The organism is Pedobacter sp. N23S346 (genome assembly GCF_048515415.1).
GTDB lineage: Bacteria > Bacteroidota > Bacteroidia > Sphingobacteriales > Sphingobacteriaceae > Pedobacter.
Genome location: NZ_JBLYEE010000012.1, coordinates 57,672 through 173,014 on the forward strand (window position 1 = coordinate 57,672; position 115,343 = coordinate 173,014).

At 36.7% G+C, this 115,343-nt stretch carries 97 protein-coding genes and 1 CRISPR repeat array (2 of these 98 cut by a window edge); of the genes, 47 read left to right on the plus strand and 50 right to left on the minus strand.

Annotation, left to right across the window (positions count from 1 at the left end; genetic code table 11):
- The 7 genes from ACN1CD_RS18870 to tsaB all read left to right on the plus strand — a co-directional run.
- Nucleotides 1–449 carry the 3' portion of a LiaF transmembrane domain-containing protein gene (locus tag ACN1CD_RS18870; RefSeq protein WP_419131979.1) on the plus strand. The gene continues 331 nt to the left of window position 1, outside the view, so 449 of the gene's 780 nt are visible here — the last part of the coding sequence; the start codon falls outside the window, past its left edge; it ends in the stop codon at nucleotides 447–449.
- Nucleotides 450–592: 143 nt separating this feature from the next.
- Complete coding sequence (locus tag ACN1CD_RS18875) at nucleotides 593–1,654, plus strand: sensor histidine kinase (protein ID WP_419131980.1); 1,062 nt, start codon at nucleotides 593–595, stop codon at nucleotides 1,652–1,654.
- The gene (locus ACN1CD_RS18880) at nucleotides 1,632–2,366 is read left to right on the plus strand and encodes a LytR/AlgR family response regulator transcription factor (protein ID WP_419131981.1); all 735 of its coding nucleotides are present in this window, start codon (nucleotides 1,632–1,634) and stop codon (nucleotides 2,364–2,366) included. The genes ACN1CD_RS18875 and ACN1CD_RS18880 overlap by 23 nt, the downstream gene beginning before the upstream one ends.
- Nucleotides 2,367–2,614: 248 nt before the next feature.
- Nucleotides 2,615–2,773, plus strand: coding sequence for a 50S ribosomal protein L34 (gene rpmH / locus ACN1CD_RS18885; protein WP_010601723.1), 159 nt, complete (start codon nucleotides 2,615–2,617; stop codon nucleotides 2,771–2,773).
- Nucleotides 2,774–2,837: 64 nt separating this feature from the next.
- Entirely contained in the window at nucleotides 2,838–3,236 is a 399-nt protein-coding gene (locus tag ACN1CD_RS18890; protein ID WP_419131982.1) for a ribonuclease P protein component, read from the plus strand.
- On the plus strand, nucleotides 3,220–3,450 hold the full coding sequence (gene yidD, locus ACN1CD_RS18895) for a membrane protein insertion efficiency factor YidD (protein ID WP_320463018.1): 231 nt from the start codon (nucleotides 3,220–3,222) through the stop codon (nucleotides 3,448–3,450). Before ACN1CD_RS18890 ends, yidD begins: the two co-directional genes overlap by 17 nt.
- Nucleotides 3,451–3,647: 197 nt before the next feature.
- Nucleotides 3,648–4,334 carry a tRNA (adenosine(37)-N6)-threonylcarbamoyltransferase complex dimerization subunit type 1 TsaB gene (gene tsaB / locus ACN1CD_RS18900; protein WP_419131983.1) on the plus strand — a complete coding sequence of 229 codons (687 nt, stop codon included), beginning with the start codon at nucleotides 3,648–3,650 and terminating at the stop codon, nucleotides 4,332–4,334.
- Here tsaB and ACN1CD_RS18905 read toward each other — a convergent pair whose 3' ends face one another.
- Together ACN1CD_RS18905 and ACN1CD_RS18910 are read right to left on the minus strand one after the other, a co-directional pair.
- Nucleotides 4,335–5,741, minus strand: coding sequence for a DUF5723 family protein (locus ACN1CD_RS18905; protein ID WP_419131984.1), 1,407 nt, complete (start codon nucleotides 5,739–5,741; stop codon nucleotides 4,335–4,337).
- Between the two features lie 29 nt (nucleotides 5,742–5,770).
- Nucleotides 5,771–7,339: a hypothetical protein gene (locus tag ACN1CD_RS18910; RefSeq protein WP_419131985.1), complete on the minus strand. Its 1,569-nt coding sequence runs from the start codon at nucleotides 7,337–7,339 to the stop codon at nucleotides 5,771–5,773.
- 93 nt (nucleotides 7,340–7,432) lie between these two features.
- On the opposite strand from ACN1CD_RS18910, the gene ACN1CD_RS18915 reads away from it, so the two are divergent.
- Both ACN1CD_RS18915 and priA read left to right on the plus strand, forming a co-directional pair.
- A complete protein-coding gene (locus ACN1CD_RS18915; protein WP_419131986.1) occupies nucleotides 7,433–7,819 on the plus strand; it encodes a DUF423 domain-containing protein in 387 nt (128 codons plus the stop codon).
- Entirely contained in the window at nucleotides 7,819–10,299 is a 2,481-nt protein-coding gene (gene priA / locus ACN1CD_RS18920) for a replication restart helicase PriA (protein ID WP_419131987.1), read from the plus strand. The genes ACN1CD_RS18915 and priA overlap by 1 nt, the downstream gene beginning before the upstream one ends.
- On the opposite strand, the gene ACN1CD_RS18925 is transcribed toward priA, so the two are convergent.
- Nucleotides 10,296–10,973: a hypothetical protein gene (locus ACN1CD_RS18925; protein ID WP_419131988.1), complete on the minus strand. Its 678-nt coding sequence runs from the start codon at nucleotides 10,971–10,973 to the stop codon at nucleotides 10,296–10,298. The two genes, priA and ACN1CD_RS18925, sit on opposite strands and share 4 nt — an antisense overlap.
- A 185-nt stretch (nucleotides 10,974–11,158) precedes the next feature.
- On the opposite strand from ACN1CD_RS18925, the gene ACN1CD_RS18930 reads away from it, so the two are divergent.
- Nucleotides 11,159–11,815: a protein-L-isoaspartate(D-aspartate) O-methyltransferase gene (locus tag ACN1CD_RS18930; protein ID WP_419131989.1), complete on the plus strand. Its 657-nt coding sequence runs from the start codon at nucleotides 11,159–11,161 to the stop codon at nucleotides 11,813–11,815.
- Between the two features lie 228 nt (nucleotides 11,816–12,043).
- On the opposite strand, the gene smpB is transcribed toward ACN1CD_RS18930, so the two are convergent.
- The gene (gene smpB, locus ACN1CD_RS18935; RefSeq protein WP_029284382.1) at nucleotides 12,044–12,493 is read right to left on the minus strand and encodes an SsrA-binding protein; all 450 of its coding nucleotides are present in this window, start codon (nucleotides 12,491–12,493) and stop codon (nucleotides 12,044–12,046) included.
- Between the two features lie 221 nt (nucleotides 12,494–12,714).
- On the opposite strand from smpB, the gene ACN1CD_RS18940 reads away from it, so the two are divergent.
- Entirely contained in the window at nucleotides 12,715–13,194 is a 480-nt protein-coding gene (locus ACN1CD_RS18940) for a TlpA family protein disulfide reductase (RefSeq protein ID WP_419131990.1), read from the plus strand.
- Between the two features lie 3 nt (nucleotides 13,195–13,197).
- Here ACN1CD_RS18940 and ACN1CD_RS18945 read toward each other — a convergent pair whose 3' ends face one another.
- On the minus strand, nucleotides 13,198–15,060 hold the full coding sequence (locus ACN1CD_RS18945; protein ID WP_419131991.1) for an Nramp family divalent metal transporter: 1,863 nt from the start codon (nucleotides 15,058–15,060) through the stop codon (nucleotides 13,198–13,200).
- The gene (locus ACN1CD_RS18950; protein ID WP_419131992.1) at nucleotides 15,047–15,709 is read right to left on the minus strand and encodes a metal-dependent transcriptional regulator; all 663 of its coding nucleotides are present in this window, start codon (nucleotides 15,707–15,709) and stop codon (nucleotides 15,047–15,049) included. Before ACN1CD_RS18950 ends, ACN1CD_RS18945 begins: the two co-directional genes overlap by 14 nt.
- Nucleotides 15,710–15,835: 126 nt before the next feature.
- Here ACN1CD_RS18950 and ACN1CD_RS18955 point away from each other — a divergent pair, with 126 nt between their 5' ends.
- Nucleotides 15,836–16,306: an Lrp/AsnC family transcriptional regulator gene (locus ACN1CD_RS18955; protein ID WP_056850310.1), complete on the plus strand. Its 471-nt coding sequence runs from the start codon at nucleotides 15,836–15,838 to the stop codon at nucleotides 16,304–16,306.
- Between the two features lie 162 nt (nucleotides 16,307–16,468).
- Here ACN1CD_RS18955 and ACN1CD_RS18960 read toward each other — a convergent pair whose 3' ends face one another.
- The 3 genes from ACN1CD_RS18960 to ACN1CD_RS18970 all read right to left on the minus strand — a co-directional run bounded on the left by ACN1CD_RS18960 (nucleotide 16,469) and on the right by ACN1CD_RS18970 (nucleotide 18,399).
- Nucleotides 16,469–17,125 (minus strand): alpha/beta fold hydrolase, encoded by a 657-nt coding sequence (locus ACN1CD_RS18960; protein ID WP_419131993.1) that lies wholly within the window; start codon nucleotides 17,123–17,125, stop codon nucleotides 16,469–16,471.
- Nucleotides 17,125–17,805 carry a uracil-DNA glycosylase gene (gene ung / locus ACN1CD_RS18965; RefSeq protein ID WP_419131994.1) on the minus strand — a complete coding sequence of 227 codons (681 nt, stop codon included), beginning with the start codon at nucleotides 17,803–17,805 and terminating at the stop codon, nucleotides 17,125–17,127. Before ung ends, ACN1CD_RS18960 begins: the two co-directional genes overlap by 1 nt.
- Nucleotides 17,806–17,880: 75 nt before the next feature.
- Nucleotides 17,881–18,399 carry a thioredoxin family protein gene (locus ACN1CD_RS18970; protein WP_419131995.1) on the minus strand — a complete coding sequence of 173 codons (519 nt, stop codon included), beginning with the start codon at nucleotides 18,397–18,399 and terminating at the stop codon, nucleotides 17,881–17,883.
- A 115-nt stretch (nucleotides 18,400–18,514) separates the two neighbouring features.
- Here ACN1CD_RS18970 and ACN1CD_RS18975 point away from each other — a divergent pair, with 115 nt between their 5' ends.
- The 3 genes from ACN1CD_RS18975 (at nucleotide 18,515) to ACN1CD_RS18985 (ending at nucleotide 22,285) form a co-directional block, all read left to right on the plus strand.
- Nucleotides 18,515–19,054 carry a DUF2892 domain-containing protein gene (locus tag ACN1CD_RS18975; protein ID WP_419131996.1) on the plus strand — a complete coding sequence of 180 codons (540 nt, stop codon included), beginning with the start codon at nucleotides 18,515–18,517 and terminating at the stop codon, nucleotides 19,052–19,054.
- Nucleotides 19,055–19,203: 149 nt separating this feature from the next.
- Nucleotides 19,204–20,451 carry a cation:proton antiporter gene (locus tag ACN1CD_RS18980; protein ID WP_419131997.1) on the plus strand — a complete coding sequence of 416 codons (1,248 nt, stop codon included), beginning with the start codon at nucleotides 19,204–19,206 and terminating at the stop codon, nucleotides 20,449–20,451.
- Nucleotides 20,452–21,730: 1,279 nt separating this feature from the next.
- On the plus strand, nucleotides 21,731–22,285 hold the full coding sequence (locus tag ACN1CD_RS18985) for a pyridoxamine 5'-phosphate oxidase family protein (RefSeq protein ID WP_419131998.1): 555 nt from the start codon (nucleotides 21,731–21,733) through the stop codon (nucleotides 22,283–22,285).
- A gap of 90 nt (nucleotides 22,286–22,375) precedes the next feature.
- Here the strand turns inward: ACN1CD_RS18985 and ACN1CD_RS18990 are convergent, their stop codons facing one another.
- The 9 genes from ACN1CD_RS18990 to ACN1CD_RS19030 all read right to left on the minus strand — a co-directional run bounded on the left by ACN1CD_RS18990 (nucleotide 22,376) and on the right by ACN1CD_RS19030 (nucleotide 37,154).
- Nucleotides 22,376–22,588, minus strand: a complete 213-nt coding sequence (locus ACN1CD_RS18990) for a hypothetical protein (RefSeq protein ID WP_419131999.1) — start codon at nucleotides 22,586–22,588, stop codon at nucleotides 22,376–22,378.
- Nucleotides 22,589–22,722: 134 nt separating this feature from the next.
- Entirely contained in the window at nucleotides 22,723–24,432 is a 1,710-nt protein-coding gene (lysS, locus tag ACN1CD_RS18995) for a lysine--tRNA ligase (RefSeq protein ID WP_419132000.1), read from the minus strand.
- Between the two features lie 115 nt (nucleotides 24,433–24,547).
- Entirely contained in the window at nucleotides 24,548–26,854 is a 2,307-nt protein-coding gene (locus ACN1CD_RS19000) for a GH92 family glycosyl hydrolase (protein ID WP_419132001.1), read from the minus strand.
- A gap of 93 nt (nucleotides 26,855–26,947) precedes the next feature.
- Nucleotides 26,948–29,182: an alpha-N-acetylglucosaminidase gene (locus tag ACN1CD_RS19005; protein WP_419132002.1), complete on the minus strand. Its 2,235-nt coding sequence runs from the start codon at nucleotides 29,180–29,182 to the stop codon at nucleotides 26,948–26,950.
- A gap of 43 nt (nucleotides 29,183–29,225) precedes the next feature.
- Nucleotides 29,226–30,452, minus strand: a complete 1,227-nt coding sequence (locus ACN1CD_RS19010) for an acyltransferase family protein (protein ID WP_419132003.1) — start codon at nucleotides 30,450–30,452, stop codon at nucleotides 29,226–29,228.
- 47 nt (nucleotides 30,453–30,499) lie between these two features.
- A complete protein-coding gene (locus ACN1CD_RS19015; RefSeq protein WP_419132004.1) occupies nucleotides 30,500–31,480 on the minus strand; it encodes a purple acid phosphatase family protein in 981 nt (326 codons plus the stop codon).
- A 97-nt stretch (nucleotides 31,481–31,577) separates the two neighbouring features.
- The gene (locus tag ACN1CD_RS19020) at nucleotides 31,578–33,173 is read right to left on the minus strand and encodes a RagB/SusD family nutrient uptake outer membrane protein (RefSeq protein WP_419132005.1); all 1,596 of its coding nucleotides are present in this window, start codon (nucleotides 33,171–33,173) and stop codon (nucleotides 31,578–31,580) included.
- A 10-nt stretch (nucleotides 33,174–33,183) separates the two neighbouring features.
- Nucleotides 33,184–36,213, minus strand: a complete 3,030-nt coding sequence (locus ACN1CD_RS19025; protein WP_419132006.1) for a SusC/RagA family TonB-linked outer membrane protein — start codon at nucleotides 36,211–36,213, stop codon at nucleotides 33,184–33,186.
- Between the two features lie 53 nt (nucleotides 36,214–36,266).
- The gene (locus tag ACN1CD_RS19030) at nucleotides 36,267–37,154 is read right to left on the minus strand and encodes an inositol oxygenase family protein (protein WP_419132007.1); all 888 of its coding nucleotides are present in this window, start codon (nucleotides 37,152–37,154) and stop codon (nucleotides 36,267–36,269) included.
- 366 nt (nucleotides 37,155–37,520) lie between these two features.
- Here ACN1CD_RS19030 and ACN1CD_RS19035 point away from each other — a divergent pair, with 366 nt between their 5' ends.
- The 3 genes from ACN1CD_RS19035 (at nucleotide 37,521) to ACN1CD_RS19045 (ending at nucleotide 41,750) form a co-directional block, all read left to right on the plus strand.
- Nucleotides 37,521–38,528, plus strand: a complete 1,008-nt coding sequence (locus tag ACN1CD_RS19035) for a LacI family DNA-binding transcriptional regulator (protein WP_419132008.1) — start codon at nucleotides 37,521–37,523, stop codon at nucleotides 38,526–38,528.
- A gap of 125 nt (nucleotides 38,529–38,653) precedes the next feature.
- Nucleotides 38,654–40,282: a sodium/sugar symporter gene (locus ACN1CD_RS19040; RefSeq protein ID WP_419132009.1), complete on the plus strand. Its 1,629-nt coding sequence runs from the start codon at nucleotides 38,654–38,656 to the stop codon at nucleotides 40,280–40,282.
- Between the two features lie 52 nt (nucleotides 40,283–40,334).
- Nucleotides 40,335–41,750 carry a glycoside hydrolase family 28 protein gene (locus ACN1CD_RS19045; RefSeq protein ID WP_419132010.1) on the plus strand — a complete coding sequence of 472 codons (1,416 nt, stop codon included), beginning with the start codon at nucleotides 40,335–40,337 and terminating at the stop codon, nucleotides 41,748–41,750.
- Nucleotides 41,751–41,960: 210 nt separating this feature from the next.
- On the opposite strand, the gene ACN1CD_RS19050 is transcribed toward ACN1CD_RS19045, so the two are convergent.
- From ACN1CD_RS19050 to ACN1CD_RS19075, 6 genes are all read right to left on the minus strand, one after another.
- Nucleotides 41,961–42,353 (minus strand): VOC family protein, encoded by a 393-nt coding sequence (locus ACN1CD_RS19050; protein ID WP_419132011.1) that lies wholly within the window; start codon nucleotides 42,351–42,353, stop codon nucleotides 41,961–41,963.
- A gap of 70 nt (nucleotides 42,354–42,423) precedes the next feature.
- Nucleotides 42,424–43,158: a DUF6597 domain-containing transcriptional factor gene (locus ACN1CD_RS19055; RefSeq protein ID WP_419132012.1), complete on the minus strand. Its 735-nt coding sequence runs from the start codon at nucleotides 43,156–43,158 to the stop codon at nucleotides 42,424–42,426.
- 231 nt (nucleotides 43,159–43,389) lie between these two features.
- Entirely contained in the window at nucleotides 43,390–45,306 is a 1,917-nt protein-coding gene (locus tag ACN1CD_RS19060; RefSeq protein ID WP_419132013.1) for an AMP-dependent synthetase/ligase, read from the minus strand.
- Between the two features lie 184 nt (nucleotides 45,307–45,490).
- Nucleotides 45,491–45,817 carry a HesB/IscA family protein gene (locus tag ACN1CD_RS19065; protein ID WP_088300521.1) on the minus strand — a complete coding sequence of 109 codons (327 nt, stop codon included), beginning with the start codon at nucleotides 45,815–45,817 and terminating at the stop codon, nucleotides 45,491–45,493.
- Nucleotides 45,818–45,907: 90 nt separating this feature from the next.
- Nucleotides 45,908–46,321 carry a Fe-S cluster assembly scaffold IscU gene (gene iscU / locus ACN1CD_RS19070; protein WP_010602054.1) on the minus strand — a complete coding sequence of 138 codons (414 nt, stop codon included), beginning with the start codon at nucleotides 46,319–46,321 and terminating at the stop codon, nucleotides 45,908–45,910.
- Nucleotides 46,322–46,443: 122 nt separating this feature from the next.
- Nucleotides 46,444–47,655, minus strand: a complete 1,212-nt coding sequence (locus ACN1CD_RS19075) for an IscS subfamily cysteine desulfurase (RefSeq protein WP_419132014.1) — start codon at nucleotides 47,653–47,655, stop codon at nucleotides 46,444–46,446.
- Between the two features lie 118 nt (nucleotides 47,656–47,773).
- Between ACN1CD_RS19075 and mce the strand changes: the two genes are divergently transcribed.
- Both mce and ACN1CD_RS19085 read left to right on the plus strand, forming a co-directional pair.
- Nucleotides 47,774–48,181, plus strand: a complete 408-nt coding sequence (gene mce, locus ACN1CD_RS19080; protein ID WP_419132015.1) for a methylmalonyl-CoA epimerase — start codon at nucleotides 47,774–47,776, stop codon at nucleotides 48,179–48,181.
- Nucleotides 48,182–48,305: 124 nt separating this feature from the next.
- Nucleotides 48,306–48,581: a hypothetical protein gene (locus tag ACN1CD_RS19085; protein WP_419132016.1), complete on the plus strand. Its 276-nt coding sequence runs from the start codon at nucleotides 48,306–48,308 to the stop codon at nucleotides 48,579–48,581.
- A 17-nt stretch (nucleotides 48,582–48,598) separates the two neighbouring features.
- Here ACN1CD_RS19085 and ACN1CD_RS19090 read toward each other — a convergent pair whose 3' ends face one another.
- Entirely contained in the window at nucleotides 48,599–49,285 is a 687-nt protein-coding gene (locus tag ACN1CD_RS19090) for a hypothetical protein (protein ID WP_419132017.1), read from the minus strand.
- Between the two features lie 7 nt (nucleotides 49,286–49,292).
- Nucleotides 49,293–49,460, minus strand: a complete 168-nt coding sequence (locus ACN1CD_RS19095) for a hypothetical protein (RefSeq protein ID WP_419132018.1) — start codon at nucleotides 49,458–49,460, stop codon at nucleotides 49,293–49,295.
- A gap of 382 nt (nucleotides 49,461–49,842) precedes the next feature.
- On the opposite strand from ACN1CD_RS19095, the gene ACN1CD_RS19100 reads away from it, so the two are divergent.
- The 6 genes from ACN1CD_RS19100 (at nucleotide 49,843) to ACN1CD_RS19125 (ending at nucleotide 54,816) form a co-directional block, all read left to right on the plus strand.
- Nucleotides 49,843–50,091, plus strand: a complete 249-nt coding sequence (locus ACN1CD_RS19100; RefSeq protein WP_025142617.1) for a type B 50S ribosomal protein L31 — start codon at nucleotides 49,843–49,845, stop codon at nucleotides 50,089–50,091.
- Nucleotides 50,092–50,163: 72 nt separating this feature from the next.
- Nucleotides 50,164–51,333 carry a putative sugar nucleotidyl transferase gene (locus ACN1CD_RS19105; RefSeq protein ID WP_419132019.1) on the plus strand — a complete coding sequence of 390 codons (1,170 nt, stop codon included), beginning with the start codon at nucleotides 50,164–50,166 and terminating at the stop codon, nucleotides 51,331–51,333.
- Between the two features lie 51 nt (nucleotides 51,334–51,384).
- On the plus strand, nucleotides 51,385–52,146 hold the full coding sequence (gene tpiA, locus ACN1CD_RS19110) for a triose-phosphate isomerase (protein WP_419132020.1): 762 nt from the start codon (nucleotides 51,385–51,387) through the stop codon (nucleotides 52,144–52,146).
- On the plus strand, nucleotides 52,147–52,986 hold the full coding sequence (gene prmA / locus ACN1CD_RS19115; protein ID WP_419132021.1) for a 50S ribosomal protein L11 methyltransferase: 840 nt from the start codon (nucleotides 52,147–52,149) through the stop codon (nucleotides 52,984–52,986).
- A gap of 80 nt (nucleotides 52,987–53,066) precedes the next feature.
- On the plus strand, nucleotides 53,067–54,419 hold the full coding sequence (locus ACN1CD_RS19120) for a UDP-N-acetylmuramate--L-alanine ligase (protein WP_419132022.1): 1,353 nt from the start codon (nucleotides 53,067–53,069) through the stop codon (nucleotides 54,417–54,419).
- Between the two features lie 76 nt (nucleotides 54,420–54,495).
- A complete protein-coding gene (locus tag ACN1CD_RS19125; protein WP_419132023.1) occupies nucleotides 54,496–54,816 on the plus strand; it encodes a helix-turn-helix domain-containing protein in 321 nt (106 codons plus the stop codon).
- 566 nt (nucleotides 54,817–55,382) lie between these two features.
- On the opposite strand, the gene ACN1CD_RS19130 is transcribed toward ACN1CD_RS19125, so the two are convergent.
- The 5 genes from ACN1CD_RS19130 to ACN1CD_RS19150 all read right to left on the minus strand — a co-directional run bounded on the left by ACN1CD_RS19130 (nucleotide 55,383) and on the right by ACN1CD_RS19150 (nucleotide 61,451).
- On the minus strand, nucleotides 55,383–56,501 hold the full coding sequence (locus tag ACN1CD_RS19130) for a GNAT family N-acetyltransferase (protein WP_419132024.1): 1,119 nt from the start codon (nucleotides 56,499–56,501) through the stop codon (nucleotides 55,383–55,385).
- A 72-nt stretch (nucleotides 56,502–56,573) separates the two neighbouring features.
- Nucleotides 56,574–56,762, minus strand: a complete 189-nt coding sequence (locus tag ACN1CD_RS19135) for a hypothetical protein (RefSeq protein WP_419132025.1) — start codon at nucleotides 56,760–56,762, stop codon at nucleotides 56,574–56,576.
- Nucleotides 56,763–56,851: 89 nt separating this feature from the next.
- Complete coding sequence (gene scpB / locus ACN1CD_RS19140) at nucleotides 56,852–57,418, minus strand: SMC-Scp complex subunit ScpB (RefSeq protein ID WP_419132026.1); 567 nt, start codon at nucleotides 57,416–57,418, stop codon at nucleotides 56,852–56,854.
- Between the two features lie 252 nt (nucleotides 57,419–57,670).
- Nucleotides 57,671–60,754 carry a ligand-binding sensor domain-containing protein gene (locus ACN1CD_RS19145; RefSeq protein ID WP_419132027.1) on the minus strand — a complete coding sequence of 1,028 codons (3,084 nt, stop codon included), beginning with the start codon at nucleotides 60,752–60,754 and terminating at the stop codon, nucleotides 57,671–57,673.
- Nucleotides 60,666–61,451 carry a LytR/AlgR family response regulator transcription factor gene (locus ACN1CD_RS19150; RefSeq protein ID WP_419132028.1) on the minus strand — a complete coding sequence of 262 codons (786 nt, stop codon included), beginning with the start codon at nucleotides 61,449–61,451 and terminating at the stop codon, nucleotides 60,666–60,668. The genes ACN1CD_RS19145 and ACN1CD_RS19150 overlap by 89 nt, the downstream gene beginning before the upstream one ends.
- A 126-nt stretch (nucleotides 61,452–61,577) precedes the next feature.
- Between ACN1CD_RS19150 and ACN1CD_RS19155 the strand changes: the two genes are divergently transcribed.
- Nucleotides 61,578–62,300, plus strand: a complete 723-nt coding sequence (locus tag ACN1CD_RS19155) for a ferritin-like domain-containing protein (protein WP_419132029.1) — start codon at nucleotides 61,578–61,580, stop codon at nucleotides 62,298–62,300.
- A gap of 18 nt (nucleotides 62,301–62,318) precedes the next feature.
- Nucleotides 62,319–63,179, plus strand: coding sequence for a ferritin-like domain-containing protein (locus ACN1CD_RS19160; RefSeq protein WP_419132030.1), 861 nt, complete (start codon nucleotides 62,319–62,321; stop codon nucleotides 63,177–63,179).
- Between the two features lie 1,108 nt (nucleotides 63,180–64,287).
- Here the strand turns inward: ACN1CD_RS19160 and ACN1CD_RS19165 are convergent.
- Nucleotides 64,288–65,412 (minus strand): CofH family radical SAM protein, encoded by a 1,125-nt coding sequence (locus ACN1CD_RS19165; RefSeq protein WP_419132031.1) that lies wholly within the window; start codon nucleotides 65,410–65,412, stop codon nucleotides 64,288–64,290.
- A gap of 230 nt (nucleotides 65,413–65,642) precedes the next feature.
- On the opposite strand from ACN1CD_RS19165, the gene ACN1CD_RS19170 reads away from it, so the two are divergent.
- Complete coding sequence (locus ACN1CD_RS19170) at nucleotides 65,643–66,887, plus strand: M16 family metallopeptidase (RefSeq protein ID WP_419132032.1); 1,245 nt, start codon at nucleotides 65,643–65,645, stop codon at nucleotides 66,885–66,887.
- Nucleotides 66,880–68,151, plus strand: coding sequence for a M16 family metallopeptidase (locus ACN1CD_RS19175; RefSeq protein WP_419132033.1), 1,272 nt, complete (start codon nucleotides 66,880–66,882; stop codon nucleotides 68,149–68,151). Before ACN1CD_RS19170 ends, ACN1CD_RS19175 begins: the two co-directional genes overlap by 8 nt.
- A 58-nt stretch (nucleotides 68,152–68,209) precedes the next feature.
- Here the strand turns inward: ACN1CD_RS19175 and ACN1CD_RS19180 are convergent, their stop codons facing one another.
- The 7 genes from ACN1CD_RS19180 to cas9 all read right to left on the minus strand — a co-directional run bounded on the left by ACN1CD_RS19180 (nucleotide 68,210) and on the right by cas9 (nucleotide 86,373).
- Nucleotides 68,210–68,491, minus strand: coding sequence for a pyrimidine/purine nucleoside phosphorylase (locus ACN1CD_RS19180; protein WP_419132034.1), 282 nt, complete (start codon nucleotides 68,489–68,491; stop codon nucleotides 68,210–68,212).
- Between the two features lie 18 nt (nucleotides 68,492–68,509).
- Complete coding sequence (locus ACN1CD_RS19185) at nucleotides 68,510–70,405, minus strand: DUF3857 domain-containing protein (RefSeq protein WP_419132035.1); 1,896 nt, start codon at nucleotides 70,403–70,405, stop codon at nucleotides 68,510–68,512.
- Complete coding sequence (locus tag ACN1CD_RS19190; protein WP_419132036.1) at nucleotides 70,405–72,411, minus strand: DUF3858 domain-containing protein; 2,007 nt, start codon at nucleotides 72,409–72,411, stop codon at nucleotides 70,405–70,407. Before ACN1CD_RS19190 ends, ACN1CD_RS19185 begins: the two co-directional genes overlap by 1 nt.
- 255 nt (nucleotides 72,412–72,666) lie before the next feature.
- Nucleotides 72,667–79,923: a CRISPR direct-repeat array (repeat unit 46 nt; unit sequence GTTGTGATTTGCTTTCATTCTTTGAACTACTGATATTTACAACAAC).
- Nucleotides 79,924–80,045: 122 nt separating this feature from the next.
- Nucleotides 80,046–80,351 carry a CRISPR-associated endonuclease Cas2 gene (cas2, locus tag ACN1CD_RS19195; RefSeq protein ID WP_419132037.1) on the minus strand — a complete coding sequence of 102 codons (306 nt, stop codon included), beginning with the start codon at nucleotides 80,349–80,351 and terminating at the stop codon, nucleotides 80,046–80,048.
- Nucleotides 80,352–80,378: 27 nt separating this feature from the next.
- A complete protein-coding gene (gene cas1, locus ACN1CD_RS19200) occupies nucleotides 80,379–81,407 on the minus strand; it encodes a type II CRISPR-associated endonuclease Cas1 (protein WP_419132038.1) in 1,029 nt (342 codons plus the stop codon).
- A gap of 1 nt (nucleotide 81,408) precedes the next feature.
- Nucleotides 81,409–81,858, minus strand: coding sequence for a hypothetical protein (locus ACN1CD_RS19205; protein WP_419132039.1), 450 nt, complete (start codon nucleotides 81,856–81,858; stop codon nucleotides 81,409–81,411).
- Between the two features lie 240 nt (nucleotides 81,859–82,098).
- Complete coding sequence (gene cas9, locus ACN1CD_RS19210; protein WP_419132040.1) at nucleotides 82,099–86,373, minus strand: type II CRISPR RNA-guided endonuclease Cas9; 4,275 nt, start codon at nucleotides 86,371–86,373, stop codon at nucleotides 82,099–82,101.
- An 817-nt stretch (nucleotides 86,374–87,190) separates the two neighbouring features.
- Between cas9 and guaB the strand changes: the two genes are divergently transcribed.
- From guaB to ACN1CD_RS19235, 5 genes are all read left to right on the plus strand, one after another.
- On the plus strand, nucleotides 87,191–88,660 hold the full coding sequence (gene guaB / locus ACN1CD_RS19215) for an IMP dehydrogenase (protein ID WP_419132041.1): 1,470 nt from the start codon (nucleotides 87,191–87,193) through the stop codon (nucleotides 88,658–88,660).
- Between the two features lie 1,073 nt (nucleotides 88,661–89,733).
- Complete coding sequence (locus tag ACN1CD_RS19220) at nucleotides 89,734–92,313, plus strand: TonB-dependent receptor (protein ID WP_419132042.1); 2,580 nt, start codon at nucleotides 89,734–89,736, stop codon at nucleotides 92,311–92,313.
- 294 nt (nucleotides 92,314–92,607) lie between these two features.
- Nucleotides 92,608–93,201: a TIGR00730 family Rossman fold protein gene (locus ACN1CD_RS19225; protein WP_419132043.1), complete on the plus strand. Its 594-nt coding sequence runs from the start codon at nucleotides 92,608–92,610 to the stop codon at nucleotides 93,199–93,201.
- A gap of 57 nt (nucleotides 93,202–93,258) precedes the next feature.
- Nucleotides 93,259–93,723 (plus strand): MaoC family dehydratase, encoded by a 465-nt coding sequence (locus ACN1CD_RS19230; protein WP_132534632.1) that lies wholly within the window; start codon nucleotides 93,259–93,261, stop codon nucleotides 93,721–93,723.
- Between the two features lie 62 nt (nucleotides 93,724–93,785).
- Nucleotides 93,786–94,331 carry a hypothetical protein gene (locus tag ACN1CD_RS19235; protein WP_419132044.1) on the plus strand — a complete coding sequence of 182 codons (546 nt, stop codon included), beginning with the start codon at nucleotides 93,786–93,788 and terminating at the stop codon, nucleotides 94,329–94,331.
- Here the strand turns inward: ACN1CD_RS19235 and ACN1CD_RS19240 are convergent.
- The gene (locus ACN1CD_RS19240; protein WP_419132045.1) at nucleotides 94,328–94,771 is read right to left on the minus strand and encodes a DUF2721 domain-containing protein; all 444 of its coding nucleotides are present in this window, start codon (nucleotides 94,769–94,771) and stop codon (nucleotides 94,328–94,330) included. The two genes, ACN1CD_RS19235 and ACN1CD_RS19240, sit on opposite strands and share 4 nt — an antisense overlap.
- Nucleotides 94,772–95,412: 641 nt before the next feature.
- On the opposite strand from ACN1CD_RS19240, the gene ACN1CD_RS19245 reads away from it, so the two are divergent.
- The 6 genes from ACN1CD_RS19245 to ACN1CD_RS19270 all read left to right on the plus strand — a co-directional run bounded on the left by ACN1CD_RS19245 (nucleotide 95,413) and on the right by ACN1CD_RS19270 (nucleotide 101,936).
- On the plus strand, nucleotides 95,413–97,041 hold the full coding sequence (locus ACN1CD_RS19245; RefSeq protein WP_419132046.1) for an acyl-CoA carboxylase subunit beta: 1,629 nt from the start codon (nucleotides 95,413–95,415) through the stop codon (nucleotides 97,039–97,041).
- A 167-nt stretch (nucleotides 97,042–97,208) separates the two neighbouring features.
- On the plus strand, nucleotides 97,209–97,409 hold the full coding sequence (locus ACN1CD_RS19250; protein ID WP_419132047.1) for a hypothetical protein: 201 nt from the start codon (nucleotides 97,209–97,211) through the stop codon (nucleotides 97,407–97,409).
- A gap of 183 nt (nucleotides 97,410–97,592) precedes the next feature.
- Complete coding sequence (gene trxB, locus ACN1CD_RS19255) at nucleotides 97,593–98,549, plus strand: thioredoxin-disulfide reductase (RefSeq protein WP_419132048.1); 957 nt, start codon at nucleotides 97,593–97,595, stop codon at nucleotides 98,547–98,549.
- Nucleotides 98,550–98,691: 142 nt separating this feature from the next.
- Nucleotides 98,692–100,602, plus strand: a complete 1,911-nt coding sequence (locus ACN1CD_RS19260) for a family 20 glycosylhydrolase (protein ID WP_419132049.1) — start codon at nucleotides 98,692–98,694, stop codon at nucleotides 100,600–100,602.
- 62 nt (nucleotides 100,603–100,664) lie between these two features.
- Nucleotides 100,665–101,261, plus strand: a complete 597-nt coding sequence (locus ACN1CD_RS19265) for a hypothetical protein (RefSeq protein WP_419132050.1) — start codon at nucleotides 100,665–100,667, stop codon at nucleotides 101,259–101,261.
- 291 nt (nucleotides 101,262–101,552) lie between these two features.
- A complete protein-coding gene (locus ACN1CD_RS19270; RefSeq protein WP_419132051.1) occupies nucleotides 101,553–101,936 on the plus strand; it encodes a diacylglycerol kinase family protein in 384 nt (127 codons plus the stop codon).
- Here the strand turns inward: ACN1CD_RS19270 and ACN1CD_RS19275 are convergent.
- The 3 genes from ACN1CD_RS19275 to ACN1CD_RS19285 are packed head-to-tail and all read right to left on the minus strand — an operon-like array spanning nucleotide 101,916 to nucleotide 103,602.
- Entirely contained in the window at nucleotides 101,916–102,485 is a 570-nt protein-coding gene (locus ACN1CD_RS19275; protein WP_419132052.1) for a DUF922 domain-containing protein, read from the minus strand. The two genes, ACN1CD_RS19270 and ACN1CD_RS19275, sit on opposite strands and share 21 nt — an antisense overlap.
- A 27-nt stretch (nucleotides 102,486–102,512) precedes the next feature.
- Entirely contained in the window at nucleotides 102,513–103,118 is a 606-nt protein-coding gene (locus ACN1CD_RS19280; protein WP_419132053.1) for a hypothetical protein, read from the minus strand.
- Nucleotides 103,105–103,602: an RNA polymerase sigma factor gene (locus ACN1CD_RS19285; protein WP_154280486.1), complete on the minus strand. Its 498-nt coding sequence runs from the start codon at nucleotides 103,600–103,602 to the stop codon at nucleotides 103,105–103,107. Before ACN1CD_RS19285 ends, ACN1CD_RS19280 begins: the two co-directional genes overlap by 14 nt.
- 160 nt (nucleotides 103,603–103,762) lie before the next feature.
- On the opposite strand from ACN1CD_RS19285, the gene ACN1CD_RS19290 reads away from it, so the two are divergent.
- The 4 genes from ACN1CD_RS19290 to rpmA all read left to right on the plus strand — a co-directional run bounded on the left by ACN1CD_RS19290 (nucleotide 103,763) and on the right by rpmA (nucleotide 107,160).
- On the plus strand, nucleotides 103,763–105,139 hold the full coding sequence (locus tag ACN1CD_RS19290) for a dicarboxylate/amino acid:cation symporter (protein WP_419132054.1): 1,377 nt from the start codon (nucleotides 103,763–103,765) through the stop codon (nucleotides 105,137–105,139).
- 197 nt (nucleotides 105,140–105,336) lie between these two features.
- On the plus strand, nucleotides 105,337–105,837 hold the full coding sequence (locus tag ACN1CD_RS19295; protein ID WP_419132055.1) for a hypothetical protein: 501 nt from the start codon (nucleotides 105,337–105,339) through the stop codon (nucleotides 105,835–105,837).
- 549 nt (nucleotides 105,838–106,386) lie between these two features.
- Nucleotides 106,387–106,698 (plus strand): 50S ribosomal protein L21, encoded by a 312-nt coding sequence (gene rplU, locus ACN1CD_RS19300; protein WP_025146774.1) that lies wholly within the window; start codon nucleotides 106,387–106,389, stop codon nucleotides 106,696–106,698.
- 51 nt (nucleotides 106,699–106,749) lie between these two features.
- A complete protein-coding gene (gene rpmA / locus ACN1CD_RS19305) occupies nucleotides 106,750–107,160 on the plus strand; it encodes a 50S ribosomal protein L27 (protein ID WP_419132056.1) in 411 nt (136 codons plus the stop codon).
- 128 nt (nucleotides 107,161–107,288) lie between these two features.
- Here the strand turns inward: rpmA and ACN1CD_RS19310 are convergent, their stop codons facing one another.
- Both ACN1CD_RS19310 and rnr read right to left on the minus strand, forming a co-directional pair.
- The gene (locus ACN1CD_RS19310) at nucleotides 107,289–108,263 is read right to left on the minus strand and encodes a polyprenyl synthetase family protein (protein WP_419132057.1); all 975 of its coding nucleotides are present in this window, start codon (nucleotides 108,261–108,263) and stop codon (nucleotides 107,289–107,291) included.
- A 188-nt stretch (nucleotides 108,264–108,451) separates the two neighbouring features.
- Entirely contained in the window at nucleotides 108,452–110,584 is a 2,133-nt protein-coding gene (gene rnr / locus ACN1CD_RS19315) for a ribonuclease R (RefSeq protein WP_419132058.1), read from the minus strand.
- A gap of 45 nt (nucleotides 110,585–110,629) precedes the next feature.
- Here rnr and ACN1CD_RS19320 point away from each other — a divergent pair, with 45 nt between their 5' ends.
- Nucleotides 110,630–110,755, plus strand: a complete 126-nt coding sequence (locus ACN1CD_RS19320) for a hypothetical protein (RefSeq protein ID WP_419132059.1) — start codon at nucleotides 110,630–110,632, stop codon at nucleotides 110,753–110,755.
- A 157-nt stretch (nucleotides 110,756–110,912) separates the two neighbouring features.
- Here the strand turns inward: ACN1CD_RS19320 and ACN1CD_RS19325 are convergent, their stop codons facing one another.
- The 4 genes from ACN1CD_RS19325 to ACN1CD_RS19340 are packed head-to-tail and all read right to left on the minus strand — an operon-like array spanning nucleotide 110,913 to nucleotide 114,631.
- Nucleotides 110,913–111,941: a sialidase family protein gene (locus ACN1CD_RS19325; protein ID WP_419132060.1), complete on the minus strand. Its 1,029-nt coding sequence runs from the start codon at nucleotides 111,939–111,941 to the stop codon at nucleotides 110,913–110,915.
- A 9-nt stretch (nucleotides 111,942–111,950) separates the two neighbouring features.
- Nucleotides 111,951–113,654: an ABC transporter ATP-binding protein gene (locus ACN1CD_RS19330; protein ID WP_419132061.1), complete on the minus strand. Its 1,704-nt coding sequence runs from the start codon at nucleotides 113,652–113,654 to the stop codon at nucleotides 111,951–111,953.
- Entirely contained in the window at nucleotides 113,654–113,917 is a 264-nt protein-coding gene (locus tag ACN1CD_RS19335; protein WP_419132062.1) for an Imm32 family immunity protein, read from the minus strand. The genes ACN1CD_RS19330 and ACN1CD_RS19335 overlap by 1 nt, the downstream gene beginning before the upstream one ends.
- Nucleotides 113,918–114,631, minus strand: coding sequence for a 3'-5' exonuclease (locus tag ACN1CD_RS19340; protein ID WP_419132063.1), 714 nt, complete (start codon nucleotides 114,629–114,631; stop codon nucleotides 113,918–113,920).
- Between the two features lie 105 nt (nucleotides 114,632–114,736).
- On the opposite strand from ACN1CD_RS19340, the gene ACN1CD_RS19345 reads away from it, so the two are divergent.
- Entirely contained in the window at nucleotides 114,737–115,234 is a 498-nt protein-coding gene (locus ACN1CD_RS19345) for a DUF1579 domain-containing protein (protein ID WP_419132064.1), read from the plus strand.
- A 39-nt stretch (nucleotides 115,235–115,273) separates the two neighbouring features.
- Here the strand turns inward: ACN1CD_RS19345 and ACN1CD_RS19350 are convergent, their stop codons facing one another.
- Nucleotides 115,274–115,343, minus strand: the end of a protein-coding gene (locus ACN1CD_RS19350) for a DUF72 domain-containing protein (RefSeq protein ID WP_419132065.1). 827 nt of this gene lie beyond the right edge of the window; the window shows 70 of its 897 coding nt (coding positions 828–897); the start codon falls outside the window, past its right edge; the stop codon is at nucleotides 115,274–115,276.

Genomic DNA, 115,343 nt, shown 5'->3' on the forward strand with positions numbered 1-115,343 from the left:
ATGGCGGCAATGGCATCAAAATGAAGAAAAAAATGAAAGATCGGTTTAAGGATCAACTGTCAACCAATGCTGAGGGAGTTGAATTTAAAGCAGCTGATAAAGGTACATTTGAAAATGACATTATCGATGTTGTGGCAATTTTCGGTGGTAACACTCAGACTGTTTATTCTAAAAATTTCAGAGGCGGAGATATTTCTGCTGTATTTGGTGGTGCCGATATAATCATGACACAAGCCGATTTCGCTGAAACAGCCAGTCTGGAAGTTACTGCAGTTTTTGGAGGCGTTAAGTTGATTGTTCCGCATCATTGGGCTATAAAATCTAACGTAACCGCAATGTTTGGCAGTGTAGAAGATAAACGATCACATTTAACGCCTGGCGAAATTCAAAAAACCTTAATTTTAAATGGAACTGCAATGTTTGGCGGAATTGAAATTAAGAGCTTTTAAACACAGATTAATTACAGCTAAAAGCTACTGGCTGATAATAAATCTATAAATAATTAACAGCATACGGGTTAAAGATGAAAGCCAATTCATCTTAACCCGTATGCTGATTGAACAACACAAACTCATACCTAAACTAAACTACTTTGACAACCAGACCACTCTCTATCCCGCAGATACAAAGGATCTCGCTCAGCTTTGCTGTTGCCTGGATAATACTGTGCGCCATAGGGTTGCATTTTGTGATTAATTTCTCCTGGATGATTTCCTTCGCTGATAGTCTTGTAAACAATGTTTTACTGGCTGCAGCATGCATAGGAATCAGCAATATGCTGGGCTATTACCAGCCTAAAAACGAACGGATTTTGTATGTTCTGATCGTTACCCTGGCATTAACATTTGTTATTATTTACATCGCTAAATATGCAATGTTATATGTTTTTGCCGATTTTAAAGAGTATCAGGATTTTTATAATTTTTCTTTTGCTTTTAGAGGGCTAATCTCCTTTATGTGCCTTGGATGGTGTGCATTAGCCAATATATTATGGTATAGGCTGGAGGAACAAACCGAAACACATGAACGCCTTTCTGCAGCTAAGGGCTTAGCAAAAGAGGCTGAATTAAATAAATTAAGGCACCAGTTGCAGCCACACTTTCTCTTTAATAGTTTAAATTCTGTGTTTGCGCTCACCATGATTAACCCAAAGGAAGCCGGTGTAATGATCACCAAATTGGCTTCATTTTTACGGGGTACGTTAAAAAGAGATGACGAATTATGGGTGACTGTAGAAGAAGAAATGGAATACATTCAACTGTATCTGGATATTGAAAAGGTACGATTCAGTCACAGGTTAAATATTGAGGTAAATATTGCAGAAGACACATTAAAGCTCTGTTTGCCTGGTACTTTGCTACAACCAATAGTAGAAAATGCCATTAAATTTGGTCTTTATAATACATCTGCAGGGATTACCATAAAGGTTGATGTAACATTTGAACATAATTTGCTCCTATTGAGGGTAGAAAATCCTTTCGATCCGGAAATGAAAGCTGCCGGTGGAACAGGTTTCGGATTGGGCGCAATAAAGCGCAGGCTTTACCTGTTATTTGCTAATCCACATTTGTTGCAGACAGAAATTGAGGCAAATAATTTATATATTACGACCTTAAAAATTCCACAAAAAAATGATCAGAACGATACTCATTGATGATGAACCTTTAGCCAGAGATATTGTTAAATTTTATCTGAACGATCATCCTGAAATAGAAGTTGTTGCCGAATGTTGTGATGGTTTTGAGGGGTTAAAAGCCATTTCTTTACACAAGCCGGATCTTATTTTTCTTGATATTCAAATGCCTAAAATAAGTGGTTTTGAAATGCTGGAATTGGTAGATGATAAACCCGGTGTGATTTTCACTACCGCTTTTGATGAATATGCCATTAAGGCTTTTGAGGTTAACGCCGTAGATTATTTACTTAAACCTATTGATAAAGCTAGGTTTGACGCCGCTATTAAAAAGCTTCCTGGCAGATTAAATCAGCAAGGGAATACAGAAGCTGTATTGGATGCAGCGGCATTAAGTCCGGCGCAAAACAATAGGGTAGTGGTAAAAAAGGATGGTGTAATTAAAATTATCCCAACGGGCGATATCAATTACCTGGAAGCTGATGATGATTATGTAAAGTTGAACACTTTAGATGGCGTTTTCTATAAGAATAAAACGATGGCCTATTTTGAGCAAACCTTAGATCCAACTCAATTTATCCGTATTCATCGTTCTTATATTATCAATCTGGCACAAGTAACTAAAATCGAATTGAAAGAGAAAGACAGCTATATTGTATTATTAAAATCAGATATATGGTTGCCGGTAAGCAAAACTGGCTACATTAAACTGAAGGCTGCATTGGGGCTGTAAGAACATAATTCAGTGTTTATTGTCTTATTTAATTTAATCGGATTCATAAAAAGAAATATTATTCCACCCAAATAATCACGAGAAGTTTGCAGCTAGGAATAGAAAATGTATGATTACTGCTGATTTTAAGTAGAATTATTATATTTGCATACTAATAAAAAATAAAAAGTAAACACTCTTGCATTTGTAGAGAAATCACTTTATATTTGCACCTCTTAATTTTGAAATTAATAAGATAATATACAGTCATGAAAAGAACATACCAACCTTCGCAAAGAAAGAGAAGAAACAAACACGGCTTCCGCGAAAGAATGGCAACAGCTAACGGCAGACGAGTATTAGCATCACGTCGTGCTAAAGGAAGAAAAAGATTAACAGTTTCTGACGAACGCAAGCATAAAGCATAATTTTTGATTGCTTTTCCGGAATCGGAATCGGCAGAGCAAATCTGCAATTATCAATCAAAAATATATGTACACATTCAGGAAAGAAGAACGGTTATGCAGCAGAAAACATTTAGATCTGCTGTTTAAAAACGGTTCTTCTTTTTTATTATACCCATTTCGCATCTCTTATCTATTTATTGACGAGCTTGCAAGCGTTCCAGCTCAGGTGGTGATCAATGTTCCTAAGAAAAGATATAAACGGGCAGTAGATCGTAATCTGCTTAAGCGCCGCATTCGCGAGGCTTATCGCTTAAATAAACAAGCAGAATTTTATAATCAACTCTCAACCGATAAAGGTTTGTTGCTTTTCTCTATCCAGTTTGTGGGGAAGAAGAAATATGAATTTACTTTTATCCAGAAAAAGTTAGTCGCTACATTTAAGCGTTTCCAAACCTTAATTCAGCCCAATGAAATTCATCAATAAGTTTTTCGGCTGGTTTTTTCTCGGTCTGATCAGGATTTATCAATATGCCATTTCTCCAATGCTTGGGGCCAATTGCAGGTTTACGCCAACTTGTTCGCAATATGGAATAGAAGCAATTCGTAAACATGGCCCGTTTAAAGGTGGTTGGATGGCTTTGAAAAGAATTGGTCGCTGTCATCCCTGGGGGAAACATGGACATGATCCGGTGCCTTAGGGTTTATTAGTCATTGGTCATTAGTTAATTGGTTCATAGACTCCGAACTATCGACTTCGGACTAATTATAAATTAATATGTTTTTCGTAGTTAATTGATTAATCATTGGTTCATATACTTCGGACTACTGACTTCGGACTCCCAACTCCCAACCATAATCCCCTTTTCCCTTTTACATTTTTTAATACCTTTGCCTCATGGCTAAAATACTTCAAATAGAAACTGCTACGCAGGTTTGTTCTGTTGCTTTATCAATTGATGGGAAAACTGTTATTGTAAAAGAGGAGAGTGGTCAGAATATTCATGCCAGTAATGTTACGCTTTTTATTGATGAGGTGGTTAAAGCTGCTGGATTAACTTATCAAGACATAGATGCGGTTGCCGTGAGCAAAGGCCCGGGATCTTATACAGGCTTACGAATTGGTGTTTCTACGGCTAAAGGTTTATGTTACGCCTTAGAAAAACCATTAATTGCCATTGAGACACTGGAAATGATGGCGGCCGGATTTCTAATTGAAAACCCGGAATATAACGGTTTAATTTGCCCGATGATTGATGCGAGAAGGATGGAGGTTTATACTTCCGTATTTAATTCATCATTAGAAATTATCGAGCCAACGTCTGCCAAAATTATTGATGAAACCAGTTTCGCTGATTTACTTTTGCAAAACAAAATTACCTTTTTAGGAGATGGTGCAGCGAAATGTGCGGAAACCCTTCATCACCCTAATGCTGGTTTTAGTGATCAAAATTTCAATGCTGCACGTAATATGTCTGTATTAGCCAATAATGCTTTTAATCATGGTCATTTCGAGGATGTAGCTTATTTCGAACCCTTCTATTTGAAGGATTTTGTAGTTACCCAACCCAAAAAGAAAGTCTGATTACTTTCTCTTAAAGATAGAAAACAGATTTTTAAAGAAACTTCTTTCTTGCTGATCATTAATCCCAGGCATGGTATCGCTAAATTGAGGATGGTTAACAATGTTACCAAATTTAATCCCGATCCCCATATAAAATGATGCGCCATTCGGGCCGCTTCCTTTATCGGAGGTGCCATTGTAAAGCCCTCGTGCATAGCTGATACTCGAAAGCATATTATCCGTACCACCGAAGATTTCAAAATTCGGGGTTTGATACTTTCCTTGTAAACCAACCATGAAAATATTATTGAGGTTATAAAGTGGTGTTACGCTTGCAGCCAGGTTTCTGTAAATAAAAGTATTTACAAAGGCAATATCACCACCCTTGTAAAACAGGTTTTTTGAAGCCACTAAGCCAGGTTTATAAAAACCGTACTGCTTGGAAGCATAAACGTCAATTTTTGCGTTTGTGGCCGCTAAAAATTTCCCACCAGGTCCGGCCAAAAATATATCTCTGATCTCTTTATTGTTATTGGAAGATTCATCATTAATATCTGAAAGTATTGTTTGTTTGTCGATGGAATTATTTATGGTGTTGCTTCTCCACCAGATAAATCCTAAATCCTTAACATTGGCCATTAAGAATAAGCCTTTTTTAGTAGTGTAATTGGTTCCGAAACTGAACGATAAACCAGGGTTTTTAAAATTTGGGAAAAAAGTGTTTTTATTAATCTCGTCTGTGTCAGAAAAATTGCTGGCATAATTGCCATTAATCTCTATTGCCAACGCATTTAAGTTAGGATCGATGTAGAGACTTGAATTTCTGATATCCAGTTTATTGTATAAAATACCACTCAATAAACTTGCTTTTAAACCAAAGGCTAATCTTTTATTGTAATTCTCTCTATAAGTGAAACTGAATTGATGATAAGATTGCTGATAACCTTTCGTATTCAGAATTCCCTTCAGTTCTTGAACTTGTGGAAATCTGTCATAGCTATCAAATATAGCGAGTGTTTCGTTGGTATAGTCAATATGCAAATCTGCCCTAACTTGCCAGGCTAAACCCATTTCTTTTTGATATTTGTAAGATTTGAAAAGGCGGAATGTAGCCACATAAACGTTACTATTCAGGTAAAAATGGTTAATTGCACCTGTGCCAATCGGCAGCCCTCTTGTATCATTGATTCCTTCCTGACTTAGTTTTCGGATTACAGACTCTGCATCGCCAATATTGGCCGCATTTGCACCAAAATTAGGAAGGAAAAAATTGGAGGAAAATTTTCGTGAAGAATCCAGTGTGAAAGATTTTTGAGAAACGTTTTCAAAGGCATCAAACATGGTCCTGGTTCCAAATAGTGCATATTGTTGCGCCTTTGCGAAATAGCAACTACTCAATAAGAATACGGTAAGTAAGAGTTTCTTCATTTAATTTAGTTTTCTGCCCTGTTTTTTATTTAACGGTTACTTGATGAGTCTGGTACTTGCGGCTTTAAATATTTGTTTAAAAGCATGTTAGTAAGAAATTTGCTTTGATCTGCACTCATTTGATAGTAAAAAGTATCGAAAGTTTTTAAGCCGCTGTCTGCCTGTAAATGTTTGTAATATTGTGGTCGCATCTGACTTCTGAAAATGTTGTTCGATCGCTTTAAATTGATATAATACCCAATATTTGAAGTACTAGAAAGCTGGTTCATGGCATCCAGGTATTCAGGTTCCTGAATCAGCAGTTTATTGTTACGGTACCGACTCAAAAAAGACTGGATGGTACTCGCATTATTGGCCGCAATCAGGTAATTATCAATGATGGTATAATATGGCCTGACAAAATTCTTCATGGGTTCGCCCAGGTAAGAAAACAAGATATCAGAAGATTTGAAGTGTTTAATTTCATCGCTGTAATCTTCACTAACATCGAATAAAAGCTGTTTAACCTTTTCGCCATTACTTAAAGATATTGCCGTTAATTTCTCACCTGTATTTAATTGAAAAGTTACAAATTGATTTTTTAAATAGACCGAAAAAATTGCATTTAAATCTGTTCGGTATTCACTTCTAATGTGTTTAATGAGTGATGTTGTTTTATCAGTTAGTTTCTTTTGCGCTTGCCAGCTCATTAATTTTTTCTGCCACGATTGATAATTATCGTAAGCGTAAATGGTATAATTGGCAGTTTGATCTGGCAAAACGTTTTGGATTTCTATATTTTGAACCGGTATATTTTCGAAAAGTTTTAAATAATTATCAGCCGCCTTAATTTCAGTGTTGCCATTAAATAAAATCTTCTCCTTGCTAAAATTATAGTTTAAGGTAGCGAAGCTATTCTGTGCATTAAACACCGCAAGTTCGCCATTAATGTTTTCCGAAATAATATTTTTTAGTAAAAGCGGTGCCTGATTGTAGTTAATGTATAATTGTGCCAGAACATTTTTATTCTGCAATCTTGATTCTTTGATGTAAGCTGTAAAAGGATTTTCTTTTAATCTGATGCCCGCATCTTTGATCAATTTTAAAGAAGTTGATAAGGTTAACACCTGATGTTGAACGCCAACAAAAATATTCAGGCTATCGTTCACTTTAGCACTGTAAATATTCTTTTCCTGTGCTATGGGCGTGAGAAAGGGTTTAAGTTGGTTTTGAAAGTTCAGCGCAGTCTGATTTGGTTTAACCTGAATAGTAATTAGAAAGTTAAGCGTTTTATTGCTGTCGGGCAGTAAACTAAGGTAGATTTCCTGATCTAGAATCAGGCTGTTAATGGTCTTATTATTAACGAAACTTTCCTTGAGCTGTTTAAGCAAATCAGTTTTTTCCTTTCCAATGGCCTGCTGTAAGAGGTTTTGTCCTTCAATAATCTCATAAAACCCTTTGTCGTTCTGAAATGAAAAAAGAAGGGCAGCATTATTGGTTGCTGACTGAAGCGCCAGATCCTTCGCATCGTTTTCAATCCCCAATTTAGAAAAGTATAAATAGGACATTAATGCTACGCCTAATAATAAAACGCTTACTAAAATTATGATTTTTCTCATCTGCTGTGCAACAAATTTAATTTATTACATTGATTAGTGAGAAGTTCTTTGTCAATTTATTAATTTAGCGATTGCTTCTGGCAAAATGTACATATGAATAAACGAATAATACTTACTGCGTCTTTTTTCGGATTTGTTGCTGTTTTATTAGGCGCTTTCGGCGCACATGCCTTAAAAGCATTGGTAGATGGACCTTCACTCGAAATTTGGCAGAAAGGTGTTGATTACCAGTTTTATCATACCTTCGCACTTTTATATTTATCTACGTTTGCCCGCTATAGAAACAAGCTGATTAATATTGCTTACATCTGCTTCACCTTTGGGATTATCCTTTTTTCGGGTTCGCTCTATTTATTGGCCACCCGCAGTATTTTGCATTTAGAATTCGTAAATTTAATCGGTCCCTTAACGCCAATTGGCGGATTATTATTTGTTTTAGGTTGGATCATGCTGTTTTTCGCTGCATTTAAAGATAAATAATGGAAACTTTTGAAAATGATTTTTTTGCAGAAAGAGAAACACTTTTTGTAGAAGTGATCTTGCCTTTATCTTTGGCCAAGAACTATACTTATAGAATTCCTTTTGATTTAAATGATGAGGTTGCTATCGGCAAAAGGGTAGTAGTTCAGTTTGGAAAACATAAAATTTATGCGGCCCTGATTAGTGGCATTTCAAAGAATCCACCCACAGCTTACGAAGCAAAGTATATTATAGATGTTATCGATTCTGAGCCTGTTGTAACGCCCATGCAACTGAAATTCTGGACCTGGATGACGAATTATTACATGTGTAATGAAGGTGATGTGATGACTGCTGCACTGCCAGCAAGTTTAAAATTAGCTAGCGAAACCATCCTCATGCTTAGCGAAGACTTCAGCGATGAAATTGTACTTACAGAAAAAGAACAGATTATTATCACAACCCTTAAAAAGCAAGAAAAGTTAACTGTTAATGATGTTTCTAAACTTTTAGGACAAAAAACCATTTATCCCATTATTAATCATTTATTAGCAAAAGACTTAATTTTAGTGGCTGAAGAGGTGGTGCAGAAATATAAGCCACTGTTAAAATCCTTCATCCTGCTTAATGATTTTTATACAGATCAAGAGAATTTAAAGCAGCTTTTTAATGTTTTAGAACGCGCACCAAAACAGTTGGATGTATTGCTGGCTTATCTGAAACTTCAAAAATCAAATCTGCCGATTTCAAAGGAACAGTTGCTGGAAGAAAGCAATAGCAATCAGGCAGCTTTAAAAGCACTTACCGATAAAGATATTTTTGTTGTAACGAAACGTCCGGTGAGTCGTTTGGCTGCAAATGATGAAGAATTTAGTATTAATTTCAAACTTAACGAGCACCAGGAAAAGGCGCTTGCAAAAATTAATGATCACTTTAAAGAAAAAGATGTGGTCTTGTTACATGGCGTTACCGCTTCTGGCAAAACGCAGGTGTACATTAAACTGATTGAGGAAATTATTCAAAACGCAGATGGCCAGGTGTTATTTCTATTGCCAGAAATTGCACTGACTACGCAAATTGTGGAGCGGATTAAGCGTTATTTTGGAAATTCAATTGGTGTTTATCATTCTAAATTTAACAATAGCGAAAGGGTAGAAATCTGGAATAAAGTTCGTACCGGCGATTTTAAAGTAATTTTAGGCGCCCGGTCGGCGGTTTTTCTTCCGTTTCAGAATTTAAAATTAATTGTTGTTGATGAAGAGCATGAGCCTTCTTACAAGCAATACGACCCCGCACCGAGGTATCAGGCCAGAGATGCTTCGATTTATTTAGCACATCTTCACCAGGCGAAAGTGATTCTGGGCTCTGCTACACCATCTTTAGAAAGCTATTATAATGCCTTGCAGGGTAAATATGGCCTTGTAGAAATGAAGGAAAGATTTGGTGGTGTTCAGTTACCCAATCAACAGGTAGTGAGTATTTCTGAAGAAACCAAAAGGAAAACAATGGTTTCTTATTTCTCCAGTGTACTGATTAAAGGTATCGACCTGGCACTTTCTAAAAAGGAGCAGATTGTACTTTTTCAAAACAGGCGTGGTTACGCCACTATCTTAATTTGCGCCACTTGTGGTTATACGCCAAAATGTGTGAATTGCGACGTGAGTTTAACCTATCACAAAAGCAGTGGGAAGTTGCATTGCCATTATTGCGGTTATCAGCAAAGCAGTGTAAATATTTGTCCGGCGTGTGGTTCTGTGCATGTAGAACAAAAAGGTTTTGGCACGGAACGGATTGAAGAGGAGTTGAAATTACTCTATCCGGATGTTTCCATCGCCCGCCTGGATATGGATAGCACGAGAACAAAAAATGGACTGCAGCAGATTTTAAACGATTTCCAGGAGAAGAAAACGGATATTTTGATTGGTACCCAAATGGTTGCGAAAGGATTAGATTTTGATAACCTCAATCTGATCGGCGTAATTAATGCTGATACGCTTTTGGGTTATCCAGACTTTAGGGCTTACGAAAGAAGCTATCAGTTATTGGCACAGGTTGCAGGCAGGGCAGGTAGAAGGGCAGATCAAGGTAGCGTGTGTATTCAAACCTACGATGCCGGAAACCGGATTATTAAACAAGTGGTGGAGAATGATTATGAGGGCATGTATAACGATGAAATTGCGGAACGGGAAAAGTTTCTGTACCCACCGTTTTCACGAATGATATTCCTTTACATCAAACATAAAGATTCACATATATTAGATCATGCGGCGCTAACCTTAGCCAATATTTTGAAGGCTAAATTCGGCAAACGTGTACTCGGCCCAGAGCAGCCTTTAGTAAGCCGGGTGCGGAATCTTTATATCAAACAGATTATCATTAAAGCCGATAAACATACGGCTATACAGAAGGTTAAAGATGCTTTGCGTGAGACACTTACCCAGTTTAATGCAACCAAAGAGTTTAAAGGGGTGTTTATGCAGATCGACGTAGATCCTTATTAATTTTTCCCGTTTAAACTGAATTGTAATCCCGCTGAAATTGGGTTGAGTAAAAACTCCCATTTCTTGTAAGTGGTAACTGTTCTGGCTACGCCACCAGTTTCGGTGATGTCTTGTTTTTCGTAAGAATAATAGAAATCCAGGTTGCTCTCTGCGTAGAAGTTTAATTGAGGAAGAATATTTACTTTTAAGCCAATTAAAGGCGTTAATACCAAACCATTTTTACTGGCATCGGCAGTTTGCGTTACGTTGCTGGCCATCGGATTGCGTTGCGCAATGGTACCTGTGAAACGATTGGAGCGGTAGCCTAAGTCGAAGCCAAAGTAAGGTTGAATTTTTGAGTAGTTGAAATTTTTCTCAAAACCAATTTTGAAAGAGTAATCCGTTACTTTTCCATTCGCAATCTCACAGGTAGCACAGGTATTATCAAACTGGATATCATCTCTGTAATAAGCACCGCTAATGCGATAGCTGATCTGGTTGTCATTAAATTTAAGCATGGCGCCATTGGCGAATGCTTTAGTATAATCCTGGGTATTGGTTTGGTTTAATATTTTTGGCAATTGCATTAAACTAAAGGCACGAAAACCTATGGTATAATTGTAATCGGCTCCGGTTTGGGCAAATGAGGTTAAAGATATACACAGTGTGAATAGACTTAGTAAGATTTTCTTCATATATAGTGGTACTGATTTTCTTTAAAATTTATTGATTCCAAAAGTAGAAATAATTCCTCACTTCAGTATTATGATTATCTCAAACTTTATTAATAGCATATTTTGCTTTTGATATTCTGCAACTTAAGTCAATGTGGATTTCTTTATCTTGCATCACCACATAAAAAAGCTAATTTTGAGACTTTATGGCCTATAAATTTGTTGATAATTACCGGGAGCGTGGTGCGAGAAAGAAACTGGTAGAACTGTTAAGATCTCGCGGAATTGAAGATGAGCAAGTATTAAAAGCAATTGGAAAAGTTCCGCGTCATTTCTTTTTTGATGAAACTTTCTGGAATCAGGCCTATAAAGATATTGCCTTTCCTATTGGCGATGGTCAAACCATTTCGCAGCCCTATACCGTGGCATATCAAAGCGAATTGTTACACATTAAAAATAGCGATAAAGTTTTGGAAATCGGAACTGGTTCAGGTTATCAGACTTGCGTTTTGATGGAACTTGGGGCTAAAGTTGTGACGATTGAAAGGCAACAGAATATCTATAACAGAACCGTTCAGGTTTTACCCGGAATGGGTTATAAGCCTGTTTTCTGCTGTGGCGATGGATCAAAAGGAGTTGCAGAACATGCCCCCTACGATAAAATTATTGTAACGGCTGGCGCACCACTGGTTCCTGAGATATTGTTGAAACAACTTAAAATCGGAGGGATTCTTGTCATTCCGGTTGGCGATGAAAAAACGCAGAAAATGGTCACTGTAATTAGGGTAAGTGATACGGATTATGAGAAAATTGTATTGGATACTTTCAGGTTTGTGCCTTTAGTAGGGGATCAGGCGTGGTAAAAAGGGAGTCAGAAGTCTTTAGTCCAAAGTCTATAGTAGCGAGTATCAAATCCAAAGTTACCGTTCAAGTTTTAAATAGCTAGTGATTAGTCCAGGTCTTAAGTAGGTAGAATCGGGTATCAAGTCTGGCGTAATAAGCAGGAAGTCTATAGTCCACAGTTTAAAGTAGTATTATTATACTCCCAACTCTGGACTCCAGACTTATGACTCCCGACTAAAGACTCCAAACTACCTTTTCATCGCCCGATCCAGTTCACGTTTTGTGTCTCTGTCTTTAATGCTATCGCGTTTATCAAATTCTTTTTTACCCTGTGCTAATGCGATTTCAATTTTGGCAAATCCACGTTCATTTACAAAAATGCGCAATGGAACGATCGTATAGCCTTTTTCTTCTCCCTTTAATTTCAGTTTTCTAATTTCCTTTTTTTGCAAAAGCAAAGCCCGGTCTCTTTTAATGTCGTGATGGTAGAAAGAACTGTGGCTATATTCAGAAACATGCAGGTTTCTCACATAGAGGTTTCCGCCAATAAACATGCAGAAGGCATCGGTCATATTCGCTTTTCCTTGTCTGATGGCTTTTATTTCTGTTCCCAGAAGGGCAATTCCGGCTACGTATTTATCAAGTAAATTGTAATCAAAGTAGGCCCGTTTATTTTTTATGTTGATGTCGTTTTTCAAAGCTTGTATTGTTATTAATTGGTGTAGCAAAACTTGCTACAACTTACCGGTTCGAATCGCCGGGCTGCAAATATCTTAAAAATTGATGTGATATTCCAGTTTTATTCAATTTCATCAATGGCTAACTTAACAAACAGAAAGTTCATCTGTTTGTAAAAGCTAAAAAGAATATGATTATCTTCCCAATAAAATCAATTAAGTTTGGAATTTAAACATCGAAAATGAAATTTAAAAACCTTTTTTTAGTTCTTCTATTAGCCGTTACTTTTCAGGTTAAGGCACAACAGCCTACTTTATTGCCACAATTTACCTTTTTTAAATTAGATGGAAAGGCATTCTCCAACAAAGACCTAAAACAGGGTAAGAAAAACTTATTCATTCTTTTCGATTGTACCTGTGAGCATTGCCAGCGTGAAATGAAGAGCTTAAGTACAAATTATGCTCAATTTCAGAAGGCTAACATTTATCTGATTACTTTGGATGAAGCTTATATTATTCCACAGTTTTTCAATACCTACGCAAAGGGCTTAAATACCAAATCTAACGTTACGGTTCTACAAGATAAAAATCACATGTTTATTCCTGCATTTCTCCCGTCTATGTACCCGGCAATGTATTTATATTCAACGGCTAACAAATTGTTAGTATACAATTCTGGTGATGGTGGAATAAAAAAAATTATGAAGGTGATTAATAAATAACGGTTAACGAATAATCAGTACGGGGATATTTACCTTGTGCCTGACAGAATCAACTGTTGTTCCAAAAATCAGATCTTTTAAGCCTTTGTGTCCATGAGCGCCCATTACTAAAAGTTCCAATTTATTGCTATTACTGATATTTGCTATGGCTTTTGCGGTGCTACCGAAGCCGATATATGGCGTAGAATCATATCCCAAATCTTCGAGGTTTATTCTATATTTCTCCAGATTTTTCGCATCGCTTTCTGTTTCATGATCCATTACCTCCTGACCATGATATCTTGCAGCTGCCGTTTCTACCACATGAATTAAATAATAATGCGCATCTTTTCCACCCTGAATGAGCGCATGTCTGATGGTATTTCGATCGTTCTTTGAGAAATCAACAGCGATACCTATTCTATTATAACTGATTCGTTCTATTTTGCCAATGTCGAGCGCATTTCCATGAGGCACCATTTGCCTTTCGAGATTTTTTTTCTCAATGAGTGGATGGAAGAAAACGTATAAAAGCAGAAATACTATAAATATTAAGGCCGGTGCCACGATTACATAGATCCACCAGTTATTTGCCGCTGATGCCCAGCCGCTTATCTCTTCGATCACTAATTTTACATTTAATGCAATAATAGCGAAGGCACTTGCCCATGCCAAAACCTTTACCCAGGTTTTAATGGCAAAGTCTTTCATCAGTTTTTTGTCTGAATTGAAATGTATTAATGGGATTACGGCAAAACCCAATTGTAAGCTTAATATTACCTGACTTAAAACTAATAATCCGCCTAAAGCATCATCTCCATAGTGAAGGATGGTAAAAAATGCTGGTATGATGGCTAGTAAACGTGTAATTAGTCTCCGTAACCAAGGTTGAATCCGAAGGTTGATATGGCCTTCCATAATAATCTGGCCAGCTAATGTCCCGGTAACGGTCGAACTTTGTCCGGCGGCAATTAAAGCGATAGCAAAAAGGGTAGGTGCTACGTTACCAAAGATATTGGAAAGTAATTTATGGGCATCCTGTATCTCTGCCACTTCATGCAATCCGTTTTTATAAAATGCAGCAGCAGCTAAGATTAAGATTGCCGCATTCACAAAGAAAGCGAGATTGAGTGCAACCGTAGTATCAATCAGGTTAAACTTTAAAGCTTCTTTAATTCCCTTATTTGTGCGCTCAATCTTTCTGGTTTGAACAAGAGAAGAATGTAAGTAGAGATTATGCGGCATTACCGTGGCGCCAATAATCCCGATGGCAATATAAAGTGCATCGCCATTTAATATAGATGGTTCGAATCCCTTCGCGATCTCTTTAAGTGAAGGTTCTACAATGAACATTTCCACTAAAAACGAGATTCCAACAATAAATACCATCGATACAATGAAACCTTCCATGGCTCTCATGCCTCTGTTTAACAGAAAAAGCAGGAGGATAGTATCGAAGATGGTAATTGAAATTCCCCAGATGAGTGGCAAACCGAAGAGCAATTGTAAACCAATGGCCATACCAATAATTTCTGCTAAATCGCAGGCAATGATGGCGGTTTGCGCCAAGCCAAATAAGGGGATATTAGCCCAGCGGGGATAAGCATGTTTGGAAGCCTGTGCTAAATCTAATCCTCGTACAATACCTAACCTGGCACTAAGTGATTGTAATAACAAGGCAATCAGATTAGACATTAACAATACCCAAATCAATTGGTAGCCGAATTTACTTCCCCCGGCAAGATCGGTTGCCCAGTTACCAGGATCCATGTAGCCAACACTGATCAGGTAGGCAGGGCCGATAAATGATAAAATTCTTCGCCAGCCTTTTCTTTTACTGGTATTTACGCTTTGGTGTACTTCGCTAAGCGATTCAGTTTTTGCCATTACTGCTTATTAAAATGTGTTTTGCAACTTCTCTGCTAATATTAATTTGTTTCCCTGCAACCAGAATTTCTACTGAACCATCGAAATCGGTAACATCATTAATTTCGATTTGTTTGCCAAGTGTTAATCCGAGTTTTTCTAAATGCTTTAAAAAAGCAGAACTGTGCTGACTAACGCCCGTAATGGTACCACTATCTCCAATTTTTAGATCGATAAGCTTGGTAAACTGTGTTTTCGCAAATCGCCCATTTTTATCTGGAATAGGATCTCCATGTGGATCTGATTTAGGAAAACCCAGAAACTCATCCAGTCGTTCAATCAGTGCAGTAGATTTAATATGTTCGAGTTCCTCAGCTACATCATGTACTTCATCCCATTTAAAATTGAGTTTATCAACCAGGAAGACTTCCCATAAGCGGTGTTTCCGCACAATATCTATCGCCGCATTTCGGCCTTTATCTGTTAGGGTAACGCCCTGGTATTTGATGTAATCTACGAAACCCTTTTCAGCCAGTTTCTTAATCATGTCTGTTACCGATGCAGGTTTGGTTTGCATTTGCTCGGCAATGGCATTGGTTTGAACGCTATTGGTATTTTCTGCTAAGTGGTAAATGATCTTAAGATAATTCTCCTCGGTGAAACTTTGCATTTATGTTTATCTAATTTTATTTTTAGGTAAATCTAAAAATTATTTTCTAAAATTTATTAGATAAATTATGTTAAAATTTAGAATATAATTTGGTTATGTTTGTGTTCTCAATACCTTTGAATTTATATGGCATCAGAATTAGATAAAATTGATTTTAAAATTTTAAGAATTTTACAAGAAAACGGTCGCATCACGAACTTGCTTTTATCACAGGAAATCGGACTATCTCCGGCGCCAACTTTAGAACGTGTTCGTAAACTTGAAATGGCCGGGTTTATCAAAAGCTATCATGCCCTGGTTGATGAAGAAAAATTAGGTTTGGGCATTAAAACCTTTATTCAGATTCAACTGGATTTTCATAAAAACAATACGATTCAGATCTTTTTAGACGAGGTAAATCAAATTAAAGAGATTACAGAATGCCACCATGTAACAGGTCAGGCAGATTTTCTCTTGAAGGTTTATGTTAAGGATATTAAATCGTATGAACGTTTGATTATGGAGAAAATTAGTAAAATTTCTGTAGTTAAAACTTTTCAAACGATGATGATCATGTCAACCACTAAAAAAGAGCCGATTGTGCCATTGGAGTATTAAACCCCAAACCCCTGAAGGGGCTTTTTCTAACGATCGCCCATGTGGCCATAAAGAATCGTCCTCCTGAACTTGATTCAGGATCTTAACTAGAAAGGTACTGAACTAAATTCAGTATGACGATTTGGTTAAGAAATCTTCAAATGGTTGTCGTCTTGAACTTGGTTAAAAATATCTTGATACTAATTTATCGATAAGTTCAGAAATCTCCTTCGCATTCTGATAAACCATAAAATGTGTTCCATTTTGAATCAGAAAATCTGGCTTAGCCGTTTTTGAATACAGAATTTTATCGTTAGTGCCGTGAATATGATATAAACGATCAGGTGTGATCGTATTTCTCCATCCTAAAATGCTTCCGATTGCCCACTTCAAAAACTTAGGATCAGTATCGGTTATGATTTTGCTGAGTAACGTTTTTTCTTCAATAGATTTGGTGCCGAAAAAGAAGTTTTGACTAAACCTGTTAGACAATTTAATAAGACCGGACGGAATTAATTTTATCAAACGCAGTGTACCCGCAAAGCGATAAAGAACTGGTAATTCATAGCTTAATATCGTACTTGATATCGCTATCGTTAGCAAAGGCTTTAAAATTTTTGAAATTTCAACAGCAATCATTCCTCCAAAAGAAACACCGACTAAAACATAAGGTTTATCAACATCTATGATTTCACTTAACCTTTTTGCATAACTGGACAACGATTCATTTTTAAGGGGAGGAATCCAGTTAATATGAATCACTTTAATAGACTGATCAAGCTTGATCTTTGAAAAAATTCGTTTGTCGGCACCCAAGCCACTTATAAAATAGGCATTCATTATGCTGGTAAATTCCAGTCAATTGGTTTTAAATTATTTTGAATCAGCAATTGGTTGGCTTTCGAAAAATGCCTCGATCCGAAGAAGCCATTATAAGCAGAGAAAGGAGAGGGGTGGGCGGCGGTAAGTACGTAATGTTTTTTTTGATCAATTAATGCTGCTTTTTGCTGAGCGTATTTTCCCCAAAGTAAAAATACAATGTGTTCACTTTTTTCTGAAAGCGATTTGATAATCTCATCAGTAAAAATCTCCCATCCACGATTTTGGTGCGAACCCGCCTCTGCCGCCCGAACGGTTAAGGTTGCATTTAGTAGCAATACGCCTTGTTCTGCCCAGTGTGTTAAATTTCCGTGAGGTGGCGTTTTAAAACCATCAATATCGGTCTCTAACTCTTTATAGATGTTCTTGAGTGATGGCGGAACAGTCATGCCGCGTTGCACTGAAAAAGATAACCCATGCGCCTGACCTGTACCATGATAGGGATCCTGACCCAAAATAACCACCTTAACCTGATCAAAGGGTGTGGTATTTAATGCGTTAAAAATATCCTGCCCTCTTGGATAAACGGTTGCGCCACGTTCTTTTTCTTCCTTTAAAAAAGATTTAAGATTTTTCATATAATCTTTTTCGAATTCCTGATCTAAAACGGCTAACCAGCCAGGTTCTAATGCTGCAGACATAATTGATAATTGTGACGGTATTTTAAAATGTTATAAAAGGTAATCATTGTTTAAACGAAATCGAATACCAATAGTTTATGATTTTTTCTGATAAATGGCTAACAAGTCTCCTTCGAGTGTTGTTTTCGGACCTTCAATGATTCGGCCTAGTTCCTTTCCATTTTGATCATAGATAATAAAGGTAGGTACCATTTTGATATCCAGGCCATCAATAATTCCATTTTCTGCTTTCTTATTTCCGTCTACAGCAATAAGCTCTACGTTCTTTTCTTTGAAATGGAGCGCATCTAAAATTTTGAAGAAATTAGGAACGTTAACTTTACTATCACCACACCAGGTACCAAAAACAATTTTGATTTTTTCCTTTTTTACCAGCTTTTTAAGTTCGATCAGGGTCGCAGCATCTGGTGTATAGGCTGCATAAAGTGGATCATACATTTCCTTGAATTCAGGAAGTGTGGTTAATCCCTCACGTGTGCAGGCATTAATTAGAATATCTTTATTGTGAACCTGATCGTGTATTTTTTTATTGATTTCCTGTGCAGAAACGTTCATTGCGATGATGATTAAGGTAATGGATAAGATTATTTTCATGTTAACCTGGCGGATTGTTGTATCAGTGAAATTTTTAATGAAATTATTGTTTTAAAATCTAATATCTGCCATTTAAAAACGATATTTGCAAAAAAAAATAATTAGAATAAATTTTATGCCAAATTTTATCAGATTAATTGCGGGGTTTGCTTTACTGGGTGGCGCAGTAGCTTTATTTATTTTCGGCTTTTGGCCGTGGGGCATTTTTGCCATCTTATTAGGCCTTATTGTATTGGTTACTTACTTCTTTAATGAAAACATGCTTTTAGCACAATGGTTTTTAAGAAAGGACAATATGCCGAAAGCAAAAATGTTTTTAGACCGGATTACTAACTATGAAAGTCAGTTAATTAAGGTACAACATGGTTACTATAATTTATTGATTGGTTTAATTGAGAGCAGAACTGCACCGATGAAGTCAGAAAAATATTTTAAAACGGCATTAAGTTTAGGGATGCAAATGGATCATAACATTGCATTGGCCAAATTAAGTTTAGCCGGAATAGCAATGGCAAAAAGAAATAAACGTGAAGCTACGATGTATTTAGCTGAAGCTAAAAAAGCTGATAAGGGCAAATTGCTGGCAGATCAAATTAAGCAAATGAAAGATCAAATGGGCATGATGGACAAGCAACAGCAAGTTCGTTATCGCTAACTAAGTTATCATATTAAGATTAAGAGCCAGATTTATCTGGCTTTTTTTGTTTTAATACTTCGTTGAATAAAGTCATAATCTAAAAAATATTTTAGACTAGTCGAAATTTTTTGATATTTTGGGATTTTCACCGATCCTTTTTAATATTTATGGAATTATACTACTCCTTCTCTGTACTCATTGTTTTAGCATCTTTTTTCTCCTATCTTAATCTACGGTACCTCAAACTTCCATCCACCATAGGAATCATGATTATCGCGATGTTAAGCTCTATCGTGCTGGTGTTGACAGGTAGTTTATTTCCAAAAACGTTCGATCACTTTTCCACCTTGCTTCAGGATGTCGATTTTACAGAGGTGCTGATGGGCGCAATGCTGAACTTTCTGCTATTTGCCGGGGCTATTCATATCAACTTGGTTGATTTGAGAGAGCAACGTGCACCAGTGATTATTTTCTCAACGGTAAGTGTAGTCATCTCTACTTTTGCGGTAGGTGCGCTGGTATATTACATTGCGCCACTTTTAGGCTTTCAAATTCCTTTTATATACGCATTATTATTTGGATCGCTTATTTCACCAACAGATCCGATCGCGGTGATGGGGGTTTTGAAAGATGCTAACGTAAGGAAATCCCTGGAGACTAAAGTTGCAGGTGAATCGCTCTTTAACGATGGTGTTGCTGTGGTGATATTCGCTGTAATTCTGCAGCTGGCTCAGGGAAGTGACATCGATATAAGCTTCACCAACATCTCCTGGTTGTTAATTAAAGAAGCATTAGGTGGATTTGCTTTGGGAACGATCTTGGGCTTAGGTGCCTCAAATGCAATGAGAAAGATAGATGATTATAAAGTATCGGTACTCATCACTTTATCTGTAGTAATGGGCGGATATCTGATTGCGCATTCCATTCATATCTCCGGCCCACTAACCATGGTTGCTGCCGGAATAGTAATTGGTAATTATGGTAAACGTACAGCCATGTCTACCATTACTAAAGATTACCTGAATAAATTTTGGGAACTTATTGATGAGATTTTAAACGCAATCCTATTTCTTTTCATCGGCTTTGAATTATTAATCATTCATAACATTACAGATTACTGGTTGATTGGTATTTGCTGCATTATCATTGTACTTTTCTCCAGGTTCCTATCTATTTATATTCCGGTGGTATTAATTCCCTTTAAAAATAAATTTAGTAGCGGCACTATTAAGGTTTTAGTTTGGGGAGGTCTGCGTGGAGGGGTTTCCATCGCGCTGGTGTTATCAATGGATGAAGGGCCTTATAAACCTTTGCTGGTTGGGATTACCTATTTTGTGGTGGTATTCTCGATTATTGTTCAAGGTTTAACGGTTGGTAAATTGGCTAAGCGAGTGCTGTCTGTAGAAGAGGTTTAGTAGATGATTTATTATATATTCTTCTGAATATTTAATGATATGTAACAATTATTTGAAGTATTTTATGCCATTTCCGCCATTGCGAAGCACGAATCAATCTTAAAGCGATCGCTATCTAACTTCGGTCGTAGCGAGACGCTACAACCAGATTTTGGCACAACACTAACACACTCGTCATTGCGAAAAACGGTTTTTCACCGTTTTGCGGCAATCTCCTTGCTGCTAATGGTTCAGCAAGGAGGAGATTGCCACGAACATTACCGATGAAGGATCGGAAAATGTTCTCGCAAGGACGCTCGATGCGGGAGGAGCAACAAATACGCTATCCTGCCCCTCTCGTCATTGCCGGACGGGCTCTCTTCTTTGGGCAACCAAAGAAGCAAAGTTGCCGGCTCGCAATTATTCATATAGTTTATATCTTTTTATTTGCATTCATGAAGGCTGCGCCATTTTTCTATTAAAGTCAGTAGTTAGGCTTGGTCAGTGCCATCCTGAAAAATTGACCATGCCAGTCTAAGAGCAGAACGAAGAAACAGTGGTTTGGCCTTGTATGGGTTTTTATAGCAATCGTTCTATGCACTATGCTAAACAAACTTTCATAAAATCACTATCCTTACCCATTACGCCATCCGGCCTAGCAGGATTTCGCCGAAGAGCACATTGAAATTCTTGCACAAATTTACCTACCCGAATGGCCAAGGAAATATGCAGTGAGGGTGGGTTTAAGTAAGGGCTAAGCCTCATATTGCCGCTTTAAGAATTTCGATGCTGCTATTCAAGAAAGGATGCAAGCCTTGATTTTTGTTTCTTTTTATCAAGAAAAAGAAAGATGCCTGTCTGGCTAAGACAAAGAAAATGTTATTAATTTGATAATGGAGACTATATCTAGTCCTGGGCGGACGGGCTCTCTTCTTTGGGCAACCAAAGACCAGTGAAGCTAGCTTGAACACAAAATAAATAATAAACACAAGTGAAAACTTAAAGTTGCCAGCTCGCAATTATTCATATAGTTTATATGTTTTTATTTGCATTCATGAGGGCTGCGCAATTTTTCTATTAAAGTCAGTAGGTGGTCTTGGTTAGTGCTATCCCGAAGAATTGACCATGCCGCTCTAAAAGCAGAACGAAGAAATAGTAGTTTCGCCTTGTTCTGTGGCTATGGAGATCGCTATAACTTACGTTCATCATACAAAATCAACCCACAACTTATTACTCCCATTTCTGAAATAGTTAAAACCAAATCTGAAAAATTTTTGTAGTCTATAGAAAATATATACCTATGGCAACATCACAAGAAGGAAGTACTAATAATACTCAGGAAGAAGATAACATTCAGGATTTAGGCGGAAATGAAGCCGTTGAAAAACTCAGAAACCTTGCAGAAAAAGCAGAGAGTTGTTTTTTCTGTACGAATATCAAAACTGGCATACCTTTATCGGTAAGGCCGATGGCAATTCAGCAAGTAGATGATGAAGGCAATATCTGGTTTATGAGCCTCAAAGACAGCCATAAAAATGATGAGATTTCATCAGATCCATTTACACATCTTTTGTTTCAGGCTGGAGCGCACTCTGGCTTTGTAAATATTTATGGAATTTCGGAAATCAGCAGAGACCAGGCAAAGATAGATGAACTCTGGACGCCTTTGCTTAAGACTTGGTTTCAGGGTGGGAAAGATGATCCAAATATTACTTTGATTAAAGTAATTCCTTCAGAAGGCTATTATTGGGATACTAAAAATGGAACTGCAGTTGCTTTTCTAAAAATGGCAGCATCTGTAATTACCGGAAAAACAATGGATGATTCTGTTGAAGGTACTTTAAATATAGACTAAAACAGTTGAAAGTTAATGGTTAAAAGGTTCAAGTTTAGGTTTAAAGTTTTTTGCGATTTAACCCATAACTTGTAACCCGAGACCTTTAACTTATTTATCATCCAAATTATCGTAACCCTCAAATTCTTCTCTTTGAGATCTTTTACTAAGGATATCATCCTCATCTGTTTGAGTTCTTGAAAAAAATAGGGCTTCAGCCTGAATCCTTTTAATTAATTGGCGTACCAGTGTTAAATCAAAAGCATCTTTACTTAATTTGATGCAGTATTCACTTTCGTTGATTTCTAAACTTGAAATATTCATAAGGCAATGATTTTAATTATCGATTGCTGTAAATATAGAAAAGGCTTGCTAAACAACTGTTAGCAAGCCTTTTAATTTTATGTTATGTTTTTGTTAACTGAGATGACTGACATAGTCATCAAATGTTAGGTTAACTATTTGTGTGACAAAAATAAACCTTCGTCTGTCTTCGCTACTTTTAAAATGTTTTTACCGGTTAAAGCTTTTAAAGTGGTATCCCATTTCTTGTTGCTCCAGTCTGCCAGTTTAGCTTTCACATCAGTTAAAAGGTATTGTTCTCCTTCATTTACCAAGGCGAATAATTCTGTTTCCTCAGCTGTCAGCTCGATTTTCTTCTTTTCTGGACGCATTTGCGGGAAGAATAAAACCTCTTGAATGGTGCTTTGATTAGTCATTAACATCACAATTCTATCAATACCAAAACCTAAACCTGAAGTTGGTGGCATACCGTATTCTAAAGCACGAACAAAATCATCATCCATTGCCATTGCTTCAGCATCGCCCCGGTCAGCAAGCTTTAACTGATCTTCGAAACGTTCTTTTTGGTCAATCGGATCATTCAATTCTGAATAAGCATTTCCAATTTCTTTACCATTTACAAATATTTCAAAACGCTCTACCAAACCTTCTGATGAACGGTGCTTTTTAGCCAATGGTGTCATTTCGATTGGATAATCGGTAATAAAAGTTGGCTGAATTAAGTTCGCTTCAACTTTCTCACTAAAAATTTCATCTACTAATTTACCACGTCCCATGGTAGAATCTGTTTCAATACCTAATTCTTTACAAGTTTGCAAAAGCTCCGCCTCGATCATTGCAGAAACATCAATTCCTGTATACTTCTGGATAGATTCATACATGGTTAATTTTTCGTAAGGACCTTCGAAATTAATTTCGTTTTCTCCAACTTTAACCACTGCAGAACCATTGGTAGCCACAGCAACTTTCTCCAGACATTCTTCAACCATAGCCATCATCCAGATATAATCCTTATAGGCTACATAGATTTCCATTGAAGTATATTCCGGGTTGTGGGTACGGTCCATTCCTTCATTCCGGAACATTTTACCGAACTCATAAACGCCATCAAAACCCGCAACAATTAATCTCTTCAAATACAGCTCGTTTGCAATGCGCAAATAGAGCGGCATATCTAAAGTGTTGTGGTGTGTAGCAAAAGGGCGGGCAGCTGCACCACCATGAATTGGCTGCAGGATTGGTGTTTCCACTTCCATCCAACCTTGATTATCGAAATAATTACGCATAGTGTTGATCACCTTGCTGCGTTTGATGAAAATTTGTTTGTAGTCTGGGTTTACCGTTAAATCTACATAACGCATGCGGTAACGTAACTCAGGGTTGGTAAAACCATCGTAAACGTTTCCTTCGTCATCACGTTTCACAATTGGAAGCGGACGTAAAGATTTAGCTAAAACCTTAAATTCAGTAACATGGATAGAGATTTCTCCGGTTTGGGTAGTAAAAACGTACCCATTTACGCCGATAAAATCGCCAATATCTAATAATTTTTTAAATACCGTATTGTATAAGGTTTTATCATCGCCAGGGCAAAGTTCATCTCTTTTTAAGTAAACCTGAATCCTGCCAGTAGAATCTTGTAATTCTGCAAAAGATGCCGCCCCCATAATGTTACGGCCCATAATACGGCCTGCCAGCGAAACATTCTGATAGGCAGTTTTATCATTTTCATAGTTGGCTAAAATATCAGCAGCAGTTGCACTAACCTCGTAAGCTTCTGCAGGATAAGGCTCTATGCCTAATTGACGGAGTTGTTTTAACGACTCACGTCGTAATATTTCTTGTTCGGATAATCCTATACTCATTTCGGGTATTTTTTGCAAAAGTAATGATTTTGAAAATATAATTGCATCACTTCATAATATTTGTCATGGCTTAAAAAAATACAGAATAGGCTTAAGTAATCTGCAAAACGTATTTTTATTTCAAAACTGGCTTTTCCTGAAGATAGAAAGTCAAATTTCCTCCACTTGCCAGTTGATGATGTGTGATTTGATTTTTGGTTAATATTTTTCCATTTAAAATAATCTTTGAAATATAGATGGAGTTTTTGGTTGGTCTGATCGTTTTAATATTCAGTTTAAAGCCTTTTTTAAGAGAAATTGTAGTCTGGTTAAATGACGGACTCGTAATTTGATAAATCCCGGAAACGGGGTCTACCGGATAAAAACCGAGTGATGCAAAAACATACCATGCCGACATTTGCCCTGCATCATCATTACCACTCAAGCCTCCTGCACCTTCATCGTACTCTTCAGCTAAAATTTGCGCAACTTGTTTTTGGGTTTTCCAGGGCGCAGCGGTAAAATTGTATAAAAACGGGATCTGATGCCCGGGTTCATTCCCATGCCAGTATTCTTTTTTGCTAAAGATCGAATCAAGTTCATTTTCCAGACTCTTTCTTCCGCCCATCAGCGAAATCAATCCCGGCATATCATGTGGCACGTAAAAAGTGTATTGTCTTGGCGTTCCTTCGGTAATGTACGGTTCGCGGTGATCGGGAAGATAGGGGCTATACCAGTTCCCATTAATATATTTTCCCCTCACCATACCAACTGCTGCATCGAATACGTTTTTATAATTTAACGCCCTTTTAGATAGTGTATTATAGTCATTTTTCTTACCTAAATCTTTTGCTATTGTAGCAAGTGCATAATCATCATAAGCATATTCTAAAGTTCTGCTCACTTGTTCTTTTTTATGAAAGGCGTTTGGAATGCTATCTTCCATTGGGATATAGCCATATTTCAAATAACTATTAATCCCGCGTCTGCCTTTACCATTTAAATAATCAGCAGAATCTGGCATTTCAAAGGCATTCTGCCTCATCAGCCTGTAGGCTTCATTAATATCATAATCCCGAATACCTTTATTATATGCCGAGGCCAGAAAAGCAGTACTGTGGTCGCCGATCATGGCCGCCGTGTAACTGTTCCAGCATGGGAAAATGGGTAGCCATCCACCTTGTGTACCTTTAATAATCAAAGAATTGGCAAATGAGTTGGCCAGATTTGGTTGCAATAATTCAACCAAAGGCAGCTGTGCACGATAAATATCCCACATCGAAAAATCATCATAATAGTTTCCCTTGGATATCTTTTTGGTTTGATAATTTCCTGCGAATTGAGGATAACTGCCATCTACATCATTAAAGAGCCTCGGATGTTGCTGCGCATGGTACATCGCAGTATAGAATATTTTTTTCTTCCTTTCATCATGGTCTGCAATATTAATCTGTGATAGCGATTCTTCCCAAACAGCTTTCGTCTTAGCTCGGATTACATCGAAATCAACTGTATTGATTTCTTTTTCCAGGTTAAGTTTTGCTGCTGCGACACTGGTAAAAGAAGTGCCAGAAGTAATAATTAATTGCTCGCCTTTTTCCAGTTTAAATCCTGCAAACACGCCAATATCTTTTTTATTGGTAATGGAGGATTGGTTTGTAATTGTTCCTTCGGTAAAAGAGCCACTTATTTTAAATGCTTTTTGAATCCGGATGAAAAAGTAACCACTGAAACCTGCCGCTTGCCCCCAACCTTGATAAATGCGATGAACCGGATTGTAACCAGAAATTTCTCCTTTCTCCTCGTCAATTTTGATGAAGCCTTTATCTTGATCGCTGTTCGGACTGATTAATATATAAACGCTATCTGCTTTCAAAGCGGTAACCCTCATAATCCCGCTTCGTAACGTTGCCGTAATTTCTGTTTGGAGTTGATAATTTGGCAAATTAACCTTGTAATAATCAGGACTTGCAATTTCCTCATCATGGCGATAATCATCAGCGATTTCTGCCCATTTGGTTTTTAGTTTGCCCGAAATTGGCATGATGGTGAAGCTTCCGTAGTCTTGTGTACAAGATCCGCTAATCCAATGGGTAGCCCTGAATCCGTAGATTTTTTTATTGTTATAATAGTAGGGTGCCAGGCACTTCGTTTCGCTAAGTTGGGTTTGCGGTGTCCACTGGGTCATGGCAAATGGTGGTGCCACAGCAGGAATGGTATTTGCCAATCGCTCCGTTTTATCTTCGATATGTTGACTGGACATGGTTGTGCTGGCCGAAGTACCGGAAAAAGGTTGAACATATTTTACGAAAGAAGCCTGCTGACCGAATGCCAGGTTTTGTAACGTAATAAATTGTAAAAACAGAAATGAACAAATCATTCCCCACCTGAATTTGTTTTTATGTTGATAGCTTCTGCTTTTGCTTTGTGCTGGAATAGGCATATTTGGTTCAATTTGCTTGTAAACTACGAAAGTATTTTCATAATTCTTTTTTGATCAAAATGTAATTTAACCCAGTAGGTTGAAGATGTTGTTTTATAATGCTTTATGTGGTATTTTCAATAAATGTGCTTTACCGATGATCGTCCGGTATTTAGCATACATTTCAACTGATGTGTTAACTGGGTTTCCTATTGGATTAACCGTATAATCTTTTCTTTGATTCACCCACTTCCATTCCCATTCACTTACTTCTTCGTTGAATTTATTAATATCTAAAGTTGTTTTTTGGTTGATCGCAGATTCAGCACGATTAAAAAACAATTCCCATCTGGGTTTATAGAAATCGTTTAACAAACCACTCCATTGCCTGCATGCATATTCATTCAGCGGACTTTTCTTATCACCCCAAAGGGTAATCAAGTCTTTTGCATTAAACTCATATAATGCCTTTTCTTCTGCGTTCGTACCCCATTTTCTGGCATCACTTACCCAAGGGCCAAGCAGAAAATCTTTTCTTGTAGCCAGTAGTTTATCCATGTCACTAATAAGCTGAATGAATTTTTGACTTTCTACTTTGAAATTTTTCTGATCCTCTTTTTGATAAGCGGTAACTACATTTCGCTGAATAGAAAGGGCATAGTTAGCCATAACTTGTCTGGTAATATCAACTATATCATATTGAAAACCATCGCTTTGCTTACAAATTGGTGCAGCTTTTATTAAGGCATCCCACGCAGGCAGAAGATCTTTTGCTTCATAGTTGAGTGTTGTCTTGGCCCAGCGGGTGAGGGAATCTAAAGTTGGTCTGGCCTGAATAATCGATTCGGCACCATCCCTGATGTATTTATTTTCAGGAACGGTGTATACAGTTTTCCTTAAAATTTCCCAGGCTTTTAACGCATTGGCATTTTTGCTTCCATATCTATTAAAAACAAATTTTGGAAGCCAGGTATTTAAATCAATAGGAGTAGATTGCCAGGTGTTTTCCATCATTAATTCATACAACACCGGATTTTGCTCTATACCTTCCATAGTAAGACCAATTCCGCTCATTTTCCCACTTTTTGGATCTTTCAAAGCAGCGGCAGGGGCAGTCGCTACTACATCCATCCGACCGAATAAATTGGTGTTGCCTCCAAAATTATGGAGCATGTTCCATATCCATGGTTTCCCATAAAAACCTTCAGTACGCTTCCAAACCGGTTCAATTTCGGTTGCTAGATCGAGCAAGATCATTTTGTCATCCGGTACAGCTTTTAGCAATGCTTCTGTTTGAGGTTCTTTCCAGAATTTCCGGTCACTATAGAAAAGCCAGCCCTGCATTACCCAAATGGCTTTCGGATCTGCTGCAGACATGCCATCATAAATTCTGGCGCTTAGCTTAGTCAAAAATTCCGGCTCAGCAGACGGGGGCTCATTTTCATTAAAGGTATCTGCAGAGTAGAGGTGATCTGTACCTAAAATTTCTGTTTGTTTTTGAAGGAATTTTTTCCCAATCATGGCAAACATAGGGTCTTCAGCATCCAGAATGTAAGTATCGGCAAAGCCGTTAGTCCAGTTGGTTGCCTTTAACTTTGCATTAGGGAATTTACTTTTAAAAGCTGCTGGTACGTGCCCTGTAAAAGCAGGCAATACTGGTTTCATGCCTAAAGCGCGTTGCCTGGTTAAAATTTTCCTTTGCAGTTCAAAGTGACTTTTCATCCAGGTTACTGGTAGCGGACCGCCCCAACCATCAATGTTACCCATCCAGAACCAGGAGAAATAAGCTGGACCAGTGAAAAAGCCCTTCAGTTCCTCATCAGAAAAGCCCATTTCTTTATACAGCAGATACCAGGTATATTCTTCACCAGTAATGGCCAGTGGCATATTAATCCCGTGAAGTGCCATCCAGTCAATCTCTTTTTCCCATCTTTCCCAATCCCACCAACTCATGCTGTAATTAAAAGTACAATAGTTCAGATAATACCGGTATTCGTAAGGCGTTTCCTTTCTCACCTTTTGCACTACCTTCGGAAGTATTTTTGGCGTATTGAGGTTTGTACCGTTCCAGGTGATCTGGCAATGTGCATATTCAGTGAGGTAATGATAAAAAGCCGATGCCAGTGAGACTCCGCTGCTGCCTCTTAAAATAATTTTATTGTTCCTGCTTTCAATTTCGAAAACATCCATACCATTTTTAGCAGCGATACTTTCAGTAAGGAAAGCATTATGTTGTTTCGGCAGCACTCTTTCAATAAGTTGATTGGAAGATGCAAGGTAATCCTGTGACCAGATTTTGCTGGAAATTAAGAGGAGGAATGTGGTAGATAATATTATTTTAAATTTCATCTGTTTATAATTTTGTTTTTTGTTGTCAGATGGACGGTTTGCATTAAATTTTTAAGAACCACTTTTTATCGTAGAAAAACCTGAGCAGAAACAACTGCACAATTAAAATACCTGTCCATAAGGCCGCTTGTTGCCAGATCATTGGAATAAAATTGATGATTCCTCCGAATAGAAATTGTGCGGTGGATTCAAAATTGAAAAGACCGTGTGCACAAACATAAATCAAAATAGAGTTGGTACCCATCCAAACGAATGGAACACTCCATTTTTTAATGGATTTTACATCAATGATATAATAGAAAATGGCGAAGATGATGATGCTCCAGCCTCCTGCAAAAAATACAAAGGAACTGGTCCACATGGTTTTGTTAATCGGGAAAAACAGACCCCAAAGAAAACCGATCAATAAACTTACTATACCTGCAATTAATAGCATTGACACTTTTTTCTGTGGATTAAAAAGGGGAGAAGCTGACTTGATGAAGGTACCAACGAAAATGCCCATCATGACCGAACAGATTGCCGGAATGGTACTGAGCAATCCTTCGGGATCATATATTATTCGGTGTAGTTTCCCCGGTAAAAATAATCGGTCGATATAAGCAGAAAGATTGCCTTCCGGTGTTAAACTTCCTGCACCAAAGTTCGGCACAGGTACGGTGATCATTAACAAATAATAGCCGATTAGAATAGCAAAGAACCAGATCATTTGTTTTGGCAATGAAAAATTTAAATAAATTAAGGCTGCAAAAAATGTCGATAGTCCGATTCTGGAGAGTACGCTTGCAAAACGAGTGTGTTCGTAGCCGTTCCATTGAAAGAGGCCGTTGACGATAATGCCCAGTAAGATCAGAATCAAAGTCCTTTTTGTTAAAGCAAAGTAAATGGCTTTTGAAGTGTCAATACCATTCTTTTTATTGTCGAAGTGCTTCTGATAGGAAAAAGGCATTGAGACTCCGGAAATGAAGATGAAAAGTGGAAAGATTAAATCGTAAAAAGTAAAGCCATTCCAGGGTGAATGATGCAACTGATTGCTGATGCCAACCAATATCCGCTCAAAAATCGAAAGATGCTCATTCGTAGCAATTCTCCAGTCAATAGGATTTTGAATCAGGCCGTGCTTTTCTTTGATTCCACTAGCCAATCCATGAAAAATTCCTTCGCCACTCACAATCCAGAACATATCAAAACCCCTTAACGCATCAAGTGAGATAAGTCGTTTGCTTTTAACGGCGGGGGGTATGTTTTTTTGGTTTTCTTCCGTGTTCATTTTAGTGCCTTGCAAAACTAAGCTGATGTGGCATTTGATAATAAAGGCTATTTTTTAATCAATGTGCTATAGATGATATATCCTTCATCATTAAGTACTTGTACACGTAATTGGTTATTGCTTACTGAAAATAGCATGAAACCATATTCTGAAGCCACCATTTGTGCATCAGGAATGAGTTTCACAGGTGTTTTTTCTGAAGCTGCTCCAGAAATAAAATGATGGGTTTTACCTTCTGGTTTAAGGTATTGCAAACTATGCTCATGGCCGGTGAGGTAAACATCTACGTCATAACGGTCTAAAATTGGTTTCAATGAACTTCTTATGGCTTTTGTATCATAACCATCTGTTCTGCTTCCGCCTGTATACATGGGATGATGACCAACCACTATTTTCCATTTAACAGACGGATCTTTATCATCCAGCGTTTTAACCAACCAGCGCTTTTGTGCAGTTGTATCCTGCCCTTTAACATTAGGGCCATATTCCGCATTCTTATAAAATTCAGGAATTAAAGGATTCGTATCAATAAAAGCAATCAGGACTTGATTATTAAGGTCGCCATTGATAGGGAATTTCTTTGCGAAATAACGCGCTGGCATTTTCCACCTTCTGCTGATTTTGGAGTATGCTACCTGTGCATCCGGATTGGATTTGTAATCGTGATTACCTAAAACTACATACCAATCCCATTGAAGAGAAAAATCAGTATAAATATCTTCGTATGAATATTTAAAGGAGGGATCTTGTGGACTAATTACACCACTAGGGTAGAAATTATCGCCTGTTGAAATGATAAACTGTGCCTTTACTTCAGTAGCCGTAAGCCCCATCTGTTTAGCCACTTGTTTCTGATGATCAGCACCATTTCGGCCCCAGTCGCCCATGGCAATAAAGTTTAAAGCAGTGGGTTCTTTTGTGAGCGTTTTAGAGACCGTTGAATTTTCTGATGGTGCTTTTGTTAATACTTGTGCATATAAAGAACCGGCAGTAAGGAGTGGAAATAAAAATAGTAATCGTTTAATCATAGAGATGAATTTGAGTAATTTTTCTGGGATAAGCTTTAATGAAAAAGAAATTTCTCCAAATAATTGTGAAGAAATTTCTTTTTTATAGGAATCGATATTAATTATAACCTGGATTTTGCTTCAACTTTGGATTAAGTAAAGATGCCGTAGCGGGGATGGGGAACAAACGGTGGAAAGTTTGCGCATCTGTTTTAAAGCCCCATTTGTCCTCAAATTTACCAAAGCGGATCATATCATTTCTGTGCCAGGTTTCCCATGCCATTTCCCGGCAACGTTCTTTATAAAGGTCTTCTAAGGTAACTGAAGTCCATGCTGGAGAAGTGGTACGAACAGCACGCAATTGATTAACCAATGATAAGGCTGTTTGTCCTAAAGTTGGGGTTGCACCACGAAGGATAGCTTCAGCTTTCATTAATAAAATATCTGAATATCTGAAAACAGGTAAGTCATTGTTCTGATTTCTATTTGATGAAGTACTATCACAGTAAAATTTATTATTGCGATAACCCATGTTCCATGCAATTTCATCATTTCCCGCGTCGAATGGTCTTGAAGCATCTCGCAAAGTAACATTAGGGGTAATGTTTACCTGATAGGTTAAAGATGCTGCACCATCTGATCCGGTGTAAAACTGATCATAACCTTTTTTAGTTGTGGTTACGGTAACCGGTGTGCCATCAAATTTAAACTGAGGTCCGGTAATCCATTGTGCGTTACGCTTATCGTTAGGATCATTAAAGTTGGCATAATATTCTGGTAGTGTACTCATAGGTGCACTCGGCGTATGTTTCAAGCTGTATTTTGCCTGTAATGAACGAGGTAATGAATACCGGGCGTAGAACATATAACCGCTACTAAATGAAGCATCATAAGGAATAGCAAAAATGAATTCTTTCGTTTGAGGACCATTATCAATGAAAAACATTTTACGATAATCTGATTCTAAACTAAAAGGTGTTCCTGTACCAGAGATGATTGCATCACACATCGCAACAGCATCATTATAGCGATTGGTACCGATGTAAACCTCTGCGTTGATAAACATTTTTGCCAAAAGTGCATAGGCCGAATATTTGGTTGGTCTGCCATAAGTAGAAACTCCAACTACAGCACTCAAATCAGGTATAGATTCCTTAACTTCTTTCTCAATAAAAGCAAATACTTCTGCTCTGGGTTTCGTATCAGGAGGCGTAATATCTCCAAATTGAGTTACAATAGGTACATTTCCCCATAAATCCATCATCATGTAAAGTGCTAATGCACGCATGGTGCGCATTTCAGCTGTTGCTGTTTTTTTAGCAGCAGTTTCTGGAGCATCCTTAATTAGAAATAGACTTTGATTTGCTTTACTAATAGTGGTTGATAAAAAATTCCAAACACCACCAATGTGCGCATTGTCTTTATCCCAGGTGTGTTTGGAGTGTTGCTCGTAACGACCGCCATCGTACCAGTTGCCTCCTCTCGCAGGCATAATGGCCTCATCTGTACTTAAGCTCTGCAGAAAGAAATATTCTACACTGATTCCCCTTAATTGGGCATATACTTGTCCTGTGAGTTGAATGTAATGTTGATCTGTTTGCGGAAATGTTTCTGGCGTAAGTTGTGTTTTTACATCCAGGTCTACTTTTTGGCAGGAAGAAAAAGTTGCCATAGCCAGTAAGGTTCCTGCTGCTATATTGATAAGATTTTTCATCTACTTATGATTAATTAAATGATACGTTTAAACCGAATAGAAAGGTTCTGGTTTTTGGATAAAAGTTATTGGTATCAACCCCTGGCGCAATACCACCCTGGTTAATCTCCGGATCAATACCTTTGTAACCAGTGATTACAAATAAGTTGTTTGCAGTTGTATACAAGCGTAGAGATTTAACACCTGGAATGCCTTTTTTAAAGGTATAACCTAAAGTTGCATTGTCCAGGCGCAGGTAACTTCCATTTTCAACAAAACGAGATGAATATCGGTAAGAGTTAAAATCGGCAGGAGATTCATCAGCCACTTCAACGGGTATATTGGTAAATTGTGCGGTATTCGGGCGGAAAAGATCTGCTCGGGTGATGTTCATAATCTTATTACCCAATACGGCTCTCATAAAAATACTTAAATCGAAATTACGGTAACTGAAATTATTGGTCCAGCCGATTAACGCTTTTGGTTGCGCATTGCCAACTGCATAATAATCTGTTCTGTTTGATGGTGTGGTTGTTAAATTTCCGGCAGCATCATAGTATTGTGATACACCAGCAGCATTCTTACCCGCATATTTAAACGTGTAGAACGTTCCGATAGGTAAGCCTGGTTCTAAAAGTTGTACGGTAGCACCAGTTTGGCCACCACCATCAGGTTGTACGGTATACACTTTAGCTAAAGCTAATCTGCTATCTGATAAGCTAACAATTTTATTTACGTTTCTGGCAAGGTTTATACCTGTTGTCCAGAAAAAATCTTTCCCGGCAACTGGAGTCGCATTTAATACAAATTCTAACCCTTTGTTGGTCATTTTACCCACGTTAGCTGTTAATTGCCCAGCTGGATAAACGTTAGGGTCTACATCATAGGTGAAAATCAAATCGCTGGTTTTTTTGTTGTACCAATCAAATGATCCTGTCAATCTACCTTTAAATAAGCTAAAATCTGTTCCTAAGTTGGTAGTAGCTGTTTTTTCCCAACGCAAATCGAGATTTTCATTTTGAATGGCCCCCAGTGCAGATTCGTTAACACCGTTATAATAGAACTGGCCTACATTGCCATAGATTAATTTCGTACTCAATGGGTTAAAGCCTAAAGAATTACCCGCTACACCATAACTTGCTCTTAACTTTAACGAAGTTAATAAAGTTTGATTTTTCATGAAGTTTTCCTGATCGATATTCCAGGCACCACCTACAGAAGGGAAGTAACCCCATTGTTCATTTTTTCCAAATACCGATGAGCCGTCTTTTCTAATCGAACCCTGGATAACATATTTATTTTTGTAGTTATAATTTACCCTTGCAAAATCAGAAATCATTAAAATGTCTTGATACGTATTGCCTCCGTAATCCACCCGGAAATCTCTCACTGCATATGGATTTCCTAAACTAAGGTTATAGTATCCTACCTGATTTATCGGGAAGTTAGTGGCCGATGCTTGTACACCATCACCATTAACTGAACTCTGGTAAGAGTATCCTACCACCGCATTAATAGAGTGGTCTCCAAATTTACGATCCCAGGTTAAGTAGGTTTCGATAATCTTATTGGTGTTTTGATAGGCGTTTCTTACTGCCACACCATTTTGTCCAATCAAAGAAACTATTGTTGGGTTAGCTGGTGGATCTGGTGTATTCCGAACGTTATTATACCTGGAAGTATAAATATTATTATAGAAGGCGCCATAAACCGTTTGATTGTTTTGATAAGACGCTGCTATATCGTAAGAAAATCCAAAAGGCAACTTTAAATTTACTGTAAAACTGGCTAACAGATTTTTATATTTTGAATTTTCCTGTGCGTTTTCAAGCATCGAAACCGGATTATAATAATTGGATTGAAGCAAATTGTCGAAATATGACCCATCTGCATTTTTAACTGGTGCAGTTGGTAAATAAGTTAACATCTGCGAAAGAATCGTATTGCGGTAAGGCACCAAATTCGAATTACTTACAGAATTGCTTAAACTAAAACCCAATTTTAATTTGTCGTTAATGGCTTTTTGTTCTACACCAACACGACCGATAAAACGATCTAAATCACTTGTTTTGATAATTCCTTGTTGTTTGAAATAATTTAAACTGGCATTGTATGTGGTCTTCTCAGTACCTCCGCTAAAAGAGATATTGTGGTTTTGAGAGATCGCATTGCTACGTTGTACTTCGTTTTGCCAGTTGGTATTGGCCCCCCTGTCATTTGCCGGAGTAAGCGAAGATCCGCTTCTGGCTAAGAAGGCTTTCAATTGATCAGCATCCATCATTTCATATTGATTGGAAACATTTTCTACACCAAAATATCCATTATAAGATAATTGTGTTTGTCCGGCTGTTCCTTTTTTGGTTGTAACCATAATTACGCCGTTGGCCGCTCTGTTACCATAAATTGCAGCAGCAGCGGCATCTTTCAATACATCTATTGAAGCGATATCATCTGGTGCAAGAATGGAAATGTCAGCTCCAACAACACCATCAATCACAAATAATGGCGATTGTGCACCCTCACGAAGTGTAGAAGCACCACGCATGATAATGGCTGCAGAGCGATTCGGATCACCACTTCTGGTGATGTTTAATCCTGGAACTTTACCCTGTAACATCTGTCCGACATCACTGATTGCACCTTTATTCAAGTCATCACCTTTTACGGTTGAAATAGAACTGGTTAATGCTTTCCTGGTGCTTTTACCATAACCTACCACTACAACATCTGTAAGTGATGAGCTGGCCTCGGCGATGATTACCTGATAAGTAGATGTTGCACCCACTGTAAGTTCTTTTGTTTCATAGCCCAAAAAGCTGAAAACAATTTTATCGCCTGTTTTTGCAGAAATATTAAATGATCCGCCACTACCCGTAGAAGTAACCTTGGTAGTGCCTTTAACGGCAACAGAAGCGCCAATTATAGGTTGGTTGGTATTATCCAGTAAATTACCTGATATTTTTCGCTCCGTTTGGGCATAGGCTGTGTTGAAAGATTGGCCGAGAATCAGAAGCATTAATACAATGAAGCTAGACTTAAAATTAGTAAAGTTAAATCCCATAAGTCTGTAGAGTTAAGTTCATAATGGTTTGTTTGGTTATGTAGTTATTAAAATTAAAATTTGATGGTAGGTGGAAGGTATTTTGCCACTAATGCCTGGTAATAAGGCTGCAATTCTTCCCAACTTTTTTGATTAGGGTTTTTAGAGTATAAATCATAAGGATTAAATAATCTTACCCATTTAAACATTTCATGGTCTTTTTCGCTCATCAAATGGTCGTAGGCATTTTCTCTATGTTGTGAATAAAATGAGTGATAGCGTAACATATATAATCCAGATTCAGGCAGGTAAGGCTTCATCATGTGATATACATATTCATCATGGCCCCAAGACATATCCACAGCATCTAAACCACAGTTTTGTGTGTATACGCCAAGCTTTGTCTGATAAAGTGGGTTATTAAAATCTGGATTTGCACTGAAAAATTCGGGATAGACTATTTTATCAGAATAGGCACATCCAACAGGGAAGGTATCTCCTACAACTGCCCATTGTGGCTCGCCATACAAGCAAAGCACTTTCCCCATGTCATGGATTAATCCAACTAATACCATCCAATCCGGGTGGCCATCGTTGCGAATGGCTTCTGAGGTTTGAAGCAAGTGTTGCATTTGGTCTAAATCCGTATCCGGGTCTGAATCATCAACAAGTTTGTTCAGGAAATCAAATGCACTCCAAATGGGCATTTCTTCCTTATCGAATTTTAAATATTGTGCTTTTTTCTGCTGAACAAAATCGTAAGTCTGATAGGTATGATTCAGGCGATAAAATTCTTTTACACCATCTTTTTCAGTCTCTTCATAGTTCCTGAACTGGTCTTCTTTTTTATCAGCATTTATACTGGTTGGATCAGGGTAACGGACTAATAAATCCTCTTCCCATTGATCAAGATTTTTCAAAGGATTTTGATCGTCCTGTGAAACTATGTTTTCGTTTCTCATAAGATTAGAAATAATTTGGTTGAAAAATGTCTTATTGGTTTCATAAAGTTGAGTTTTTGAAAGCCTAAAATTTTATGTTTTGCATTTTTTATTTACGTAAACGATTACGTAAAATTCAATTTTAATCCATTTTAAGAATGAGTAATGTTTTGATAAAAGAAATAATCGGGTGGTTAAATGGTTCATTAACAGTGTTTTTGTGAATGGATCATTCAATATGTTCTGGTTCATATTATATCATGATTATTTTATATTTTCGTAACGAGGATTTTAGAACCAACAATTTTAATACTCCTTATGATAACCAAATGGATCAACCGATCTGGTTTCGTAGTATAAACAACAAAACACAAGCAACATATAGGGATGTCTGGAGAAGTTAATATTAAGCGATTGGCGCAAGAACTCAATATTTCTATTGCAACAGTTTCTAAGGCACTAAATGATAGCTATGAAATCAGCCTGAAAACAAAAAACAGGGTCTGGGATCTGGCAAAAGCACTCAACTATACACCAAATCCTGCTGCGAGTAATTTAAGAAGCAATAAAACCAAAACCATTGCGGTAATTATTCCTTTCGTGGCCAATAATTTCTTTTCGCTTGCCATTAAAGGAATAGAAGAAATTGCCCGTAAATACGGTCACCATGTGCTTATCTATCAAACCCATGAAGATATTGAAATGGAAATGTCGTTCACCAATAGTCTTCTAAACGGCAGGGTAGATGGAATTCTAACTTCAGTATCGAGCAGTGAATACAATGGCGATTATTACAAAAACTTAGTAAAGAAAATACCACTGGTGTTTTTTGACCGGGTTTACAAAGACCTTGATGCCTATAACGTAGCCACAGATGATTATAATATTTCATTTGAAGCCACCATTCATTTAATAGAGTGTGGCTGTAAAAAAATAGCTTATCTCTATGGTCTAGAAAATCTTCCAGCAGGTAAGGCAAGGTTTGCTGGCTTTAAAGATGCCATGGAGGCGAACGGACTAACGATGAATGATGAGTTGGTGATTAAATATTGCGAGGATGAAGAAAAAAATCTGGAACAAATCAGACAGTTACTTATTCAGCATCAACCAGATGCACTTTTTTCGTCGATAGAAGAATTTGTTATTCCCAGCTATACTGCTTGTAGGGCACTCAATTTTCAGATTCCGGGTGATATTAAAATCATTAGTTTTTCCAATCAGGCTACAGCCCACTTGCTTAACCCATCTTTAACTACAATTACCCAGCCCGCCCTCGAGATTGGCCGTGAAGCCGCTACCTGTTTGTTTAAAATGTTAAATAAAAAAGGCCAGGGTGATGACCATGATATCATCATGAAGTCTACACTGATCAAACGAGAATCTACAGGTTGCTAAATGCATTTTGAATAAATCTAATTTATTACGTACCGAAAACGTTTACGTAATTAAATAAAAGTAGAAAGCAGCGAAGGTTCATTTTTTTTCTGATTTTTAGAAAAACCAAGTATATACAACCTGATATGAATCATCTCTCTGCACTAGATTGTGCCGTTTTCTTTATATATTTTATAATCGTATCTGCTTATGGCTATTGGGTTTATAGAAGCAAGAAGAAAAAACAAACCGATACTAAAGATTATTTCCTTGCAGAAGGCTCCTTAACCTGGTGGGCAATCGGCGCTTCGATTATTGCTTCCAACATCTCTGCAGAACATTTTATTGGGATGTCTGGTTCGGGTTTTGCCATGGGACTCGCAATTGCAAGTTATGAATGGATGGCTGCAGCAACATTAATTATCGTTGCTATATTTTTTCTTCCGATTTACCTGAAGAATAAAATTTACACCATGCCACAATTTCTTTCTCAGCGATATAATAATACCGTAAGTACCTTAATGGCTGTTTTCTGGCTTTTGGTTTATGTATTTGTTAATTTGACCTCTATCTTTTTTCTCGGTGCCATTGCCATCGAAACCATCACCGGAATTCCATTTAGCACCTGTATCATATTTCTAGCCATCTTTTCGGCAATCATCACTTTAGGAGGAATGAAAGTGATCGGCTATACAGATGTTATTCAGGTAATTGTACTAGTAGTGGGTGGATTAATTACCTGTTATATGGCGCTGAAACTGGTCTCCGAAAAACTAGATACACAAACGGTGCTGGGAGCGCTTCCACTATTGCGATCAGAAGCATCAGATCACTTTCATATGATTTTTTCAAAAGGGGATAAGTTCTACAATGAATTGCCAGGCATTGCCGTGTTAGTGGGTGGACTCTGGATTAATAACTTAAACTATTGGGGCTGTAACCAGTATATTGTACAACGGGCATTGGGTGCTGATTTAAAAACTGGCAGAAGCGGATTAATTTTTGCCGCATTTTTAAAACTCTTAATTCCGGTGATTGTAGTGATTCCAGGTATCGCCGCTTTTGTACTGTATCAACGTGGATATTTTCAGCAAGAAATGCTTGATGTCAGCGGTGTGGTTAAACCAGATCATGCTTACCCGGTGTTGATGAATTTACTTCCGGTTGGGATCAAAGGCATGGCTTTTGCCGCCTTAACAGCAGCCATTGTAGCCTCCCTCGCAGGAAAATCCAATAGCATAGCCACTATCTTCACTCTTGATATTTATAAAAAGTTTATCAAACCAGAAGCATCAGAAAGAAGATTAGTTGCTGTTGGACGATGGTCTGTGGTGGTCGCTTCCTTAATTGCAATCGTAGTCGCGCCAGCCTTGCGAAGCTTCGATCAGGTTTACCAGTTTATTCAGGAGTATGTGGGTTTCATTTCTCCTGGCGTATTTGCCATTTTCCTGCTCGGCTTTTTTTGGAAAAGAACTACATCAAGGGCTGCACTTTCAGCGGCACTGCTTACCATTCCACTTTCTATGCTGTTTAAGTTTTTACCAGTAATATCTGGCGGATGGATCGCCGCCATTCCTTTCCTAAATAGAATGTCGTGGGTATTTGTGATCATTATTATCCTAATGATTTTGATAACACTGACTGATCCCAAAAGCAAAAATAATCCACAAGGTCTCGAAATCGATCGCAGCATGTTTAAGGTAACACCTGCATTTACCGTTGCTGCAGTAATCATCTGCGGTATTTTGGCCGCACTTTACACTGTATTTTGGTAGGATGTAGTTTGAAGATTATATTTAACCATTAAAAATGAACCAACTTTATAAAATGAAATTTAAGATCCTCATTGTTTTTTCGCTGCTGTTTTCTTTTCATGCAATTGCCCAACAAAAGTTTAACATTCAAAATTATGGTGCCATTGGCGATGGGAAAACCAATGATGCAAATGCCATTCAAAAAGCCATTGATGCCTGTTCTGCTGCGGGCGGTGGACAAGTGTTGGTGCCAGCTGGCCATGTGTTTATGTCTGGTCCGTTTGATTTAAAGTCTTTTGTTGAACTGAGAATTGAAGGAGGCGCAAAAATTCTAGCCAGTCCGGATGAAAAATTATACACCAAAAGTGCGTTCAGGGAAAATAAAGGTGAAGGAACCATCTGGATTGGTGGCGAAAAACTGGAACAGGTAAGTATCACCGGAACCGGGATTTTGGATGGAAACGGAATTTCTTTTATGGGCGAGGAACTGGGTGATTCATATGTGCTAAAGCCCTTTAATGTCGTAGATCCAAGGCCACATCTATTAACGCTTATTGGCTGTAAGAAGCTAAACATTGATGGTGTAACTTTTCAGAATTCTGCCTACTGGACAGTTCACCTGATTGGCTGTAATGATGTTTCAATATCCAATATCACCCTGCTGAATAGTATAAAAATCAGAAACAGTGATGGAATAGACCTGGATCACAGTAAAAATGTGAGAATAACCAATTGTTATATCGAATCAGGTGATGATTGTATTTGTCTTAAAAATCGCCGTGAGTTTGAAGAATACGGTGCTTGCGAAAATATTGTGATCAGCAATTGTACCATGACTTCCAGTTCTTGCGCCATTAAAATTGGTTCTGAAAATATGGATCGGATCAGTAAGGTATTAATCAATAACTGTAATATTGTTAACAGTAATCGCGGTATCGGAATCCAGAATAGAGATGAAGGAACGGTGAGCGATGTTATTTTTTCTAATCTTTTAATAGAAGCTAAACTATTTTCGGATGTATGGTGGGGGAAATCAGAACCCATTTACATTACGGCTTACCCTAGGGCAACTGCTAATAATAAGGATGCTGGCTGGCGTTTACCTAAAGGACAAACTAAAGGAAATGTAGGTGCAGTGAGCGATATTTATTTTAGTAATATTCGTTGTACAGGTGAAAGTGGTGTGTATATCAGTGGCGAAAGTCAGGATAAAATTTCTAATATTCATTTCGATCAGGTAAGCGTTAAATTGAACAAAACCACTAAACAACCGGGTGGAATTTATGATCGCAGACCAAGCAATGTAGAAGGCCTTGTAAAAAGTGCCATTGCAGGTTTTTATTTTGAAAATACAGGTAACATCAGTCTTAATAACAGCGAAGTAATTTGGGGTCCAAATAAACCTGCTTATGCCGGAAAGGCTTTAGAACAGAAAAATGTAAAGAAGATTAGCGTTATGAATTTTCAGGAAAATGCCACTCATGAATAAATAAGATATAAATCTTTCCTATACAATTATCTGGTAATTAGCACTATTTAGAATAAAGGCTTAAGCTTCAGTTAACCAATTATGATCTCTATTTTTGATCAGATTGTTAGGTTAATTAGTTGATTAATAGTGTAGGGGTAGTGGTTCACCCCTCCTTATTTTAAACTTTTAACAAGCAGCTTCTTACATATTATTTAATGAGACTACTTATTAAGACATAGGAGAACAGATTTCAATTAGAAACCCATTAATATCCTGAACATAAGCTACTTCCTGCCCCCAAGGTTTTACTTTTATTTTTTCTAAGGGAGTGGCACCCATTTTCACTGCATGGTTAAAAACTAGTTCTACATTTTCTGTTGTGAATCCCAGTTCTATACCAAAAGGTTTTTCGCCTTTTACACTTACTTTAAAGCCATTTGATAGGTTTGAGCTGGCAAGTTGTATATCCGCGAATGAAATAGTGGTATCACCACTTGTTATTTCTCCATAATTATTTTCTGGGGTAATAAATTTTCTTTCAAAACCAAATGCCTTTTCATAAAATTCAATTGATTCGGATACATTTTTAACGTAGAGTATTGTATAGCTAAATTTCACCATGATTTTGATTTATATTTCATCAAATATACTGCGTATACCAAGTCTTGACTTTGTAAAAACGCGACAAAATCTATAGCTGTGAAGGAACCGATCCGGTAAATTTTTTGATTTCTTTTGTAAAGTGGGCATGATCATAGTAACCAGATTCGAATGCGAGTTCGGCTAAACATTTGCCTGAAGTATTGTTTTTGATTTTTGCGCTGGCAAACTGATAGCGTACAAGGCCGATAAAGTCTTTTGGACTTACACCAACCGAATTTTTAAAATGTCTTTCTAATTGCCTCGATGTGGTAAAGTGTTTCTTCGCAAGATCACTTACTCTTAATTGGCCATTTTGTTGCTGTATATCCTTAATTATGGGGATAATCGAATATTTAGGCTGAGATAATTTATGAATAAAAAAGTGATCAAGATAAGCTGATGTATATTCGTCAATATGATGAATTACAGGGAGCTCAATATTTTTAAGCTCAATGCTTTGATCTGTAAATTCGTGTAATGAAGAAAGTTTAAAAAAATAAGAAAATGCTCCGGGTTTAAACCGAACCCCTAATAGTTTGGCTTTACCAATCGTTTGATATTCTTTAAAGCACATCATTGTACCAATAAGGTAAATGGCTTCGCTTTTCATTAATACAGTACCTGCTTCGGTCCGGTAGTCATCCTCAATGTTAAAGATAATGTCTACACAGCCATCGGGTAGTATTTTGGTTTTATTAAGTACATCGCTAGTAATTTCAGAAATCCAATAGGCATCGATATAGGATTGCAAAGCGGGATGAGGCTGTATTTCTAAATAGGCCAATGAGATAAAATATTATAAAGTTTAATATACTAGAATGGGGTATGTGAGTTGGAAAGATTATTTTAGTCCTCGAATAAAAATTCCAATAGCTCGGCTTTTAAAATGAAAAACATTTGTGCTTTCTAACGCTTGGTTATAATCATTTTTAATCTTTAGCTGGCTTAACATTCATAAGGCTAAATTATAGTATTGCCGAATTTATTATATTCTGCATGAGTGCTTATAAATTTATTATGATTCAACCTCAATACCTTCTTCGTACATTTCGTTTATAGCATCCGTATATTTTTTCTCTACCACGCGGCGTTTAACTTTCATGGTTGGAGTAATTTCGCCTTCATCTATATTAAATGGATTGCGTTTAATTTTGAAGTTCTTAATTCGTTCGAACTTTGCCAACTCATTGGAGATCTTTTTAATGTCCAGCTCCATCCAGTCGATGATTTCTTTTTCGCTAATAAAAACCTCTGGCTGTTCAAAAAACTCAGGTTTAAGTTTAAATGTTTCTTCAAGTGTTTCCCTGTTTGGAATGATAATCGCGGTGATGAATTCGCGTTTATCCCCAATTAAAAATAGCTGATCAATTTTCGGACTTTTTAGATAAATATTTTCTACAGGAGTTGGGTAAACATTTTTTCCATAAGCATTAACAATCATATTTTTTAAACGATCGGTAATTTGGAGATTACCTTTATAGAAACGGCCAATATCGCCAGTATGAAACCACATTTCTTTATCAATAGCTTCAGCAGTTTCGGCAGGTTTGTTGAAATAACCTTTCATTACACAATGGCCACGAACAATTACTTCACCTTCTTCGCATTCAAAATCTTCATCGAAAGTATCGTGTGTTTGAATATTCAGGATCTTTTTTGTTTCCACATCCTGAATACCAACCTCAATACCCGGAATTACACGCCCTACTGTACCATAAACTTGTCGGTGATATTCGGTAACCGACATTACGGGAGAGGTCTCCGTTAAACCGAAACCTTCCAGAATTTTGATGCCTAAATCTCCAAAAAACTCACCTACATTTTTAGGCAGGGCAGCACCACCAGAAATCATAAACTTTAAGCGACCGCCGGTTTTCTCTTTTATTTTACTGAATACTAATTTCTCTGCTATGGCTTTTTTCCCGGAAAGGATTAAACCCGGGTTTTTCCCAGCCTCTTTAATCACCCTGTAATTTTTTCCTGTCTCCAATGCCCAGGTAAATATCTTTGCTTTCGTACCACCAGCAGCTGTTCCTGATTTAATGGCTTTATCATGAATTCGCTCCAGCAATCTGGGTACGCAGCTCATTACTGTTGGACGAACCTCACCCATGTTTTTAGCCAATAATTCTAAACTTTGAGCGAAAGCAATTTTACAGCCTTGTGCGCAACATACATGATAAGTTGCAGTACGCTCAAATACATGAGATAATGGCAGGAATGAAAGGAAAGTCTCGGTTTTATCAATCACCGGAATCTGTTGCAAACAAACCTCTACATTTTTAACAAAGTTGTAATGAGTGAGCATTACACCTTTTGGGGTTCCGGTAGTGCCTGAAGTATATATTAACGAAGAAATGTCATTTGGTTCAACTAAATTTCTGCATTGTTCAATCTCCGCTTTTTCTGCTGCGGTAACCTGATGTTTAAGTGCCAGAATATCAGAAAAAGCAATGACTTCGACATTTACATCAGCCGGAATGATCACTTTTTCATAATCATTAAACGCAGGAATGATGTATTTTAAATTCTTGCAGTTCGCAGCAACCTTCAACACCTTTTTATATAAAAAATTATTCCCTACCAGAATGCCTTTTATTCCCGAATCATTAATAATATAAGCTACTTCCTGTTCGGAAAGCGTTGGATAGATAGAAACATTAATTACACCTATTTGCTGAATGCCCTGGTCGTAATATACATACTCTGGCGAATTTTCAATCATTAAACCTAAGCAATCACCTTTTTTTATGCCCTTTTCTAGAAAGTATGCAGATACTGCATCTGCTCTTTTAAGAGTATCCTCATATGAAATTTCAACCCATTCGGTTCCCTGTTTATGGATTAAAAAAGTATCCTTAGGTTTATGAATGTTTTTTACAACATTTCTCAACAGGGTAGGGACTGTCGAAAATTCATTAATTAATGGCATTGCTCGTTATTTGGTGTTCGTTATAATTAACAATAATAATGCTTTTTGATTTAAAAATGCAAATTGACTCAGATTTTAAGTGCGTTTGAATGTGCTTAGACTATTAAAACATTTTTGATAAATGAATTTAAACGCAAAAAAGGTTCCATAATTTATGGAACCTTTTTAATATGAGTTGATTTAACTACACGGAGAAACTTTCGCCACAACCACAAGTGCGGCTGGCATTTGGATTTACAAAGTTAAAACCTTTTCCATTCAAGCCATCGGTAAAATCTAATTCAGTTCCGGCCAGATAAAGGAATGATTTCATATCCAATGCGATTTTGATTCCTCTATCTTCAAAAAACTGATCGCCTTTTTGTTCTTCGTTATCAAAATCTAAATTATACGATAATCCAGAACATCCACCGCCTTTTACAGAAACACGTAAAAAATAATCAGAACCCATTTCAGAATCCTGCATGAGGTGATCAATTTTGTCTTTTGCTTTATCGGTTATTGTGATCATGGTATTAAGATTTGAGTATCAAGATTTGAGTATCAGGTATCAAGATTAAAAATTATAGTCTTGATACTTGATACTATTGTCTTGATACTATTAATGGTGTGATTTTTCTAAAACAATTGCCTCTAAACCATTTTTAACGCGGTAATCGTTAATGGCAGATTTAATTGCATCTTCTGCAAGTACTGAGCAGTGAATTTTAACTGGAGGTAAAGCCAATTCTTCAACGATATCCATATTGTCGATAGATAAAGCCTCATCAATTGTTTTTCCTTTTAACCATTCTGTAGCTAAAGAAGAAGAAGCAATTGCCGAACCGCAACCAAATGTTTTGAATTTAGCATCAGTAATTACGTTGTCTTCACTTACTTCGATTTGCAAACGCATTACATCGCCGCACTCAGGTGCACCAACTAATCCTGTTCCAACAAATTTACTGTCTTTATTTAATGTACCTACGTTACGTGGGTTATTGTAATGGTCAATTACTTTTTCTGAATATGCCATGATATTTTTGATTTTTGATTTACGATTTTAGATTTCCCCTCTATCGTAAATTATTAAATTTTTAATTTTTATTGGATTGAGATTTGAAATCGTAATTAGTCAATCCGCAATCGTAAATTAGTCTAATGTTCCGCCCATTCAATCTTACTCAAATCGATTCCTTCTTTAAACATTTCCCATAGTGGAGAAAGTTCTCTCAAGTGGTTGACCGCTTTTTCAGTAATTGCAATTGCGTGGTCAATATCTTCTTCAGTAGTAAAACGTCCTAAACCGTAGCGGATAGAAGAGTGTGCTAAATCATCAGATAAACCTAAACTTTTCAATACATATGATGGCTCTAATGAAGCTGATGTACAGGCAGAACCTGAAGATACCGCTAAATCACTCATCGCCATCATTAAACCTTCACCCTCTACATATTTAAAAGAAATATTAGCTACGTGAGGTAAACGGTATTGTGTATTACCATTAACATAACTTTCTTCCATTTTGTTTAAAGTAGACTCTAAACGATCACGTAAGCCTGATAAACGGATAGCTTCGCTTTCCATTTCCAAACGACAAAGTTCGCAAGCTTTACCTAAACCAACAATACCCGGAACGTTTAAGGTACCTGAACGCATACCACGCTCATGGCCGCCGCCATCCATTTGTGAAGTAACTTTAACTCTTGGGTTTTTTCTGCGAACGTAAAGTGCACCTACTCCTTTCGGACCATACATTTTATGTGCAGAGAAAGCCATTAAATCAATTCCATCTGCATTTACATCAACAGGAATTTTACCTACTGCCTGTGTGGCATCTGTCATGAATAAAGCGCCGAACTTGTGTGCAATAGCAGAAATTTCTTTAACCGGTTGAATTACACCAATTTCATTATTGCCATACATGATAGAAACCAAAATGGTTTCTGGAGTCATTGCTGCTTCTAATTGAGCTAAATCAATTAAACCATCTTCTTTAACACCTAAATAAGTTACCCTTGCACCATGTTTTTCCAGGTGTTTACAAGTATCCAATACGGCTTTATGCTCAGTAACCGCAGTAATGATGTGGTTACCTTTTTCCTTATACATTTCGAACACACCTTTAATAGCTAAATTATCAGCTTCAGTTGCGCCCGATGTAAAAATAACTTCTTTTTCTGTACAGCCGATTAATTTGGCTACCTGCTCACGAGCATAATCCACTCCCTCTTCAGCCACCCATCCAAAAGCGTGATTACGGCTTGCGGCATTTCCAAATTTCTCAGTAAAGTAGGGTAGCATCGCTTCCAACACTCTTGGATCTAAAGGTGTTGTTGCGTTATTATCTAAATATATCGGCTGTTTCATCTCTATTCTGTTAATTATAATACAAAGATACGAAAAAAGTTTCCTAAGAATTATAAAGAATAACTATGAGGATATAGAGAAAATCTGCATTTTTACATTCAACCAACCTTTTTAAACGATGAATAAGATAGAACATATCGGAATAGCTGTAAATAACCTTTCTAAGTCTGTTCCACTTTACGAACTTCTGCTAAATACTTCTTGCTATAAAACTGAAATAATCGCTTCAGAACATGTAAATACAGCATTTTTTAAAACCGGAGAGAATAAAATAGAATTGTTGGAAGCAACAGATGAAGATAGTGCAATTGCAAAATTTTTGGAGAAAAATGGAGAGGGGATTCATCATGTCGCCTTTGCTGTAGATAATATTCTTGAAGAAATGGAAAGATTAAAGGCCAATGGTTTTGAACTCCTCAACGACGTGCCTAAAAAAGGAGCAGATAATAAGATGGTTTGTTTTGTTCATCCCAAAAGTACCAACGGTGTTTTAATCGAACTTTGTCAGGAAATTAAATGGATTTAAGAGAATAAAGATTAAGGAATAAAGAATAAAGATTAAGGAGCAAAGAGCAGGGAACAACGCTAAGCGAACCAAAAAACGAAAAACGACGGACGAAAAACGATAAACTAAAATTTAAGAAAAAAATATGTCCTTGATAAAAATCATCAGCAAAGATTTCGATATCAGAGAAGATCTTTCTGAAAATCGGCTTCGCGATGCCATGATTGATGCCTTTGCCTATCTGATTGATAATGATTTTCCTAAGCTGATTCAGATTTTGTACAAGACAGATGTAGATCAATACGAATTAAAAAAACTGCTGGAAACGGTAGAGGGGTTGAGTTCTGCGGAGGTTATCGCCGATGCCTATATTGCTCGCCAGATGGCAAAAGTAGAAACCTGGAAAAAATACAGTCGGTAGAATGATCAGTTGTAAATTTACTCCTGTACCGGATTAAATCGATTGTACATATCCATATCAAAAAATGAAATGGAGTTAATCTTATCGGCCTTAAGCACAAGATCAGTTTTCAGTTCATTAGTGTTGGCAACAGAGCCATCTTCAATATAACTGGCGTAGACGGTTAAATACTGCGTAGTAAAAACCAGTTCCTTATCATTATTTCGATAACCACTGAAAGCAGGCGTAATGCGGATGTAACTGGTGGTAAATGGTTTCGGCAATTCCTTCACCCAGCCAATGTAGAACTTTCCGCTATCCATGGTAAACTGTAGAAGATGGGCGTCAAAGAAAGAGGAACTAAGTAAAAGTTCAAATTCATTTCCAGAGGTAGATATAGCTCTTTTTATTGCTTTGAGTCGGTTAATAAATAGATTGGCAAACTCTGTTGCAGCAACCGCTACAAATAATGAAAGGCTTGTGGTGCCAAAATAAGGAGTGCGAATGGGAAGTAATCCGCTTAGATAAGCAACGGTTTCTGGAAAAATAGCGATTAATAATGCTCTTAACAAAAAGCAGACACCCAAAAGCATGATGCCAGCGAAGGCAGAGTTTAATAATACACGTTGGTTTTCGAGTCGATATTGAACATATCGGAGATATCTGAACCTGATCAGTATATAATAGCCACCCACAAGAGGAAATAAAAGCAAGTTAAATGGCATCTATAGGCTATTTCTTGTTCTTGTCTTTTTCGATTTTTTTAAAAATACTCGATTCCATTAATGCGCCAACCATTTCTCTTATTCTTGGCTGTGCAAAAAAATCTGGACTTTTAATATAAAGCTTTCCGTTGCTGCTCGCATGGATAATACCATCAAATGCGCCGTCTTTTCTCATAACCCAAATTTAGTGATATTTTTTAAATATCTGATAAACAATATTAAATTCAAAAAAGTTTAAATTTGTCTGCTGATTAATCGATGATTAAGAAGTTTGATGCAACCTTAAAGGCAGACAATTTTCAGGTCACCGTTGCGAAAAAAGCTAATAATTTAAAATTCTTAATTTAGGCTTGTAAATCAAAAATAAAATTAGGATATTTGCATCCTCTAAAATAGAAGTAGAAAGATTAATAGAAATTGTCATAAGCGTTGTTGCCAGCAAATTGCAAAAATGTTCTTGATGCTTTCACACAAATAACTTAAAATAATATTCAAATGAAACCATCGAAGCATTAGCGAGATAGCTTCATCACAATTAAAAGAAAATAAAAAACACGATGAAAAAAGATTTGCACCCAACAAGCTACAGACCAGTTGTTTTTAAAGACATGTCTAACGAATATGCTTTCTTAACAAAATCTTGCGTAGATACTAAAGAAACGATTAAATGGGAAGATGGTAATGAGTATCCTCTTTATAAATTAGAGATTTCTCACACTTCACACCCTTTCTATACTGGTAAAATGAAATTGGTTGATACAGCAGGACGTATCGATAAATTCAAAAACCGTTACGCTAAGAAATAATTTTAGCAACAAAAAGCATTTTTTGAAGTCCCTTTGCCAAAAGCATCGGGACTTTTTTTATTTTTGTTGCTTATGACAATCAATTTATTTGATGATGCCAGCTGGATGTCTCTACGTCCGCTTACTTTTACCCGGCCCGTAGCCGATTTACGAATTGGTATTTTAACCATTGCAGAAAAATGGGGGAAATATTTACAAGCCGATTTTGGTTTTATCACACAAGATTATTTAAGTACTAAATATGCTTCTGCTGAAGCTTCTTTATACATCAATGGCGCCGTATGTCCGGATGATGATTTGCTTATTGCCTTATCGGCACTTACAACTGGTGAAGTTCTTTTAGCTGGCGATATCGTTCTGGCGTTTAATTCCAGTGATGTGTTAACTTATCAGGAAGCCAAACAACAGTTAAAACCGATTCAGTTTGGTTTGAAGTTTTTAAAAATTACCTATCCTGAACAGATCTTTGCAAATAATCCTGCTGAAATCAGAAAAGATTTTGAGTTGTTAACCAAAGGCCGGAGCTCAGCAGCAATAAGCAATACTAACCAATTAATTGGCAATGATATCTTTTTCGAAGATGGAGCTAAAGCAGAATGTAGCGTGCTGAATAGTACTTATGGCCCAATTTACGTTGGTAAAAATGCCGAAATTTGGGAAGGGAGTCTTATTCGCGGATCTTTCGCACTTTGTGAAAATTCATCCATCAAAATGGGCGCAAAAATCTATTCAGGTACAACCATTGGGCCTAATAGCCGTGCAGGTGGCGAAATTAATAATTCTGTGATCTGGGGCAATTCGGCTAAGGGCCATGAAGGCTATCTGGGTAATTCTGTTTTGGGCGAATGGTGCAATATTGGCGCCGATACCAATAATTCCAATCTAAAAAATAATTACGCAGAAGTAAAGCTTTACGATTATGAAAGCAATTCTATGCGCAATACGCAGCTGCAATTTTGCGGTTTAATCATGGCAGATCATTCTAAATGTGGCATCAATACGATGTTTAATACAGGGAGTGTAGTTGGCGTGAGTGCCAATGTTTTTGGTGCAGGTCTTCCTCCTAACCATATTCCTGATTTTAGTTGGGGAGGTGGCGATTGCTTCGAGCCTTATCAATTAAATAAAATGTTCGAGACAGCAGAGAAGGTGTTTGCAAGGAAGGCATTGCCCTTTGATCACGTAGAAAAAGATATTTTAACAAAAGTTTTTGAATTAACATCCGCTCACAGAAACTATTAATATGAACATGATCTTTTTGTTGAAGATCATTAAACCAATAAAATAAATACAATGAGAAAACAAATAGTAGCCGGTAACTGGAAAATGAATTTAGACTATAATGAAGGTGTTTCATTATTTAGTGAAATCGTAAATATGGTTAAAGATGAGCGTAAAGGCAATCAGATCGCGATCATATGCTCCCCTTTTATTCATTTAAACAGCCTGGCAAAAATGGGTGGAAGCGATGTTAAAATTGGTGCTCAAAATATCAGCGATAAAGAAAGCGGCGCTTATACTGGCGAAACTTCAGCAAAGATGGTTAAATCTGTTGGTGCAGAATATGTAATTCTAGGTCACTCAGAGCGTAGACAATATTTTGCTGAAAGCGATGCATTATTAGCCGAAAAAACAAAGATTGCCTTAGCCAATGGCTTAACTCCGATTTTTTGTATTGGAGAAACTTTAGATGAGCGTAACAACGGAAGTTATTATGAAGTATTGAAAAAGCAATTGGCAGAAGGGATCTTCAGTTTAAGCGATGCTGATTTTGCTAAAATTGTTATTGCTTATGAACCAGTTTGGGCAATTGGAACAGGTTTAACGGCCTCTCCAGAACAAGCACAGGATATTCATGCATTTATTCGCTCTGAAATCGAAGCAAATTACAGTTTCAACATTGCTGATGATACTACAATTCTTTATGGCGGAAGTTGCAACCCAGGTAATGCGGCAAGCTTATTCTCTCAAAAAGATATTGATGGTGGATTAATAGGTGGTGCATCATTAAAATCACGCGATTTTACAGATATTATTAAAGCATTAAACAGCTAGATGCAATATATTAAAGCAATATTTAACTTTAACAGTATTGAAGAATTTCAGCAAGATCTACTTATAAGTGATCTTGCTGATTTAGGTTTTGATACTTTTGAAGATAGTGAAGGCGGTTTTACGGCTTTCGTAATTAATGATAACTTCAACGAGCAAGCAATGAAAGATTTGCTAAACACTTATGCTGATGATTTTGCGGCTACCTATGTTTTAGAAGATGTGGCAGATGAGAATTGGAATTCAGAATGGGAAAAAAACTTTAGTCCGCTGATTATTGATGATGTTTGCTATGTAAGGGCAACTTTCCATGAACCAAAACCTTCCTATCCATACGAAATTATAATCGATCCGAAAATGGCCTTTGGTACGGGCCATCATCAAACCACAACCATGATGATGCAGTATATTCTATCTGCAGATTTACTGAACAAGAATATCCTGGATATGGGTTGCGGAACAGGAATCTTAGCTATTCTTGCCGGAAAATTGGGTGCTAAAAGTTTAATGGCTATTGATTACGACGATATTTGCTACGAGAGTACTATCGAAAATGCCACGTTAAATAATATTATCAATCTTAAAGCGCTTTGCGGGAGTAAGGAAGTGATTCCTGATGAAGAATATGAGGTTATTTTTGCAAACATTAACAGAAACATCCTGCTAGATCAAATCCATCGCTATGCGGAAGTGCTGAAACCGGAAGGCAAAATCTTCTTCAGTGGCTTTTATCTCGAACCAGATTTGAGCATGATTACTGCAGAATGTGCTAAATATGGTATTAAATATCTCGACCATAAACAAAATGGCGATTGGGTGGCTGCTCAGTTTGAGAAAAAATAATGATTGAATTTTGAATGAGTGAGTTTTAACACAATACACATTCTCTCATTCAGTACTTCTCTCATTCAAAATTAATTAATATGCGTATACATTTTATAGCGATTGGTGGAAGTGCTATGCACAACCTGGCCATCGCCTTACATAAAAAAGGGTATCAGATTTCAGGTTCGGATGATGTAATTTTTGAACCGGCAAAATCGCGTCTGGATAAATATGGTTTATTGCCTTCCGAAATGGGTTGGGATGAAAATCGCATTTCGACAGATTTAGATGCGGTAATTTTGGGAATGCACGCCAGAATTGATAATCCAGAGTTGTTAAAGGCTCAGGAACTTGGTGTAAAAATCTACTCTTACCCGGAATACATTTACGAGCAAAGCAAAGATAAATTGCGTGTTGTTATTGGTGGTAGCCATGGTAAAACCACTATTACCAGTATGATTTTACATGTGCTGAATTATTACAATCGTGATTTCGATTATCTGGTTGGTGCGCAACTTGCTGGTTTCGAAACGATGGTGAAAGTAACTGAAGAGGCACCTGTAATGATTATTGAAGGAGATGAATATTTATCTTCTCCGATAGACAGAAGACCAAAATTTCATCTTTACAAAGCAAATGTTGCGGTAATCAGCGGGATTGCCTGGGATCATATCAATGTGTTCCCTACTTATGCTGATTATACTTTACAATTTGAGAAATTTATCGATACCATTGAAGAAAACGGCACTTTAATTTACTGCGAAGCTGATGCCGATCTTAATAAAATGGTTGGGCAATCTAAAGCGAGGGTTAATAAAATCGGCTACGCTATTCCTGCGCATCAAATTGAGAACGGTGTAACTTATTTATTGCCACAGAAAACCGCACTAAAGGTTTTCGGAGATCACAATCTGATGAATTTAAACGCAGCGAAAGAGGTTTGTAAAGCGTTGAACATAGGCGCAGCAGAGTTTGATGCGGCAATCTCATCTTTTACAGGTGCGGCCAAGCGACTAGAAGTGATTTCTGCTGATGAATCTACCAATGTTTATAAAGATTTTGCACATTCCCCGTCAAAACTTAAAGCTACAATTGATGCTGTTAAAGCTCAGTTTGAAAACAGGAATTTGGTGGCCTGCATCGAATTACATACTTTTAGCAGTTTGAATAAAGATTTTCTGAAAGAATACGCTGGTGCGATGAACCAGGCAGATGAAGCAATTGTCTTCATTGATTTGAAGAGTTTTGAGCAAAAAAGAATGAAGCCTTTTTCTGAAGAGGATGTGCAGCAAGCTTTTGCTAACCTAAAACTTAAATTCTTTAATGATGCCGCAAAGCTGAAATCGTATTTGTTAAGTTTGAATTATAAAGACACCAATTTATTGATGATGAGCTCCGGTAATTATGCTGGTTTCGATCTACCAGAATTGGCTGGCGCATTAGAAAAATAGATAATGAGAAGAGAGATTTCTATCAAATCAAATTTCTCTCCTCACAAATCTATTGTCTCACATCTAACTTGAACAAATGAAAAGCATTGGAGATCACATTAAGAAGAGTAGGTTAGCTCTTGGTTTAAGTCAGGCTGATGCCGCGAAACAGCTTAATATCTCTACTCCGGCCTTTTGCAAAATGGAGACGGGGCAAACCGATCTTAATATCTCCAGATTGTTACAGATCGCCAAAACGTTTAAAGTGCCTGTAATAAGGTTAGTGACAGGTGAAGATGCAGATCAGGCTTCATCTGTAGAATCAAATGAATTACGCCAACAATTGGCAGAAAAAGAAGAAGAGATTAATAAACTTCGTAAAAAAGTAATTGATCTTTATGATAAGCTGGGGATGTAGTAAGTTGAGGATTAAGGAGCAAAGAACAAGGAATAAATATATTATGCCATGATTGCTCGATCTTTGTTCCTTGCTCAAATTCCATGGTTGGTAGCTCACTAACCTAAGGGTTGTGTTAGCCGCAATGAGGTTGCCACAGCCAATGAAGAATTGGCTTCGCAATGACGAGCGTTTTTGTACGGTGTACATTTTATCTAATTTCATGGTTGGTAGCTCATCAAATATTTTAGTGCTAACCATTAAAAGTTTATGCTTGTAGGTTGGTGGGTCACCAACCTAGGGTTTGTTGATTGGCGATTTACTCAAAAATTCCATGGTTGGTGGCTCACCAAACATTTTTAGTGCCAACCATTAAAAGTTTTTGCGGGTAGGTTGGTGAGTCACCAACCTAGGGTTTGTTGATTGGCGATTTACTCAAAAATTCCATGGTTGGTGGCTCACCAAACATTTTTAGTGCCAACCATTTAAGATTTTTTGCATGTAGGTTGGTGAGTCACCAACCTAGGGTTTGATCTTTGTTCCTTGCTCCTTAATCCTTTTGTCTTTGCTCCTTAATCCTTGTTGTCCTAAAAAACCTTTCTCATGGTCAGGTGTTTTTTTCCAAAAGTAGCGCCAGTGGCTTTATGGATCGCGATCATTTGTTCATTAAAATCACCAACCCAGCTTAATTCCAGCTCTTTGTATTGATTTTTTGGAAGTACATATTCACCTAGTCTGATAAAAAGAACAGATTCCAAACCATGTTTTTGAAATTTAGGTTTAGTACCCATCACAATTGCCCTCATCCTCGTCACGCCAACCCATCTGCGGTAAGCAAATTTTAATTTTTCAATGATTCCAAGCTTACCATTAAAACCTTTAATCATTTGATTTGCATCAGGTATCAAAACCACAAAAGAAGCAGGCTCACCATTAAAATAAGCAAACTGAATCAAATGTTCATCCATTATCGGTTCCATACTTTTAAAACTTTCCTGTAATGTTTCCTTTTTTATCGGAACGAAGTTTTCAAAATCCTGCCAGCCATCGTTATAGATTTCCATTAAATCGTTAATGTACTTTTCTGTATTATTTTTACTGAAGTACTCAAAAGTATAACCCGGTTTGTTCCTTACCCAGTTAGCAATTTTGGTAAACCTTTCTGGAAAGGGAATGGTTAAATTGATATGATTGGTAAGTTGTTCATATTCGGTAACAAAACCATAAGCATCAAAAAACTTTTTATAGTAAGGGAAATTATAATTCATTCCGAAAGATGGCGGTGTAAAACCTTCTACCAGTAATCCCCAAAATGAATCATTTTCTCCAAAATTAATCGGGCCATCCATGGCTTTCATACCATTTTCAACCAACCATGCTTTTGCTGTATCAAATAAAAGAAAAGCAGCATTTTCGTCATTAATAGATTCAAAAAAACCCATACCACCAGTAGGCTGATCATATTGAAAAGCTTTTTTCTCATTAATAAATGCTGCAACGCGACCGATGAGCTTTCCAGATTCATCTTTTAAAACCCATCTGGTACATTTTCCATGGTCAAAAAAGTTGTTTTTTGTGGGATCAAAAACATTTTCCACCTCAGAATCTAGTGGGCAAATCCAATTATGATCATTCTTGTAAAGAATTTTTGGAACACTTAAGAAATCTTGTTTGAGCGCTGAATGGGTAACTGCTATAACTTGCATGAAAAGATTTTAAAATTAAAAAGCATCCAACCAAGCGGTAGGATGCTTTTTCAAATATATAATTTTTAAATATTAATAATCGTCGTCTTCGTCATCAAAGTTGTCAAAATTATCCAAGTCATCTAGTGGAACATCAAAATCATCTTCATCATCGTCCTGAGATTTCGTTTTCGTTTGAATATCGTCATCTTCAAGATCATCATCTTCATCTACCTGTTTCTTTGTAGTTGGCTTGGTTGGGAGTTTCTTTGGCGCTTTCATAACATAAAAATAAAAATTGCTTTTATAATTTAAAAATACAAAAAAAACTTATTTTAATAACAACCTGTAGGCAAAGAAATTAATTTATTTTACTCTGCATTTTCACCTACAGTATTTTCTTCTTTTGCAATATCTTTCAACTGTGGAAGTTGATTCAAATGGTTTAAACCGAAATAATCCATAAACAATGGACTGGTGCTATAAAGAATCGGGCGGCCGGGCGTTTCAGCTTTACCTTCGATACTGATGAGTTCTTTTTCCAATAATCGCTGGACAGAATAATCGGAGTTGACGCCCCTTATTTGCTCAATCTCTAACTTGGTAATCGGCTGGCGATAAGCGATAATGGCCAGGGTTTCCATAGCGGCCTGACTCAGCTTTTTCTTAGAACGATGCAACTGAAGTTGATTAACCGTTTCGTGGAAATCTTTCTTGGTTAAAAACTGATAACCTTTGTTGAGATTTACCAATTCGATAGCAAAATCATCTTTGTTATATTTTGCAGAGATGAGATCTAAACTTTCAAAAATCTGGCTTTCTAAAATTTCCTCTTCAAATACAGCATTTAAAGCAAGTATAATCTCCTGGACGCTAATGCTTTGCACGGAAGAAAAAATAAGGGCTTCGACATGTTTAGTGATATCTTTTTGAGGCATATGCAAAAATATAATTTTTGGGCACAAAAAAAGCGGTCTCGCTTTTAAAAAACAAGACCGCTTTCAACACACAAATGAAACCTGAATTAAGATATAGCTTTAGGTTAGGTTATTAAATATCTATATCAATTCTATAAGAACGTCTTTGATAAACACTATCGTTTATTTCTAACACAAGTTTAAGGCTAAACCGTGTTCTTCTAAAGTTCTATTTAGTGAGTGGTATTAATAATTGAGTAAACGGTAAAATCGCTATTTTAATGGGATGGATATGGACACCGTTGTACCATTTATACCATTTTGACTAACGTTTAAGTGTATAGGTTTTGCTCCAATCTGGCTTAAAAGATTTAATCTTTCCTTCGTAAGCTGCATGCCTTTGCTAATATGGGTATCCCTTTTATCTTTTAATGAGTTTTCAATTCCTACACCGTCGTCAATAATTTCAATATTAAGATAGGATGAGTCTAGTAATTTAATATTGATCTGAATTTGACCATCAGTCTCCTTCGGCATAATTCCATGCCAGATGGCGTTCTCTACATAAGGTTGTAATAACATTGAAGGAATAAAGGTTTCTTCCTCATCTATTTCAGGAGCAATAGAAAAGGTGTACTGTAGTTTATCGCCAAAGCGATTTTTTTCCAGTTTCAGATAAAGATTTAGATATTCCAGCTCTTCTTCCAGTGAGATATAACTCTTTGTACAAATTTCCAGATTTTTCCTGATCAGGCGGGCAAAGCCGGTGAGTACCTTATTGGCCGATGCCGTATTCTGCGTGTTGATATAATGTTGAATGGAATTCATCACATTAAATACAAAATGTGGATTCATCATTGCTTGTAGTGCTTGTTGCTCCAACATCAGCACTTTATTTTTTAGCAGCAATTGAGCCTGTTCTTTATCTTTCTGCTTGCGGGTAATGTAAACGGCAACCTTGTAGAAAATATATGCAACGAGCAAAATTAGAATGGAAAGAAACCACAGGCTTTGCCAGAAATGCTTATTTATGGTAAATGAAATCTTTGCCGATGGCCCCCAATTTCCATTCTGGCTTTTTGCGCAAACTTCGAAAACATAATCTCCAGGTTGTAGCGATGAAAAATCTAACCTTCTGGTACGGGTTTCTAACCAGGCAGAGTTTTCATTTAACCGATAACGATAGGTGATGTCGCTTGTGGTAAAATCTACCGCACTAAAAGTAAATAATATGGTACTGTTGCCAGTTTCGAAAGTGAAATTTTCCTGGTCGATAGGTAAACGTTCATTGTCTTTTACAATTGAGGTAACATAAACCTTCGGCAGATTTTTGCTGATGTTTTTGTTATTGTATTTGAATAAGATTAAACCTTTGTTTGTCGCGAAATAAGCTGTGCTATCATCAATAAACAAGCTGTTGATATCATCACTCAGTAAATCTTTTCCATAATCGAAATTGGCTACAGCTGGCGCTTTAGGGTAGTTGGTAATCTTATTTACGCCTTTATTAGTCAACACCCAAATTTCATTGTTTTTAATAAAAAGTTTGGTGCAAATGTTATTGGTTAATCCATCTTCTTGTGTAATCTGCTTAGTTATCCTTCCTTCATAATAAAAAATTAAGCCATAACCATCTGTTGCTAAAATGAGCGTACCATCTGCAAGTTGCTGGATATCGTTAATGCGCTTGGTTAATAATGGCTGCTTTTCGAAATGTTTGATCAACTTTCCATTCGAAAACTCAGACAAACCATTGATGTTCGAAAACCATAGATTACCGGCTTTATCGTAGAAAACATGATAAGATCTATCTTTAAAGAAATCTTCCTTTTCCCTGTATTTTAGTGAGTTAAATTCGAACTTATTTAATTTATCTGAAAGGAAAACAACGCCAGATGATAGAGACAAAGCCAAATGGTTGTTATTTCCACTCAAACTAAAGTGTTTGATTACAAACATAGAATTATTTGCCTCTTTCAGGTAACTCACATCATCAGTGTTTTTATAGATATTTTTAAAAACACCCATTCCATAGTCTGATGCGAAATAAATGGATTCATTTTTAGCATCAAAAGCAAGTTGTTTAACCGTTTTATATTTTTTAAAATCATCTAAACCCACCTCTCGAATTTGAAAATTATTGATGTCTAAAATGTCAATCACTGCATCGTCAGTACCTAGCCATAAGCGATTTTTACTATCTTTTGTAATGCTTTTGATCACATTACTACTCAAGCCAGATTCAGCATCAATGATGGAAAGCCGGTTATTTACGTTTGGCAGCATATAAATTCCGGTAGTGGTAGCAAACCACATGTTCTGGTTGCTGTCTTTCATTACCTGATTTACTGAAATATCCTGGAGGTATTGAATGGTTTTTCCACTTTTATTCAATGCAAACGTACCATTTGCATTTGCCAGCCAAACTTCCTTAAGTGTCTGATCATAATAGAAGTAGCCAGACATGTTTTTGATCAGGTTCTGCGGAATAGAAATCAGGTTATTGATTTTACCAGATTTTAATTTTTTCAAACCTTCGCCATCCAGGTAAAGCAGCGATTTATCTGGCAGATTGGTAGCCGTCATATAAGAAATCGGTCGCACTTTCGATTTAACAATTGAAAATGTTTTTCCGTTAAAACGTTGAACACTTAAATCGCTATAAGCCAGGATATTTCCTTGCTTATCTTCATGTATGAAAGCGTTAATGAATTTATCTTCCTGATTTGGTGAAACATACTTCCTGATCATTTTACCATCCCAGCAAACTATCAAATTAGAATTTGTACCCAGCCAGATTCTGCCAGATTTATCAATCAGAAAAGAAACAATTACAGTATTGAAATTTAGCTTTTTAAGTAACTGATCATTGTCTTTATTGTAGAATTTACCATCCTTTAGGTAGCTCAATTGACCATTGAGCGCAAAGAACCAAAGCCGACCACTTTTATCTTCCTTTATTTGAAGAATTTGTGTGTCTGGTAAGCCATCTTCAATGGTAAAATTCTGGAAATTTGTACCATCGAACCGGCTTAAACCATTATCGGTAGCAATCCAGATAAAGCCCTTTTTATCTTGTAAAATGTAATAACAGTTATTGCTGGCCAGGCCATTTTTTGAAGTATAATGGGGGAGATAGGTGGTTTGAGAAAAGGAATTAAATGGCAGCAGGCATATCGATGAGACCAGCGCCAACGCAAAAATGAAAAAGCGTTTGAATAGCTTTCTTCCAGCCGTTTGAACTGTATTTATCCCTATTTTTTCAAAATTAATGATCACTGCCTGCTTTGATAAAAAGTTTAATTTTTTCAAAGAAATCACTTGCTCTTCTTCTTGATATATTGATGCTTTCACCATTTTTTAAAAACACCTGCAAACCGTTTTTAGAGTTGTATTCTTTTAAATGGTTAAGATTAATAATACTCGATTTATGGATGCGCACAAATTGATCGGTGGGTAGAAGTTCTTCAAACTCCCTCAAAACCTTCGAAACTGTAATTTTATCCTGATTGGCAAAGTGAACTACAGAATAATTACTATCTGCCTCGATATAAATAATATCATCAACATCTACCATTTTAAAACCTTGTCCGTAGGGGAGGGTTAACTTTCTGATTTCCGATTTTGAACCTAGGCTGGAGGCCAGATTGGCAATGCGTTCATCATTTTCATGCTGATTCTGGAAGAGCCTAATGTGCTGAGAAACCTTATCTACCGCGATTTTTAACTCTTCAATATCTATTGGTTTTAACAGATAATCCAGTGCGTTTGCCTTGATGGCTTTAAGTGCATATTGATCGTATGCTGTGGTAAAAATTACAGCTGCCTGGTGTTTTTGCGCATCAGGAATAAGTTCGAAACCATTGCCGCCAGGCATTGCGATATCCAGAAAGATTAAATTGATGGAATGATGGGCTAAAATTTCTTTCGCTTCTGCCACAGACTTTGCAATACCGGTAATTTCTACCTGCGGACAATTTTGTTGCAATAAAAAAAATAGCGATGAACGTGCAAACTCTTCATCATCAACAATAATGGCTTTTAGTGTAGTCATATCTATAGGTTTGTGAATGTATCAAAATCGCTTAATAAAAAAAAATGTAAAAAGAAAAAACCAGTCGATTAATTGTCACGTATGTATCATCAAACGAATTCAAAAAACCTAAAAACTTAGATTACTATGAAAAACAATGAACTAGAAACAAAAAGTAAACTTCAAGACGAAAGTTTATTTAACAGCTCACTTGGAAGAAGATCTTTCCTTCAATATGCTGGAGCAAGCGCTGCAGGTATTGCCTTAGTAGCCGCAGGTTGTAAAAAAGATCGTGGCGTAGAAAACGTAATGACTGGCGCAACTCTTGATTTTAAAGATGATTTCGGTGTTTTAAACTATGCTTACGCATTAGAGCAATTAGAAGCTGCATTTTATGTTAAGGTTGCATCTGCACCACCATCATCATTTACAACTGCTCAAAAAGCTTATTTTCAAGATATTCAATTCCACGAAATTGCACACAGAGAGTTTTTGAAAAATGCGTTGAGTACAGCAGCAATAGGTAGTTTGGAGGTAGATTTTTCTTCTATTGATTTTACCAGTTCTACAAGTGTTTTAGCAGCAGCAATGGCTTTTGAAGATTTAGGCGTTGCAGCTTACAATGGTGCTGGTGTTCGTATCAAAACAGATATTTATTTGGTTTTAGCTGGTAAAATTGTTTCTGTAGAAGCACGTCACGCTGCTTATATCAGAGATATTATTTCTAATGGCTCATTCGCAGATCTAAATTCAATGACAGCTTTAGGTGCCAACAATGCGGCGGGATTAGATGGTGCTTTAACACCAGATAAAGTGTTAGCGATTGCCGGAAAATTTGTAAAAACTAAAATTAACGTAATTAATCTTTAATCTTTAAACTCAGCAATCATGAATATCTTAAATATATTAGACCAAATAGAAAAAGTGGATGGAGAGATCTATGAAAGATTAAGTCCGCGACGCAGTGCAATGAAAGATTTTTTCAATGTTGGAAAGAAAATTTCTTTAGCTGCATTACCATTAGCAATGGGCTCGATGTTTCAAAAAGCTTACGGTCAAACCAACCCTGCATCAGTTAATGATGTTTTAGGTTTCGCTTTAGCATTAGAATACTTAGAGTATAACTATTACAACAATGCTTTAACGCTTGCAAATTCTACATACATTCCTGATGGCCCAGCAAGACAAGCCATTACCACTATTCGTATCCACGAACGTGCACATGTTGATTTATTGAAAGGTGCATTAAACATTACTGGTGCAGATCAATATGTTTTTGCCGATTTTGATTTTACAGCAGGTGGTGGATTTGCTGATGTTAATACTAACTATCAAACATTTTTAAAAGTAGCATTAGCTTTCGAAGATACAGGCGTTAGGGCTTATAAAGGCCAGGCACCAATTTTAAAAGGTATGCCAGTATTAACTACAGCTTTACAAATTCACTCTGTAGAAGCACGCCACGCAGCACATATTCGCCAAATGGTTGCTGCAAACGTAACAGGTGCATCTGGCTTAAAACCTTGGATTGCTTACACTGCAAATGGTAATGATACCGGTGTTGCAGCAGTAGATGCAGTTTATGCAGGAGAGCAAAATACCACTCAGGCTGGTGTTCAAATTACAGGTATCAACGGTACAGCAGTAACTCAATCTCATGCAGCAGAATGTTTCGATGAATTCTTAACAGGTTCTGATGTGAAGAAAATAGCGAACTTATTTATCAGAACTGGTAAAAAATTAGCGTAATACAACATTAACATTATTGATTAGGTAATGTTTAGTTTAAGGTAGGGAGGCAGAACGGGGTTCTGTTTCCCTTTTTTTGCGACAAGGATTTTTTGACAGGATTTGCATGATTTTAGGATTAGCAAGATTGGTTGTTTTAACTTTGCAGTAGGCTATTAGAACTTTGCAGATGATAACCTCAACTATGCGGATGGTAACCTCAGCTATGTTTTAATTCGTTTGTCATTGACGAACTCTAGGTGCGAAGAATGTTTTTTTCTTGCGCCCTTTCCCTCCCGGGAAAGGTGTTTTTAGGCGGGATAGGTCCTTTTTTTCCGTTGCGCTGGCTTGCCTCGGCTAGCCGCCGAAGGGCTTTTACTTTTTTGCTTGATCAAAAAAGTAACAAAAAAATCAAGGCTTGGATCTGATGTCGGATTAGCTCGTCGAAATTTAAATGGCGGTAGCGCAAGGGCTCGATTTGGTTGTAATAAAGATTTGTTTTAGGAGCCGTTCGCGCTACCTTGGGGTTGGGGTATTTGAACGTTAGTGCAAAAATTTCAACGGCTTCTCCTTCCATCATCTCCTATGCCGGAGAGCAGGGTGGAAATAGCAGGATTGTCATCCGGGGCGTAGCGAAGGATCCCTGCGTTTTATCTACTGACTTCGTTCAGCACCGAACCTTTTTTCGCATTTGCATGAATGGTGGGTTAAAACGGTCGTCATCCTGAACTTGATTCAGGACCTTAAGAAAAACCGTCATTGTAGGGGCTTCATCTGCTGAAGCATTCTCCATTGAAGAATCTTCAAAATAGATTGCTTCGTGGTACCTCTTCGCAATTGACGATTTTGCTAGTAGATTCGTCCTCCAGCATAATGCAAAGGTAGGTCCCGCAGATCTAAATGATTACCGCAGATTTTTGCCGCTCGCTTCTGCGGAAATCTTCTTAATCTGCGGGAAAATTATTTAAGCTAGCAGGGCGGCAATAGCAAGGCGCCGATCGCGAGGTGTGATGAATATTTTTTTCTTGCGCCCTTTCCCCTCCCGGGGAAAGGTGCCGCCAGGCGGATAGGGGCGGCGGTAGGTTTCACAAATTTTGCTGTTGACCCTTACAGGTTTCTGGAATATTGATTAATAAGTAATTACCTGTTCTTCTAAATGTTCGGGCAAATCTCTGTAATTATATTTTTGTCCGCGTAATTGTGGTTCAAAGCCTGCGGCTTTAATAGATTGTTGAATGCCATTTGCCGTGAAACGGTGAGGCGCACCTGCTGCAGAAACTACATTCTCTTCAATCATAATCGAACCAAAATCATTTGCTCCTGCGTGCAAACAAAGTTGAGCGGTTGTTTTACCAACGGTTAACCAACTGGCTTGAATGTTTTTTACGTTTGGCAACATAATTCTGCTCAAAGCAATCATGCGGATATATTCATCGGCAGTAACATTATTGCTAATGCCACGCAATCTCTTTAGTAAAGTTCCATCATCCTGAAAAGGCCATGGAATAAAGGCCAAGAAACCATTTGCATCTGCTGGCTTTTCGCTTTGTACCTGGCGAATCCATACCAAATGTTCGAAACGTTCTTCGATGGTTTCTACATGGCCAAACATCATCGTTGCAGAGGTGGTAATGTCTAACTGATGACAAGCCCTCATTACATCCAACCATTCTTGTCCACCGCATTTACCTTTTGATATTAACCGGCGAACACGATCGTTTAGAATTTCTGCACCTGCACCAGGCAGAGAATCCATACCTGCTTCTTTTAAAGCTTTTAAAACTTCGGTATGGCTAATTCCCTCCAGTTTAGCCACGTGGGCAATTTCTGGCGGACCTAAAGCATGAAGTTTTAAATCTGGATATAATTCTTTCAGTTTTTTAAATAGATCAGCGTAGAATGCTAAACCTAAATCTGGATGGTGACCACCCTGGAGTAACAATTGATCTCCTCCTAAACGAAAAGTTTCTTCAATTTTTACTTTATAGGTTTCAATATCTGTGATGTAACTCTCATCATGACCAGGTCTTCTGAAAAAGTTACAGAATTTACAGTTTGCAATACAAACATTCGTGGTGTTTACATTTCTATCAATCTGCCAGGTTACTTTACCACTAGGAACCTGAATTTTTCTTAATTCATTTGCCACAAACATCAATGATGGAGTATCGGCATGGTGATATAAGTGTACACCTTCCTCTTGCGTTAAAAAATCAAAATGTAGCGCCCGTTGCAGTAAATCGGCTGTATTCATAGCACAAAGATAAAGAATTGGTTTGTTGGTTTGTTGGTGTTTTGGTTTTTTAGATGTCAAATCTGATTGTAAGTTTGACTTTTGCATTATGTGCAATGTCGCGGGTAATCTAAAAACAAATTAATGAGGACTGAATTGACTCAAAAAAACAGTAAGTATTGCTTCCAAAAAACAAACCACCTAAAAAACAAACCATCTAAAATAATATCTTTACGGTTCTAAAAATAAATATGGTAGATTTTAATCGTTTTACACTAGCCAATGGATTAAAAGTTTTGGTTCATGAAGATCCAACAACTCCAATGGCGGTTTTAAATATTTTATATGATGTGGGTGCTCGTGATGAAGACCCTGAAAAGACTGGTTTTGCACACTTATTTGAGCACTTAATGTTTGGCGGATCGGTTAATATTCCAAACTATGATGAGCCTTTGCAAAGGGTAGGCGGAGAAAACAATGCCTTCACCAGTAACGACATCACTAATTATTACATCACTTTGCCATCTGAGAATATAGAGACGGCTTTTTGGTTAGAAAGTGATCGGATGTTAAGTTTAGCATTCTCTGAGAAAAGTTTAGACACCCAGAGAAATGTGGTGAGCGAAGAATTTAAACAACGCTACCTGAACCAACCTTATGGTGATGTTTGGTTAAAATTGCGTCCGCTGGCTTACAAAAAGCATTCTTATCGCTGGGCTACCATTGGGAAAGAACTTTCACACATCGAAAACGCAACAATGGACGATGTTAAAGCCTTTTTCAAAAAACATTATACACCACAAAATGCGATTTTAGTAGTTGGCGGAAATGTAAAAACCGAAGAGGTTAAAAAGCTTGCAGAAAAATGGTTTGAGCCAATCCCCGCTGGAGATAAGTATGAAAGAAACCTGATTCAGGAAGATGTTCAAACTGAAGCCAGAACAGAAACAGTAAAAGCAAATGTGCCATTAAATGCGATCTATGTATCTTTTAAAATGCCAGGAAGATTGAATGCTGATTATTATGCATTTGATTTGCTATCGGATATCTTATCGCGGGGACAATCATCCCGCCTTTACAACAGCCTGTTAAAAGAGCAAAAATTATTTAGTGATATTAACGCTTACATTTCTAGCAGTCTGGATGCTGGATTATTCATTGTTGAAGGTAAACTGGTAGAAGGCGTATCAGTAGAAACTGCCGAAAAAGCCATTTGGGCCGAACTGGATAAATTAAAAGCCGAAGTGGTTTCTGCAGATGAGTTAACGAAGGTTAAAAATAAGGTAGAATCTGTATTGGTGTTTTCTGAAATGAGTTTGCTGGATAAAGCCATGAATCTTGCTTATTATGAATTATTGGGTGATGCAGATTTGCTAAATCAGGAAACTGAAGAATTTTTAAAAGTAACTGCAGAAGACATTAAAAGAATCTCGAACGAAACTTTTGGAAGAGAACAATCATCTACTTTATATTATTTAACCGAAGAACATGCTTAACAGACAAATAGCACCTGATTTTAAGCAGGTATCTACCATAAATTTCATTCAGCCTATCCATAAAACGTTAGATAATAATGTTCCGGTTTATACCATTTATTCTGGTGAACAGGATTTGGTTAGAATTGAATTTATATTTAATAATGTAAAATGGAATGTAGAGAAACCATTGCAGGCGATTGCCGTTAGTGCTTTGCTAAACAATGGAACCAGTACACTTTCATCAAAAGAAATTGCTCAAAAAATAGATTTCTATGGTGCATTTTTTCAAACTGAATACGTACAGGATCATTCATCAGTTACAATTTATACGTTGAATAAACACCTGGCAGCAGTTTTGCCTATTGTGAGGGATGTGCTTACGGATAGCCAGTTTCCACAGCAGGAAATTGATATTTATGTTCAGAATCAAAAGCAAAAATTACAGGTTAACCTGAAGAAAAATGATATTCTGGCACGCAAGGAATTTGCACATGCACTTTTCGGCGACACGGCTTACGGTGTTGATATTCAGGCCAGGCACTATGATGAACTGCATCGCGAAGATTTAACGGGTTATTTTAAGGCCGCTTATGCGCCAGATAACTGTACAATTATTGTTTCAGGTAAGTTTGAAGAAGCTAGCTTCGAATTGCTGAATAGTGAGTTTGGTCAGAACTGGGAGCCAGGCCATGCCACAAAAAATAATTTTAGTTTCAGCATTGCGCCGAGAGCAGTCATTTACAAAGAGCGTGCTGATGCGATACAATCTGCAATCAGAATAGGGAAGTTAGCGGTGAATCGTGCTCATGAAGATTTTCCTGGGTTACAAATCTTAAATACCGTTTTAGGCGGATATTTTGGTTCTCGCTTAATGACTAATATTCGCGAAGATAAGGGCTATACTTACGGTATTGGCTCCGGAATATCTTCATTGCAAGATGCAGGATATCTTTTCATTGCTACAGAAGTTGGCGCTGAAGTTTGTGCTGCTGCCTTAGTAGAAATTTACAAAGAGATTGAAAAACTCAAAAATGAGCTGGTTGGAGAAGAAGAATTAACATTGGTGAAAAATTACATGCTGGGATCGATGTTGGGTAGCCTTGAAAATGTCTTCTCTCATGCAGATAAATTCAAAAACATTCATTTTTTTGGCTTAGGCTATGATTATTATGAAAACTACATTGCCAAAGTAAAAGCCATTACTGCTGAAGATATTAAACTATTGGCAAATAAATATTTAAATAAAGAAGACTTTACAGAAGTGGTGGTAGGGAAGAAGTAGTCAGTTTAAACTCAAATATAAAATGGGCAGAAAAATCTTTTTTCTGCCCATTTGTATTTTAGCGGTATTGGCAAAGATAAGCTGTTTGTACATCAGTTTTTACTTTGAAAGAAGCGTTCGCCGGAACCTCAAAATGGCTACCTGTTTTAAAAAGTTGCCAGTCTGTTTGCTCGGGAAGTAATGCCAATAACTCTCCCTCTATAATGTGCATAATTTCTTGATCAGCTGTTCCAAATTCATATTCACCTGGGTTGATGATTCCTATAGTTGATTTACCTTCTTTGGTTGTGTAACCTAATGATTTGACATTTCCATCAAAATATTCGTTTTCAGTGATCATATTCTTTTCTTGGTAAAACTATAAAACTTTGTTTAAAACTGCTTTCTGTTTATCTGCCTGGTATATTTTTTTATAAAAATCTACATACGCATTGTATTTTTCTGGTGGATATTTTTTGTTGGTCATACTTTGCGTACGTACATAAGTAATTGCATTATCTTTTGTGGTAAACTTGGCCGTGTAAGTTCCAAATTCTGAAACGATTTGAATATCCTTAGGAAGAAATTCTACAGTGTAGCCTTTCGGAAGTGTGAAATTGATTTCATCCTCATCACTGTAACCATAAGGAACAGCAAAATAAGTTTTTCTATTTTCTACCTTTGGTGGAACACTTTCTTTACGATTAATTTGATTGATGGTTAGAAAGATCTTATCGCCAGATTTAGTGTAGAGCTGACCGCTTTTAAAATTTAATTCTTCATTAATAACGGGTTTGGTTTTGTCTGGTTGCTTATAACTAAAACTTGTTAGCTCCGCAACTGGAACCTTAGTGCCGCCAATAATTTGTTTCCGTTGCTCGCTGGGTTCAAGTAGCATCATACCTAGATTTTCTTCAAATTGAGCATTTGCATAGGTAGACTTTAGCGATAAAAGTGCAGTGCCATCATCAGCAAGATTAATGGTTGCTTTTCTGATTTGGTAGTTATCTTTAGGACTATATACAGGTGTGCGGATTATTTTTCCACCATGATCAGTTACCATTAATACGTTTCGGTCTGCATTGCTGTATCCAATAAATCCCATTGGGTCATATTGACTGGTACATTCTAAAAAGGTGGTATCCTTTTCTAGTGGCACACATAAAATCATGTGATTCGCTTGCCCCATGCTTGAATAATTAGCATTAAGGCTCGGCATTCCATTTCCAATTACGATCAGATTAGACGAAATTCCAGCTTCATTGAGCAGCGCTTTCATGTAATTGGAAAGTGCTTTGCAATCGCCATAGTTCACCTGGGCAACTTTCTCTGCTAAAATAGGTCTAAAGCCTCCGATTCCTAACTGAACACTTACATAGCGTGTGTTTTGTTGTAAATGATCATAAAGAATCCTGATTTTATCTTTTGGTGTTTTAGCATCTTTAATCAGTTGCTGAACAATTGCCTTTGCTGTTTCTGGCAACTTATTTCCACCTTCGTTTAATCCATACATCCAGGCTCCGAAAGTTTTCCAGTTATTGAAATTTCCTTTCGAGCCATCATACTCAAAATCATTTGGCGATGCTTTTACCCAGCTGGCTACATTATCAATCCCAGTGCTTAATGGCTCGCTTACCAACGCGGGAACATTTTGGCTTTTCCATTTATACTGAATTTTGTCTCCGATAGCAATTGAATCTGTTTTAAGATTTACGCTCGTGAGGTAGCGAAGCTGATAGGATTTGTTTTTTTGAATGGTGTAACTCGATTTTTCAACTGAAATACCAAAACCCATTAAATCCCGCCAGGAGGGAAAGTATAGCAGGCCTTTAAATTCTTTAGTGAAACTGTATTCTATAGTGTAAGGGTAGCTCAGTGAAACGAAGTTTATCGATTTCATTCTATTCTCTTCATAAATAGAGGAATTGGATGTTAAGCTTTGATCTTTAATATCGGATGATTTGTAATCTTTAATTTTCTTTCCGGTCGCATCGTAAATAGTAGCCTTAATATTTGAAATGATCATGAACTTATCATAAATTTCGTTCATTTCGGCAAGTTCATCACCTGCTTTATTCAAAATAGTGATGGCTACTTTATAGTCATATTGGGCACTGCCAATGGTTTTAATATCGAAAAACTGCTCCTCGTTACGCACTACAGCGATTGCATCCTTTTTTAAATCGTCTGGTATTTTGGCAACATCATATACGCCTTGGGCAAAAACTTTGCTAAAACATGCGCCAAATAAAAATATGGTGAATAGGTATTTCATTACGATTTCCTTTTAAATACAATTTGTTCAGCCTGTTTTTCTACAATAGTTTTGAATAATTCTTTTAGATCAAAGTATTCATCAGAGGTGTAGAGCGATTTATTTACGGTAATGATACTTCTAACCATTAGCGTTTTCCCTTCTGTAAGGTAGGTAATTAAGAAACTTCCTTTTTCATCTGGCAGTTTATAGTTGCCGCCTTTTGGCAATTTATCAACCTCATATTCTTCAGGGAAGTTTAGTGTTATCCGATAAGTTTCCTTAAACGGGAAAGCAAAATCTACAGGGAATTTTCGCTCTTCATGCTTAAACAAATTCTCTTTGGTGCGTTCAAATAAGAGAGGAGTGAAGTAAATCAGGTTGCCTGCTTCTTCTACATTATCTTCGATGGCAACATCCATAGATTCTGTTAGCAGTCCGCCCAAATCATCCAGGTTTTGGATTTTATAGTTTTTAACTTCTAAACCTGTTTTGTCTTTTTTAAAGTTTTTTACAAATTCTGAATCATTATTTGTGCTGCGATACTTTTCGCGAAGACTAAGTGCAACATAACCTTTAGAATATTGATTTATTTGACCTGATAGTTTATTTTCTTTGTCTAAATTTAAGCTGTAGGCATATACTTTTTCATTTAGAGAAGTTGGTTCAGTCGAAATCCAGTTCCCTGTCAGTTTTTTTAAATTTACATAGAAGCCCTGGTGGTTGAGATTCTCATCACTTAACATACCAACAGGCAAATCTTTGTTTATGGCATCGAGGAAGTAAACTGTACTATCGATTTGGGTAACCAAAACCACATTATTGAAACTGGAAATTACGGGGTAACCAGGATGTTCGCCATTATCTCGCGTGCTAATCAATACGGGGTAAGCGGTAATCTTCGCTTCCTTAAGTAAACTTAATAAGGATAAATTAATATCTGCAGACGACCCGGTTTTTTTCTCGAAAACACTTTTAGGACTTAGTTGAGAGGTATAAACTGAATGTTCTTTATTCCATTTGATGTTGTTTTTTACATAGGTAAAAATGGAATTGATGATCGCTAATGTATCCTTTTCTGTTTTCAGAATTCCTGGTAGAACTGATTTTGCATAACTGTTTTTATTGATGAAAAAGCCGAAGTTTTCATCTTCATTTAAACCAGTAATAATTTTATCCCATGAGCCATTATAATCCCGGTAAACATCTTGTGGGAAGTTTGTTCCCCTTAATTCGAAAGCAATTTTTGGAATATAGTCGTCCATTGTGGTTACGAAAGGCTCATCTTTCAATGCAGGTGCATTTTCAACAACATATTTGTCGTAAGTGGCTGAAGAGGGTAAACCAGCTACATAATTTGCATTTATCGATTGGTGTAACGTATGACTGATCTTATAATAGCCGCTGGTATTGTGTTTATAGTTAAAGTATTCTGGTATTTTAACATTGTATTCTGACCATAGTGTAGGGATATCACTCTGAAATTTCCAGCCACGAAGAGTGAAAATAAAATCAGATTTTATTTTGTATTTGAATTCGATGATTGATCCTTCTTTTACATTTGGCAATGCAAATTTTTTGATGAGGTAATTTTTATCAAGCTCTTCTGTAAACTTAGCGTCTTTGTTTAATTTACTGACGACCATTTTACCATCAACCATATTATAAGTTGCGGCATCCATATAATTTAAATCTTCTTTTGCCTGACTGCTTTGTCTATATAATCGAACATGATAATTCGCAAGATCGTAGCCGCTTTTATTTAAAATTTTATAACGAATGTGCCTTTCATAAACATAATTGAAGCCGCTTCCGGTTGGACTATATTCGAAATAACAATCGCCAACATCGAATAATTTTATTGCAGAAGCGGAGGAGTCTCTTCCTGTTGCTTTCGTTTCGAATTCTGCCGGGCTGATTTTGCCGAACTTAAATTCTCTTTTTACTGTTGGTGTAGTTTGCGCATAAATAGTCGAAACCCCAATGCACAGCACGAGGGTCAGAAATTTGAGGGCGATTTTCTGCATTTATTTTTTTTGTTTGGTATTACAATTATAAAACTATCTATTCAATATTTATAAATTTTGTAATATTTATTATATCGAAATCAAGATTTTTTTTGCTGATGAAGAATGATGTTTAAATAGGGAGATTGATTCATTCTTTGAACTCAACCATCTCTTTCAATATCTTCTAGGGTATTGCGTTGTGATTTGCTTGAATGCTGCCGAACTACTGATATTTACAACAATGCCCTGGCGCTGGTTGTAAGTCGATGCCCAGTTGTGATTTGCTTTCATTCTTTGAACTACTAATATTTACAACAACTACTCCTAAGCAGTCTGTAGATGGTAAATGGTTGTGATTTGCTTTCATTCTTTGAACTACTGATATTTACAACAACGCTGGCAATCAAAGCATTCACAACCTTTTTGTTGTGATTTGCTTTCATTCTTTGAACTACTGATATTTACAACAACTGATTAAGTACGGCGTTAACGGTGTGCTGGGTTGTGATTTGCTTTCATTCTTTGAACTACTGATATTTACAACAACACGGCGGCCGATTTCTTCGATAAGGCCAACGTTGTGATTTGCTTTCATTCTTTGAACTACTGATATTTACAACAACAAGGTATTTGGATTTTGGTAATGTTTGAGAGTTGTGATTTGCTTTCATTCTTTGAACTACTGATATTTACAACAACGTCTGGTGCTGGTGCCGATCCTTGACCGCCGTTGTGATTTGCTTTCATTCTTTGAACTACTGATATTTACAACAACACCGAGCCGGGGCGGTTCCCTCGGAAAATAGTTGTGATTTGCTTTCATTCTTTGAACTACTGATATTTACAACAACGCCAGGTTCGACGCGTTAAAACAGTTAGAAGTTGTGATTTGCTTTCATTCTTTGAACTACTGATATTTACAACAACATTGCTTCCCGTACTCATTTTACCGGTATAGTTGTGATTTGCTTTCATTCTTTGAACTACTGATATTTACAACAACATTGGTACTTAGGGTTGCAAGAAATTACTGGTTGTGATTTGCTTTCATTCTTTGAACTACTGATATTTACAACAACAGCTAGACGAGAAAGATGTTTTGTTAATGGTTGTGATTTGCTTTCATTCTTTGAACTACTGATATTTACAACAACTATTTTTTTACCTCCGCTTTGCCCTCCGTCGTTGTGATTTGCTTTCATTCTTTGAACTACTGATATTTACAACAACGTTTGGGTAAACGCCTGGAGATCCTACATAGTTGTGATTTGCTTTCATTCTTTGAACTACTGATATTTACAACAACGTCAACAAATTACGCTATTATAGGAAACGGGTTGTGATTTGCTTTCATTCTTTGAACTACTGATATTTACAACAACCAGCCTGCTCCAATGTGATCTTTTCACCGCGTTGTGATTTGCTTTCATTCTTTGAACTACTGATATTTACAACAACTTCGTACAACGACTACAACTACGATAACTCGTTGTGATTTGCTTTCATTCTTTGAACTACTGATATTTACAACAACGTTGATGTTGATGAACCTTTTATCGTTCAAGTTGTGATTTGCTTTCATTCTTTGAACTACTGATATTTACAACAACGCAAAAGTTACCAAATACTACCCTTGGTTGTTGTGATTTGCTTTCATTCTTTGAACTACTGATATTTACAACAACATAGCAATGTATAACGAGCCGAGAGAGCAAGTTGTGATTTGCTTTCATTCTTTGAACTACTGATATTTACAACAACTAACTATGATTGTTTTGTCGGCATCGAAAGGTTGTGATTTGCTTTCATTCTTTGAACTACTGATATTTACAACAACAAACGAGCCGCGAGTCGGGTCTGAATCGCCGTTGTGATTTGCTTTCATTCTTTGAACTACTGATATTTACAACAACGCGTTTTGCATAACCGTAATATCGGTTTGTGTTGTGATTTGCTTTCATTCTTTGAACTACTGATATTTACAACAACAGACGCAACTGTTTTACATTCAAGCACCGCGTTGTGATTTGCTTTCATTCTTTGAACTACTGATATTTACAACAACCTTTCCTGGCTATCAATCTTTTAAAACTGCGTTGTGATTTGCTTTCATTCTTTGAACTACTGATATTTACAACAACTTAATCTCATGGCGAACCTTATTCGCTGTAGTTGTGATTTGCTTTCATTCTTTGAACTACTGATATTTACAACAACATTTTACCGATCATGATCAATTCGGCTTCGGTTGTGATTTGCTTTCATTCTTTGAACTACTGATATTTACAACAACGAACAGATGTATAGCTTCATCAACCATCCGTTGTGATTTGCTTTCATTCTTTGAACTACTGATATTTACAACAACCTTGAATCCCATAATCCACCCTGATTGGTGGTTGTGATTTGCTTTCATTCTTTGAACTACTGATATTTACAACAACCGTTGATTGTTTTTCCTCTATACCTTTTCCGTTGTGATTTGCTTTCATTCTTTGAACTACTGATATTTACAACAACAAGTAAGTAAATTCAATGGAGCAGGATCTGTTGTGATTTGCTTTCATTCTTTGAACTACTGATATTTACAACAACAAATTCCGATACCCGTGTTCACTCCTGGATGTTGTGATTTGCTTTCATTCTTTGAACTACTGATATTTACAACAACTTGCAAAAGGTTTTTATAAAAACGTCTATGGTTGTGATTTGCTTTCATTCTTTGAACTACTGATATTTACAACAACTGCATCAACCTTAGCTTGAGCACCTTCAGCGTTGTGATTTGCTTTCATTCTTTGAACTACTGATATTTACAACAACAATTCTTGCATCATTGATAGTTACTTGACCGTTGTGATTTGCTTTCATTCTTTGAACTACTGATATTTACAACAACATTTAATTTGAAATCATACACTCTTCGTTCGTTGTGATTTGCTTTCATTCTTTGAACTACTGATATTTACAACAACGAAGTAGGCAAAGAAATCATATACGGAATCGTTGTGATTTGCTTTCATTCTTTGAACTACTGATATTTACAACAACACCAGCGGGCGGCTGCACTGGAAGCGGATAGTTGTGATTTGCTTTCATTCTTTGAACTACTGATATTTACAACAACTTTCTGGAATCTAACATTAACGATTTCCCTGTTGTGATTTGCTTTCATTCTTTGAACTACTGATATTTACAACAACCCTCGTTTTAAAAAGTTCGATAAGCAAACTGTTGTGATTTGCTTTCATTCTTTGAACTACTGATATTTACAACAACTGGTGCCAACCTCACCCGTTGGGCCTACTCGTTGTGATTTGCTTTCATTCTTTGAACTACTGATATTTACAACAACCGATTCTTAACAATATCCCCATCTTTCCGGGTTGTGATTTGCTTTCATTCTTTGAACTACTGATATTTACAACAACGAAACGCTTTATCAACAGCAGCTTGCAGAGTTGTGATTTGCTTTCATTCTTTGAACTACTGATATTTACAACAACTTTGTTTTCAAGATGATCACCAACTGAAGGGTTGTGATTTGCTTTCATTCTTTGAACTACTGATATTTACAACAACTTTTACCTGCTAATGAAAATGATTGACATGGTTGTGATTTGCTTTCATTCTTTGAACTACTGATATTTACAACAACTTTACTGGTGATCACCGGCTTTTTTAAATAGTTGTGATTTGCTTTCATTCTTTGAACTACTGATATTTACAACAACCGACAATTTGAACATTACCTGCATTAGGGTGTTGTGATTTGCTTTCATTCTTTGAACTACTGATATTTACAACAACCTTTTTAAACTGATCAAGGTTCAGCGTATGGTTGTGATTTGCTTTCATTCTTTGAACTACTGATATTTACAACAACTTACACTTGGTAAAGTTTCGCCGCCTTGAGGTTGTGATTTGCTTTCATTCTTTGAACTACTGATATTTACAACAACGAAGGATTTGTGCAAGCAACAGGCTCGCTCAGTTGTGATTTGCTTTCATTCTTTGAACTACTGATATTTACAACAACTAAGGCAATTATCAAACCATAGTTAAGGTGTTGTGATTTGCTTTCATTCTTTGAACTACTGATATTTACAACAACTGGTTTAGATAACAAAATGAACGATGATGGGTTGTGATTTGCTTTCATTCTTTGAACTACTGATATTTACAACAACCTGGTGTTTACTTAGAATATCTGTGTATCCGTTGTGATTTGCTTTCATTCTTTGAACTACTGATATTTACAACAACGTGACTCATTAATAAAGTTATAGCTCTTTGGTTGTGATTTGCTTTCATTCTTTGAACTACTGATATTTACAACAACTACTGGTATAAAACCCGTACGTCCCGGGTGTTGTGATTTGCTTTCATTCTTTGAACTACTGATATTTACAACAACGGCGACGATTTAATAAACTTATACGGCTCGGTTGTGATTTGCTTTCATTCTTTGAACTACTGATATTTACAACAACCGTTGGCCTCTATCTCGTTCTTAACTCTTTGTTGTGATTTGCTTTCATTCTTTGAACTACTGATATTTACAACAACCTACTTGTTCTCTTACATTTATAGCGAGATGTTGTGATTTGCTTTCATTCTTTGAACTACTGATATTTACAACAACATCAAACTCTAATTCATTCAATAGATCCATGTTGTGATTTGCTTTCATTCTTTGAACTACTGATATTTACAACAACCTTATTGAGTTTATTGTATTGATTTGCTTCGTTGTGATTTGCTTTCATTCTTTGAACTACTGATATTTACAACAACAAAATAACAGCGAACAAAACTACTTACTTAGTTGTGATTTGCTTTCATTCTTTGAACTACTGATATTTACAACAACTAACGGCATTACACAACTTATTGGGAAACGGTTGTGATTTGCTTTCATTCTTTGAACTACTGATATTTACAACAACTGGGGGTTCTAAGGTATGCAATTCCTGTGTGTTGTGATTTGCTTTCATTCTTTGAACTACTGATATTTACAACAACGCTCCATTCTTTTTGAGCGTCCAATGGATTGTTGTGATTTGCTTTCATTCTTTGAACTACTGATATTTACAACAACCCCAGCCTTTAAACGTTCCGCTGTGGCTTTGTTGTGATTTGCTTTCATTCTTTGAACTACTGATATTTACAACAACATACCGGAACAAATAAAACGTTGTATTCTTGTTGTGATTTGCTTTCATTCTTTGAACTACTGATATTTACAACAACATAACGTTGGCTCTCTCTCCTCCAACTTTGGTTGTGATTTGCTTTCATTCTTTGAACTACTGATATTTACAACAACAAAAAACTGTCTGAAAACGAACAACTCACAGTTGTGATTTGCTTTCATTCTTTGAACTACTGATATTTACAACAACCTTAAGGAAATGACGGTTTTAAACTTTGGAGTTGTGATTTGCTTTCATTCTTTGAACTACTGATATTTACAACAACATTTTTAGAGTATGTTAGCTTTGCAGATGGGTTGTGATTTGCTTTCATTCTTTGAACTACTGATATTTACAACAACTTTGCCGAACGTTGCTAAAGTTAGGATTGTGTTGTGATTTGCTTTCATTCTTTGAACTACTGATATTTACAACAACTTAATGTAATGACAAAAGAGGAGGTAATTAGTTGTGATTTGCTTTCATTCTTTGAACTACTGATATTTACAACAACAAGCCAAAGGAGACAGAAGTGGTACAATTGTTGTGATTTGCTTTCATTCTTTGAACTACTGATATTTACAACAACCTGGCCGTGTCAAATATCTTCCTGGAAGGCGTTGTGATTTGCTTTCATTCTTTGAACTACTGATATTTACAACAACTCAATCATGCAAACTAATGGGAACAGGTATGTTGTGATTTGCTTTCATTCTTTGAACTACTGATATTTACAACAACTTTTCATCTTTCAAAGATGCGATCAGAACTGTTGTGATTTGCTTTCATTCTTTGAACTACTGATATTTACAACAACAATCATGGGGCAATGGAAAATAGCAGATGGGTTGTGATTTGCTTTCATTCTTTGAACTACTGATATTTACAACAACGAAATATGGAAAATGATAGACATAGACGAGTTGTGATTTGCTTTCATTCTTTGAACTACTGATATTTACAACAACAGAGAACTCGAGTTTCTCTACAGAAAAGGTGTTGTGATTTGCTTTCATTCTTTGAACTACTGATATTTACAACAACCGTACAAGAGCGCAGGGAAACAAACATCATGTTGTGATTTGCTTTCATTCTTTGAACTACTGATATTTACAACAACGCCGAATTATGAAAGAAGTACGCACGACTTGTTGTGATTTGCTTTCATTCTTTGAACTACTGATATTTACAACAACTACGACAGTCTGGAACGCGACTACTGTTTAGTTGTGATTTGCTTTCATTCTTTGAACTACTGATATTTACAACAACGGAGATAAGTTTGATAAAAGCAGAGCAACTGTTGTGATTTGCTTTCATTCTTTGAACTACTGATATTTACAACAACAATCTTATCTATAACGTATGTAGCCAGTGTGTTGTGATTTGCTTTCATTCTTTGAACTACTGATATTTACAACAACTCATGGTATTAATAGTATGCAAAGATATTTGTTGTGATTTGCTTTCATTCTTTGAACTACTGATATTTACAACAACTAAACCGTACTTTATAAAACCCGCTTGTAGGTTGTGATTTGCTTTCATTCTTTGAACTACTGATATTTACAACAACTTCCTTACTACCGATTTAGAGAGTGATTTAGTTGTGATTTGCTTTCATTCTTTGAACTACTGATATTTACAACAACTAGCCCGCAGACTTAACGGCCAAGCGGGTAGTTGTGATTTGCTTTCATTCTTTGAACTACTGATATTTACAACAACTTAAATTCAATGAAGACCTTGAGTTCAATCGTTGTGATTTGCTTTCATTCTTTGAACTACTGATATTTACAACAACTGCTCGTTCAAAATTACTGGCACTTCTTTGGTTGTGATTTGCTTTCATTCTTTGAACTACTGATATTTACAACAACGAACCTGATGATGATGTCGACTGGTACTTAGTTGTGATTTGCTTTCATTCTTTGAACTACTGATATTTACAACAACTCTTAGTAATCAATATCCGGAACTAACAACGTTGTGATTTGCTTTCATTCTTTGAACTACTGATATTTACAACAACCTTTAGTTGGTGTCGGTGGTACCGGTTCACGTTGTGATTTGCTTTCATTCTTTGAACTACTGATATTTACAACAACTTAATTTTATTCGTTAGTCTTTAATTGTCGGTTGTGATTTGCTTTCATTCTTTGAACTACTGATATTTACAACAACTTTTGACTGCATATAAAGCATCATCAAATGTTGTGATTTGCTTTCATTCTTTGAACTACTGATATTTACAACAACCTGTTCACAGGCTCTAGCTTCAAGGTCGGTGTTGTGATTTGCTTTCATTCTTTGAACTACTGATATTTACAACAACATACCTTAGTTCAATTAACTATCCGTCAGTAGGTTAGTTCAAAAATTAGAATTAAAAAAATCCTGATGTAATTGCATCAGGATTTTTATTCTAAGTATTTCTATTATCCTAAATTGTTATTTTTAGAATAATTCGAGCTGTTGTGGGGTATCAGGTAACTCTTTTTCTTTCTTTCCATAAAATAACTCCATCATACCAAATTGTTTATCGGTAACCGTCATTATACCAACGTGGCCTTTTTCTGGAAGTAATTTTTTAACTCTTTTAATGTGTACATCAGCATTTTCTCTACTATTGCAATGCCTCAAATAAATCGAAAACTGAAACATAGCAAATCCATCACGCATAATATCCTTGCGAAATCTGCTGGCTACACTACGTTCTTTTTTGGTTTCGGTAGGTAAATCGAAAAAAACTAATATCCACAAAATTCGATACTCATTTAAACGCATGATTTAAAAAGGCAACTCTTCCGTTGTTTCTGTACTATTGTAAATAGGAGGATCTTCCGCAACCATTTTAGGCTGTTCACTAGAAAAACCATAAGCAACTGAGCGCTTGCCTTCAAAGTTTTTCATTAAAGGATAATTAATTCTCCTGGCTGTACCTTCATAACATTTGGCTAAAGATGAAGTGGTGCTTTGTAGGCCAACCATTAGCGGACTTCTATTTTTATCGAAATGTACATCAACAGTAGCAATGCCTAAAAGTTGTGTTTTGATAGAACTTCCCAACTCCAAAAAGTTTTCGCCACGATCTATAATGCCCAATACAATTTCATCAACATAAGGTCGGTAGGGCTCCATAATGTCATCGGCTAGACAGTAAGCATTGTATTTGTTTCGATGATGAATGCCGAGGGTAGGGAGCAGACCAGAACAAACCAATCCACGAGCAACAATGGCCCTTAAAATTGCATAGCCGTAATTAAGCAGATTATTGGGTGGATCGCCCTCCCGGCCACGAAAGAAATCTAACTTTTTTGGAAATACATTTTTCCAGTAATAGGCTGCGGCCCTGCCTTCATAATTGTCAGGATCTCCAGAACGGACTGATTTGGCCCAATGCACCATGTTATCGCATGCAATGCCTCTATAAAAAAGTACAGCAGCCTGATTTAAAATTTTAGCTTGTGTAGTTTGTTGCCACAATTGTTTTTTTAAGGGTTGCGAAGCATCTATTTGATAACGGAAACGCTCGCTTTGCGTATTGTGGCCATCAATAGGTAACATCATACCGGTAGGTAATCGACTTTGGTTACAAGTGATAATGGCCACATTGTTTTCTAATAAGGCACCAATACAGCCGTGGGTAATGGTTATTTGTTGGTTATCTAAAATAACAATGCCAATATCTTCAATCGGAATTGATTTTTTAGATTCCTTTTCACCTAAAGATTTTAGATGCGGTAAATCAATCGCCAACTGGTTTTTCTGTAAACTTAAGTATGCCGGATTGCTAAAGTGGAGTGTTCTTTTAATCATTTTATAGCTCCTTTATCAATTCAATCGCTTTATTTATACTGAAAGCGCCTTCAATTTGGTTTTGTTCAAAGACCATAAAGTAGTTAAATTTTTCACCAGCCAATTCTGCCCATTTATTTCCTAACCTGCATTTAGATTGACTATCAGAATTATCTCTATCATCGCCTTTTGTTTCCAGCAGGATAATTCTTTCAGATTTGGTATATAAAATAAAGTCAGGATAGTGGTTTGATTTAAAACCATTGATATTAAAACCTTTTCCTCTACTTAAATTGCGATGCCAGAAAACAATATTCTGCAATGCAGAAACTGCAGATATTACAGTAGTCTCAAAACCATTCATTGTTCCTTCATCAGCATTGAAGGTATAGTGTTTATTTAAAACTTTGAAAGGTACATCATGATGGTGATTGATAACCTTTTCTTTTCCGATCCAGTGTAGTGAGGGCATGAGCGTTGGGGTTTAATGTTTTAAATTAAAAACCTAGAAAGAGGTGGCCCTTTGCTTAAGCATACGACAGATGGTACCGCGAAGAACCGAGCGCATTCAAAAGCATAGGAAACACCTGTTTCCAGGTGCAACCATTCTGATTAAGTCTTCCCTCGTCGAAATTCGCGGTTTTTCTGTGGAAGAAGTTTTAGGAGTGGTTTGTTTATTTATATTTTAATTATGTTCTGATGTGTTCAATGATTAATATTCTCCTATTTTAACAATTTGGCCAATGTGATTAATTCGAACTTTGATAATGTTAATCAAAGGCGGTGTACTTCTTACACTTACAAAAGCTATATTAGCCAATTCTTTCCTTTCTTCTACCGTTGTCTCCAGATGGTGGCGAAACATATAATTTTTAGTTGCAATCTTCTGAATCCTAAATAAATTCGGACTAATTAGTTTATTGTTTTTTTGATTTAGTAAATCAATTTCATTAGGATTGAAACCAGTTTGTTCGTTCGGAAAAATAAAATATTCATTCTGTTTCATCGTAAATAAAAACTCCCAACCCATATAAGTGTTTAATGTTTTATCAACGATTGGCAAATTTTGGTTAACACGTTCTACGGCTTCATAAAGCGAAACTACTCTTTCCTGTAAATTGCCCTTTTCGTCTTTGTAAATTGCTACATGATGATTATTACCAGTACTTACAAAGTCAACAGGTATTGGTTTGTTATTCTCATCTAAAATCTCATTACCTAAATGATCTTTTTTATAATGTAAAGCTTCTGCATTGTTAACTCCACTAATCTTAACCTTTTTAATTGAAATACCCTTTTCCTTATTCAGCCAAATTGGATTTTTATCTAAATCAGAAAAAGCATCTTTCGGGTTATTATTGTATTCTGCTAATCTTTGTTTTAAAATGCGCTTTACACCATCATCTAAAATTTTTTCAATAACTTTAGTATCCTTGAAATTATCAGGAGTGATGTCTTTTCTTATTGAATAATCATCTTCTAACCAAATTAGCTTTACAGTTTCGGGTAAGATTTCCGTTTTATTATTGTCTAAATAAATAGGGTTTTTGACTAATGTATTTTTTCCAGTAAAAGCCTTTTTAGGATCATTACCATATTCTGCTAAACGCTGTAATAGAAGCTTTTTATAAGTCGGGTTTGACACTTTATTAAGTGTTTTTTCATCAAATTTTATACCTACTTTTTCTTCTTTGCTAACATAGTATTGATACTTTCCATAAACCGTTTCTTTATGTAGTTGCCCTCTTGGTGTTAATTCAATTTTTGTTTTTTCGCCTTTGGCAGATTTAGTTTTATTCTTGTTTTTGGTAACAACCTTGTTTTTTGCCTTGTGAGAAACTAATATGTTTTCTAAATGCTTTTTGGCTTCTTCTCTAAAATTGGATAGTGGTAACTTAAATATGCGTTTCTTGTTTCCATCATCATCGTATTTCCAAGTAGTTTCTTTATCTTCAATACCAATAATGGCGTTATGTTCGTTGTGATTTTCGTTTTTTCTGGCATTTAAAAAATTAAGGTATTGAATGTGGCTTTGTTTAGTAAAAGCAATAGTTAGAGCATCCATGGCATGGTGCCGATGGTCGTTGCGTTTACTCCAATCAATAATACGTTCTTTAAAACTGCCATCTTTTTTTTCAACCAGTTCAGTTAAACCCAATTTCTTAAATTTATCGAAATTGAGTTCTTGCATAATATTGATTAAATCCCAGTCTGAGCGAAGTTTATCAGTTATACTTCCGGTTGTAGGCGTAACAATTCTACAAATTTCATAAAGCATGTTTCTTGCTTTCTTTGCAATGTACTGGCTATCTCTTAAGTCACGTTCAATAAATCCATCACCAATTTCGGCTTCTTGTTTTAGCAGTTTTTGATATTTTGCTTTAGAAATTCCTTCTTCTTTGTTTTTCTTTCCTTGCTCAAAAAGAAATTCTATTCTCTGTTCAAAATCAGTTAGTTTTTCTTTGCCGAATTTGCTGTTGATAAAATCGTAAGCTGTTTTATTTCCTTTATCTAAATTGTCTTTTCTAAATACAACAGTTTTGTTAGAAAAACTATCATCAAATACTTTAGATTGGGGAATAATATGTTCAATGTCTACTTGTTTGCTAAATAATATCTCTCTTGCGATATATGTATTTGTATATAGATCTTTATACCCATTATTTTTTAATTCTTCATAAAGCTTATATCGAATAATATCATTTCTAGTTGGGTTTTTTACGCCAAATTCTGTTTGTAATAGTTTAAAGATTTTCTCGTGATTAATTTTTGCCGAATTGATATTTGTGGTCATTTCTGCCCGCTCTTTTGCATTTTTCTTTAAATCTCTAGCCAGCTCAATTCTTATTTCATCAAATTTGAAGTGTTTAATAATTTTACCATCTGCATCTTTTTCACTGTTCGTTTCAATTAAAGTATTTACTACATTAACTACCTGATTAAGGATTTTCTCTACAACAGGATTACGTAAGCTATTTTTTTTTAGTAAATCTAACCTGTCTTTTAATGGTCGATTGGCAATTTCTTCTTTAGTTAATGATGATGCAGAATGTTTATATCCGGCTTGAAAGCAAGCCTTATCATAATGTAATTCTTTTATATGTGGATAGATTTTTCGTATCGCTTTAGCACTTAAGTTTCCATAATCATCAGATAAACTTACATTAGCTAAAATTTGAGCATGCTCTCTTTTAAAACCATACTTCTGCTCAAGTAATTCGTGCAATTTATCATTGCCGCTTGCAGAATTATCTCCCTCATAAGCATATAGTAAGTGCCACAACTGATAAGATGCTTGTTTTTCAAAATCTTTGCCATCTAACTCTGCATCGAATTCTAAAATATTTTGGTCGATTTCTAAAACTTCAAAAATACGCTTAACCATATCTTTAATTTCTGCAACAGGTGTGCTTAATTCGGTAATATTGATTTCATCTTTGTCAGATAGTTTTAATAAATCTTCATTATAGCCTTCTGTTTCCAGTATTTTAAAATATGCCTCATATAAAGCTTTATTGGTTCGATTACCTTCAATCTCAGTATAATTGATTTCCCATTCTTTGGCCTCTCGGCCTAGTAATTCGATAATCTTATTGGCTTTTAAATTTCCTTTGATGTTTAATTCATTAAACAAAGCCTGTTTATCTTCTAAGCTTAGGCTAAAAATTTCTTCTTGATTAGCATCTTTTAGTACACGTTTTTTACTACCTTTTTTTCTGATCAGCACATTGTTTAATACCTGCCAAATCTTAAATTCTTGAAATAGGGGGGAAGATTTCGGCGCAACTTTTAAACCAATAGTTTTTTTAACTTTTTGTCCATTTCTATCAATCTCAATCTCTTTATTTTCAAATTCACAAAAACTTATTAGGCCTTTCTGTGATTTTAATTTTCGTTGATAAAAAATAATAATGTCCCGAATTTCTTTTTTTAATTCTTCCGTTAACTCAGGATGAAACTTTGATTGTGTTTCCCAAATGGTTTCAAACTCATCGAAATAATCCTGGCGGTAGAAAACTTGATTTTTCAATCTTGCATGTGGATTATCCTGAATTTGTTTATAGAGATACTGACCAACAGTCTGTTTATTAAAATATAATTCTTTACTTCTGTCGCTAATTGCACCAAGATAGCCGCTTGAATTATTTAAATTATTGTTGATCTCCGTAATTACATACGCAACTTCTTCTTTATTTAGTTGTTGGCTAATTGCATCGTTTCGCCACTCATAAGCTTTTATCTTCTTTTCTTCTCGGGTCCCTTTAATTTCTGCAGTATTAAAACCATATGTTTTCCAAAAGATAGCAGATGTTGCTCTTTGCCCTTTTCCAGCTAATTCTTTTTTAAACCCATCAGTTAAAATTTCAGGATGAAATGGCTTTTGAAATTCCCAGACTTGATCAAATTCAGCTTGTAAATCAGAGCGATAAAAATCTGGCATTTGTTTCTTTCCTTCTTTCAGTAATTGATAGGAGAGTTGACCAGGAGTTAAATTTTCATCATATAGTTTCTTGGCAATTAACATTCCGTCAATTGCCTGTCCCTCATCTTCATTATTAGCCTTCCGACTACTTTTATAACCTCTTTTTTTGTTAATAGCTAACAGTATTCTGGCAAATTCATCTTTTTCTACTTTCTCAATAGCAGATTTTGCTCTTAGTGCAAAAGTAGAATGGGTTGTGTTTTTTCCATCTTCAGCCAAGATGGTATTATTAGTAATTATATTGGCTTTAGCTAAAGCATCAATTAAATTTGAACGCCTAAGTTGATAGCGGTCTAATGTTCTTCTTGCTCCGCGTTTTAAAGTTCTATCTGCATTGATTGTAATAGGCTTGCCTTTTTCAAAATTGGTTTGCTCATCAGTAGTTAAAGGGTTTACACGTACACCAATTTTTTCTATTGATGAACTTTTGAAATCATCGCTTTCATTTATATATGCAAATCCAATAGATGTGGTTCCTAAATCAAGTCCTAATATTTTCTTCATGAGCGTTATTTTAATATTTTAACAATATCTGGTTTAATTTTTTCAATCCCAACAAACCGACATCGTTAATATTATATTCAAACTTAAATTCATTTATTTTTAATTCATTACGGTTTCCCGTATGCTGTATATTAAAATAAATTATACCTTTGACTTGAAAGCAAATCACAATAAGGATTATTCCGTTGTGAAAACATTTAAGGCGGGGCAACTCGCCTTCCTTTTTTAAAACTATTTACATCCAAACCAAAAACGTGTATCCTTATTTATTTAACACTATCTCAAGCAATTAAAAAGTCAAACAATAAACAAGCTAATTTACTTGAGGTACCACTGGGGGGCATTGGAGTCTTAAGACATGATAGTGGCATTTTAAGGCATCATAAAAAATATTGCAAAAAACTCAGGTACTGATAAAATCAGCAAAGCATAGAAGAATGTTCTGATATTAGTTTTGTTTCCAGTAAGCAGAAGAGGAATAAGGTCGGTTTCACCCCTTAATTTTCAATGCAAAAGAATATCAGGTTATCCCCGGGTTCTATTGGGGTTCCATTGGAGTCCTAAGGCATGATAGTTGCATTTTAAGGCATCTTTAAAAATAGGACAAACAGCTGGGATTGTTAAAAAAGTCAGTTAGGCAAAATTATGTTTACCATTTGTAGTTATCCTTTTCATCCAGAGTTGACTTATCCATTATTTGAAAACCTAACCTTAAATAGCATTCAAAACTATTTACATCCAAACCACATATTTTTTTAAAAATCAGGTAAGTTTTCTTATCTTTGCCTGGCAAATAATAAATCGTAATTTATTTGCTATGCAACTCGACTCCACAAAATTTATTGCAACAGGTTTAACATATGACGACGTACTTTTAGTACCCGCTTATTCTGAAATTCTGCCCCGCGATGTAAATACAGCCACTTTCTTAACAAAAAAAATCAAGCTTAACGTTCCATTGATTTCTGCAGCGATGGATACCGTAACCGAAGCCGAACTTGCCATTGCCATTGCGCAAAATGGGGGTATTGGGATGTTGCACAAAAACATGACGATCGAAAGACAAGCCGAAGAAGTTCGTAAAGTTAAACGTTCAGAAAGCGGAATGATTCAGGATCCGGTTACTTTGTTGGAAACTGCAGTCGTTGCCGATGCTTTCAAAATCATGAAAGAGCATAAAATTGGTGGCATCCCGGTAGTGAGCAGCGATAATAAACTGGTTGGGATTATCACCAATCGCGATTTGCGTTTCCAGAAAAACATGGCCAGGCCAATTGCTGAAGTCATGACAAAAGAAAATCTAATTACTGCGCCAGAGGGAACAAACCTGGTTCAGGCAGAAGAAATTCTTCAGAATTATAAAATTGAAAAATTACCAGTCGTTTCTAAAGATGGTTATTTAAGTGGTTTAATCACTTTTAAAGATATTTCAAAAGTTAAAAATTATCCTGCTGCTTGTAAAGATGAACGTGGACGCTTACGTGTAGGTGCCGCAGTTGGCGTAACTGCCGATACCCTACAGCGTGTTGATGCTTTAGTTCATGCAGGTGTTGATGTAATTACCATCGATACCGCTCACGGACATTCGAAAGGGGTAGTTGATAAACTAAAAGAAGTAAAGGCGAAATATCCTGATCTACAGGTAATTGTTGGTAATATCGCCACTGGTGCAGCCGCTAAATTTTTAGCAGATGCAGGTGCTGATGCGGTTAAAGTGGGTATTGGTCCGGGTTCTATTTGTACAACCAGAATTATTGCTGGTGTTGGTGTTCCTCAATTATATGCGGTTTACGAATGTGCTAAAGCATTAAAAGGTACAGGTGTTCCGGTTATTGCTGATGGTGGTATTAAACACACAGGCGACATTGCAAAGGCAATCGCATCTGGAGCAAATACGGTAATGGCGGGTTCATTATTTGCCGGAGTAGAAGAATCACCAGGTGAAACGATCATCTACGAAGGACGTAAATTTAAATCTTACCGCGGAATGGGATCTATCGAAGCGATGGAGCAAGGTTCTAAAGACCGTTATTTCCAGGATGTTGAAGATGATATCAAGAAATTAGTTCCTGAAGGAATTGTTGGTCGCGTTCCTTTTAAAGGCACTTTAGCCGAAGTAATGTACCAATACATTGGCGGACTTCGTGCCAGTATGGGCTACTGTGGTGCCGCTACTATTGAGGCTTTACAAGAAGCGCAGTTTGTTCAAATTACGGCTGCTGGTATGCGTGAAAGTCATCCACACGATATTACCATTACTAAAGAAGCACCAAATTATACGAGATAGGGTTAAAGGCGAAAGCTAAAAGACTAAAGCTAAAAGGTGAAAGCTTTCCAGTCAGTTGACCATTGGAGATGCTTCTAAAAAAAAATAATGTTACAATGTGGGGCGTCCTAAGGGTAGCCCCACTTTTTTTATACTTATTTCTACTACCTTAATAAGTTATAAAATTTGCAAAGGTTTCTTCTTTTTTGAAAATGAGACAACCGATCTGAAATCTGCGAATCTGCGGCCAAAAAAGCGCTATCAATCCCATGTTACTTTGTGTTTCCGTGGCAAGAAAATTGTTCATTGGTTCAATGGTCATTAGTTCATTTGTTTGGGTGCAAAATCGATCCGTCTTGCTTTGTGTTTCCGTGGTAACAAAATTGTTTATTGGTTCAATGGTCATTAGTGCATTTGTTTGGGTGCAAATCGATCCGTGTAACTTTGTGTTTCCGTAGCAACAAAATTGTTTATTGGTTCAATGGTCATTAGCGTATTTGTTTGGGTGTAAATCGATTCGTGTTGCTCTGTGTCTCCGTGGCAAAAAAAATTGTTCATTAGTTCATGGTCATTAGTGCATTTGTTGGGTGTAAATCGATCCGTGTTACTCTGTGTTTCCGTGGCAAGTAAATTGTTCATTGGTTCAATGGTCATTAGTGCATTTGTTTGGGTGCAAATCGATCTGTGTTGCTCTGTGTCTCCGTGGCAAAAAAAATTGTTCATTAGTTCATGGTCATTAGTGTATTTGTTGGGTGTAAATCGATCCGTGTTACTCTGTGTTTCCGTGGCAAGTAAATTGTTCATTGGTTCAATGGTCATTAGTGTATTTGTTTGGCTGCAAATCGATCTGTGTTGCTTTGTATCTCCATGGCGAACATTTCAAATCCTCAGATAATAATTATCACAAAATAAAATTTGGCAAATACTTTTTTTTAATATATTTGTCGACTAAATCTATAGATTTAATATAATTAACATGAAGCCAATTAATCAAAATTTAAAACTGTGTTGCTGTTCTGCGCTAAATGCTCAAACAAAACATTTCCGAAAGGATCAATAATCACTATATCTAAACCAAACACATTAATGTAATTATGAAACAAAGTTTACTTATTTTATTTGCTATCATATTATCTGCAACTGCCGCATTCGCTCAAAATACGGTAAAAGGAATAGTGAAAGGTACCAATGGCATAACTATTCCTGGCGCAACCATTACGGTAAGAGGCACAAAAATTGCAACTATCACCGATGTTGATGGTGCCTTTACCATCGATGCCAAACAACAACCTCCATTTTATATCCGGGTGAGTTATGTTGGATATAAACCTCAGGATTTTCAAATTTTGCGACTTCAGGAGGCTCCAATTGAATTGGTTTTAGTAGAAGACACCCAACTTGATGAAATTGTAGTAACCTCAAGAAGACGTTCGGAAGTTTTACAGGATGTACCGATTCCAATCACAGTTATCGGCGGTCAGGCGGCAGAAAATGCAGGTGCTTTTAATGTTAACCGTTTAAAAGAACTGGTTCCTTCAGTTCAGTTGTATGCTTCAAACGCCAGAAATACCACCCTAAACATCAGGGGATTAGGGTCTACTTTTGGATTAACCAATGATGGAATTGATCCTGGCGTAGGTTTTTACGTGGATGGCGTTTATCATGCACGCCCGGCCGCTACCTCTACCGATTTTTTAGATATAGAACAAATCGAAGTCATCCGCGGACCGCAAGGAACGTTATTCGGTAAAAATACAACAGCAGGTGCATTTAACATTACCACAACCAAACCTACACAAACGCCAACAGCAAAAGTTGAAATGAGTGTTGGTAATTACAACTTCATTCAGGCTAAAACATCAGTTTCTGGTGGCGTTGCAAAAAATCTTGCAGCAAAAATCTCAATATCTGGTACACAACGTGATGGTACCATTTACAATACCAGAGAGGAGCGAAGATATAGCGGTCAGAACAATTTAGGTTTCAAGGGTCAGTTATATTTTACACCATCAGATAAATTAAAAATCTTATTAAGCGGAGATGTGAGCATTCAACATCCGGCAGGTTATCCTTTAGTCATTGCAGGTGTTACCACAACCGAAAGAAGTGCCTATCGTCAATATGCCCGAATTGTTTCCGATTTAGGATACCAACAACCCAAAATTGATCCATTTTCAAGAGAAATCAATACCAATACGCCCTGGAGACATAATCAATCAATTGGTGGTATTTCACTAAATGTAGATTATAAAATTGGCAACGGAACATTAACTTCTACCACGGCTTGGAGGTTCTGGAATTGGGATCCAACAAATGATAGAGATTTTTCCGAATTATCAGCACTTACTAAATCACAAGGTAATTCCCGCCATGATCAATACTCACAAGAGATTAGATATGCAGGCGACATTACCGAAAAGTTAAGTGGTGTTTTCGGTGTATTTTTTCTCGGTCAAAACCTGCAGGGTTTGGGTCAAACAGAAGAGGTGGGCAAAGATCAATGGAGATTTGTGCAAACCGCTAATACCGGTGCACAAGCGCTATACTCCACGCCAGGTTTGTTAGATGGATTTGGAATTAAAACCAATTCAACTATCAAATCATTAAGTGCTGCAGTATTTGGACAAATCGACTGGGAAGTAATTGAGCACTTACACGTGCTGCCAGGTTTAAGATTTACCTATGATAAAAAAGATGTAAATTACGATAGAAACACCTATGGCGGTTTGCAAACTACTGATCCTGCGTTATTGGCACTTAAAGCAGCAGTTTATGCGAATCAACAGTTTGCTACTAAAGTTGATAATAATAATTTATCTGGAAATATCACTGTTTCCTATCGTCCAACGCCGAAGGTAAATGCTTATGCAACTTTTTCTACAGCCTACAAACCAGTTGGGGTTAACGTAGGTGGTTTACCAACTACATCAAACGGACAGGCAGATTTAACATTAGCAGTTGTGAAGCCCGAGTATGTAGAACATTATGAACTTGGCGTTAAAACAAAACCTTTTAAAGGAGCGATATTAAATGTAACGGCGTTCAATACCGATATTAAAGATTATCAAACCAATGTACAGTCGCCTCAATTAGGTGTAAACAGGGGCTATCTTGCCAATGCCGAAAAAGTTCAGGTTAAAGGATTGGAGGTTGATGGAACCTATCAGTTGGAACGTTTCTTAACCTTAAATGCAGCTTTGGCCTATCTGGATGGGAAATATGTAACCTTCACCAATGCGCCACTTCCGTTAGAAGAAACCGGCCATACCGAACTGGTAAATGGTGTGGCAACGCAAGTAGCATTTAAAGATGCATCGGGTGGCAGATTACCAGGGATCTCAAAATGGAATGTTTCTGGCGGTGCAGAATTTAGCACGCCGGGTAATTTAGCTACTAAACCAGGTCGTTACTTTATCGCCGGCGATGCCAGTTACCGTTCTACATACTCATCAAATCCAACTCCATCGAGCATTTTAAATGTTCAGGGATATTCGCTGTTGAATGCGAGACTTGGATTTAAGTCTGATAAGTTCTCCGTATTTGTATGGAGCAGAAACCTAACCAATAAAAATTATTACGAGCAATTACAGGCAGCAGCAGGTAATTCAGGTTTATATGCAGGTGTGCTTGGAGATCCGAGAACTTATGGCGCTACTTTCCGTTACAGTTTCTAAAATTTTTTAACAGCACCTTAAGAGTCTTAAAAGCTGTTAAGATTTTTTATACTTTTCTCTTTATTTGGGTTAGAAGCGTCGATTAGTCGGCGCTTTTTATTTAACATCCGAATCGTTTCAGAGGAAGCTAATTATTTTAAAACTTCAATATATTTGGAATTAGGAGTAATAACTTATAAAATACACTGCTGAAAAAGTATTTTAAATCACAAAAACATTAAAGTAACAGCTTTGTGCAGAATAAAATTTATAGCAAACGGATAAAATCTTAACTTCGCTAAATTTTTAAATTGGATGAATAAGCTAAGAGCGGTTTGTGTTTATTGTGGCTCAAACTTTAATGGAGATCCACAGTTGCGTAAAGCCATTAAACAGTTGGCAGATACACTAGTCAGGGAAGAGATCAGTTTAGTTTACGGCGGAGGAAGCGTAGGCGTGATGGGCGTGCTGGCGAATGATATTTTAGAAGCTGGTGGTTTGGTTACCGGCGTGATTCCGCAGTTTCTGATGGATAAGGAGGTAGGCCATAAAGGTGTTACCGAAATGATTTTAACCGAAAACATGCATCAGCGCAAACAGAAAATGGCTGATTTAAGCGATGGTTTCGTGATTCTTCCTGGCGGTTTTGGTACTTTGGAAGAATTTTTTGAAGTGCTTACCTGGTTGCAATTAGGTCTGCATCATAAACCGATAGGAGTTTTAAACGTAGGTGGATTTTATGATCCGCTATTCGCACAGATGGAAATGATGGTTCAAAGCAAATTTTTAAAGCCTGCCAATCGCGATTTGGTTTTCAATGAAACTGATGCTGAAATATTAATTGAAAAAATGGATAATTATTCGGCTGTGCCGGATGAGGTTTGGTTTAAGGAAAAAGATTTAATCTAAGCAATCGTAAACATCAAAAGTTTTTAGGATTGCTATCACTATAAAAGATTCATAAAAATGCAAATTATTACATCTCACGCAGAATTTGAACAACATTTAGGTAAAGAACTTGGTGTTTCTTCGTGGCATACCATCACACAAGAACAGATTAACAAGTTTGCAGATGCTACGCTGGATTATCAGTGGATTCATACTGATGAAGAAAAGGCAAAAAATGAAGGGCCTTTCGGTTCTACCATTGCCCATGGATACTTAACACTTTCGCTTATTCCTTATCTTTGGAAAGAGATTGTTGATATTCAAAAGCTTAAAATGGAGATTAATTATGGTATCGAAAGCTTAAGATTTGCGCAACCAGTGTTGGTAAATGCTAAAATCAGACTCAAAGCGAAATTGGCCTCCATTGTTAACTTACGTGGCGTAACCAAGGTTCACATGGCAATAGAGATGGAAATTGAGGATCAAAAGAAACCTGCCTTTACTGGTGAGGTGGTTTTTCTTTACCATTTTATAACTCCTTAAGGTTATTCATTGTAGCATTTTTACTGCGACACTCGTTTTGGTTAGAAAAAATTACTACGCTCATGAAAAAAACTTGCCAGGGTGCCAGCTTAATTTTAATGCTATTCTTTTTATTTTTTACAGGCTGTAAAGAAAAAATGATGGAGCTAAAAGCAAACGATTCTTTTTTGCCGATGCAAATCGGTAATTTATGGTTCATTAATAGTGCTAACTATACCGAGATTACAGATACGGTTAGCATAAATAAGAAACTTTTCTATAAATTTTATTCTTTAGTGGGTGGCGATGCCATTAGCATTTCGTATTTAAGAATCGACGAACAAAATAGATTAATAGAAGGCTACCCAACGGCTCCGCTAAAAACATATTTAAAAGCCGATTTTAATGCCAATAAAGGGGATAAATTTTTTACAACAGGCCAAAAGGATTACAACGACAATGAAGTTACTGTTGTTCAAAAGACAGATACAGAAATGACTTTTGATTTCGATATGGTTTACCATCCAAACTTAAAGGGACATCCTTATTCTGTAAAATATATAAAAGGAAAAGGCTTTCCCGGTAAATGGAAAAAATTAAAGATTAATAATATTGTTTTACAAAATTAATCTCTGTTGAATTTCTTTTTGATGAATCCACTTAATGATTCATCGTCTAAATCTTCTAAAGTACTCAATTCTAATTCTAGCGCTTTCGTGCTGAGTTGAATTTCTATCAGTGAAATAATCAGCGAAATCATAAAAAATATTAAACTCAATGCAAAGAGCATTTCGGCTATTATGTTCCATTCAAGGTAAATAAAAAACATGCAAAACAAACAACTGGCGAAACTCAGCACACCGAAAGCCTGCATGTTTTTGATCAGTCTTAACCGATAGCGGAGGTTTTTGATTTGATTTTGTAAACCAATATTTTTCTCGCCCTCTTCATATTTAGATTTTAAACTTCTAACTAATGTTGCCAGAGCCAAAAAACGATTGGTGTAAGCCAGCATGATTAAACTAATGGCTGGAAATAGTAAGGCAGGAATATTTATGGTTAGCTCCATTTAATGAGATTTCTTCAAAAGTATCGTTTTAAAATGATTTGTGGTGGTTAACCGCAAAGTGAAGGGAAGTTTTTCGCGAAGAGCGCAAAGCTGGTTGTTCAGATTTTATCACTAAGTGCCACAGGTTAGATAATCTCTGTGACTTCTTTGTGCTTTTTTCTCTGTATGCTCTGTGGTTATTTTTTATTTCTAATTGCAAAGCTGAGTGTTTAGATTTTACCACCGAGGGCATGGAGGTTGCACAGAGAACATAGAGTTTAAGAATCGATTACATAATCTCTGTGACTTCTTTGTGCTTTTTTCTCTGTTTGCTCTGTGGTTACTTTTTATTTCTAATTGCAAAGCTGAGTGTTCAGATTTTACCACCGAGGGCACAAAGTTTACACAGAGAACAAAGTGAGGAAGTCAAATCTGGTATTCTGTGGTTACATTTTAAACACCAGCTTGGCGTTCTTTGCGCTTTTATCTCCGCATCCTTTGCGGTTAAAATCACTCCCATATTCTGTGGTTTAATATTTCGAACACAAGCTTGGCGTTCTTTGCGCTGTCCTCTCTGCGTTCTTTGCGGTTAAAAACCAGCGTAGACCAGAAACCAATTTGGTCGCCATGCTTTATTCCAAAATAAGATTTAAATTGCCAACATGGATATCGAATTCAACAAGAACGAAGACGTGAACAAACAATTGGTTTACGAGCTAAGAACCAAACTTAAAAAGATTTACCTCGGTGGTGGCGAAAAAAATGCGGACAAACAAAAGGAGAAAGGTAAGTTGTTGGCTCGCGAACGGATTGATTACCTAATCGATAAAGACACGGAATTTCTGGAAGTTGGTGCTTTCACTGCCGATGGCATGTATGCAGAACAAGGTGGTTGTCCGTCTGCAGGCGTAGTTTGTGGAATTGGATATGTGAGTGGCAGGCAATGCATGATTATTGCCAATGATGCAACGGTGAAAGCTGGCGCCTGGTTTCCTATGACGGCCAAGAAAAATCTCCGTGCGCAGGAAATCGCTATGGAAAACCGACTTCCTGTGATTTACCTGGTTGATAGTGCAGGTGTTTATTTACCGATGCAAGACGAAATTTTTCCAGATAAAGAACATTTCGGAAGAATGTTCCGCAATAACGCGATGATGTCGGCAGATGGAATTGTACAAATTTCGGCGATTATGGGGGCATGCGTAGCTGGTGGTGCCTATCTTCCCATCATGAGTGATGAAGCCATGATTGTTGATAAAACCGGGTCGGTGTTTTTAGCAGGTTCCTATCTGGTAAAATCTGCAATAGGAGAGGATGTTGATAATGAAACTTTGGGAGGAGCCACTACGCACTGTGAAATCTCCGGTGTTACTGATTATAAACATCCAAATGATCAAGCTTGTCTGGATAGTATCCGGAATATCATGAGTATGTTAGGAGCGCCTCAAAATGCTGGCTTTGATCGGATTAAATCGGCTAAACCAAAAGAAAGCGAAGAAGAATTGTATGGGATCATTCCGGAAAACAGAGATAAACAATACGAAATTTTAGACATTATCAACCGTTTGGTTGACAATTCTGAATTTGAAGAATATAAGAAAGGATATGGCCAAAGTATCGTTTGTGGTTTAGGTCGTATCGACGGTTGGGCAGTAGGCATTGTGGCTAATCAACGCAAAGTCGTTAAATCTAAAAAAGGGGAAATGCAATTTGGCGGTGTGATTTATTCCGATAGTGCAGATAAAGCTACCCGGTTCATTATGAACTGCAACCAAAAGAAAATCCCGCTGGTATTTTTACAGGATGTTACCGGCTTTATGGTTGGAAGCAGGTCTGAACATGGTGGCATTATTAAAGACGGGGCAAAAATGGTGAATGCGGTTGCCAATTCCGTAGTGCCAAAATTTACGATTGTGATTGGGAATTCTTATGGCGCAGGTAATTATGCCATGTGTGGGAAAGCTTATGATCCAAGGTTAATTTACGCCTGGCCAACTGCTAAAATTGCGGTAATGGGTGGCGCTCAGGCAGCTAAAACCTTATTGCAGATTCAAGAAGCATCATTAAAGGCAAAGGGTGAAGTGATTACGCCAGAAAGAGAAGCGGAACTATTGAAAGAAATTACCGATAAATATGATAGCCAGACTACACCTTACTATGCTGCTTCAAGACTTTGGGTAGATGGTATTATTGATCCGCTGGAAACCAGGAAAGTAATTTCTATGGGTATCGAGGCCGCGAATCAATCACCAATAACCAGAAAATTTAATGTGGGGATCATTCAAACATAGAGTTTAAGATACAAAGAATAAATACTTATGTTTTGGTTTTAAATCTTAAGATGAACACATTAAGAAGATTCTTTAGGTAGGAATCTGATCGGTTGATTATATAAAATAGACACTAGTATAACGATTTTCTCGATATAAAATATTTTGTATCTTTAACCAATATTTTAATGAAACATATCAAAGATGAATTACGAAATATCATTATCGGCGATGGATCAGTTGGCGAGACAAGCCCACTCAAAAAAACACAAAATTTCCTTAGAAGAAATGAGAAAGCAAGCATCGGATCTGAAAAACAAAAGTATCTCAAAACTGAAGAAACAATCTGTTTAATAGATTTTTTGGTTTATCAATACCATTTCTTTTAAATATAGATTTTTACTCCTGATTTAAGTTTCTTTATCGAAATTGTATTTCTGTCTCAGCAAAAATAGCATGCGCTTTGCGTAACACTGTTAATAAGTAAACTATGTTGACAATGAATACTTGCCAACAATTGTTTAAAGCATTAAATTTGTGCTACAGTTTAAGAATTTCAAACACACACTATAATGTCACAAGAAAACGAACACGTTCAGTGTTTAATCATTGGTTCTGGTCCTGCAGGTTATACTGCAGCAATATACGCTGCCAGAGCTGATTTAAAACCAATCATGTATACCGGCATGCAAGCTGGCGGTCAGTTAACGCAAACTACAGATGTAGAAAATTTTCCTGGTTATCCGTTAGGAATTATGGGCCCGGAAATGATGGAAGATTTCCGCAAGCAAGCTGAACGTTTTGGTACAGATATCCGTTTTGGCTACATCAGTTCAGTAGATTTCTCATCAACCCCACACAAGGTTGTGGTTGATGAAATTAAAACCATCACTGCCGATACCGTGATTATCGCTACCGGTGCAACTGCAAAATGGTTAGGCTTACCAAGTGAACAACAATATAATGGTTTCGGCGTATCTGCTTGTGCAGTGTGCGATGGTTTCTTCTTTAAAGGACAGGATGTTGCCATTGTTGGTGCCGGAGATACAGCAGCTGAAGAAGCAACTTATTTAGCCAAACTTTGTAAAACAGTACATCTATTAGTTAGAAGAGACGAATTCAGAGCATCAAAGGCAATGGTAAGTCGCGTTTTAGCAACACCAAATATTGTAGTACACTACAATACTGAAACGCAGGAAATTTTAGGTAATGGTAAAAATGTAAAAGCGGTTAAAGTACTTAATAATCAATCTAACGAGGTTTCTGAGATTGCTATTGAAGGTTTCTTCGTAGCCATTGGGCACAAACCAAATACCGATATTTTTAAAGGTCAGTTGGAGATGGATGAAACAGGTTATTTAACTACTATACCGGGTTCTACTTTAACCAATATTGAAGGTGTTTTCGCTTGTGGGGATGTTCAGGATATGTATTACAGACAAGCGGTTACGGCAGCAGGTTCTGGTTGTATGGCTGCTTTAGATGCAGAAAGATATTTATCAGCGAAGGAACACCCGGTTGAAGCATAAGATTATTAATTCCATTTTGAAAAGAGAAGCCCATCAGGTTTCTCTTTTTTTTTGTTCGTAACAAAAAAGTGTGATTAAGAATCTTGCCTTAATTTCTATCTTAGATGGATTTTACTGAAATTAACCTAAAACAAACCAAATTATGAAGAGAGCATTATCCATTTTTATTGGTGTATTGATAAGTGCAGGTGCATTTGCACAAAGCGATCCAAACCTCGGAATTATTCCTGCACCAGTGTCAATCACCAGGGCCAATGGGAATTTCGTTTTAGATAAAACGACTATTTTAATTAATCAAAGCATAGATGGCGCTAAAATAAGTGATCTGTTAAATGCATTTATGGTAACCAAAGCGGGTTTTTCCCTCAGAGAAGCCAAGGTTACACAGCCAAATCTGAAAAGCATTCTGTTAACTTCAAGTGGTGCAGATAAATTGCCTGCCGAAGGTTATACCATCAAAGTAACTCCAAATCAGATGATTATTACCGGAAACGGGGCCGGATTATTTTATGCCGTTCAATCTGTAATGCAAATGATGCCAGAGAAAGTAGCCGATAAAATCTCAATTCCTGCGGTAACGATTAACGATTATCCGCGTTTTAGCTACCGTGGAACAATGCTGGATGTATCTCGCCATTTCTTCCCGATTTCGTTTATCAAAAAATATCTAGATCAGCTTGCTTATTATAAAATCAATACTTTTCACTGGCATTTAACTGATGACCAGGGATGGAGACTGGAAATTAAAAAATATCCGAAATTAACGACAGTAGGATCTGTGAGAAATGGTTCTACCATCGGACGTTATCCGGGAACAGGAAATTATTTAACAGAGGTAAAAGGTTTTTATACACAAAACGAAGCCAAAGAAATAGTTAAATATGCAGCTGAACGATACATCACTGTAATCCCGGAAATAGAATTACCAGGCCATGCATCTGCAGCTATTGCGGCTTATCCGGCTTTAAGTGCTTTTCCAGACCGCGATACTTTTGTAAGTGATAAAACGGCTTGGGCAGGATCGAGAAAAGGAAAGCAAGTACAACAAACATGGGGTGTTTTCGACGATATTTTTGTTCCTTCTGAAAATACCTTTACCGTATTGAATGATGTTTTAGATGAGGTGATTGCTATTTTTCCATCCAAATATATCCACATTGGTGGAGATGAGGCACCTAAAAACTATTGGAAAGAATCGCCGTTTTGTCAGGCATTGATGAAAGAAAAAGGTTTAAAAGATGAACATGAGTTACAAAGCTATTTCATCCAAAGGATAGAAAAGCATGTAAATGGAAAAGGCCGTTCTATTATTGGTTGGGATGAAATTCTGGAAGGTGGTTTGGCGCCAAATGCAACGGTAATGAGTTGGAGAGGGGAGGAAGGAGGAATTGCTGCCGCACAACAAAATCACGATGTAATTATGACTCCAGGTTCTATGGGTTTATACATCGATCACCAGCAGTCTGAATCGCCTGATGAACCAACCACCATTGGTGGTTTAGCGCCTTATCAAAAGATTTATGCCTATGATCCCATTCCAAAGGTTTTAACAGCTGATCAAAGAAAGTACATTAAAGGTGTTCAGGCCAACATGTGGACAGAATACATTAAAACAACAAACAAGATTGAAAACCATGCTTTCCCCCGTTTGATGGCATTATCTGAAATTGCCTGGAGTCAGGTTGATCGGAAAGATCTGAAAAATTTTACGGAAGATCGTTTACCTGTTCACCTGGCTCGCCTCGATAAAATGGGTGTTAACTATTGGGTACCTACACCAATAGGACAAAGTAATAAACCACTAAATGGTGGTGAGTTTACTATTGATTTGAAAGTACCGGTAATTGATGGGAAAATTTACTATTCTTTAGATTCATCAAGACCATCTGAAAATGCATTTTTATATACTGCACCGATAAAAGTTATTATTCCAAAGGGTGAGAAAAGAGTGCTTAAAACAATTGTCATTGCGCCAAGCGGCAAAAGAAGCGTAACTACTGAAACGCTTTTGAACAATGGTGCACCGGAAGTAAAAGCCGAGGCTAAGAAATAAAATTCGTTTGTTTTAAAAAGCTAAATTCTTTAATTTGGGGAAACCAAAATGCACCCAGGTAAATGAAAATACAAAAATATACTTTGCAGCATCTCTTGTTCATTACAGGGATGCTGTTTTGTTTTGCATGCACAGAAGAGCAATCTGTTGAGGTGAAGGTTGAGACACCTAAAGTGGAGAAAAATCCTTTCCGCTTTTATAAAAATATAGAAGTGAAACCGGGATTAACCTTTGAGTTGCTTAGCTGGGGTAAAGGAGTAGATTCTATTGGTGGCTATCAGATTTTAATGTCAGATTCGGTGCGAAATAATTATAAATCTCAGGCGGTTGAACGCAATGGTATTTTAACCGATGCCTGGAATATGGATTTAGATCACGATGGCAATCCAGAGATTTATGTACAATTGCAAAGCAAAAAGAATGTTCTGGATTTAAATGTGTTTGAGTATGCCCGTGGAGATTTCAATAAGATTAGTTTTCCATCGTTGTCTTCCGATCAGAAAAAAGGATATCATGGAAACGATAAGTTTTTTATGAAAGACGGTGATTTGTTCAGGTCGTTTCCTGCAAAAGATGCTAACGATTCTACTAAAATTTTGACTAAAACTTATTTATACAAATTAAGCAGAAACAGCTTTTCAACCAGTGAAGTGCTATAGTAAGTTTTAGCTGAAACATTAAGGCGTTATTGCTGTAAATGTAAATCATTAAGAGTATCCAATTCCGCGAGCGTCCTCCTAAACCTAATTCAGGATCCGCCCTGTACGTCTTCCTGAACTTGATTCAGGATCTGTTTCATACTTAATTTATTCTAAAACATTAAATGCGGTACAGGTAATCATTCATAGTATCCAATTCCGTGAGCGTCCTCCTGAACTTGATTCAGGATCTATTCCATAATAAATGCTATTCAAGACATCAAAGTATAAAAATCGTACCTTTAATTTCCAATGGAAGAAAAAAAGAAATTTTCTATTATCGATAGAATGAGAAGCTTCAAATATGCTTTTAATGGTTTGAAACTATTTTTTATAAATGATCACAACGGAAGAGTGCACCTGTTTGCAGCCATAATTGCAATAGTATTTTCTTGGTTATTACACATTTCGGAGTTGGAATGGGTAGCTATTTTTTTGGTGATTACTGCAGTCATCGTAACTGAAATCATCAATGCTTCAATTGAAAAATTAGCAGATGTCGTTTCTCCAACCTATCACCCTAAAATTAAAATCGTAAAGGATTTAGCTGCCGGAGCTGTATTAATGACCGCTTTTTTAGCCTTGGCTGTCGGCGGAATTATATTTATTCCGAAGTTACTTGCCTGCATCAGCTAATGTTGCCGCTTTAGATTCTTCTGTTTTATCCTGGATAATCTGATCCCAACGGGCCTGCATTTTATGGTTACTTCCATGCTCGGTTTCTTCATCATAATTACGCTGCATGGTGTCGAAATAGGTGCTCAGTTCATTTGCCAATTGCGAAATCTGCGCTTTATAGTTCGTTACAGAATAAGTTCTGTTTTTTAAAACCCTTTCGGCCTCAGAAAGCAGAATATATTGAATGTTTACATGACCTTGCTCGTGGTGGAGCAGGTCTGCACTTATCTGTGGGTTTTTTATTCTATCCCATTTAACCCATGAACGATCTTTGTCAATCATCACTTCATTCTTTAACTTAATCGTTACCCGGTTTCTGTTAACCACAGATTGATAACTATACTGCCAGGTCAATGCGGTTAAGGCAAAAAAAGGAGAATTCATGTCGGCTTTGCCTTTAAAATGCGTTTCCCAATTCAAGTGAACAGGTTCAGTAGTGTCTTGTTTAAATGCAAATGTACAGGGCAAAGTCAGCAAAAAGAGGAAGAGGATAAGCAGTTTTTTCATTTCAATTTTTCATTGAAAAAACCGTGCCTAAAATTTTTCCGGAGCAGAAATCTGGGCACTAATCCGTTCGAATTTCTCAATTAATAGCGCAATTCTTTCCTTTTCTCTTTTGATTACAGCTTTACGTAGAATAGTGGAGCAAAATAAAATCCAAAGAAAAGTTAAACCTATTGCAATCACTCTCTGGATCAGGTTAAAGCGACCAAGAATTTCAATAAAGTAAAAAATTATACCTGTAGAAAGGGCTACTGTATAGAACCAATAGAGAGAATTGTAAAGCTTATAACGATTTAATTGATAGGTCTTTAAGTTGTTTAAGTATTCTTTTGGATGTGCCGTAAAATCTGTTTTAGCGATTAGCCTGTAATCTCTGTAAAGAATCAACGTATAAACACCAATGGTGATAATAGTGATGCTGATGCCCACATGCGTAGTCCACGAATCGAAGTGAAAAAATACCCATAAAGCTGCAATGGCTATGAACGAAGCCGCCATTCCTATAATATTAAGCGCAGATTTGAACTTCAAACCATTTACTTCTTTTTTTGCCTGTTGCAGCATTTCATCAGCAGAAAACTTAACTTCTACCTCGTGCTTTTGCCACAACTCTTGTATTTGATCAAACGCTTGCATATTGGTTGTATAGTTCTGTTAATTTTTGTTTAATGCGATGAATTTTTACCCTTAAGTTGCCTTCGCTGATGCCGGAAATATCGGCTATTTCATGGTAAGGCAATTCATCGAGTACCATAGTAATGATCAAACGATCGTTTTCTTCCAGTTTGGAAATACATTGATATAATAACGCTACCTGTTCATTTTTCTCAGAGAATTCTTCAATTTTATTTTCGATGATATTTTCTGTCAGTTCGTCTTTTGCCTGCCTTTTTTCCGATCTTAAATAAGTTAAGCAGGTGTTAACGGCAATTCTGTAGATCCATGTAGAGATTAAAGATTTGTTTCTGAACTTATCCAGATTTTGCCATACCTTTAAAAAAGTTTCCTGTAAAAGGTCATTAGCGGCATCGGTATCTCCTGTATAACCATAACATAAATGGAATATCTTTTTGGAATTTGAATCAAAAATTTCTTTAAATAATTTGTCTTTTTGTTCCATTTAAGGGCGTTATAGTTCGTTTTAGATGTTAATTTGAGATCATTGTTACAGCGAAAGTAATAATTAAAGTGATTTTTATCTGTACATAAAATCATAATTTGTTACACCACCTAAATATCGTAGTTTTACCAAATTAATAAAGCCACCAACTTTTTTATTCATGAAGAAAAACAAACTCACGCTTTTCATTTTCATAGCGCTGATTGCGGGTATTGCATTGGGCTATATTCTGAATGTCAATTCTATTGATGTTTATAATCAGAAAATTCTCACTGCCGATGCGAAAGTTAAAAGTATAGAAGTTGCGATTAAGAAAACGCCAGATACCACAAGCGCCATTTTTACGCAGCTAAAAGCAGAGCGGAAGCTTAATGCAGGTATCAAGAAAGAAAACGAAGAGATCCGCGAAAAGAAACTAGAATATTTCACCCTGTTAAGTGATATTTTCCTTCGCCTGATTAAAATGATTGTAGCACCGCTTGTATTTACCACCTTGGTTGTTGGGGTTGCAAAAGTTGGTGATATTAAAGCCGTTGGCCGGATTGGTGGTAAAACCTTAGGCTGGTTTATGGCAATGTCGCTCATGTCGCTGGTGCTGGGTTTAATTCTGGTAAATCTATTCGAGCCAGGGAAACACATGCAATTAACTTTGCCCGATCAATTGGTAAACACCGGAATTCAAAAGGCTTCTATGAGTGTGAAGGATTTCATTGCGCACGTATTTCCAAAAAGTATCGCCGAATCTATGGCAACCAACGAAATTTTGCAGATTGTTGTCTTCTCCTTGTTTTTTGGTGTGGCTACTGCAGCTATTGGAGATTTAGGTCAGGTGGTGATTAAAGCCTTCGATGCCATTGCTCATGTAATTCTTAAAATGACTGGCTATGTAATGAATTTTGCACCTTTAGCGGTTTTCGGCGCCATGACAGCAATTGTAGCTAAGCAGGGGCTGAATGTTTTAAATACCTATGCTATATTTATTGGAGAGTTCTATTTAGGCTTAGCCATTTTATGGTCAATGCTCATTTTTATCGGCTTTCTAATCCTTAAGAAAAGAGTATTTAAGCTGGTAAGTGATATGAGAGAGCCTGCTATTCTGGCTTTTAGTACCGCAAGCAGTGAAGCCGCATATCCTAAAACGATGATGCTTTTAGAACGTTTTGGTTGTAAAGATAAAATTGTAAGTTTTGTGTTGCCGCTGGGTTATTCGTTCAATTTAGATGGCTCTATGATGTACATGACTTTTGCGTCTTTGTTTATTGCGCAGGCTTATGGCATCCATTTAGGCTTTGAACAACAAATTTCCATGTTGCTTATTTTAATGTTAACGAGTAAGGGAATCGCTGGCGTACCTCGTGCATCACTTGTGGTTATTGCTGGTACAATTGCAAGTTTCAATATTCCCGAAGCTGGCCTGGCATTGTTAATTGGTATCGATCCGCTATTGGATATGGGCCGTTCTGCAACCAATGTAGTGGGTAACTCTATTGCAACAGCAGTGGTGAGCAAGTGGGAAGGGGAGTTAAAAGAGTCTTGAGTAGAAAGTCATTAATCTGGAGTCTATTTTCTATCTCTTAATAATGATTAAATGATTTTGGAATGAGAAGATCTTTCAGAAAAAAAATGCAAACTTTGCAGCGTTTTGGAACCACCTATTAATTCACTCAATCATTCATAATTTACTCACTCAACAATTCATTCATTCTATAATTCATTTATTCAATAATTCAAATCGTGTCAAGTAGAGGAAAAAAAATATTCTTAGCCATTACCATCATCGTGCCGATGATTATTTATTGTTACATTTATTATAAACCAATTATTCAGAATGCACCTTTCCGCAAGGATGATTTTGTGTCTATGCAGTTTAGCTATGGCTTAAAAGATACTTTGGAAAATTCTTATGATTCGAAAACGGGTGTTTACCAATACGTAAATAATAAGGATTCTGTGGTGACTAAAAAATTCTTTTTAAAGAGTGATGATGTGTTATACATGCATAGAAAGGCAAATGAAATCGGCCTTTGGAATTTTCCAGATACCATTGGGAAGAAAAGCGATAAATCCAGGTTGGTTCCACGTTATGATATTACTTTCAATTATAAAGAAAAATCAAAGCACGTAACTGTTTATGGCGATTTTGATGGCAATCCGAAATTATTGGATGCAGCAGTTCAAATGAGAAAGATCATTCAGGAAACCTTATTACAAGCCGAAAAAAGATCAGGTAAGTAATTTGGCTTCATAAAGTTTTAATAGCCTTTAGCATAACCGAATGGTTTGTTAAAGGCTATTTGTTTTATAAGGTGTTTTTATGATTTGGAAATGAACGGGGGAGAAGCATTTGGCGGGCATCAGTCCCGCTTTCCGTTCTAAGCACCGCTGAAGAAGCGGAGGCTTCCACTGCAATCGGGTTTAAGAATGAGAAGATTGGTTTTCATAGCAAAGAGATCGGCACGAAAATGTTATGAAATTTGAGGGGAGCTGACGTGGTTTGAAATGCCAGCCCGGGGTTAAATAAACCTGATGGCAATGGAAAGCCGGAGTACAGCGAGGACTTGTAATGAACAGCAGGGCAGGAGGAAGCCAAGTATTGCCTAACATTGCTTTACAAAACCCACCTCAAATGCTGATAAATATCGATCTTAAAATCCTTAAATCCTCCAAATCCTGATCACGAAGATTTATAGTGAAAAATATTTTCGATATGTGTTTGTGTGTTAGTTGAATTTATTCTATATTTGCACCTCGTTAAATAAAAATTAAAAAACTAATATTTAAACAATGTACGCAATAGTAAATATAGCAGGGCAGCAATTTAAAGTTGCTAAAGACCAGCACCTTTTTGTACACAGATTGCAAGGAGATGAAGGCGCTAGTATTGAATTTGATAATGTATTGTTGGTTGATAATGGTGGTGCAATCACTGTAGGGGCTCCTGCAGTTAAAGGTGCTAAAGTTTCAGCTAAGATCGTATCTCATTTAAAAGGTGATAAAGTAATTATTTTCCACAAAAAACGTAGAAAAGGTTACAAAAAGAAAAACGGTCACCGCCAGTTTTTCACTAAGATCCAGATCTCTGACATCACGTTATAATTAATTGTTAACCCAATAATTCGCTTTTAGCGAGTTACAAAATATAAAATCATGGCACACAAAAAAGGAGCCGGTAGTTCGAAAAACGGACGTGAATCGCATAGTAAGCGTTTAGGTATTAAAATTTTCGGTGGTCAGTTAGCTATCGCTGGAAACATTTTAGTCCGTCAACGTGGTACAAAACACCATCCAGATAAAAATGTTGGTTTAGGAAAAGATCATACATTATTCGCTTTGATTGATGGTACAGTAGTTTTCAGAAAGAAACAAGATAACAAATCTTATGTATCTGTTCTTCCTATCACTGATGCTGAAATCGAAGAAGCATTAGCGAAAAAACCAGCTGTTAAAAAAGAAGCTGAAGCTAAAGAAGTTGTTGCTGAAGCACCAGTGAAAAAAGCAGCAGCTAAAAAAGCTGTTAAAACAGACGAAGCTACTGAAGAAGCTGCCGTTGCAGAATAATTAGTATCAACCAATATTTAAAATCCTTCAATGAAAATTGAGGGATTTTTTTTATCCCTGATTTTTGGTCACAAAAAAGCTGATCATTTTTTAAAATCATCAGCTCCGTTTTCTTGTTTTATTCTGGTCTAATATTCCCTTGCCATTAACTGATTCGTTAAGGTTAACAGATTTGACTTTTGCTCATCATTAACGTTGATCTGGGCAAACACATTCAATGCCTGATCCAGATATTTATTCATGCTCTCTTTAGCAATATTCTGAACATCTAAAGTATCGTAAACTGATTTTACTGTTTCTACTTTTTCCTTAATGTCAAAATCCTTATAGCTGGTCCAAACATCTAATGATTCTTTAATATCTCCATCAGCCAGTTCGAACGCTTTTAATAATAAGAAGGTTTTCTTATTGGCAATAATATCTCCGCCCACTTGTTTGCCGAACTTTTCAGGGTCTGCATAAACATCCAAAATATCATCCTGTAACTGAAAGGCAATGCCGATGTTTTCTCCAAACTGATAAATCAGATCAGCGTCTTTTTCTGATGCTCCTGCAATAATAGCACCTAGTTTCAAGGCGCCACCCAATAGAACAGCAGTTTTCAATCTGATCATATTGATGTATTCTTCAATACTCACATCATCGCGACTTTCAAATTCCATATCCAGTTGCTGGCCTTCGCAAACGCCCTGAGCAGTTGCATTAAAAGTATCTAAAACATCTTTTAAGAAAATCGGATTAACCTTTGCAAGGTTTTTATTAGCCTCAACCATCATTACATCTCCACTGAGTATAGCGGTGTTGATACTCCATTTCTCATGCACAGTTGGCTTTCCTCTACGTAAAGGCGCATTGTCCATGATGTCATCATGGACCAGTGTAAAATTGTGGAAGACCTCGATGGCCATTGCGGCATGGATGGCATCATGTGCATCTTTACCGAATAATTCGGTACCCATTAAAACTAATAATGGGCGAATGCGTTTGCCACCAAGATTTATGATATAAGTAATGGGATCGTAAAGCTGTTTAGGCTGATCTGGAAACCTTAAGTTTTGTATTGCTGTATTTAAAATTTGTTGTAATTGCTCCGTTGTATGCATTGCACTAGTTTATTATTAAGGCCGTCTCCAAGGTTTTTTGACCTCTTTTCTCTTCGTTTTTTTTGTATTGGATTAGAATCCCAAAAATCAGCATTATAAACCATATTTTCTGTTGTTTTTACGTCATTGGTTTAGTTGAATAGTGCTTTAAGTCTTAAAATGACGAAAAATATTCCATAGGTTAGACCCTAATCAGCAATAAGCGTAAAATCAATCTGACGTTTAGCTAAATCTACTTTTTTCACACGGATCATCACTTCATCTCCCAATTGATATTTTTTCTTCTTTCTTTGACCTACGATGCAGTAATTTTTCTCATCCAAAACATAAAAATCATCAGAAATATCACGCAAGCGAATCATACCCTCACATTTATTTTCTTCAATTTCTACATACATTCCCCATTCGGTTACGCCAGAAATAATTCCTTTATATTCGGTGCCGATGTTATTTTCCAGGTATTCTGCTTGCTTGTACTTAATAGATGCACGTTCAGCATCGGCAGCACGTTTTTCCATGGCGGAAGAATGCACGCAGGCTACTTCATAAAATTCTGCATCGGCAGATTTTCCGCCATCCAGATAAGTTTGCAACAGTCTGTGCGACATCACGTCAGGATAACGACGGATAGGAGAAGTGAAATGCGTATAATATTCAAATGCCAGACCATAATGGCTTGTTTTTTTAGTCGAGTAAATCGCTTTTGCCATGGAGCGGATGGCCAGAGAAGTCAGGATGTTTTGTTCCTTTTTGCCTTCCACATCGGCCATTAAATGATTAAGTGACTTGGCGATTTCTTTATCAGATTTGGTATTAATTTTATAACCAAAACGCGAAGCAAATGTGGCGAAAGTATTTAAGGTTTCCATATTCGGAGAATCGTGCACACGGTAAACGAATGTCAGTTTTTTTTCTCCTTTTTGTTTCTTAGCTACGTATTCAGCCACTTTTCTATTGGCCAGGAGCATATAATCTTCAATTAGTTTATGCGCATCCTTACGCTCTTTAACATAAACGCCGATAGGTTTTCCAGATTCATCCAGTTTAAATTTGACCTCCGTACTCTCGAAGCTAATGGCGCCATTTTTAAATTTGCGATCGCGTAAGATGTAAGCGAGTTCATTAAGTTTAAGAATTTCTTCGGCGTGATCGCCAGCCTTATTCTCAATCACTTCCTGTGCTTCTTCGTAACTGAATCGTCTGTCAGAATGAATCACTGTTCTGCCATACCACTCATTTTGAATGTTCGCTTGTTCGTCTAATTCAAACACGGCAGCAAAACACAATTTATCTTCATTCGGGCGAAGTGAACACACGCCATTACTCAAACGTTCAGGTAACATCGGAATCACACGGTCTACCAGATAAACAGATGTAGCCCGACTATAAGCTTCTTTATCTAAATCAGTTCCCTGAATTACATAATGTGAAACATCAGCAATGTGGACACCAATTTCATAATTGCCATTTGGCAATTTCTGGTAAGATATGGCATCATCAAAATCTTTGGCATCAGCCGGATCGATGGTGAATGTTAATACGTTTCTAAAGTCTTTACGTTTTGCAATCTCGGCTTCCGGAATTTCTTCAGGAATGGCATTGGCTTCTTTTTCTACCTGTGGAGGAAACTCCAGTGGAAAACCATATTGTGCTAAAATGGCATTCATTTCTGTATTGTTTTCCCCTTGATTACCTAAAACATGCTTTACAATGCCGATTGGGTTTTTAGCACTTTCAGGCCAGTCTGATAAAGTTACCAGAACCCGCTGACCATTTTTGGCTTCGAGTGTATCTGCTAGCGGTACGAAAATATCATGCATCATTTTTTTATCATCTGCAATAACAAAAGCAAAACGATCGGAGATTTTAATTACTCCGGTAAAATCAGATTTAGCACGTTTGATAATCTCTATAACCTCGCCATCATTTTTACGGACACTTTTTTTAGCGAAAACATAAGCTTTCACCGTATCGCCATGTAAAGCATTTTTAAGCTTTTTAGGTGCTACAAAAATGTCTTTTTCAAATTCATCCTGAGGAACAATATATGCAGAACCATCGGCGGTCATATCAACCGTGCCAATAATAAAGTTTTGAAGATCTTTAAGCCTGTACTTCCCTTTTTCAGGCTCCAGGTAGATGCCTGCGCCTTTTCCTTCTTTTAGTATTTCTAAAATGGTCTCTTTAGATTCCAGATCGTTAAGGTTTAACTTGGCGGAAACTTGTTTATAATTGAGTAACTGATTATTGTTCTTTTCAAAAACATCGCTAACCAATTGATTCAGAACCAATTTTATATTTGCTGATTTTTTTTTTGCCATAATTAAAAAACTGAATTTATCGAAGATACAGAAAAGATGTAAAGGATGGAAAGATGGGGGATGGAAAATGGTGGAAAGGTAAGAGGGAAAAGTGGAAATGAAGGAGGTTTAAAGGTAAAATGTAAAAGGGAAGGTGGGGTAGAGGAAATTGGGTTGAGAAGTAAGATGTAAAAGGGGTAATAGGAAATGGATGAGGAGGTTGAAAGGTAAGATGTAAAAGGGAAGGTGGGAAATGGATAAGGAGGTTGAAAGGTAAGATGTAAAATGGGTAATTGGAAATGGATAAGGAAGTTGAAATGTAAAAGGGTAAATGGATTAGATAGTTTCCTTAGTTCAATAATTTAAGTTTTACATATTTTATTCTTTTGCGCTCAGCGGTATAGCTTAAATGTACATTTCCTCTTTCATCCTGAATAATCGCCGGGTAGCTATATTCGCCCTTTTCATGATTTTCTAAGGTATAAATGTCCTTCCACGTTTTGCCATCTTTAGAGATTGCCAGTTTAAGCACAGATCGGCCTTCCCACCAATTTTTGCCTGCGGTTAAAGGATTGTAAATGAGTAACTGGCGCCCATCTTTTAAGGTAACGGCGTCGCTCCCGGAGTTTGGGTTTGGTAAACTGGTTGCGGCTAATTTAGACCAATGTTTACCACCATCAGCCGACCAACTTTCTACAATTACATTTTGTCTGCTTCTACAAAGTAATTGCAGTTTTCCATTCGGGTAGGTAAGAATTGATGGCTGGATCACGCCAAATGTATCACAATCGATTTCTATCTTTTCCCAATTGTTATTTTTGTTGTCGGATTTTTCTAAGTGGATGCTCCAGGTTTTTTCATCTAAACTTTCTGTGCTTGATGGATAAAGGATGATGTCTTTAGTTAATTGAACTGGCTTATTTTTGATCGGACCGAGATAACCATCTGGCAATTTAACAGCATCAGACCATGTTTCTCCATCATCTTTTGATGTTTTGTATACTGCCCACCATGCTCTCGGATTTGGACCTATTTTGTAATGTAGGGTCAGCGTTCCATCTATTGCTTTGAAGAGAACCGGGTTCCAACAAGCAAATCTGGTCGAATCGTTGACAATTCCATCGGCCACAGGTTTTGGTGCACTCCATCTTTTTCCGGTTTTTAGGGATGTCCAGATAACTACACTTTTATCGCCTTCTTGTTTCCCGCCAAACCAGGCTGCCATTATCTTTCCCTTACCAAGATCTACAAGGGTAGAAGCGTGGCAAGCAGCAAATGGCGCATTTTCAAAAACATAGTCAGACTCAATAATTTTAACATTTTGCGCTTTGGCTGATGTAATAATTATGCACAGTAAGATAAAAAAGTAACGTAACATTTTATTTATTTAACTTCCGGGTATGGCTTTAATTAACTTCTTAGTGTATTCAGCTTTAGGTTCATAGAAAATCTGCTCAGGAAAGCCTTCTTCTTCAATTTTTCCCTTGTTCATCACCAGGATGCGATCAGAGATGTGTTTTACTACGGCCAGATCATGAGAAATGAAAATATAGGTTAAGCCGAATTCGCATTGTAAATCTTTAATTAAATTCAATACCTGCGCTTGTACAGAAACATCTAGTGCAGAAACAGATTCATCGCAGATGATAAACCTGGGTTCTAAAGCCAATGCCCTTGCAATGACTACCCGCTGGCGTTGACCACCACTGAATTCATGTGGATAACGGTTAAAATGCTCTTCTTTTAATCCAACTTTATGAAGTAACTCTAATACTTTTTGCTTTCTCACTGCATCATTTTTAAGCAATCGATGAACTTGTAAAGGTTCCAGAATGGATTGACCGATGCTTAATTTAGGGTTTAGCGAGGCATAGGGATCCTGAAAAACAATTTGCATATCTTTTCTAAGTTTCCTTAATGCGGTGCTATTGATGTTGGTTATGTCCTGGTCATTGAAAATGATACTGCCTGATGTAGGTTGAATCAACCTTAAAATGGTTCTTCCAAGCGTAGTTTTACCACAGCCTGATTCGCCAACTAAACCGAGTGTTTCTCCAGGGAACACATCAAAACTAATCTGATCAACGGCTTTAACATAATCTTTAGTCTTGCCAAAAATTCCATTATGAATGGGGTACCAGGTACAGAGATCTTTGATTTGGAGGATCGGCTTTTGCTTATATAGGAATTCCCTGCGGGCGGAGATTTCCTCATTGGTTAACTGATTGGATGCCTGCAAATGCGCATTGGCATCATCAATTTTTCCGGTTAGGAAATCAGCAACTACAGGAAGTTTTTTTAATTGTAGCAAAGGTGAGGGGCGGCAAGCCAGCAAACCTTTTGTATAAGGATGCTGTGGATTTTCGAATATGGATTTGGCTGTACCTTGCTCCACAATTTCGCCTTTATACATTACGGCAACTTCATCAGCAATTTCATTCACCACACCCAAATCATGGGAAATGAAAATCATTGCCATATTGCGTTCTTCTTTTAGCTTTAAAAGCAATTGAAGAATTGTTTTTTGAACAGTGACATCTAAGGCCGTTGTAGGTTCATCCGCGATTAATAGTTTTGGATTGCAGCTTAGTGCCATGGCAATCATTACCCTTTGTTTTTGTCCGCCTGAGATTTGGTGTGGATAGCTATCAAATATTTTTTCAGGTCGTGGAAGTTGCACTTCGTTAAACAGTTCAATTGTTTTTTGTTTAGCGGTTTGCTTGTCGATTTTTTGGTGCAAGATAATCGTTTCAGCAACTTGTTCTCCGCAGGTGAATACAGGATTCAGGGAAGTCATTGGCTCCTGGAAAATCATGGAGATTTGATTTCCTCTGATCTGACGGATTTCGTTTGCACTTAAACGCAGTAAACTGATGTTTTCAAAGTCGATTTCGCCAGTAATTTTTGCCGATCTTTCATCATGCAAGCGCATAATAGAAAAAGAAGTTACTGATTTGCCCGAACCCGATTCACCAACAATACCTAAAACAGTTCCTTTTTTTACATTAAAACTGATCTGTTTTACTGCTTTAAACCAGGTTTTTTCATCCTGGTTATAGAAATCGATGTTTAAATTTTCTACGTTTAACATTAGATTTTAGTAATCACAAGTTCTTTTGATTCAGTTTCTAAGCTATTATATTCATCGAAGTGACAGTGATGACCGACTGGAGTTTCATCTTGTGCTAAAAAGAGTAAGTGTTTTGCAAGGGAGATCAATCCTTCTTTGTTAGCGGCAATAACAATTTGATCTTCAACTATATCAGTTTCTATGGTAAACCCATCCTCCCAGCTATAAATTATACCTCTTTCTTTAGAATATTTTGGGATATTTAGTTTTAACTCTACCATCATTTAGGTTACAATGGTAATGTTTTCTGCCGAAATTACATCCATTCCTTTAAATTTTAATAACACCTGAGCGGTAGTAATCACATCTTTTTGACAATAAGTTACAATCCGATCTAGATTTTTTTCTTCGTAATAAACCTGTCTTACCTGGCTGCCGTTTATATCATCTTTTGGTGTCGGAATATTCAGGATAGCGGCAAGTAAATTCAAGGAGGTATAGTGTTTATAGTCTCCGAACTTCCACATTTCCATGGTATCTAAGTGATTCACTTCCCATGGTTTTTTGCCAGAAATATCTAATGGTGGCGGAATTTCTAAGCCATTTACCAAAAGTCGCCTACAGAGGTAAGGATAGTCGAATTCCTTTCCATTATGTGCGCAGAACATTAATGTTGCAGCTTGCTTTTCAATCAGCATAGAAAATTGCTTAAGGATTTCCCGTTCATTATCGCCCGCAAACGATTTTAGTCGCAAGGAATATGATTTGTGCTGATAACTAAAAATCCCAAGGCTAATGCAGATGACCTTTCCAAACTCTGCCAAAATACCTGCACGTTCATAAAACTCCTCTGCACTTTGATCTGGCTTGCGCTGATGACTGGTTTTAATTTCCCAAAGTTCCTGCAGGTTTGGAGGAACATCGTTATAAGATTGGTATTGCGGAACAGTTTCAATATCAAGTACTATCACCTGACTTAAATCGAGTGTTTTTAGCATGGAGTTTAATGTTGAATAATTGGATCTTGACAACAGGTCGGTTCTTCGGCCATTACAATTTACAATTATCATTCAATAAATCAGCAATATTATTTAAGTTTGAGCATGGCACAAAATAAATTCGAGCAATCTCTGGCAGAAGGGGCTCATCAAAAACTTCAAAGTTTAGTTGGTAATTGGTCAGGAAGCACAAAAACATGGTTTGAAAAGGATGTTTTGGTTGATGAGTCTACCTCAACAGCAGAAATCACATCAATTTTAGATGGCCGTTTCATTGTTTATGATTATGAAAGCAGTTTGGAAGGAAAACCTTTAGTGGGTAAAATGATTATTGGTTTCGATATCCCTTATCAGAAATTTACCTTTAGCTGGATAGATAGTTTTCACATGGGTACGCAAATGATGCAGGCTACAGGCGAGCCTACAGAAAATGGATTTTCAATTTTAGGTACTTATGGAAATCCGGAATATGGTGATCAACTATTTGGCTGGCGTACCGAACTTGAAATTATTAATGATGACGAAATCATTTTTTCAGCTTACAATATCATGCCAGGAGAGGAAGAAACGAAAGCGATTGAAGCGGTTTATAAGCGTACATAACCCTCGCATTTTTGGAAAAAAATGCAAGGGTTTTAAAATCTAGAATAGTGAAGGCGAGATTTGATTAGCCATTACCGGAATTTTCAAATCGATTCCTAGTGCCTTATTT

Coding starts and splice junctions, on each gene's coding strand:
- ACN1CD_RS19245 (WP_419132046.1), top strand. CDS start 95,413: ATGGATATCGAATTCAACAAGAACGAAGACGTGAACAAACAATTGGTT.
- ACN1CD_RS19035 (WP_419132008.1), top strand. CDS start 37,521: ATGTCTGGAGAAGTTAATATTAAGCGATTGGCGCAAGAACTCAATATT.
- cas9 (WP_419132040.1), bottom strand. CDS start 86,373: ATGAAGAAAATATTAGGACTTGATTTAGGAACCACATCTATTGGATTT.
- ACN1CD_RS18955 (WP_056850310.1), top strand. CDS start 15,836: ATGGCATCAGAATTAGATAAAATTGATTTTAAAATTTTAAGAATTTTA.
- ACN1CD_RS19150 (WP_419132028.1), bottom strand. CDS start 61,451: ATGACTACACTAAAAGCCATTATTGTTGATGATGAAGAGTTTGCACGT.
- tpiA (WP_419132020.1), top strand. CDS start 51,385: ATGAGAAAACAAATAGTAGCCGGTAACTGGAAAATGAATTTAGACTAT.
- ACN1CD_RS19000 (WP_419132001.1), bottom strand. CDS start 26,854: ATGCCTATTCCAGCACAAAGCAAAAGCAGAAGCTATCAACATAAAAAC.
- ACN1CD_RS19160 (WP_419132030.1), top strand. CDS start 62,319: ATGAATATCTTAAATATATTAGACCAAATAGAAAAAGTGGATGGAGAG.
- ACN1CD_RS19155 (WP_419132029.1), top strand. CDS start 61,578: ATGAAAAACAATGAACTAGAAACAAAAAGTAAACTTCAAGACGAAAGT.
- ACN1CD_RS19020 (WP_419132005.1), bottom strand. CDS start 33,173: ATGAAAAATCTTATCAATATAGCAGCAGGAACCTTACTGGCTATGGCA.
- ACN1CD_RS19240 (WP_419132045.1), bottom strand. CDS start 94,771: ATGGAGCTAACCATAAATATTCCTGCCTTACTATTTCCAGCCATTAGT.
- ACN1CD_RS19085 (WP_419132016.1), top strand. CDS start 48,306: ATGTCCTTGATAAAAATCATCAGCAAAGATTTCGATATCAGAGAAGAT.
- ACN1CD_RS19030 (WP_419132007.1), bottom strand. CDS start 37,154: ATGAGAAACGAAAACATAGTTTCACAGGACGATCAAAATCCTTTGAAA.
- ACN1CD_RS19275 (WP_419132052.1), bottom strand. CDS start 102,485: ATGAAAAAACTGCTTATCCTCTTCCTCTTTTTGCTGACTTTGCCCTGT.
- cas1 (WP_419132038.1), bottom strand. CDS start 81,407: ATGATTAAAAGAACACTCCACTTTAGCAATCCGGCATACTTAAGTTTA.
- rpmH (WP_010601723.1), top strand. CDS start 2,615: ATGAAAAGAACATACCAACCTTCGCAAAGAAAGAGAAGAAACAAACAC.
- priA (WP_419131987.1), top strand. CDS start 7,819: ATGGAAACTTTTGAAAATGATTTTTTTGCAGAAAGAGAAACACTTTTT.
- ACN1CD_RS19190 (WP_419132036.1), bottom strand. CDS start 72,411: ATGCAGAAAATCGCCCTCAAATTTCTGACCCTCGTGCTGTGCATTGGG.
- scpB (WP_419132026.1), bottom strand. CDS start 57,418: ATGCCTCAAAAAGATATCACTAAACATGTCGAAGCCCTTATTTTTTCT.
- ACN1CD_RS19235 (WP_419132044.1), top strand. CDS start 93,786: ATGAAAAAAACTTGCCAGGGTGCCAGCTTAATTTTAATGCTATTCTTT.
- ACN1CD_RS19340 (WP_419132063.1), bottom strand. CDS start 114,631: ATGCTAAAAACACTCGATTTAAGTCAGGTGATAGTACTTGATATTGAA.
- trxB (WP_419132048.1), top strand. CDS start 97,593: ATGTCACAAGAAAACGAACACGTTCAGTGTTTAATCATTGGTTCTGGT.
- ACN1CD_RS19180 (WP_419132034.1), bottom strand. CDS start 68,491: ATGATCACTGAAAACGAATATTTTGATGGAAATGTCAAATCATTAGGT.
- ACN1CD_RS19010 (WP_419132003.1), bottom strand. CDS start 30,452: ATGAACACGGAAGAAAACCAAAAAAACATACCCCCCGCCGTTAAAAGC.
- ACN1CD_RS18975 (WP_419131996.1), top strand. CDS start 18,515: ATGCCAAATTTTATCAGATTAATTGCGGGGTTTGCTTTACTGGGTGGC.
- tsaB (WP_419131983.1), top strand. CDS start 3,648: ATGGCTAAAATACTTCAAATAGAAACTGCTACGCAGGTTTGTTCTGTT.
- ACN1CD_RS18905 (WP_419131984.1), bottom strand. CDS start 5,741: ATGAAGAAACTCTTACTTACCGTATTCTTATTGAGTAGTTGCTATTTC.
- ACN1CD_RS19265 (WP_419132050.1), top strand. CDS start 100,665: ATGAAAATACAAAAATATACTTTGCAGCATCTCTTGTTCATTACAGGG.
- ACN1CD_RS19335 (WP_419132062.1), bottom strand. CDS start 113,917: ATGATGGTAGAGTTAAAACTAAATATCCCAAAATATTCTAAAGAAAGA.
- ACN1CD_RS19040 (WP_419132009.1), top strand. CDS start 38,654: ATGAATCATCTCTCTGCACTAGATTGTGCCGTTTTCTTTATATATTTT.
- ACN1CD_RS19175 (WP_419132033.1), top strand. CDS start 66,880: ATGCTTAACAGACAAATAGCACCTGATTTTAAGCAGGTATCTACCATA.
- ACN1CD_RS18940 (WP_419131990.1), top strand. CDS start 12,715: ATGAAATTTAAAAACCTTTTTTTAGTTCTTCTATTAGCCGTTACTTTT.
- ACN1CD_RS18945 (WP_419131991.1), bottom strand. CDS start 15,060: ATGGCAAAAACTGAATCGCTTAGCGAAGTACACCAAAGCGTAAATACC.
- ACN1CD_RS19260 (WP_419132049.1), top strand. CDS start 98,692: ATGAAGAGAGCATTATCCATTTTTATTGGTGTATTGATAAGTGCAGGT.
- ACN1CD_RS19290 (WP_419132054.1), top strand. CDS start 103,763: ATGAAGAAAAACAAACTCACGCTTTTCATTTTCATAGCGCTGATTGCG.
- ACN1CD_RS19345 (WP_419132064.1), top strand. CDS start 114,737: ATGGCACAAAATAAATTCGAGCAATCTCTGGCAGAAGGGGCTCATCAA.
- ACN1CD_RS19005 (WP_419132002.1), bottom strand. CDS start 29,182: ATGAAATTTAAAATAATATTATCTACCACATTCCTCCTCTTAATTTCC.
- ACN1CD_RS19225 (WP_419132043.1), top strand. CDS start 92,608: ATGAATAAGCTAAGAGCGGTTTGTGTTTATTGTGGCTCAAACTTTAAT.
- ACN1CD_RS18950 (WP_419131992.1), bottom strand. CDS start 15,709: ATGCAAAGTTTCACCGAGGAGAATTATCTTAAGATCATTTACCACTTA.
- ACN1CD_RS19170 (WP_419132032.1), top strand. CDS start 65,643: ATGGTAGATTTTAATCGTTTTACACTAGCCAATGGATTAAAAGTTTTG.
- ACN1CD_RS18970 (WP_419131995.1), bottom strand. CDS start 18,399: ATGAAAATAATCTTATCCATTACCTTAATCATCATCGCAATGAACGTT.
- ACN1CD_RS19165 (WP_419132031.1), bottom strand. CDS start 65,412: ATGAATACAGCCGATTTACTGCAACGGGCGCTACATTTTGATTTTTTA.
- rplU (WP_025146774.1), top strand. CDS start 106,387: ATGTACGCAATAGTAAATATAGCAGGGCAGCAATTTAAAGTTGCTAAA.
- ACN1CD_RS19105 (WP_419132019.1), top strand. CDS start 50,164: ATGACAATCAATTTATTTGATGATGCCAGCTGGATGTCTCTACGTCCG.
- rpmA (WP_419132056.1), top strand. CDS start 106,750: ATGGCACACAAAAAAGGAGCCGGTAGTTCGAAAAACGGACGTGAATCG.
- lysS (WP_419132000.1), bottom strand. CDS start 24,432: ATGAGTATAGGATTATCCGAACAAGAAATATTACGACGTGAGTCGTTA.
- ACN1CD_RS19330 (WP_419132061.1), bottom strand. CDS start 113,654: ATGTTAAACGTAGAAAATTTAAACATCGATTTCTATAACCAGGATGAA.
- ACN1CD_RS18990 (WP_419131999.1), bottom strand. CDS start 22,588: ATGAATATTTCAAGTTTAGAAATCAACGAAAGTGAATACTGCATCAAA.
- ACN1CD_RS19015 (WP_419132004.1), bottom strand. CDS start 31,480: ATGATTAAACGATTACTATTTTTATTTCCACTCCTTACTGCCGGTTCT.
- ACN1CD_RS18930 (WP_419131989.1), top strand. CDS start 11,159: ATGGCCTATAAATTTGTTGATAATTACCGGGAGCGTGGTGCGAGAAAG.
- ACN1CD_RS19065 (WP_088300521.1), bottom strand. CDS start 45,817: ATGATCACAATAACCGATAAAGCAAAAGACAAAATTGATCACCTCATG.
- ACN1CD_RS19185 (WP_419132035.1), bottom strand. CDS start 70,405: ATGAAATACCTATTCACCATATTTTTATTTGGCGCATGTTTTAGCAAA.
- ACN1CD_RS19130 (WP_419132024.1), bottom strand. CDS start 56,501: ATGCAAGTTATAGCAGTTACCCATTCAGCGCTCAAACAAGATTTCTTA.
- ACN1CD_RS18960 (WP_419131993.1), bottom strand. CDS start 17,125: ATGAATGCCTATTTTATAAGTGGCTTGGGTGCCGACAAACGAATTTTT.
- ung (WP_419131994.1), bottom strand. CDS start 17,805: ATGTCTGCAGCATTAGAACCTGGCTGGTTAGCCGTTTTAGATCAGGAA.
- ACN1CD_RS19310 (WP_419132057.1), bottom strand. CDS start 108,263: ATGCATACAACGGAGCAATTACAACAAATTTTAAATACAGCAATACAA.
- ACN1CD_RS19075 (WP_419132014.1), bottom strand. CDS start 47,655: ATGAAACAGCCGATATATTTAGATAATAACGCAACAACACCTTTAGAT.
- prmA (WP_419132021.1), top strand. CDS start 52,147: ATGCAATATATTAAAGCAATATTTAACTTTAACAGTATTGAAGAATTT.
- ACN1CD_RS19145 (WP_419132027.1), bottom strand. CDS start 60,754: ATGGTGAAAGCATCAATATATCAAGAAGAAGAGCAAGTGATTTCTTTG.
- ACN1CD_RS19270 (WP_419132051.1), top strand. CDS start 101,553: ATGGAAGAAAAAAAGAAATTTTCTATTATCGATAGAATGAGAAGCTTC.
- iscU (WP_010602054.1), bottom strand. CDS start 46,321: ATGGCATATTCAGAAAAAGTAATTGACCATTACAATAACCCACGTAAC.
- ACN1CD_RS18880 (WP_419131981.1), top strand. CDS start 1,632: ATGATCAGAACGATACTCATTGATGATGAACCTTTAGCCAGAGATATT.
- ACN1CD_RS19325 (WP_419132060.1), bottom strand. CDS start 111,941: ATGTTACGTTACTTTTTTATCTTACTGTGCATAATTATTACATCAGCC.
- ACN1CD_RS19280 (WP_419132053.1), bottom strand. CDS start 103,118: ATGCAAGCGTTTGATCAAATACAAGAGTTGTGGCAAAAGCACGAGGTA.
- mce (WP_419132015.1), top strand. CDS start 47,774: ATGAATAAGATAGAACATATCGGAATAGCTGTAAATAACCTTTCTAAG.
- ACN1CD_RS19100 (WP_025142617.1), top strand. CDS start 49,843: ATGAAAAAAGATTTGCACCCAACAAGCTACAGACCAGTTGTTTTTAAA.
- rnr (WP_419132058.1), bottom strand. CDS start 110,584: ATGGCAAAAAAAAAATCAGCAAATATAAAATTGGTTCTGAATCAATTG.
- ACN1CD_RS19205 (WP_419132039.1), bottom strand. CDS start 81,858: ATGCCCTCACTACACTGGATCGGAAAAGAAAAGGTTATCAATCACCAT.
- ACN1CD_RS19320 (WP_419132059.1), top strand. CDS start 110,630: ATGGAAAGATGGGGGATGGAAAATGGTGGAAAGGTAAGAGGGAAAAGT.
- yidD (WP_320463018.1), top strand. CDS start 3,220: ATGAAATTCATCAATAAGTTTTTCGGCTGGTTTTTTCTCGGTCTGATC.
- ACN1CD_RS18980 (WP_419131997.1), top strand. CDS start 19,204: ATGGAATTATACTACTCCTTCTCTGTACTCATTGTTTTAGCATCTTTT.
- ACN1CD_RS19095 (WP_419132018.1), bottom strand. CDS start 49,460: ATGAGAAAAGACGGCGCATTTGATGGTATTATCCATGCGAGCAGCAAC.
- ACN1CD_RS19220 (WP_419132042.1), top strand. CDS start 89,734: ATGAAACAAAGTTTACTTATTTTATTTGCTATCATATTATCTGCAACT.
- ACN1CD_RS19125 (WP_419132023.1), top strand. CDS start 54,496: ATGAAAAGCATTGGAGATCACATTAAGAAGAGTAGGTTAGCTCTTGGT.
- ACN1CD_RS19045 (WP_419132010.1), top strand. CDS start 40,335: ATGAAATTTAAGATCCTCATTGTTTTTTCGCTGCTGTTTTCTTTTCAT.
- ACN1CD_RS19230 (WP_132534632.1), top strand. CDS start 93,259: ATGCAAATTATTACATCTCACGCAGAATTTGAACAACATTTAGGTAAA.
- ACN1CD_RS18910 (WP_419131985.1), bottom strand. CDS start 7,339: ATGAGAAAAATCATAATTTTAGTAAGCGTTTTATTATTAGGCGTAGCA.
- ACN1CD_RS19050 (WP_419132011.1), bottom strand. CDS start 42,353: ATGGTGAAATTTAGCTATACAATACTCTACGTTAAAAATGTATCCGAA.
- ACN1CD_RS18890 (WP_419131982.1), top strand. CDS start 2,838: ATGTACACATTCAGGAAAGAAGAACGGTTATGCAGCAGAAAACATTTA.
- guaB (WP_419132041.1), top strand. CDS start 87,191: ATGCAACTCGACTCCACAAAATTTATTGCAACAGGTTTAACATATGAC.
- ACN1CD_RS19120 (WP_419132022.1), top strand. CDS start 53,067: ATGCGTATACATTTTATAGCGATTGGTGGAAGTGCTATGCACAACCTG.
- ACN1CD_RS19250 (WP_419132047.1), top strand. CDS start 97,209: ATGAAACATATCAAAGATGAATTACGAAATATCATTATCGGCGATGGA.
- ACN1CD_RS18985 (WP_419131998.1), top strand. CDS start 21,731: ATGGCAACATCACAAGAAGGAAGTACTAATAATACTCAGGAAGAAGAT.
- ACN1CD_RS19135 (WP_419132025.1), bottom strand. CDS start 56,762: ATGAAAGCGCCAAAGAAACTCCCAACCAAGCCAACTACAAAGAAACAG.
- ACN1CD_RS19025 (WP_419132006.1), bottom strand. CDS start 36,213: ATGGGATTTAACTTTACTAATTTTAAGTCTAGCTTCATTGTATTAATG.
- ACN1CD_RS18925 (WP_419131988.1), bottom strand. CDS start 10,973: ATGAAGAAAATCTTACTAAGTCTATTCACACTGTGTATATCTTTAACC.
- ACN1CD_RS19060 (WP_419132013.1), bottom strand. CDS start 45,306: ATGCCATTAATTAATGAATTTTCGACAGTCCCTACCCTGTTGAGAAAT.
- ACN1CD_RS19090 (WP_419132017.1), bottom strand. CDS start 49,285: ATGCCATTTAACTTGCTTTTATTTCCTCTTGTGGGTGGCTATTATATA.
- ACN1CD_RS19285 (WP_154280486.1), bottom strand. CDS start 103,602: ATGGAACAAAAAGACAAATTATTTAAAGAAATTTTTGATTCAAATTCC.
- ACN1CD_RS18915 (WP_419131986.1), top strand. CDS start 7,433: ATGAATAAACGAATAATACTTACTGCGTCTTTTTTCGGATTTGTTGCT.